101 protein-coding genes, 2 tRNA genes and 1 pseudogene (2 of these 104 only partly in view) are annotated in these 115343 nt (G+C 64.5%); 29 read left to right on the top strand and 75 right to left on the bottom strand.

Annotation, left to right across the window (positions count from 1 at the left end):
- From ABCV34_RS09090 to ABCV34_RS09130, 9 genes are all read right to left on the bottom strand, one after another.
- Window positions 1-1426 carry the 5' portion of a thiamine pyrophosphate-binding protein gene (locus ABCV34_RS09090; RefSeq protein ID WP_345798748.1) on the bottom strand. Its footprint begins 236 nt before the window's first position, so the window shows 1426 of its 1662 coding nt (coding positions 1-1426); its start codon is at window positions 1424-1426; its stop codon lies beyond the left edge, outside the window.
- A 71-nt stretch (window positions 1427-1497) separates the two neighbouring features.
- Window positions 1498-2421: a delta(1)-pyrroline-2-carboxylate reductase family protein gene (locus ABCV34_RS09095; RefSeq protein ID WP_345795906.1), complete on the bottom strand. Its 924-nt coding sequence runs from the start codon at window positions 2419-2421 to the stop codon at window positions 1498-1500.
- Between the two features lie 28 nt (window positions 2422-2449).
- Window positions 2450-3085 carry an XRE family transcriptional regulator gene (locus tag ABCV34_RS09100; protein ID WP_345795907.1) on the bottom strand — a complete coding sequence of 212 codons (636 nt, stop codon included), beginning with the start codon at window positions 3083-3085 and terminating at the stop codon, window positions 2450-2452.
- Window positions 3082-3816: an ABC transporter ATP-binding protein gene (locus ABCV34_RS09105; protein ID WP_345795908.1), complete on the bottom strand. Its 735-nt coding sequence runs from the start codon at window positions 3814-3816 to the stop codon at window positions 3082-3084. The genes ABCV34_RS09100 and ABCV34_RS09105 overlap by 4 nt, the downstream gene beginning before the upstream one ends.
- The gene (locus tag ABCV34_RS09110) at window positions 3813-4655 is read right to left on the bottom strand and encodes an ATP-binding cassette domain-containing protein (RefSeq protein WP_345795909.1); all 843 of its coding nucleotides are present in this window, start codon (window positions 4653-4655) and stop codon (window positions 3813-3815) included. Before ABCV34_RS09110 ends, ABCV34_RS09105 begins: the two co-directional genes overlap by 4 nt.
- The gene (gene livM, locus ABCV34_RS09115) at window positions 4652-6148 is read right to left on the bottom strand and encodes a high-affinity branched-chain amino acid ABC transporter permease LivM (RefSeq protein ID WP_345795910.1); all 1497 of its coding nucleotides are present in this window, start codon (window positions 6146-6148) and stop codon (window positions 4652-4654) included. The genes ABCV34_RS09110 and livM overlap by 4 nt, the downstream gene beginning before the upstream one ends.
- Window positions 6148-7065 (bottom strand): branched-chain amino acid ABC transporter permease LivH, encoded by a 918-nt coding sequence (locus ABCV34_RS09120; RefSeq protein WP_345795911.1) that lies wholly within the window; start codon window positions 7063-7065, stop codon window positions 6148-6150. The genes livM and ABCV34_RS09120 overlap by 1 nt, the downstream gene beginning before the upstream one ends.
- A 9-nt stretch (window positions 7066-7074) precedes the next feature.
- A complete protein-coding gene (locus ABCV34_RS09125; protein WP_345795912.1) occupies window positions 7075-8205 on the bottom strand; it encodes a branched-chain amino acid ABC transporter substrate-binding protein in 1131 nt (376 codons plus the stop codon).
- A 63-nt stretch (window positions 8206-8268) separates the two neighbouring features.
- Complete coding sequence (locus ABCV34_RS09130) at window positions 8269-9441, bottom strand: FAD-binding oxidoreductase (RefSeq protein ID WP_345798749.1); 1173 nt, start codon at window positions 9439-9441, stop codon at window positions 8269-8271.
- A 196-nt stretch (window positions 9442-9637) separates the two neighbouring features.
- Here ABCV34_RS09130 and ABCV34_RS09135 point away from each other — a divergent pair, with 196 nt between their 5' ends.
- Window positions 9638-11143 (top strand): aldehyde dehydrogenase family protein, encoded by a 1506-nt coding sequence (locus tag ABCV34_RS09135; RefSeq protein ID WP_345795913.1) that lies wholly within the window; start codon window positions 9638-9640, stop codon window positions 11141-11143.
- Window position 11144: 1 nt separating this feature from the next.
- Here ABCV34_RS09135 and mgtA read toward each other — a convergent pair whose 3' ends face one another.
- Window positions 11145-13910 (bottom strand): magnesium-translocating P-type ATPase, encoded by a 2766-nt coding sequence (gene mgtA / locus ABCV34_RS09140; RefSeq protein ID WP_345795914.1) that lies wholly within the window; start codon window positions 13908-13910, stop codon window positions 11145-11147.
- Window positions 13911-14513: 603 nt separating this feature from the next.
- Here mgtA and ABCV34_RS09145 point away from each other — a divergent pair.
- Window positions 14514-16118, top strand: coding sequence for a methyl-accepting chemotaxis protein (locus ABCV34_RS09145; protein WP_345795915.1), 1605 nt, complete (start codon window positions 14514-14516; stop codon window positions 16116-16118).
- On the opposite strand, the gene ABCV34_RS09150 is transcribed toward ABCV34_RS09145, so the two are convergent.
- Complete coding sequence (locus ABCV34_RS09150) at window positions 16095-17195, bottom strand: porin (RefSeq protein ID WP_345795916.1); 1101 nt, start codon at window positions 17193-17195, stop codon at window positions 16095-16097. The two genes, ABCV34_RS09145 and ABCV34_RS09150, sit on opposite strands and share 24 nt — an antisense overlap.
- Window positions 17196-17515: 320 nt before the next feature.
- On the opposite strand from ABCV34_RS09150, the gene ABCV34_RS09155 reads away from it, so the two are divergent.
- Genes ABCV34_RS09155 through ABCV34_RS09165 form a run of 3 tightly spaced genes read left to right on the top strand, consistent with a single transcriptional unit; the run spans window position 17516 to window position 18787 of the window.
- On the top strand, window positions 17516-18244 hold the full coding sequence (locus ABCV34_RS09155; RefSeq protein ID WP_345795917.1) for a S8 family serine peptidase: 729 nt from the start codon (window positions 17516-17518) through the stop codon (window positions 18242-18244).
- Window positions 18232-18561 (top strand): S8 family serine peptidase, encoded by a 330-nt coding sequence (locus tag ABCV34_RS09160; RefSeq protein ID WP_345795918.1) that lies wholly within the window; start codon window positions 18232-18234, stop codon window positions 18559-18561. Before ABCV34_RS09155 ends, ABCV34_RS09160 begins: the two co-directional genes overlap by 13 nt.
- A gap of 4 nt (window positions 18562-18565) precedes the next feature.
- Entirely contained in the window at window positions 18566-18787 is a 222-nt protein-coding gene (locus tag ABCV34_RS09165) for a hypothetical protein (protein WP_345795919.1), read from the top strand.
- On the opposite strand, the gene ABCV34_RS09170 is transcribed toward ABCV34_RS09165, so the two are convergent.
- The 10 genes from ABCV34_RS09170 to ychF form a co-directional block, all read right to left on the bottom strand.
- Window positions 18784-19482 (bottom strand): RNA ligase family protein, encoded by a 699-nt coding sequence (locus tag ABCV34_RS09170; RefSeq protein WP_345795920.1) that lies wholly within the window; start codon window positions 19480-19482, stop codon window positions 18784-18786. The genes ABCV34_RS09165 and ABCV34_RS09170 overlap by 4 nt on opposite strands.
- A 10-nt stretch (window positions 19483-19492) precedes the next feature.
- Window positions 19493-20029 carry a hypothetical protein gene (locus tag ABCV34_RS09175; protein WP_345795921.1) on the bottom strand — a complete coding sequence of 179 codons (537 nt, stop codon included), beginning with the start codon at window positions 20027-20029 and terminating at the stop codon, window positions 19493-19495.
- Window positions 20026-21423 carry a DUF3696 domain-containing protein gene (locus ABCV34_RS09180; RefSeq protein WP_345795922.1) on the bottom strand — a complete coding sequence of 466 codons (1398 nt, stop codon included), beginning with the start codon at window positions 21421-21423 and terminating at the stop codon, window positions 20026-20028. The genes ABCV34_RS09175 and ABCV34_RS09180 overlap by 4 nt, the downstream gene beginning before the upstream one ends.
- 102 nt (window positions 21424-21525) lie before the next feature.
- Window positions 21526-22236, bottom strand: a complete 711-nt coding sequence (locus tag ABCV34_RS09185; RefSeq protein ID WP_345795923.1) for a SprT family zinc-dependent metalloprotease — start codon at window positions 22234-22236, stop codon at window positions 21526-21528.
- Window positions 22236-25361, bottom strand: a complete 3126-nt coding sequence (locus ABCV34_RS09190) for a type I restriction endonuclease subunit R (RefSeq protein ID WP_345795924.1) — start codon at window positions 25359-25361, stop codon at window positions 22236-22238. The genes ABCV34_RS09185 and ABCV34_RS09190 overlap by 1 nt, the downstream gene beginning before the upstream one ends.
- A gap of 4 nt (window positions 25362-25365) precedes the next feature.
- Complete coding sequence (locus tag ABCV34_RS09195) at window positions 25366-26421, bottom strand: PDDEXK nuclease domain-containing protein (protein WP_345795925.1); 1056 nt, start codon at window positions 26419-26421, stop codon at window positions 25366-25368.
- Window positions 26418-28301 (bottom strand): restriction endonuclease subunit S, encoded by a 1884-nt coding sequence (locus ABCV34_RS09200; RefSeq protein ID WP_345795926.1) that lies wholly within the window; start codon window positions 28299-28301, stop codon window positions 26418-26420. Before ABCV34_RS09200 ends, ABCV34_RS09195 begins: the two co-directional genes overlap by 4 nt.
- The gene (locus ABCV34_RS09205) at window positions 28292-31072 is read right to left on the bottom strand and encodes an N-6 DNA methylase (RefSeq protein ID WP_345795927.1); all 2781 of its coding nucleotides are present in this window, start codon (window positions 31070-31072) and stop codon (window positions 28292-28294) included. The genes ABCV34_RS09200 and ABCV34_RS09205 overlap by 10 nt, the downstream gene beginning before the upstream one ends.
- Window positions 31059-32174, bottom strand: a complete 1116-nt coding sequence (locus ABCV34_RS09210) for a Fic family protein (protein ID WP_345795928.1) — start codon at window positions 32172-32174, stop codon at window positions 31059-31061. Before ABCV34_RS09210 ends, ABCV34_RS09205 begins: the two co-directional genes overlap by 14 nt.
- Window positions 32175-32320: 146 nt before the next feature.
- Window positions 32321-33412 (bottom strand): redox-regulated ATPase YchF, encoded by a 1092-nt coding sequence (gene ychF, locus ABCV34_RS09215; protein ID WP_345795929.1) that lies wholly within the window; start codon window positions 33410-33412, stop codon window positions 32321-32323.
- Window positions 33413-33553: 141 nt separating this feature from the next.
- Here ychF and ABCV34_RS09220 point away from each other — a divergent pair, with 141 nt between their 5' ends.
- The gene (locus ABCV34_RS09220) at window positions 33554-34903 is read left to right on the top strand and encodes an amidase (protein WP_345795930.1); all 1350 of its coding nucleotides are present in this window, start codon (window positions 33554-33556) and stop codon (window positions 34901-34903) included.
- Between the two features lie 57 nt (window positions 34904-34960).
- Here the strand turns inward: ABCV34_RS09220 and ABCV34_RS09225 are convergent, their stop codons facing one another.
- The 8 genes from ABCV34_RS09225 to ABCV34_RS09260 form a co-directional block, all read right to left on the bottom strand.
- Window positions 34961-35713, bottom strand: coding sequence for a CPBP family glutamic-type intramembrane protease (locus tag ABCV34_RS09225; RefSeq protein WP_345795931.1), 753 nt, complete (start codon window positions 35711-35713; stop codon window positions 34961-34963).
- A 189-nt stretch (window positions 35714-35902) separates the two neighbouring features.
- Complete coding sequence (gene pth / locus ABCV34_RS09230) at window positions 35903-36493, bottom strand: aminoacyl-tRNA hydrolase (RefSeq protein WP_345795932.1); 591 nt, start codon at window positions 36491-36493, stop codon at window positions 35903-35905.
- 111 nt (window positions 36494-36604) lie between these two features.
- Entirely contained in the window at window positions 36605-37225 is a 621-nt protein-coding gene (locus ABCV34_RS09235) for a 50S ribosomal protein L25/general stress protein Ctc (protein WP_345795933.1), read from the bottom strand.
- Between the two features lie 97 nt (window positions 37226-37322).
- Window positions 37323-38273 (bottom strand): ribose-phosphate pyrophosphokinase, encoded by a 951-nt coding sequence (locus ABCV34_RS09240; RefSeq protein WP_345795934.1) that lies wholly within the window; start codon window positions 38271-38273, stop codon window positions 37323-37325.
- 90 nt (window positions 38274-38363) lie between these two features.
- Window positions 38364-38440: transfer RNA gene (locus tag ABCV34_RS09245), tRNA-Gln, on the bottom strand.
- 5 nt (window positions 38441-38445) lie between these two features.
- Window positions 38446-39453, bottom strand: a complete 1008-nt coding sequence (gene ispE / locus ABCV34_RS09250) for a 4-(cytidine 5'-diphospho)-2-C-methyl-D-erythritol kinase (protein ID WP_345795935.1) — start codon at window positions 39451-39453, stop codon at window positions 38446-38448.
- Entirely contained in the window at window positions 39420-40064 is a 645-nt protein-coding gene (locus ABCV34_RS09255; protein ID WP_345795936.1) for an outer membrane lipoprotein LolB, read from the bottom strand. The genes ispE and ABCV34_RS09255 overlap by 34 nt, the downstream gene beginning before the upstream one ends.
- Window positions 40064-41839 carry a tetratricopeptide repeat protein gene (locus ABCV34_RS09260; RefSeq protein WP_345795937.1) on the bottom strand — a complete coding sequence of 592 codons (1776 nt, stop codon included), beginning with the start codon at window positions 41837-41839 and terminating at the stop codon, window positions 40064-40066. The genes ABCV34_RS09255 and ABCV34_RS09260 overlap by 1 nt, the downstream gene beginning before the upstream one ends.
- Before the next feature lie 85 nt (window positions 41840-41924).
- Here ABCV34_RS09260 and mutM point away from each other — a divergent pair, with 85 nt between their 5' ends.
- Window positions 41925-42752, top strand: a complete 828-nt coding sequence (gene mutM, locus ABCV34_RS09265) for a bifunctional DNA-formamidopyrimidine glycosylase/DNA-(apurinic or apyrimidinic site) lyase (RefSeq protein ID WP_345795938.1) — start codon at window positions 41925-41927, stop codon at window positions 42750-42752.
- Here the strand turns inward: mutM and ABCV34_RS09270 are convergent, their stop codons facing one another.
- Both ABCV34_RS09270 and ABCV34_RS09275 read right to left on the bottom strand, forming a co-directional pair.
- On the bottom strand, window positions 42753-43097 hold the full coding sequence (locus ABCV34_RS09270) for a RidA family protein (protein WP_345795939.1): 345 nt from the start codon (window positions 43095-43097) through the stop codon (window positions 42753-42755).
- 113 nt (window positions 43098-43210) lie between these two features.
- Entirely contained in the window at window positions 43211-44623 is a 1413-nt protein-coding gene (locus tag ABCV34_RS09275; protein WP_345795940.1) for an FAD-binding oxidoreductase, read from the bottom strand.
- A 134-nt stretch (window positions 44624-44757) separates the two neighbouring features.
- Here ABCV34_RS09275 and ABCV34_RS09280 point away from each other — a divergent pair, with 134 nt between their 5' ends.
- Complete coding sequence (locus ABCV34_RS09280) at window positions 44758-46137, top strand: phosphomannomutase/phosphoglucomutase (protein ID WP_345795941.1); 1380 nt, start codon at window positions 44758-44760, stop codon at window positions 46135-46137.
- A 46-nt stretch (window positions 46138-46183) separates the two neighbouring features.
- On the opposite strand, the gene ABCV34_RS09285 is transcribed toward ABCV34_RS09280, so the two are convergent.
- Genes ABCV34_RS09285 through ABCV34_RS09330 form a run of 10 tightly spaced genes read right to left on the bottom strand, consistent with a single transcriptional unit; the run spans window position 46184 to window position 55017 of the window.
- Window positions 46184-46984, bottom strand: coding sequence for an aldolase/citrate lyase family protein (locus tag ABCV34_RS09285; RefSeq protein ID WP_345795942.1), 801 nt, complete (start codon window positions 46982-46984; stop codon window positions 46184-46186).
- 17 nt (window positions 46985-47001) lie between these two features.
- Complete coding sequence (hpaH, locus tag ABCV34_RS09290; protein WP_345795943.1) at window positions 47002-47838, bottom strand: 2-oxo-hept-4-ene-1,7-dioate hydratase; 837 nt, start codon at window positions 47836-47838, stop codon at window positions 47002-47004.
- 7 nt (window positions 47839-47845) lie between these two features.
- Window positions 47846-48235: a 5-carboxymethyl-2-hydroxymuconate Delta-isomerase gene (locus ABCV34_RS09295; RefSeq protein ID WP_345795944.1), complete on the bottom strand. Its 390-nt coding sequence runs from the start codon at window positions 48233-48235 to the stop codon at window positions 47846-47848.
- A 27-nt stretch (window positions 48236-48262) separates the two neighbouring features.
- Window positions 48263-49111 (bottom strand): 3,4-dihydroxyphenylacetate 2,3-dioxygenase, encoded by an 849-nt coding sequence (gene hpaD / locus ABCV34_RS09300; RefSeq protein ID WP_345795945.1) that lies wholly within the window; start codon window positions 49109-49111, stop codon window positions 48263-48265.
- 57 nt (window positions 49112-49168) lie between these two features.
- A complete protein-coding gene (gene hpaE / locus ABCV34_RS09305; RefSeq protein ID WP_345795946.1) occupies window positions 49169-50623 on the bottom strand; it encodes a 5-carboxymethyl-2-hydroxymuconate semialdehyde dehydrogenase in 1455 nt (484 codons plus the stop codon).
- Window positions 50624-50630: 7 nt separating this feature from the next.
- Window positions 50631-51407, bottom strand: coding sequence for a fumarylacetoacetate hydrolase family protein (locus ABCV34_RS09310; protein WP_345795947.1), 777 nt, complete (start codon window positions 51405-51407; stop codon window positions 50631-50633).
- On the bottom strand, window positions 51404-52069 hold the full coding sequence (locus ABCV34_RS09315) for a fumarylacetoacetate hydrolase family protein (RefSeq protein WP_345795948.1): 666 nt from the start codon (window positions 52067-52069) through the stop codon (window positions 51404-51406). Before ABCV34_RS09315 ends, ABCV34_RS09310 begins: the two co-directional genes overlap by 4 nt.
- Before the next feature lie 37 nt (window positions 52070-52106).
- On the bottom strand, window positions 52107-53432 hold the full coding sequence (locus ABCV34_RS09320) for a TRAP transporter large permease (RefSeq protein ID WP_345795949.1): 1326 nt from the start codon (window positions 53430-53432) through the stop codon (window positions 52107-52109).
- Window positions 53429-53989, bottom strand: coding sequence for a TRAP transporter small permease (locus tag ABCV34_RS09325; RefSeq protein WP_345795950.1), 561 nt, complete (start codon window positions 53987-53989; stop codon window positions 53429-53431). Before ABCV34_RS09325 ends, ABCV34_RS09320 begins: the two co-directional genes overlap by 4 nt.
- Before the next feature lie 14 nt (window positions 53990-54003).
- Window positions 54004-55017, bottom strand: coding sequence for a TRAP transporter substrate-binding protein (locus ABCV34_RS09330; RefSeq protein WP_345795951.1), 1014 nt, complete (start codon window positions 55015-55017; stop codon window positions 54004-54006).
- A 135-nt stretch (window positions 55018-55152) separates the two neighbouring features.
- On the opposite strand from ABCV34_RS09330, the gene hpaR reads away from it, so the two are divergent.
- The gene (gene hpaR / locus ABCV34_RS09335; protein WP_345795952.1) at window positions 55153-55632 is read left to right on the top strand and encodes a homoprotocatechuate degradation operon regulator HpaR; all 480 of its coding nucleotides are present in this window, start codon (window positions 55153-55155) and stop codon (window positions 55630-55632) included.
- Here the strand turns inward: hpaR and ABCV34_RS09340 are convergent.
- The 9 genes and pseudogenes from ABCV34_RS09340 to gabD form a co-directional block, all read right to left on the bottom strand.
- Window positions 55581-56789: a glycosyltransferase family 4 protein gene (locus ABCV34_RS09340; RefSeq protein WP_345798750.1), complete on the bottom strand. Its 1209-nt coding sequence runs from the start codon at window positions 56787-56789 to the stop codon at window positions 55581-55583. The genes hpaR and ABCV34_RS09340 overlap by 52 nt on opposite strands.
- Before the next feature lie 225 nt (window positions 56790-57014).
- Window positions 57015-57995 (bottom strand): annotated as a pseudogene (locus ABCV34_RS09345) (glycosyltransferase); the annotation flags it as partial.
- A gap of 33 nt (window positions 57996-58028) precedes the next feature.
- Window positions 58029-59159, bottom strand: coding sequence for a glycosyltransferase family 4 protein (locus tag ABCV34_RS09350; RefSeq protein WP_345795953.1), 1131 nt, complete (start codon window positions 59157-59159; stop codon window positions 58029-58031).
- Window positions 59160-60287, bottom strand: coding sequence for a glycosyltransferase family 4 protein (locus ABCV34_RS09355; protein WP_345795954.1), 1128 nt, complete (start codon window positions 60285-60287; stop codon window positions 59160-59162).
- The gene (locus ABCV34_RS09360) at window positions 60284-61648 is read right to left on the bottom strand and encodes a lipid II flippase MurJ (RefSeq protein WP_345795955.1); all 1365 of its coding nucleotides are present in this window, start codon (window positions 61646-61648) and stop codon (window positions 60284-60286) included. Before ABCV34_RS09360 ends, ABCV34_RS09355 begins: the two co-directional genes overlap by 4 nt.
- A gap of 83 nt (window positions 61649-61731) precedes the next feature.
- Window positions 61732-62757, bottom strand: a complete 1026-nt coding sequence (locus ABCV34_RS09365) for an SDR family oxidoreductase (protein WP_345795956.1) — start codon at window positions 62755-62757, stop codon at window positions 61732-61734.
- 9 nt (window positions 62758-62766) lie between these two features.
- The gene (tviB, locus tag ABCV34_RS09370) at window positions 62767-64041 is read right to left on the bottom strand and encodes a Vi polysaccharide biosynthesis UDP-N-acetylglucosamine C-6 dehydrogenase TviB (protein WP_345795957.1); all 1275 of its coding nucleotides are present in this window, start codon (window positions 64039-64041) and stop codon (window positions 62767-62769) included.
- A 42-nt stretch (window positions 64042-64083) separates the two neighbouring features.
- Window positions 64084-65199, bottom strand: coding sequence for a glycosyltransferase (locus ABCV34_RS09375; RefSeq protein WP_345798751.1), 1116 nt, complete (start codon window positions 65197-65199; stop codon window positions 64084-64086).
- A 199-nt stretch (window positions 65200-65398) separates the two neighbouring features.
- Window positions 65399-66856: an NADP-dependent succinate-semialdehyde dehydrogenase gene (gabD, locus tag ABCV34_RS09380; RefSeq protein ID WP_345795958.1), complete on the bottom strand. Its 1458-nt coding sequence runs from the start codon at window positions 66854-66856 to the stop codon at window positions 65399-65401.
- Window positions 66857-67022: 166 nt separating this feature from the next.
- On the opposite strand from gabD, the gene ABCV34_RS09385 reads away from it, so the two are divergent.
- A complete protein-coding gene (locus ABCV34_RS09385; RefSeq protein WP_345795959.1) occupies window positions 67023-67808 on the top strand; it encodes an IclR family transcriptional regulator in 786 nt (261 codons plus the stop codon).
- Between the two features lie 259 nt (window positions 67809-68067).
- On the opposite strand, the gene coq7 is transcribed toward ABCV34_RS09385, so the two are convergent.
- Genes coq7 through ABCV34_RS09415 form a run of 6 tightly spaced genes read right to left on the bottom strand, consistent with a single transcriptional unit; the run spans window position 68068 to window position 73102 of the window.
- Window positions 68068-68733 carry a 2-polyprenyl-3-methyl-6-methoxy-1,4-benzoquinone monooxygenase gene (coq7, locus tag ABCV34_RS09390; protein WP_345795960.1) on the bottom strand — a complete coding sequence of 222 codons (666 nt, stop codon included), beginning with the start codon at window positions 68731-68733 and terminating at the stop codon, window positions 68068-68070.
- A gap of 10 nt (window positions 68734-68743) precedes the next feature.
- A complete protein-coding gene (locus tag ABCV34_RS09395; RefSeq protein WP_345795961.1) occupies window positions 68744-69433 on the bottom strand; it encodes a hypothetical protein in 690 nt (229 codons plus the stop codon).
- Window positions 69430-70176 (bottom strand): SCO family protein, encoded by a 747-nt coding sequence (locus ABCV34_RS09400; protein ID WP_345795962.1) that lies wholly within the window; start codon window positions 70174-70176, stop codon window positions 69430-69432. The genes ABCV34_RS09395 and ABCV34_RS09400 overlap by 4 nt, the downstream gene beginning before the upstream one ends.
- Window positions 70177-70191: 15 nt before the next feature.
- Window positions 70192-70773 (bottom strand): c-type cytochrome, encoded by a 582-nt coding sequence (locus tag ABCV34_RS09405; protein ID WP_345795963.1) that lies wholly within the window; start codon window positions 70771-70773, stop codon window positions 70192-70194.
- A complete protein-coding gene (locus tag ABCV34_RS09410) occupies window positions 70770-71426 on the bottom strand; it encodes a cbb3-type cytochrome c oxidase subunit II (RefSeq protein ID WP_345795964.1) in 657 nt (218 codons plus the stop codon). The genes ABCV34_RS09405 and ABCV34_RS09410 overlap by 4 nt, the downstream gene beginning before the upstream one ends.
- A gap of 2 nt (window positions 71427-71428) precedes the next feature.
- Window positions 71429-73102 (bottom strand): cbb3-type cytochrome c oxidase subunit I, encoded by a 1674-nt coding sequence (locus ABCV34_RS09415; protein WP_345795965.1) that lies wholly within the window; start codon window positions 73100-73102, stop codon window positions 71429-71431.
- 264 nt (window positions 73103-73366) lie between these two features.
- Here ABCV34_RS09415 and ABCV34_RS09420 point away from each other — a divergent pair, with 264 nt between their 5' ends.
- The 5 genes from ABCV34_RS09420 to arsA all read left to right on the top strand — a co-directional run bounded on the left by ABCV34_RS09420 (window position 73367) and on the right by arsA (window position 77395).
- Window positions 73367-73816, top strand: coding sequence for an OsmC family protein (locus ABCV34_RS09420; RefSeq protein ID WP_345795966.1), 450 nt, complete (start codon window positions 73367-73369; stop codon window positions 73814-73816).
- A 12-nt stretch (window positions 73817-73828) separates the two neighbouring features.
- Window positions 73829-74662: a thymidylate synthase gene (locus tag ABCV34_RS09425; protein WP_345795967.1), complete on the top strand. Its 834-nt coding sequence runs from the start codon at window positions 73829-73831 to the stop codon at window positions 74660-74662.
- 155 nt (window positions 74663-74817) lie between these two features.
- Window positions 74818-75159 carry a helix-turn-helix domain-containing protein gene (locus tag ABCV34_RS09430; protein ID WP_345798752.1) on the top strand — a complete coding sequence of 114 codons (342 nt, stop codon included), beginning with the start codon at window positions 74818-74820 and terminating at the stop codon, window positions 75157-75159.
- A 96-nt stretch (window positions 75160-75255) separates the two neighbouring features.
- Window positions 75256-75615, top strand: a complete 360-nt coding sequence (gene arsD / locus ABCV34_RS09435) for an arsenite efflux transporter metallochaperone ArsD (protein WP_345795968.1) — start codon at window positions 75256-75258, stop codon at window positions 75613-75615.
- 13 nt (window positions 75616-75628) lie between these two features.
- Window positions 75629-77395: an arsenical pump-driving ATPase gene (gene arsA / locus ABCV34_RS09440; protein ID WP_345795969.1), complete on the top strand. Its 1767-nt coding sequence runs from the start codon at window positions 75629-75631 to the stop codon at window positions 77393-77395.
- A gap of 149 nt (window positions 77396-77544) precedes the next feature.
- Here arsA and ABCV34_RS09445 read toward each other — a convergent pair whose 3' ends face one another.
- The 3 genes from ABCV34_RS09445 to ABCV34_RS09455 are packed head-to-tail and all read right to left on the bottom strand — an operon-like array spanning window position 77545 to window position 80684.
- Entirely contained in the window at window positions 77545-78363 is an 819-nt protein-coding gene (locus ABCV34_RS09445) for a CoA ester lyase (RefSeq protein WP_345795970.1), read from the bottom strand.
- Window positions 78364-78393: 30 nt separating this feature from the next.
- Complete coding sequence (locus ABCV34_RS09450; RefSeq protein ID WP_345795971.1) at window positions 78394-79917, bottom strand: fumarate hydratase; 1524 nt, start codon at window positions 79915-79917, stop codon at window positions 78394-78396.
- Window positions 79917-80684 carry a crotonase/enoyl-CoA hydratase family protein gene (locus ABCV34_RS09455; RefSeq protein ID WP_345795972.1) on the bottom strand — a complete coding sequence of 256 codons (768 nt, stop codon included), beginning with the start codon at window positions 80682-80684 and terminating at the stop codon, window positions 79917-79919. Before ABCV34_RS09455 ends, ABCV34_RS09450 begins: the two co-directional genes overlap by 1 nt.
- Window positions 80685-80780: 96 nt before the next feature.
- On the opposite strand from ABCV34_RS09455, the gene glyQ reads away from it, so the two are divergent.
- The 6 genes from glyQ to gloA all read left to right on the top strand — a co-directional run bounded on the left by glyQ (window position 80781) and on the right by gloA (window position 86353).
- Window positions 80781-81677: a glycine--tRNA ligase subunit alpha gene (gene glyQ, locus ABCV34_RS09460; protein WP_345795973.1), complete on the top strand. Its 897-nt coding sequence runs from the start codon at window positions 80781-80783 to the stop codon at window positions 81675-81677.
- A complete protein-coding gene (gene glyS, locus ABCV34_RS09465; RefSeq protein ID WP_345795974.1) occupies window positions 81674-83806 on the top strand; it encodes a glycine--tRNA ligase subunit beta in 2133 nt (710 codons plus the stop codon). Before glyQ ends, glyS begins: the two co-directional genes overlap by 4 nt.
- Window positions 83803-84357, top strand: a complete 555-nt coding sequence (gmhB, locus tag ABCV34_RS09470) for a D-glycero-beta-D-manno-heptose 1,7-bisphosphate 7-phosphatase (RefSeq protein WP_345795975.1) — start codon at window positions 83803-83805, stop codon at window positions 84355-84357. The genes glyS and gmhB overlap by 4 nt, the downstream gene beginning before the upstream one ends.
- Window positions 84354-85082, top strand: coding sequence for a lysophospholipid acyltransferase family protein (locus tag ABCV34_RS09475; protein WP_345795976.1), 729 nt, complete (start codon window positions 84354-84356; stop codon window positions 85080-85082). Before gmhB ends, ABCV34_RS09475 begins: the two co-directional genes overlap by 4 nt.
- Window positions 85069-85878, top strand: a complete 810-nt coding sequence (locus ABCV34_RS09480; protein WP_345795977.1) for a SprT family zinc-dependent metalloprotease — start codon at window positions 85069-85071, stop codon at window positions 85876-85878. The genes ABCV34_RS09475 and ABCV34_RS09480 overlap by 14 nt, the downstream gene beginning before the upstream one ends.
- A 79-nt stretch (window positions 85879-85957) precedes the next feature.
- Window positions 85958-86353 (top strand): lactoylglutathione lyase, encoded by a 396-nt coding sequence (gene gloA / locus ABCV34_RS09485; protein WP_345795978.1) that lies wholly within the window; start codon window positions 85958-85960, stop codon window positions 86351-86353.
- A gap of 52 nt (window positions 86354-86405) precedes the next feature.
- Here gloA and rsmA read toward each other — a convergent pair whose 3' ends face one another.
- From rsmA to ABCV34_RS09500, 3 genes are read right to left on the bottom strand one after another with little or no spacing between them, the layout of a single operon-like run.
- Window positions 86406-87209 carry a 16S rRNA (adenine(1518)-N(6)/adenine(1519)-N(6))-dimethyltransferase RsmA gene (gene rsmA / locus ABCV34_RS09490; RefSeq protein WP_345795979.1) on the bottom strand — a complete coding sequence of 268 codons (804 nt, stop codon included), beginning with the start codon at window positions 87207-87209 and terminating at the stop codon, window positions 86406-86408.
- A gap of 5 nt (window positions 87210-87214) precedes the next feature.
- Complete coding sequence (locus tag ABCV34_RS09495; RefSeq protein ID WP_345795980.1) at window positions 87215-88729, bottom strand: peptidylprolyl isomerase; 1515 nt, start codon at window positions 88727-88729, stop codon at window positions 87215-87217.
- Window positions 88726-91095, bottom strand: a complete 2370-nt coding sequence (locus ABCV34_RS09500) for an LPS-assembly protein LptD (protein ID WP_345795981.1) — start codon at window positions 91093-91095, stop codon at window positions 88726-88728. The genes ABCV34_RS09495 and ABCV34_RS09500 overlap by 4 nt, the downstream gene beginning before the upstream one ends.
- A 140-nt stretch (window positions 91096-91235) precedes the next feature.
- On the opposite strand from ABCV34_RS09500, the gene ABCV34_RS09505 reads away from it, so the two are divergent.
- The 3 genes from ABCV34_RS09505 to ABCV34_RS09515 all read left to right on the top strand — a co-directional run bounded on the left by ABCV34_RS09505 (window position 91236) and on the right by ABCV34_RS09515 (window position 93871).
- Window positions 91236-92285 carry a phosphotransferase gene (locus ABCV34_RS09505; RefSeq protein WP_345795982.1) on the top strand — a complete coding sequence of 350 codons (1050 nt, stop codon included), beginning with the start codon at window positions 91236-91238 and terminating at the stop codon, window positions 92283-92285.
- Window positions 92285-92998 (top strand): N-acetylmuramate alpha-1-phosphate uridylyltransferase MurU, encoded by a 714-nt coding sequence (gene murU / locus ABCV34_RS09510; protein ID WP_345795983.1) that lies wholly within the window; start codon window positions 92285-92287, stop codon window positions 92996-92998. Before ABCV34_RS09505 ends, murU begins: the two co-directional genes overlap by 1 nt.
- A 153-nt stretch (window positions 92999-93151) precedes the next feature.
- Window positions 93152-93871 (top strand): hypothetical protein, encoded by a 720-nt coding sequence (locus tag ABCV34_RS09515; protein ID WP_345795984.1) that lies wholly within the window; start codon window positions 93152-93154, stop codon window positions 93869-93871.
- Between the two features lie 7 nt (window positions 93872-93878).
- On the opposite strand, the gene glnQ is transcribed toward ABCV34_RS09515, so the two are convergent.
- The 10 genes from glnQ to ABCV34_RS09565 form a co-directional block, all read right to left on the bottom strand.
- Window positions 93879-94607: a glutamine ABC transporter ATP-binding protein GlnQ gene (glnQ, locus tag ABCV34_RS09520; RefSeq protein ID WP_345795985.1), complete on the bottom strand. Its 729-nt coding sequence runs from the start codon at window positions 94605-94607 to the stop codon at window positions 93879-93881.
- Window positions 94604-95398, bottom strand: coding sequence for an ABC transporter permease subunit (locus ABCV34_RS09525; protein WP_345795986.1), 795 nt, complete (start codon window positions 95396-95398; stop codon window positions 94604-94606). Before ABCV34_RS09525 ends, glnQ begins: the two co-directional genes overlap by 4 nt.
- Before the next feature lie 72 nt (window positions 95399-95470).
- Window positions 95471-96217, bottom strand: a complete 747-nt coding sequence (glnH, locus tag ABCV34_RS09530) for a glutamine ABC transporter substrate-binding protein GlnH (RefSeq protein WP_345798753.1) — start codon at window positions 96215-96217, stop codon at window positions 95471-95473.
- 176 nt (window positions 96218-96393) lie between these two features.
- On the bottom strand, window positions 96394-97179 hold the full coding sequence (locus tag ABCV34_RS09535; RefSeq protein WP_345795987.1) for a MetQ/NlpA family ABC transporter substrate-binding protein: 786 nt from the start codon (window positions 97177-97179) through the stop codon (window positions 96394-96396).
- Window positions 97180-97237: 58 nt separating this feature from the next.
- Window positions 97238-97894: a methionine ABC transporter permease gene (locus tag ABCV34_RS09540; RefSeq protein WP_345795988.1), complete on the bottom strand. Its 657-nt coding sequence runs from the start codon at window positions 97892-97894 to the stop codon at window positions 97238-97240.
- Window positions 97891-98904 (bottom strand): methionine ABC transporter ATP-binding protein, encoded by a 1014-nt coding sequence (locus tag ABCV34_RS09545; RefSeq protein ID WP_345795989.1) that lies wholly within the window; start codon window positions 98902-98904, stop codon window positions 97891-97893. The genes ABCV34_RS09540 and ABCV34_RS09545 overlap by 4 nt, the downstream gene beginning before the upstream one ends.
- A 183-nt stretch (window positions 98905-99087) precedes the next feature.
- Window positions 99088-100251: a tricarballylate utilization 4Fe-4S protein TcuB gene (gene tcuB, locus ABCV34_RS09550; RefSeq protein ID WP_345795991.1), complete on the bottom strand. Its 1164-nt coding sequence runs from the start codon at window positions 100249-100251 to the stop codon at window positions 99088-99090.
- A gap of 15 nt (window positions 100252-100266) precedes the next feature.
- Window positions 100267-101673, bottom strand: coding sequence for an FAD-dependent tricarballylate dehydrogenase TcuA (gene tcuA, locus ABCV34_RS09555; RefSeq protein ID WP_345795992.1), 1407 nt, complete (start codon window positions 101671-101673; stop codon window positions 100267-100269).
- A gap of 83 nt (window positions 101674-101756) precedes the next feature.
- Entirely contained in the window at window positions 101757-102740 is a 984-nt protein-coding gene (locus ABCV34_RS09560; protein WP_345795993.1) for a LysR substrate-binding domain-containing protein, read from the bottom strand.
- 451 nt (window positions 102741-103191) lie between these two features.
- Window positions 103192-103267: transfer RNA gene (locus ABCV34_RS09565), tRNA-Lys, on the bottom strand.
- Between the two features lie 73 nt (window positions 103268-103340).
- On the opposite strand from ABCV34_RS09565, the gene ABCV34_RS09570 reads away from it, so the two are divergent.
- Window positions 103341-104138 carry a metallophosphoesterase gene (locus ABCV34_RS09570; RefSeq protein WP_345795994.1) on the top strand — a complete coding sequence of 266 codons (798 nt, stop codon included), beginning with the start codon at window positions 103341-103343 and terminating at the stop codon, window positions 104136-104138.
- Here ABCV34_RS09570 and ABCV34_RS09575 read toward each other — a convergent pair.
- A complete protein-coding gene (locus ABCV34_RS09575; protein ID WP_345798754.1) occupies window positions 104124-106211 on the bottom strand; it encodes a glycoside hydrolase family 31 protein in 2088 nt (695 codons plus the stop codon). The genes ABCV34_RS09570 and ABCV34_RS09575 overlap by 15 nt on opposite strands.
- Before the next feature lie 244 nt (window positions 106212-106455).
- On the bottom strand, window positions 106456-108321 hold the full coding sequence (mnmC, locus tag ABCV34_RS09580; RefSeq protein ID WP_345795995.1) for an FAD-dependent 5-carboxymethylaminomethyl-2-thiouridine(34) oxidoreductase MnmC: 1866 nt from the start codon (window positions 108319-108321) through the stop codon (window positions 106456-106458).
- Window positions 108322-108417: 96 nt separating this feature from the next.
- On the opposite strand from mnmC, the gene ABCV34_RS09585 reads away from it, so the two are divergent.
- From ABCV34_RS09585 to mgtE, 4 genes are all read left to right on the top strand, one after another.
- A complete protein-coding gene (locus ABCV34_RS09585; RefSeq protein ID WP_345795996.1) occupies window positions 108418-109257 on the top strand; it encodes an inositol monophosphatase family protein in 840 nt (279 codons plus the stop codon).
- Window positions 109254-110462 (top strand): M20 aminoacylase family protein, encoded by a 1209-nt coding sequence (locus ABCV34_RS09590; RefSeq protein WP_345795997.1) that lies wholly within the window; start codon window positions 109254-109256, stop codon window positions 110460-110462. The genes ABCV34_RS09585 and ABCV34_RS09590 overlap by 4 nt, the downstream gene beginning before the upstream one ends.
- 77 nt (window positions 110463-110539) lie before the next feature.
- On the top strand, window positions 110540-110932 hold the full coding sequence (locus ABCV34_RS09595; RefSeq protein ID WP_345795998.1) for an acyl-CoA thioesterase: 393 nt from the start codon (window positions 110540-110542) through the stop codon (window positions 110930-110932).
- Window positions 110933-110945: 13 nt separating this feature from the next.
- Window positions 110946-112430, top strand: coding sequence for a magnesium transporter (gene mgtE, locus ABCV34_RS09600; RefSeq protein WP_345795999.1), 1485 nt, complete (start codon window positions 110946-110948; stop codon window positions 112428-112430).
- Between the two features lie 425 nt (window positions 112431-112855).
- Here the strand turns inward: mgtE and secA are convergent, their stop codons facing one another.
- Window positions 112856-115343, bottom strand: partial view of a preprotein translocase subunit SecA gene (secA, locus tag ABCV34_RS09605; RefSeq protein WP_345796000.1) — the 3' portion only. It continues 260 nt past the right edge of the window; the window shows 2488 of its 2748 coding nt (coding positions 261-2748); the start codon falls outside the window, past its right edge; the stop codon is at window positions 112856-112858.

A 115343-nucleotide genomic window follows, 5' to 3' on the forward strand; every position in this document is an offset into this window, starting at 1 on the left:
GCATCCGGATGGTGCCCAGCATCCCGTTGTCGATCAGGATCACGATGATCGGCAGGCCATACTGCACGGCCGTGGCGAATTCCTGGCCGTGCATCATGAAGCAGCCGTCCCCCGCGAAGCACACCACGCGCCGATCCGGATGCAGGCGCTGTGCGGCCACGGCCGCCGGCAAGCCATAACCCATCGAACCGGACGTGGGCGCAAGCTGCGTGCCATAGGCCCGAAAACGATAGAAGCGATGCAGCCACGTGGCGTAGTTGCCCGCCCCGTTGGTCAGAATCGCATCATCGGGCAGCACGGCGTTCAGATGCTCCATCACCAACCCCATCTGCAGCCGACCGGGATGCCGCACGCTGGATGGGTCGCTCCAGGCCTGACGGTCGGCATGCAGCCGTTCACAACGCAGGCGGCGCGATGCTGTGGCGGTCGGCGCACAGGCCTCGATGGCGCGCAGCCAGTCAGCCGGCGCGCACGCCATGGCTACGTCCGCCTGATAAACGTGATTCAGTTCACCGACGTCGGGATGCACGTGGATCAGGGTCTGGGACGGATCCGGGATGTCGAGCAGGGTGTAGCCCTGGCTGGGGACTTCGGACAGGCGCCCACCCACGACCAGGATCAGATCCGATTCGCGGACGGCCGCCAGCAGCCGGGGATCGGCTCCCAACCCCAGATCGCCGATGAAGCAGGGATGATCGACAGGACACAGCATCTGGCGACGGAACTGCACCGCCACCGGAATCGCGTGACGCTGCGCAAAGGCGCCGAATACCCGGACGGCGTCCGCATCCCAGCGGCTGCCGCCCAGGATCGCCAGAGGGCGCTCGGCGCGCGCCAGCCTGTCGGACAGATCCCGGACCTGCGCCGGCGCCGGCAACGTGTGCGGCACCCGGCAAGGCCGGGCGTCCGCCACCACGATGGTTTCGCCCAGCATGTCTTCCGGCAGTGCCAGGACCACCGGGCCGGGTCGCCCGGACAGCGCGACATGAAAAGCTCGCGACAGATATTCCGGGATGCGTTCAGCCTGATCGATCTGGGCCGCCCATTTGACCTGCGTGCCGAACACGGCGCGATAGTCCATTTCCTGGAAGGCCTCGCGGTCGCGCATGGCCCGGTCGATCTGCCCCACCAGCAGGATCATCGGGGTGGAATCCTGCGACGCTACGTGCACACCCGCAAACGCATTCGCGGCACCGGGCGCGCGCGTCACCAGACAGACCCCGGGCCTGCGGGTCAGTTTTCCATAGGCTTCGGCCATGATGGCCGCCCCGCCCTCCTGGCGACAGACCGTGACCTGGATGTCGGCATCGAACAGGCCGTCGAGCACCGGCAGGTAGCTTTCCCCCGGCACGCAAAACACATGATCGGTGCCATGGATGCGAAGCTGGTCCACCAGGACGTGACCGGCCAGACGGGGGGCGGGCATCCGCCGGGCCTGGGCGACCTGATCGTGTTCGGTCCCTTCGAGGGGACTGGAGTTTGCGCCGGGACTCGTAGTCATGAGGAATTCCTTTCCAAGACGTGATCAAAACGCAGGGCACAGCGTGCGGCAGCCAGATCCCAGGCCGCGCAGCCGACGGATTTGAAGACGGCCGCGCCTTCGGGCGGCCTGTCCGCCAGCAGACCGGCCAGGGACCGGACGCTGGCCCAGTCCACACCCGCCTGCAGATAGTCACCCGCCTCGTGCCGGGCGCCCTCGGGGTCATCCACGAACAGATGGCTGTCCGCCAGGGTCCGCACGCCGATTTCGGCTAGGTCGTCGCGGTAGGCTCCCACACCGACCACCAGCCGGCCGGCGCGCGCGGGCTGATCGTAGACCGGCGTGGCGCTGGTCGTCGCCGTGACGATCAGGTCGGCGGCCGGATCGACCCGGCCGGCGGGCCGGACCCGGTCCGGGTCGAAGGCCGAGACGAAGCGCTCGGCCCGGCCCGGGGCATGGCCGATGACGTCCACGCGCACGCCAGGATGCAAGTCGAGCAGGGCCCGGACATGCCCCGCCGCCTGGGTGCCGGTGCCGAACACGACCGCATGGCGGGGGCCTCCGGGCAGCAGCCGGCTCACGGCCAGCATCGACACCGCCGCGGTGCGCCGCGTCGTGACGGCCGGCCCGTCCAGCAGCAGGCGCAACTGGCCGGTCTCGCCGTCATAGACCGACACCATGCCGCTGATCGTCGGCAGCCCGCGCGCGCGATTGCCCGGCGCGACATTGACCAGCTTGTGGATGCCGACGTCCGCCGCCGTGGCCGGCATGGACAGCATCACAGCGCCGCCGGGAAACGGCACGGCCTGCCGCGCCGGCGCGCACAGGCGTCCAGCCTCGATGTCCCGCGCCGCCCGTGCGATCTCTTCCATCAGCGCGGGCCAGGGCAGTAGGTCCTGCGTCCCCGCCGCATCGTGGGTGGAAATTTGCTGTGTCCTCATGGCGCTTCCTTGAAATCCCGTCCGGACTTCACGCCCGGATTTCGGGCGGACGGACGTCCGGCGTCGTGCTTACCCAGAGCACCTCCGCATCGACCGTCCCTTTGTTGACGACCTGATGGCGCATCCGGCTGTCGATATAGAAACAGTCGCCGGCGAACAAGGTCACGGGCTGGTAATACTCGGTATGCAGCTCGATCTCGCCTTCCAGCACGTAGACGAATTCCTCGCCCTCGTGACGACTCCAGCCTTCGGTCTGCACGCCTTCGTGGACCTTGATACGGGTGCGAAACGGCATCATGCGCTTGTGCGCCAGCTGGGAGCACAGCAGCCGGTGCAGGTACAGCGGCGTCTCGTGGATCTCGCCCTGCCCCGCCCGCTCAATGCTGCGCCGCCCCGCCCCCATGTGCGCCTCGGCGGGCACGAACAGCTCTGCGATGTCCACGCCCAGTCCGTACGCCAGGCGCAGCAGCACATCATAGGTCGGCGACACCAGGCCATTCTCGATCTTGGACAGGGCCGAGACCGAGATCCCGCTCGCCTGTCCGGCCTGCCCCTGGGTCCAGCCCTTTTGCAGGCGCAGCGCCTTCAGACGCTCCGCCAGCGCGGACTGGCGCTGCTTCACCGCCGATGTATCCAGTTTTGTACCCACATCCAATCCCGTCATCCAGTTGCTCCGCGGTGTCGGCCCGAACTCAGATAGGCCTCCCGCACCTGGGCATTCCCCAGCAATTCCTCGCCGCTCCCCGTCAGGGTGATGCGGCCGTTGACCAGCACATAGCCCCGATCCGCCAGGCGCAAGGCATGGTGCGCATTCTGCTCGACCAGGAAAATGGTCTTGCCCAGCGCGGCGATGTCCTTCAGCGTCCGCAGGATCTGCTGCGCCACCAGCGGCGCCAGCCCCAGGCTGGGCTCGTCCAGCAGAATCGTATCAGGGCGCCCCATCAGCGCGCGAGCGATGGCCAGCATCTGCTGCTCTCCACCCGACAAGGTGCCCGCCCGCTGGCGGCGTCGCTCCTTCAGCCGGGGGAACAGATCGAACATGACTTCCCGATCTTCGTCGGCATGGGCCATCCCGATCGACAAGGTGCCCAGCAGCAAGTTTTCCTCGACCGTCATCGCCGGAAAGATCCGCCGCCCCTCGGGCACCTGGGTGATGCCGTGGCTGGCGATCCGGTGGGGCGGCTCCCGGGTCAGATCCCGGCCCTTGTACAGGACCTCACCGGCAAAGGCCCTGGGCGCGCCGAAGATCGACATCAGCAGCGTGCTTTTTCCGGCGCCATTGGCCCCGATCAGGGATACGATTTCTCCCGCATCGACGTGCAGTTCGATCTGATGCAGGACCTGGATCGGGCCGTAGGCCACGTCCACGTCGCGCAGTTCCAGCAAATGGCTCATGCCTGTTCCTCCAGATCGCAGCCCAGGTAGGCGGCGATCACGGCCGGATCGGCGCGCACCTGCCCGGCCCCGCCCTGGGCGATGACCACGCCGTGATCGAGCACGACAATGTGATCCGAGATGTCCATCACCAGCCCCATGTCGTGCTCGATCAGCAGCACGGTGACGCCATGCCGCTCGCGCAGCGTCAGGATCAGATCCGACAGGGCGTCGGTTTCCCTGGGGTTGAGGCCGGCTGCCGGCTCATCCAGGCAGATGATCCGGGGATCGCCGCACATGGCGCGCGCGATTTCCAGGCGGCGCTGGCGCCCGTAGGGGAGTTCTCCGGCCTGGCGGTTGCCGTCTCCGGACAACCCCACGGCATCCAGCCACCGCCAGGCGCGCTCCAGGGCCTCGTCCTCTTTGTCGACGAAGCGCGCGCTGCCCAGCAGGCCGCGCCAGAGATTGCCGTCCAGCCGGCGGTGCTGGGCCACCAGCAGATTTTCCAGGACCGTCATGTCCTTGAACAGGCGGATGTTCTGGAACGTGCGCGCGATCCCCACCCGGGCCACCAGATGCGAGCCGCCGATGAAAAACCGGTCCAGCAGCTCATTGATCTGCACCCGCCGCCGGCCGTCGTCGAACACAATGCGCCCGGCCGTGGCGCGATAGAAACCGGTGACGCAATTGAACACCGTCGTCTTGCCCGCGCCATTGGGCCCGATCAATGCCGTCACGCTGCCGGGCATGACGTCGAAGCTGACGTCCTGATTGGCCAATATCCCGCCGAAGCGCTGCGTCAAGCCCTGCACGCTGAGGATGGGCGTCACCGCCGCCTTCCGTTCCGCCACCGGACTCATGCCAATCCTCCCCGGTCGAACATGGCGCGACGCGGCCGAACCAAGCCATGCGGCCGCCAGATCATCATGCCGATCATCAGCAGGCCAAACAGCAGGATGCGGTAATCCGCCACCGCCCGGAGGATCTCCGGCAGCAGCGTCAGCGCGATCGCCGCCACGATGATGCCCAGGGTCGAGCCCATGCCGCCCAGCACCACGATGGACAGGATCAGGACCGATTCGAAAAAGTTGAAAGACATGGGGCTGACGAACCCCTGATAGGCGGCGAAGAAGACGCCGGCCACCCCCCCTGTGGTCGCCCCCAGCATGAAGGCCGACAGCTTGACGGTCACGTGATTGATGCCCAGGGAACGGCACGCGATCTCGTCCTCGCGCAGAGCTTCCCAGGAACGCCCCAGCGGCATCACCCGCAAGCGGTTGAAGCAATACAGCACGCCAACCACCACGGCGAACAGCAGCGCGTAGATGAACAGGGCTTTGTAGTCGCCGCTATAAGGCAAGCCGAAAAAGGTATGGAAGGGCGGCAGGCCGTCCGCGCCCCGGCGGCTGAATGCCAGGCCGAAGAACGTGGGCACGGGTGCCGGGGCGCCGTTCGGTCCACCGGTGACCTCGACCCAGTTCGTCAGCACCAGGCGGATGATCTCGCCGAAACCCAGCGTGACGATGGCCAGATAATCACCATGCATGCGCAGCACGGGAAACCCCAGCAGCGCGCCGCACAGGGCCGCCAGCACGGGCGCCAGCAGCAAGGCCGTCCAGAATCCGATGCCCAGGTATTGCGCTCCCAGCGCCAGGAAATAGGCGCCCACGGCGTAAAAGGCGACATAGCCTAAGTCCAGCAGCCCAGCCAGACCCACCACGATGTTCAGGCCCGTGCCCAGCAGGACATAGATGAGGGCCAGGGTCAGGTTGCTGACCCAGACCTTGGGCAGCAGCCCGGTCTGATTCAGCAGGATGGGCAGCAGCAGGCCGGCGGCGAACAGCAGCGGCAGCGTCAGCCGCCAGGGCCGTGGCTTGCCGCGCGGATGCGGCAGCCCCAGTCCATAGCCCAGGAGCAGCAACAGCAGAATCAGGACTAGCGCAAAGGCCGCGCCTGGCTGCACGAGGCCGCTCAGCGCCGCCAGCGCCAGGGCCAGGCCGCAGGCCAGGCCCAGCGTCAGCACGCGGCGCGGGGACAAGGACGCCGGCAGCGACGGCGCTCCCTGCGCCCCGGCGGCCAGGATGCGCCGGGGCGCTCTGGCCCGGACGTACAGGGAAAGCAGGAAGCGACCCAGCATGACGATCACGCCCATGGCCAAGCCGTTCACGATTGCGGGAACGCGCCAGGGCAGGAAATGGAAATCGTACTGATCCAGCACCAGATTGGTGACGGGGCCCAGGACCAGCGCCGTCAGCATGCCAGCGACGAGGGCGTCCTTCAGACTGCGCCAGATCCGCTGGTTCGGAGCCGCGCGTGCGGCAAGCGGGAAAGCAGCAAGAGAGGGGGCGGTCATCAGACTTTCTCCACTGCGGGACGGCCCAGCAGACCGCTGGGCTTGAAGATCAGCACCAGCACCAGGACGCCGAACGAGAACACGTCCTTATAGTCGCTGCTGACCAGACCGGAGAACAGTGACTCCAGGCAGCCCAGCACCAGCCCGCCCAACATGGCGCCAGGCAGGGAGCCGATCCCGCCCAGCACGGCGGCGCTGAACGCCTTGATGCCGATGATGAAGCCGATGAAGAAATCGAAGGAACCGTAATTCTGCGTCACCAGCACGCCGGCGATGGCGGCCATCACCGACCCGATCACGAAGACCAGCGAGATGACCCGCGCCGTATCGATCCCGAGGATGGTCGCCATGCGGCGGTCCTGCTGGGTGGCGCGGCACTGCCGCCCCAGGCTGGTCCCCTGCACGAACCAGGTCAGCAGCAGCATCGCCAGCACGCTCACGGCGATGATGACCAGGCTCATATATTTCACCTGGATGAAATGCTCCGCCCCGCCGATGCGCAGATTGCCGGTGATCATGGCCGGCACCCCCTGGACGTTGGGGCCCTGGGAGAGCTGCATGTAATTCTGCAGCACCAGGGATACCCCGATGGCCGAAATCAGGGGCGCCAGACGGCTAGTGCCGCCCAGGGGGCGGTACACCGTGCGCTCGATGCACCAACCGTAAAAGCCGGTCATGACCATGGTCACGATCAGGGTCAGCAGCAGCGCGAAGGCGATGGAGTCGATCCCGAAATAGGCGACGACCGCCAGCACGATGGCGCTGATGTAGGCGCTGATCATGTAGACGTCGCCATGGGCGAAATTGATCATGCCGATGATGCCGTAGACCATCGTGTAGCCGACCGCGATCAGGCCGTAGATGGAGCCCAGGGTGAGGCCATTGATCAACTGCTGACCGAGAATATACGGGTCCATGCCGCCCCCTTACTGTGCGCGGGGCAGTTCCGCGTAGTTGCCATCAGCGTTCCACTGGTACATGACGTAGCTCGGCACGGTCAGGTCGCCCTTGGCGTTCCACTCCTTTTCCCCCAGCACCGTATCGACCTTGTGGGCCTTGAGCCATTTGGCCAGCTTCGCGCCTTCGGTCGAGCCCGTGCCGGCGATGGCGGCGGCCACGGCCTGGACGGCGGAATAGGCGTAGAGAGTGAAGCCGTCGGAGTTCTTGCCTTCGCGGCTCAGCTTCTCGACGATGGCGCGGCCCGAGGCGATACTGCGCGGGTCCACGGGGAAGGACATGTAGACGCCGTGGGCGAACTGCTTGCCGCCCGCAGCCGTGACGAAGGCGGGATCGACGATGCCGTCATCTGAGACAAAGGGAACCGTCAGGCCTTGTTCGCGGATCTGCCGCGCCAAGGTGCCGGCTTCGGCATACAGACCACCGAAGAACACGGCATCCACGCCTGCGGCCCGGATCTTGGTGACCAGCGCGTTGTAGTCGCGCTCGCCCCGCGTCACGCCGTCATACAGGACCGTCTGCACGCCCCGCTTTTCCGCCTCCTGGCGGGTGGCATCGGCCAGTCCGCGGCCATAGGTGTCCTTGTCGTGGATGACAGCGATCTTCTTGACCTTGAGCGTGTCCGCCAGGAAGTTCGCGACCACCACCGCCTGCTGGTCGTCCCGTCCACAGATCCGGGTCACGGTCGGCAGGCCGCGCTCGGTGACCTCCGGATTGGTCGAGCCGGTCGCCATCGACAGGATATCGGCTTCGTCGTAGATCTCCGAGGCGGGGATCGTGCTCGAGGAACAGAAATGGCCGACGACGGCCGCCACATGGTCCTGATCGACCAGGCGATGGGCCACGGCGACCGCCTGCTTGGGCTCGCAGGCATCGTCGGCCTTGACCAGCTCGATCGGCTTGCCGGCGATGCCGCCGCCGGCGTTGATGGCATTGGCGGCGGCGGACGCCCCGGTCCAGAGCTGATTGCCGAACGCCGCATTCGCCCCCGTGAAGGGACCCGCCACGCCGATCTTGACCACATCCTTCGCCTGCCCCGCCATCGGCGCACCGGCCAACAAGGCAAAACCTGCGCACAGGGAAATGAAACCACGCTTCATGAATGTCTCCTCAACGGGAATGGGCCGGGGAAACCGGCATGTCCTGCCAACCACGCAGGGGATTCAAACCACGTTCCTTTCGATCAGGGGCCGCCCCTCCAGGATGCGCCGCCAGCCCAGGCGCTCCAGGTCCAGGGTGCGGAAACCACCGTGCACGATCAGCTCGACCAGTGCGCGGCCGACGGCGGGCGCCTGCTGCATGCCATGGCCGCTGAAGCCATTGGCGAAATACAGGTTGTCCAGGTCGGGATGCGGCCCCAGAATGACGTTCTGGTCGACCAGGTTCATGTCGTAATGCCCGGCCCAGCTGCGGCCGCAGCGCAGGGCCTCGAACGCCGGCACGCGCGCGGCCAACAGTGGCCAGAGCAGGCCTTCGAACAAGGCGTGCTGCACGTCGAAATCGTGGCATTCAGGGTCTTGCTCCGGCGGCGGCGCAATGCCTGCGATGAAACCCTGGCCCTCGGGGCGGAAGTACGCGCCGCTGGGGTCGATCACCATGGGGCAGCCCGGCAGGATCTGGGGGCATTGCAGATAGAACACGCTGCGCTTGCGCGCCTGCACCGGCAGGTCGATGCCCGCCAGGCGGGCCAGCACCGGGGCGCCGATGCCGGCCGCATTGACCAGCGCTCCGCACCCCAGGCCACGCCCGTCGTCCAGCCCGACGGACCGGACGCGGCGCCCCGCCCGGTCGACCGACACCACGCGGTGCGGCAGATAGACGGCCCCCTGTGCGATGGCCTTGCGCCGCAGCCCCTGCAGCAGGCCATAGGCATCCAGCCAGCCTTCCCCGCTCAGGCCCAGGGTGCCGCCCGCCAGGTCGTCGACGCGCATCCAGGGATAGCGGGTCGCCAGATCGCCCGGCTCCAGCAGGGCGATGTCCGCGCCCAGACTACATTGCAGCGCATGATTTTCCCGCAGGACTGGCAGCCCGGCGCGCGTGGCCAGGAACAGATAGCCGCCCTCCACGAAGGCAGGGTCGGGACGCGTGCCATCGACCGCCAGATCCTCGGGAAAGCGCCGCAGGAATTCCGTCCCGAACTGGGACATCCGTATGTTTTCGGGGGTGGAGAACTGGTGCCGGATGGAAGCGGCCGACAGGGTGGTCGCGCACCGCTGATAGGTCGGATCGGGCTCCAGCACGGCCACCGAACCGCGGAACCCCGGGTCGGCGGTCAGAAAATACGCTGCGGCGCTGCCAACCGCGCCACCGCCGGCTATCACCACGTCGAAATGCATCTGCGACATCCTGAAGCGCTCCTGTAGCGGGGAGTACAACGACAGCGAGACACACGGCACAAGCCGCTGCGTGAGGATTATTGTGGAGTCAATTTTTTCTTTTTTATGTAGGTATTTTCCCTCTAAGAAAAAATTTTCTTCACAAGCTTGACATGCTATTCTGGACCAATCCATTCCCCGATGCGGAGTCCCGCTCATGAATATCCAGGATGTGCTGCAGTCTCTCGGCCTGACGACCGACCTGTCCTCCGGCAAGGATCTGCTGATTCGCTCCCCCATCGACGGCGCACGGCTTGCGGGCCTGCGCACGCAAACACCGGACGAGGCCTGCGCCGCCATCAGCGTCGCTCACGGCGCCTTCCTGGCCTGGCGCCAGGTGCCCGCGCCCCGGCGCGGCGAGCTGGTGCGCCTGCTGGGCGAAGAATTGCGCACCCACAAGCAGGCATTGGGCCGTCTGGTGTCCATCGAAGTCGGCAAGATCGCCGCCGAGGGCGAGGGCGAAGTCCAGGAAATGATCGACATCTGCGACTTCGCCGTCGGCTTGTCGCGGCAGTTGCACGGCCTGACCATCGCATCCGAGCGCCCAGGCCACCGCATGATGGAGACCTGGCACCCGCTGGGTGTGGTGGGCGTCATCTCCGCCTTCAATTTCCCGGTGGCGGTCTGGTCCTGGAACGCCGCCCTGGCCCTCGTCTGCGGCGATCCGGTCGTCTGGAAACCGTCGGAAAAGACGCCTCTGACGGCGCTCGCCTGCCAGGCCTTGTTCCAGCGCGCCCTGGCCCGCTTCGGCGATGCGCCTGACGGCCTGCTGCACGTTCTGATCGGCGGCCGCGAGGTGGGCGAAGCGCTGATCGACGACCCCCGGGTCGCGCTGATATCGGCCACCGGGTCCACGCGCATGGGCCGCGAGGTCGGACCACGCGTGGCGCAGCGCTTCGGCCGCTGCCTGCTGGAGCTTGGCGGCAATAACGCCATCATCGTAGCGCCGTCGGCCGACCTGGACATGGCCGCGCGCGGCATCCTGTTCGGCGCCATCGGCACGGCCGGCCAGCGCTGCACCACCACGCGCCGCCTGATCGTCCACGAATCGGTCGCCGACACCCTGCTGGCGCGGCTGAAGGCCGCCTATGCCAGCGCCGCGGTGGGCGATCCGCTGGATTCCGGCACCCTGGTCGGCCCGCTGATCGACCGCGCCGCCTACGACGCCATGCAGGCGGCGCTGACGCTGGCCCTCGCCCAGGGCGGCACGGTCACGGGCGGCGAACGCCTGCTGGCCGACCGCCACCCGGATGCCTGGTACGTCCGCCCCGCCCTGGCCGAAATGCCCGGCCAGACCGACGTCGTGCGCCACGAAACCTTCGCACCGATCCTGTACGTGATGCGCTACCGCGCGTTCGATCAGGCACTGACCCTGCACAATGCCGTCCCGCAGGGCCTGTCCTCGGCGATCTTCACCACCGACCTGCGCGAGGCCGAAGCCTTCATGAGCGCCAGCGGATCGGACTGCGGTATCGTCAACGTAAACATCGGCACATCGGGGGCCGAGATCGGCGGGGCCTTCGGCGGCGAAAAGGAAACCGGCGGCGGACGCGAATCGGGGTCCGACGCCTGGAAGGCCTACATGCGCCGCGCGACGAACACCATCAACTATTCGCGCGAACTGCCGCTGGCGCAGGGCATCCGGTTTGCCTCGGACCTTTGAGTCACTGCCAGCCCCAACGGCGGCAGTAGATGCCCTTCATCCACTGGGTCAGGGCCATGTAGCCCAGCACGATCAGCGGCAGCAGCACGAAGTACAGCGGCGGCAGGGATTCCAGGCTGAGCGCGGGTGCCAGCGGCCCCAGCGGCAGGAACACCCCCACGGCAATGATGGTCACCGTCATGAACAGCAGCGGCCAAGAGGCGCGGCTCTGGATGAAGGGCACCTTCGCCGTGCGGATCATGTGCACGACCAGCATCTGGGTCAGCAGGCTGACCACGAACCAGCCGGACTGGAACAAGGTCTGGTGCGCTGCGGAGTTCGCGGCAAAGACGAACCACATCATGAAGAACGTAAGGATGTCGAAAATCGAACTGATGGGCCCGAAGAACAGCATGAAACGGCCCACCTCGCCCGGTTCCCAGCGCTGCGGACGCTGCAGCTGATCGTCGTCCACATCGTCGAATGGAATCGCGATCTGCGAGATGTCATACAGCAGGTTCAGCACCAGCAGATGGATCGGCAGCATCGGCAGAAAAGGGATGAACGCGCTGGCCACCAGCACCGAGAAGACATTGCCGAAGTTCGAGCTGGCGGTCATCTTGATGTATTTGAGCATGTTGACGAAGGTGCGCCGCCCTTCGACCACGCCCGCCTCCAGCACCATCAGGCTCTTTTCCAGCAGGATGATGTCGGCTGCCTCGCGTGCGATATCCACGGCCGAATCGACGGAGATCCCGATGTCGGCCGTGCGCAGCGCGGCGGCATCGTTGATGCCATCCCCCAGAAAGCCGACGACGTGGCCGTTGGCCTTCAGCAGGCGCACGATGCGGGCCTTGTGCGTGGGCGTCAGGCGGGCGAACACATCGGTGGTCTCGACTGCGCGCCCCAGAGCGACGTCGTCCATGACCTCGACATCCCCCCCCAGCAGCACATTGCGCGGCACCAGCCCAACCTCGCGGCAGACCTTGGCGGTGATGCGCTCGTTGTCGCCCGTCAGCACCTTGACCGCGACCCCGTGCGCCGCCAGCGCGGCCAGGGCTTCGCGAGTGGATTCCTTGGGCGGATCCAGAAAGGCGATCGTGCCGGCCAGCACCAGCGCCCGCTCGTCCGCCACCCCATAAGTCTGGCGCACGGGCGCCAGCGTGCGTGATGCGACGGCCACCACGCGCAGGCCCTCTTCGTTCAGGCCGGTCGTCACGGCGCGGATGCGTTCGAGCAGTTCGGGGGTCAGCGGCACCTCGACGCCGTCGTGCATGACACGATCGCAGACCTGCAGGACCTCCTCGACGGCGCCTTTGGTGATCACGCGGTGGTTGCCATCCGGACCGGACACCACCACCGACATGCGCCGACGCACGAAATCGAAAGGCATCTCGTCAACCTTGCGGAAACGCCCGGCGACATCCGACGGCCCATCGACACCACCGCGTTCCAGCACGGCGACGTCCAGCAGGTTCTTCAGGCCGGTCTGATGGCGGCTGTTGAGCCAGGCCAGTTCCAGCACCTCCTCGGATTCCTCGCCCCAGGCGTCCACGTGCCGCTCCAGGAAGATCTTGTCCTGGGTCAAGGTGCCGGTCTTGTCGGTACACAGGACGTCCATCGCCCCGAAGTTCTGGATGGCGTCGAGCTGCTTGACCACGACTTTGCGGCGCGCCAGGGTGACCGCCCCCTTGGCCAGGGTCGACGTCGCGATCATGGGCAGCATCTCGGGGGTCAGTCCGACCGCCACCGAGACGGCGAACAGCAGCGCCTCGCCCCAATCGCCCTTGGTAAAACCATTGATCAGGAGCACCACAGGCGCCATCACCAGCATGAAGCGGATCAGCAGCCAGCTGATGCGGTTCACCCCCACCTGGAAGGACGTGGGTGCGCGGTCCTGCGCCAGGACCCGGCCCGCCAGCGCGCCGAAATAGGTCCGCTCACCCGTGTTGACGACGACGGCGCGGGCCGACCCGGATACGACGTTCGTGCCCATGAACAGGATGTTTTCCAGTTCCAGCGGATTCTGGACCGACTCGTCGCGCTGCAGCGCGAATTTTTCCACGGGCAGGGACTCGCCCGTCATGGCCGCCTGAGCCACGAACAGGTCCTTAGCCGACAGCACCCGGCAATCGGCCGGAATCATGTCACCAGCAGCCAACAGCACAACGTCGCCTGGCACCAACAGGCGCACCTCGACCTCGGACTGGTGGCCCAAACCATCGTCCAGCCGCACGCCAAACACCTCGTCGGCGGGCGCGCCCGCATCCACCGGCGCCACCGGACGCACGACCGTGGCGGTATTGGTGACCAGCGACTTGATCGCATCGGCCTCGCGATTGGACCGTGCCTCCTGCCAGAAACGCAGCAGCGTGGACAGCACCACCATGGTGCCGATCACCACCAGCGCCTCATAGTCGCCGGTAATGCCCGACACCACGGCCAGCAGCGTCAGCAACAGATTGAACGGCGTGCGGAAGCAATGCCACAGGTGTTTCCACCAGGGCAGCGGCTTCTCCTGCTCGACCTCGTTGAAGCCGACGGCCCCCCGGATCTCTTCGGCCCGGGATTCGGCCAGGCCGTCGATCCGGCTGTCGAGCCGGGCCAGCACGGCCTCCGGCTCGGACAGGGCAGCAGCCCGCAATTCCTGACCCAGAGCGTGAGGAACCTCGTGGCTGACTTCGGGCAGGACGCCAACATCCGGCAAAAAACGCCGACGGAAATGCCGGGTCATGTGGCGGGCACGCAAAAAGCCCACGAATAAGTCTTTCAGAATGATCAAGCGCATTTTTTATTCTCCTGGTCGCCGTCATTCCGAAGTGAACTCAGAATGACGGCATTCGAGGCTGGGGTTCCAAGGACATAAGTTCGGATTCCAGGGAATGAGCCAGGAGGACGCACGCCGACTGCCCCGGCAACAACGCGTTGGCCGGACATCATCGGGCCGCCCGACGGGCGGCAAACGTCAAGACAGGATCAGGAACGATCGGATATGGCCACAGGGCCAAGACGCCCCATCAAGGGATCCGATCGGAAAGCCCGCTACCTATCCGCCACAAAACGGCGCGATAGCAGCGAGCATGTGAGACTCGCGGTTACCCCGCCTGCGGCTGATCGATACTAGATCGACAACTGGCACTTTCCACAGGAAGGCACTCCGGAAATTGAAGACGCGCAATTTTAGCGCTGCAGTGATGGACCACGCAAGCACATGACGTCGCTGACGCAATCCTGACTGGATTCTTACATTTCTCTGACGTTATTGGATGATCGAACGGAGATCCACGAAGAAGCCTCAGGACTGGCTGAATTTTTGGCATCTCTTCCGGGCAGTGAAACGTCGGGGCGGACCGTACACTGACCGACGATGAGCACCTTGGAGCATGACATCATGGCACGCCCGCGCCTTGCCTGGACCCGCACGACCTCGTTCAAATTCACCCTGTTCACCGCCCTGGCGATCCTGGGCATCGCCATCCTGACGGGCGCCCTGCTCTGGATGGAGCGCAACGCCCTGCTGCACGAACGCCAGAACGGCGCCCGTCAGGCAGTGGAATCCGCTTATGGTGTCATCACCTATTTCCACGATCAGGCCCAACAGGGAAAAATCCCCGAGGCCCAGGCCAAGCAGCAAGCCATGGATACGCTGCGCGGCATGCGCTACAGCGGCCAGGAATATTTCTGGATCAACGACATGCAGACGCGCATGCTGATGCACCCGATCCAGCCCAAGCTCGAAGGCCAGGATCTGTCGAACATGAAGGACCCCAACGGTCTGAAACTGTTCGTGGCCTTTGTCGACACGGTCAAGGCCAGCCCCACCCATGACGGCTTCGTGTTCTACCTGTGGCCCAAACAAGGCGCCGCACAACCCGTCGCCAAAGTCTCCTACGTCAAGGGCTTTACCCCCTGGGGCTGGGTTCTGGGGTCCGGCGTCTACCTGGATACCGTCAACGCCATCGTCTGGGGTCAGGCCGGCCAGTTCGCGCTGGCTGCCGGCGTGCTGGCCCTGATCCTGCTGGCAGTTGGCATCTTCCTGTCACGCCGCCTGGTGCGCCAGCTGGGTGGCGAGCCGGATGCCGTGATCGCCATCGCCCACCGCATGTCCCAGGGCGATCTGCGGGCGGAAATTCCTGTGCGCGAAGGCGACACGACCAGCCTGCTGCACGCCATGCGGGTGATGCGCGACGGCATTGCCCAGGCGGTGGCGCAGGTACGCCAGGGCACCGAATGGATCGCCCAGTCCGTAGGCCAGATCGTCAACGGCAATCTGGACCTGTCGGCACGCACAGAGCAGCAGGCGGCATCTCTTCAGGAAACCGCGGCCAGCATGGAGGAAATCACCAGCACGGTGGGACATAACGCCGCCAATGCGCAGCAGGCCAATACACTGGCCGCGACAGCCTCCGAGGTCGCTGCCCAGGGAGGCCAGACCGTGGCCCAGGTGGTCGAGACCATGGATCAGGTCGACGCATCCACCCGGCAGATGTCGGACATCGTCGGGGTGATCGACAGCATCGCCTTCCAGACCAATATCCTGGCCTTGAACGCGGCCGTCGAGGCGGCCCGAGCCGGGGAACAAGGCAAGGGCTTCGCCGTGGTGGCCACGGAAGTCCGCGCACTGGCCCAGCGATCCGCCGGGGCTGCGAAGGAAATCCGCAGCCTGATCGACGAGACCGTGCGGCGGATCCACGCCGGGGCGACCCTGGCCGATGGCGCAGGCCAGACCATGTCCAAAGTGGTGACCAGCGTGCAGCAGGTCGCTGACATCATGTCGGAAATCACCCTGGCCAGCCGTGAGCAGGCGTCCGGCATCGAACAGATCAATCTGGCCATCGCACAGATGGACCAGGTCACGCAGCAAAATGCCGGGCTGGTGGTCCAGGCCGGCGAAGCCGCGCAGTCCCTGAATCAACAGATGAACGGACTGGACCGCGCGGTGGGAGTCTTCCAGCTGCGGCACGAGACCTTGTCAGAAGGCATGATTAATGCCTGACATAAGGCGGGTAGTCGTCCCCTGGCCCTGGACCAGCTGCTCGTCCAGTGCATAGCGCGTCGCAATCCCTGCCATGGCATACAGCTTGGTCCGCTTGGACAGTTCGTGGACGAGGCCCACAGAGGCCACTTGCCCCGGCCGTGCCTTCCGGCCGTCGCGCCAGGCCCAGCTCGGCCTGACCAGCGACCACTGGGCCAGTACCGTATCCGACGGCGTCACCGGTACAGCGGCGCCGATCAGGTAGGCGTCGAGGTGCCCGCCATCGGCGAATTCGGCGGCCCCCAGGCCCAGCCCCAGTTGATCGGGATCCCCGCCATTCAACCCCACATAGCCGTTGCTCTGCCGGCTCCAGACGGCTGAAACCTTGACCGTCTCAAAGTCATAGGACCCGCCCAACTGCCACGCCTGCGGGTCGCGCGGCCCCGGACGATCACGACCGGACAGATAGGTCCTGTCCCAGGTGGCCAGCAATAGCAACGGACCTTGCGCATATCGAATGGCGCTACTGACCGCCGGCGCACTCTGGCCGCTGATCTGGTTGCCCGCGACGTCGAAACTGTACCCCGCAGCCATGCTGAACCCTCCGAAGTCTGGCGAGCGGTAGCTGACCGCGTTCGGGACCTGATAGCTGTCGGACGCCTTGAACGTCGATCCCATCCCCATATCTTTCCAGGGGGCCAGTTCGAGCTGAATGGCGGTTTCCTGTGCCACGGTGTACTGGCGCCCGAGGCGCAGTTCCCCGGCGGCCGGGTTGGACACGCCCACCCAGGACGAATTGCCGAACAGAGCGTCCGGATTCGATCGTCCGCCGGTACCGACATCAAACGATGTCTCCAGCATGAACCCAGCTGACCAGCCATTGCCCAGGTCTTCGCTGCCGCGCAGGCCGAAGACCGAATCCCCGTACCCGCTGGAAATCATGCCGGCCGACGACGACTTCAGCCCACCCGGCCCCGAGACCCGCGTGGTGCCCACGGCCGCATCCACCACGCCGTAAAGGGTCACGCCGCTATCGGCGGCCTGGGCGCCGCCGGCGCATAGTGTCAACGCCAGGGCCATCAATCGTTGCGTATTCATCCAGAGGATTCCTTGAGAGTGAAGATGAAACCATGATTCGGGGCCACTCGCGAAGAACCAGTCCTATCGCGGTTGCAGCCAACCCGGGCGAAATATTACCGCAACTGTTAATAATTCTCATTATTATAAATATATTATTTTCTGGATGTCGGCGGCGCGCCACAAAAGGCCCTTATGGCCGACCTCGGTATGAGGGATCCGAGCGGCCGCAGTGGTTCCCGTGTCGGAGCGGAACCGATTGAAAGCACACTTTTCGGGCGCCCATCCGGCCCGCCAGCCCGTGCTATGGTGGGTCATTCGTACCTCGAAAGGACGATGCCATGCAGCACACTTCACCCGGAACTCAGCCCAAGGCCGGCCGCTATCTGGTGCTTCTGAGCCAGGACGATTTCGATGGCGCCGTCCAGCAGCTGGGTAATCTGGCCCAGGTCCAGATCCACCGCGCACCCGCCTCGGGCGTGGCCACCCTGGGAGACTCTTGCGCCGTCGTCTACGACCGTATCGGCGCGGCCTACGTGCACTGCTCAGACCAGGCCCGGCTGCGACTCATCCAGGCCGCCGCGGGCGGCAGCGCGATCCTGGCCGTCGAACCGGAACGGACTGTGTACGCAATCGGCACGGGCGCGGCGCCACCAGCCAAGCACAAACGCGCCAGCCCCAAGCCGGACGACACAGGCGATACCTGGGGCGTGGGCGCCGTCGGCGCCGATACGTCGACACAGACAGGCCAGGGCATCCGGATCGCCGTGCTGGACACCGGCCTGGATCTATCGCACCCCGACTTCGCCGGGAGATCCATCGAAACCAAATCCTTCGTCGCGGGCCAGCCCGTGCAGGACGGCAACGGCCACGGCACGCATTGCGCGGGCATCGCGGCCGGCCCTGCCAAGCCAGCGCGACAAGTCCGCTACGGCGTAGCGGGCGAGGCTGAACTATATGTCGGTAAAGTTCTGGGTGATGAAGGCAGCGGCGGCGACGGCGGCATCCTGGAGGGCATCGACTGGGCCATCCGGCCAACTGCCCTTCGATCATGGCGGTGGCCGCCGTAGACCGGAACCTGCACGTTGCGCCGTTTTCCAGCGGTGGCCTGGAGGGCGACGGTGGCGAGATCGATCTGGCCGCGCCCGGGGTCGACGTCCTGTCGTCCTGGCCGGCGCCCGATCTATACCGCTCCCTCAGCGGTACCAGCATGGCCACGCCGTTCGTCGCCGGCGTGGCGGCACTGTATGCCCAGAGCGACTCCAAGGCCCGCGGATCACAACTTTGGGATCAGTTGCTGGGCCATGTTCGCCCGCTCCAGGAAGCCCAGCGCGACGTCGGCGCGGGCCTGGTGCAGGCACCTGGCGCGGTCACCAGGAAGCACTGAAACCATGGCACTGATCCATCTGACGGTCCTCGTCCATGAAAACTGGCGCGACCGCTACCCGGTCGTCCTGGAAAACTGCCGGCAGGCGGGTCTGAGCGTGGAGCGGGAACTGGCCACGATCGGCGCCATCGCCGGCACCATCGAGGAAGACCGCCTGGCCGACCTGACAGCAGTCGAAGGGGTATCCGCGGTCGAACCGGAACGGACGAACCGGGGCCTAACCTAGGGTCGGGATGCCCAATCCACCCGGTTCCACTCGATGGCCCGCTGGCGCCAGTGGGTCTCGATGGCCTGCGTGAACCCCGGCCGAACCAACTTGGCGCGGGCCTCGCACCATAGCGCCGACTCGCGCCTGACCACAATGCCTTCCAGCGGCTGGCCGGTCCGATAGCGGCTGGGGGTCTCCTGGACCAGCCGCCGCAGCGCCGCCAAGGTAGTGCTGCCCCGCAACACGCACGGGACGGTCGCCAGACCCGCATCGAGCGCAAGGGCGTCGCGGCGCGCCGTGCTCCAGAACGCGCCCGCGTCCCGATCATAGACGTCGAACAGCAGGAACCAGTCGGGCAACGCCGCGTAATCCAGCGAATGACGGGCCGCGCACCACTCGCCGAACAGGATCAACCCGGTCCGCAGCACCTCGCGCAGGCCGGCCTCGTGCTGCGCGAGCCAGGCCGGCAGGCGGGAAAACTGCCCGGCATGAGGTTCATATAGATACTGGCCGCGGTTCTGCGGCCGCAGGCCGCCATCCGGCGCCAGCGACAAGCCCAGGTTGGCGCCGTCGAGCTTTTCCTCCACGACCACATCGCCGGAGAGCAGCGTTCGCACCTCGGCGGGCGCAAGCAGCTTGTCGTCGCGCGGCACATCACCATCCGCCAGCCAGGCCAGATGCGGGGTGGAGGGGAAACGAAAGAAAGCAGTCATGCTCGAATGGTCATGCGGGGTTCGCCGGCACTGCCGGAACGGGTTTCCTGGGGAATTTCTTACGATAGAAGCTGCGGACATCCGCAGGACACAGAAATTCGATATGAACGTCTTTGGCCTGCATCGCGGGCCACCAATCCAGCCACTTGCAGTCGACGGCCTGCCAGATCGGCGGTTTGTCGGCATGGGCATGAGCCACCGCCGCGAACTTGCGATCCGGCGCATCGAATGCCGCTTCCAAGGCGGCGTCGGGGAATTCGGCAAACCGATCCGCCGCCACTTCGTTCAATGATACCTGTTCCACCCGCGCCGTATCGGCATGCTGCAGCAGCCACTTCAGGAACTTGTCGCCGACGCCCGTGGGAGGATTCAGACAGGTCTTATGCAGGTACTCTCCGAGGATCCGGTGGCCGTCGTCGATGACGACGATGCCCGACCGCTGCATGGCCTGCAAACGCCGCACGCACTCGATCACACAATCCTCGGACGCCTCTTCGTGCCGGCCATTGGCCACCAGCAGCACGTTGGTGTCGATGACCGCCTTCATGGTTTGCCGCCGGCCTGCCTGATCGCCTTCCTGCGCCGCATGGCCGCCAGCGTCCGGCCGGCGATGTCCGCCATTTCGTCGCCGAAAAAATGCTCGGGCCAATTTTCGATCGCGCCGTACATGTCCAGCCGCAAGGGTTCCAGCTCCGTCGCGGAACCCGCGCGGCGGCAGAAATACACGGCCACGTCCTGGGGTCGGACCACGCCTTCGGCCACGCGGCGCTGCAAGCGGTTGAGGAAGTGTTCGGAATGGCTTTCCACGATCAACTGCGCATTCCGCGCGGCGCCGTTCTCGCGCGCCTGTGTCGCCGAGACGAACACATCGGCCAACTCGGCCTGGGCCTGCGGGTGAAGATGGATCTCGGGTTGTTCCATCCATACGGTGGAATGAGGCGGGCAATAAAAGGCCTGGACCAGCGCCGGCAGGACCTGGGAAACCCCGAAGCCCACATCGGTGATCTTGACCTCCGGCGCCTTGGCGTGGGTCTTCACCAGCACCTCGTATTCCTTTCGTCCCGCCGCCACCGGACGAACGGCGAAGTCCTGAATCACCCCCAGATCTTTCAGCCAGGCGGCAATGAATTCGGCGAAGCCCTGCGTGGGACGCCTGGGCCCGCGATTGAGCCGGCGCCCCTCGCTTTCGGCGGCCAGGATGGCGGCGATGGTGGATTCGCCCATTTGCCCGACACTGGCCGGCGTATCGCCCGACCATCGATAAATACGCTGCGGCTGGTTGCGCAAAGGGCCCAGATAGGAAACTCGTTCCAGCATGGACTCGGTCGCAAGGGCGAAGTCCGCCAGAAAGCCGGCATTTTTATATCGCGCCATGCTGACGTCGGACAGCCGGTAGAACTTCTCCGGCTCTTCCAGCGGCCACTTGCGGCCATCCGCCATCTTGAAACCATAGGTCCCGGAACTGAGACTGAGCTTTCGCTTGTCATCGCGGGCCAGGGACACATCCAGCACGTCACGGCCGTCCGACGACAAGGCATACCGCAGCGCCTGCATCTCGGGCTGCTGGACCCTATTCGCCATCAGGGTCACATCCAGCCGCATCTGGGTGCCCCGATAGTGGCGGTCCGGCTGCAGCGGATCCCGCACATCCAGCGCCTTGGGCAGGTTCCACCCCAGTTCGAACGACAGCGCCTGCCGCAGATCATGGCCATGCAGACAATCGGCGAACGTGCCCAGATCGATCGAGGACGATGCATCCCCCAGGTACAGGGCGCGCTTGCGGTCGGTCGAGCGGGCCGTCTGCTGCAGCGCCAGCAGCAGGTGCCCCAGGCTGCTCTTGCCGGCGCTATTGGCGCCGAAAATCACCGTCAGCGGCGCGAGGCGAATCGGCCCCGTGTCCTTCCATGCCTTGAAGTTCTTGATATGCAGGTGGGTCAGCATGTCCGCTCCGTTGACCCCGTATTGTCACATGACGCGCCTGTAATGACCCAGCGGAACCTGCACAGTTGGGGGTACGGACGTTTTCTTGGACGGTAGCAATATTCAAACAGTCTGTCCCAGCGGCAGCGCATTCAGTTCCGCACGAGCATCCCGCCAGGCAGGATAGTGTTGGGTCAGCAACGATATGAACCGCTCACTGTGCGTCGGTTCGATCAGATGGATCATTTCATGCACGATCACATATTCAAGCAAGTCACGAGGCTTCTTGGCCAGTTCCGTGTTGAGCCGAATGTGAGCCTGGCGATGATTGCAACTACCCCATTTGGTTTTCATCCGTTGCAGGAAATAGCCATTGACCTTCACGCCGATACGTGGCTCCCAGTATTCGATCAGGGGCGTAATGGCCTGGTGTAGCAAACCGCGTTGCCAGCGTCGATAGATGGCTTCGCGCTTGGCTGCATCGGAGCCGGGTCGCACAGACAAGGTGATGCGACGGTGATCCATCTTCACCGTGGGCGGGGCATCGCGCTCCAGCACCGAGAGCAGATAGCGGCGTCCCCAGACGTAATGGCTTTCTCTGGTGACGAACTGGCGAGGAGTTTCGCGGGACTGTGCCTGCAATTGCGCCTGTTGCTGGCGAATCCAACGCAGCTTGGAAATAGCATAGGCACGAGCAACTTCCAGCCGCGTGCCCATCGGGGCCACCAGCGTCACCGCACCCTCAGGCGGATGCACAGAAAGATGGACATTCTTCACGGCCTTGAACGTGACGGTGATGTCCAGTTCCCCCAGACGTATGTGCGTCTGCGTCATCAGTAGCCTGGCTGATTTTTCAGCAGATCGAACAGTTTGAGCGTGGCCTCACGGTTCTTCCCAGCCAACGGGTGCAGGAAATTCTGCACGATGCGTTCCTTGGCTTCATCGCCACGCCATCCTGCCGGGGCTTCGTCACGCATTAGACGGTCGATCTTCAGCGCCAGCAGGGCCAGCGGGTCGCCGTAATCCGCCTGTGGCTCTTTGACTACACCATCCGCATTGGGCAACACATCGCTGGAAATAATGTCAGGCAGATTGCGATAAATCACCAGCGCACCTGCATTGCCGTGCAACATGGCAGGTTCATCAATGTCGTGTTGTTTCGCGCGGTGCTTCTTCAGTATGTCTTCCGCCTTGCTCAGGAATGATTCGTAGGCCTCGGTGCCTTCACGGCTTTGCTGGATCAGGTCGTCGAGCAGCTTGGACATCTGCTCGTAAAACCGCGGATCGGTCAGGCGATCGCGGATGATGGTCTTGCGGACATTGTTGATGATGGTTTCCGCAATGGCATTCGTCGACAGCTTGCCCTTCTCGTTGAGCTTCTTGGCGATGGCATCGTGGATGCCGGTCTCGATGATCAACTCGGTCAGCGACAGTTCGGCCAACTCGCCCAACGCCTGCGCTGGCTCGGCCTGGATATAGGTGTTGATGAGGTGGCGCATGTCGGCCTCATAGGGCTTGATGTCCAGCTCTTCGCCGCTGTAATGCTTGATGGCCGAACGCACCTCGGCATAGAACTCGGTTTCCTGCCGCAAGGTGTCGGCTTCGCTGTCTGAGTAACCCACCTCGGTCAGGTTCTGGGCGATGTCCGCGAAGGCACGCAGATAGGTCGCCACCGCCTTGTAGAAGGTAATACGCAGCGCCTCGCTTTCCAGCAGCGCATCCGAATCACCAGCGTGGCCGCAGAAATAGTGGATGAACTGCTCCAGCTCACGCGGCTGCAACACCGGCTCGCACAGGTAATGCAGCGTTTCACGGGCCTCGTCCAGTTGCTTGCGGCCTTCCTCCAGCCAGTCCTTCAGATGAACGTTGTTGTCGCCACCATTGCCCGTGTCGATGTCCAGCTCGCCGGAGCTGTATACCGCAATGGCCTGCTGCACGTCACCGAACAGCTCCTTGTAATCGACGATATGCCCATAGTCCTTGTCGTCACCATCCAGCCGATTGGTACGGCAGATGGCCTGAAACAGGTTATGGTCGTGCAGTTCGTTGTCCAGATAGATGTAGGTGCAACTGGGAGCATCAAAACCGGTAAGCAGCTTGCTGACCACGATCAGCAGCTTCATGTTAGCCGGTTCCTCGATGAAGCGTCGCTTGGTTTCGTCTTCGTACTGCTTAGTGGTCCGGCCAGTACGCAACACATGCTGCTTGTAGGTGTCGTATTTGTAGCGTTCGTCGCTACCGGCCGATTCTTTCGAGATGGCAACCGGGTTGGGTTCGTACGAGGTGATGATGCCCACATAGGAACCGAAATGCGTGTTCTGGAACAACCGGAAGTAATGGCAAGCATCGTAGATCGAAGCCGCCACCAGGATCGCCGTGCCGCGATCATTGTCCAGCCGAGGCTTGAGGCTGAAATCCTCGATGATGTTGGCGACGATGCGATCCTTGCGCTCCTTGGCGCTCATCAGCTCTTCCATCGTGGCCCAGCGCTTGCGCAGGATGGATTTCTGGAAGTTGTTCAGTCCGCGCGTTTTCTTCTCGAACCATGCATCGATGGCCTTGCGTGAAGTCAGCCGCTGCGGCACATCCCGCGCCTCGTACTTCAGGTCCAATACCACCTTATCGGCCACCGCTTCGTGGAACTTGTAGGTGTGGATATATGTGCCGAATACTTCGCGGGTGGTTTGCCGATCCTTACGTAACAACGGTGTGCCGGTGAAGCCGATGAAGATGGCGTCGGCCAGCCAGCGCTTCATCTGCTTATTCATGTTGCCGCCCTGGGTGCGGTGGCACTCATCCACGAATACATAGAAACGCCCATGAATGGGTGGTGGCTCTCCCTTGAGATCGACCGCATCGAATTTGTGGATCAGAGCGCACAACAAGCGCGGTGTGGTAGCGCTGAGTTTTTGCACGAAGTCTGCCCGTGAGGTAATGCGTGGTGGAGCCGATCCCTCACCGATCACCCCAGCATTGCGCATCACGCCTTCGATCTGTTTGTCCAGCTCGTCGCGGTCGGTCACCACCAGTACCCGCGCATGCGGATCATGCTCCAGCAACCACTTGGCCAACAACACCATCAGGATGCTCTTGCCGCTGCCCTGGGTGTGCCAGATCACACCACCTTCGCGTTTGGCGATGCGTTCCTGAGCGGCCTTGATGCCCCGGTACTGGTGCTGACGGGGCACCTTCTTGAAGCCGGCATCGAAGATCACGAAGTTGCGGATCAAATCCAGCAACCGTGCCTTCTCGCACATCTGAACCAACGGGAGATCCAGCAACGCGCCCGTTGTTGCTATGGCTGACGGTTGTTTATCCTTCCACTGCACGAAGAATTGTTCCGGTGTGCCGGTGGTGCCGTAGCGCAAACCTTGCGCATCGCTGCCCGCCAGCAGCAACTGCACGGTGCTGAAGAAGCCCTGGTTGAAGGTTTCCTCCTGATTGCTAATCAACTGGCGAATGCCATCGCCCACATCCACTGAACTGCGCTTGAGCTCAATCACCGCCGCCGCTAGACCGTTGATGTACAACACGATATCCGGGCGGCGGGTACTCTGACCCTTCAGTGTCACCTCTTCTGCCAAGGCAAAGTGATTACGCTCGGGCTGCGCCCAGTCGATCAACTGCACCGTCTCGTGCGACTGACCCGCCGTGATCTGCACCGGCACGCCATAGCGAAGTAATTGGTAGGTACGCAGGTTGGCCTGGTAGGGCGTGATACTGGTGACATCCACCGCAACTTCCAGCTTCTGCAAGGCGGCGCTGATGTGAGCGGGCGAGTAGCCGCGAACGGCCAAATTGGCGCGCAGCAACTCGGTTTCGATGGCGCGGTTGTGGTCGCGCTTGCTCCAGTTGCCCAGGTGTTCGTAGCCCAGGCCGCCATCGGCCAGTGGGGTAGTGAACAGCCGCGCCACACGGTTCTGTGATGTGCGCTCGGAGCGCGGCATGGGTTGGGTCATCGCATCATTCCTCGGGGCCATCATCCATAGGCTTGCCCAGCTCCCGCTCGATCTGTTCGATCGTCGGCAGGCTGGTTTGCAGCTCTTGCGGCAGGGATTCCACCAACTTGTATTCGGCAATGCCCATCGGCTGCGACTTGTCGCCCAGGGCGTACTCGGCCACCACCTTGTTCTTGCTCTTGCACAGCAGCAGGCCAATGCTCGGGTTGTCTTGTGCGTGCTTCACCTGCCGATCCACCGCCGTCAGGTAAAAGCCCAATTGCCCCAGGTGCTCGGGCCTGAACCTGCCCGCCTTCAGTTCGATCACCACGTAGCAGCGCAGCTTGAGGTGGTAGAACAATAGGTCGATGAAGAACTCCTCGCCGCCCACGTCCAGCAACACCTGCCGCCCGACGAAAGCAAAGCCCGCACCCAGTTCCAGCAAGAAATCGGTGACGTGCTGCACCAGCGCCTTCTCGATTTCGCGTTCCTGTGCCTCCTCGCCCAGGCCGAGAAAATCGAAGCGGTACGGATCTTTCAGCGACTCGATGGCCAGATCGGATTGTGGTGCAGGCAGGCGCTGATCGAAGTTGGTAACGGCTTTGCCCGTGCGCTCCAGCAGGCGGGTTTCGATGTGGATGTTCAACACATTGCGCGACCAGCCATGTTCGATAGCGGCGCGGGCATAGGCTAGGCGCTCCGTTGGCACTTTCAGACGACCCAGCAATACCAGGTTGTGGCCCCAGGGCAATTGTGCAGCAGCCTGTTGCACAATTTCGGCTTCCGGCCAGGCCTCGGCAAACGCCCGCATGTACTTGAGGTTGCGCGGCGAAAAGCCCTTCATGTCCGGGAAGGCTGCGCGCAAGTCATGCGCCAGCCGCTCGATCACCTTTGCGCCCCAACCCTGCTCGGCCTGCCGCGCCAGAATGTCGCGGCCGATCTGCCAGTACAAGCCCACCAGTTCCCGATTGACCGCCAGCGCCGCACGCTGCTGCGCGGTGTGAATGCGGCCCTTCAGGTCGGCCAGCCAGTCGGCGTAACCTTGCGGGGCTGGAGTCAGGGCGGCGGGCTTGTCGGTCATGGCAAGGTCACTCCTTTGGGCACAAATCCTTTTTCTCGCATCCAGGCAAGCGCCTTCAGCCAGCGATCCTCAGGTATACGTTGCTTCGCTTCGTGCCAGTTGTGCAGCACCTCGTGCACAATCATTTCATCGGAGACGGTTCCTTTCTCACACAGCAAATCGCTCCATGCCGCCAGCAAGGTGGCGACGATTTCGCATTTTTCCGTTTTCGCCGTTTTGAACGTGCCCAGAATGTTCTCAAGGGTCTCGACGATCCGGGAAAAATGCCGATCAAAGTACGGTTTGTGACCGCCACGCTTTGCCAGTGGCACGTATTGGTAACGACCATCTTGCTTGCGCGCCTCGAACCATTGTTGCTTCTGCAACTGGCTGTCTATGGAGCGAAGGGCTCGGTTGTCATAGTGGCCGGCCGCCTTGCGGTGGTAGGTGGAGCCGGTGTCCACCTCACACAGATGCTCGGCGAGGAACATCATCTTCTCGAACTTGACGTGACCGAAAGTCGGCTGGTCGTGCAACTGGTCGATGATTTCGGCAGCCAGCACGCTTCTCAGGAAATGGACGTTTGGTTTGCGCCCTTCCGTTTGAGCTACAGCTTCCTCATCAGATTTTTCGTCAGGAGTCACCAACCGTGTCCGGCCCGTCAGCAGTTCCTGCATCATGGCCTGCTTGAGGGCACGGGTCTTGGTGCGGCGAGTTTCGAGGGCGGTGATTTCGGTGTCCATATCGGCGATCACGCCAGAAATCGCTTGTTGCTCGTCAACGCCTGGAAGTCTCAGTTCGGCGCTGGCAATATGTGTTCGATTCGTCGCATATACCTTTGTGCCGGCTACAAGCTGCCGAAGGTGAGCTCGGAATTCCGGGATGAACTGAATGTAGGCTTTGAAACCATCTTCCAGCACACTCTTGTCAAACCTGATTGCGATGGTGTGCAACCCCGAAACTAGATCGACGCCCATCGCGTTTTTTATTTCAATCGATTTGCCAATACCATCCATATCCTCAGATGCGTCAGCAAAAATCAAGTCGCCGTTTTGCAGGCGATCCAAGCGACTTGCCTTGGCGCGTGGGAGACAAGGCATTTCTATACTGGCGGGGTTGAGCATCACTTGCGACGATCCGTGGATATCGCCGTAGTGCAAATATCGCACATCGTCGCTGCAAGAAAGCTCGGCACGCGAATTAACACCGTTCTTCAGGAAGGTCAGGTGGTCCCCCAACCGCTTCTCCTCCCACTCCCCACCAAACCCCGGCAGGCGAGTTTGGCCGGTGAGGAGTTGCTGCATGGTGGCCTGTTTGATGGCGCGCTTTTTGGCGATCAGGCGATCCAGTCCGGCCAGCAGCGCGTCCATGTCGCTGAGGGCGGTTGCGATGGCGCGTTGCTCCTCAGGCTTAGGAACAGGTAATGGCACCTCCAAAAGCTTCTCTCTCGGAAGGTGAGCAATGCTAGTTTGCGTAACGTAATTGGAGAATACGCCGCTTACGCTCCACTGATGTAGCAACTCAACCATCAGCCTGCTATCGAACCCCCGCAACGGGCGCAATCTATGAAGTGCTTTCTGGTAATAGCACTCTTCAATAGAGTCGTTCCAAATTGCCGCACGCCCAACGTCGCCACCTTCGCAGACCAGCAGGTCGCCTCTTTTCAGCCGAAATCGCTCCATGTCGGAGCGGGTCATCCGCATCGTAGGCAGATCGGTTATATCAATATTCCCCCACTGGACATTACGATTTCCCAAGTATGGTTTAGGGTCACCAATGTTTTTGGCAGCATCCAGCATCTTTCCAAGTTGGACATCGAACTCATAACCAACCACAGATACGTCCCAATTCTCCGGAATCACTCCCACTTCCGTTTGCTTATACCCCGGCTTCACTTCCATGTCGCCCCCATCTTCTTCAGGTGCACTTCCACCTTGGCACTGAGGGCCGCCACGTCATCTTCCAACTTGGGTAGAGGCGTTTCGTAGCGTTCGGCCAGTTCGCGGATGCGCTGGGAGAGGGTTTGCGAGATGCGATCCAGCTCCTGCTGCACATCGGTTTGTAGGTGGGTCAGCCATTTGTCTTCAACCACGAGCGTTTTGACCTCGGCTTCGCTCAGAGTGAAGTAGTGGTCATAGGCTTGACGGTCGAGTTCCGCCTCCATCGTTTTGACGGTTTTCTTCAACGCAGCTTCGCGGGCGCTGAGTTGCTGCCACTGCTTGAGCACGGCGCATTCGTCGGCGCTGTCGGCGTCATCGCCAATTTCGATGAGGCGATCTTTCACCTGCGCAGCGTTGATCTTGTCGAAGCCTGCAAAAGCACCGTCTTCGCCACTGTGCTCTTCCTCCAGTTCCGCGATCTGGCTGATAACGATTTCCAGTTCAGCTTGTTTGGCCTCCAGTTCGGCCTGCTCGGCAGCGAAGTAGCCAGCGACTATGTAGGGCTTGGGCAGCAGATCGCAGGTCCAGCCCTTGTCCTTGGTCTTACCCTTCTTGTCAGTTTCCACGACACGCCGGGGCCACGCCTCCCAGCCATCGACGGCAATCAAGTAGACGTCATCCTGCATGGCCTCGGCCCAGTAGTCCATCAGGTGCTGGTAGATGTCGTAGGGGTCGAGCAGCGGCGCGGCGTGGAAGGTGGTGAGCAGGGTTTCGGAGACCTGCACTATCAGCGCCTTGGGTTTGTCGCCGGGCCGGATGCCGGTGAGCAGCGGCATGACGGCCTGTCGCCATTTGTCGAACAGGGTTTCGACCTTGCTGCGGAACTGATGGAATTGCGGGTGAGCGAGGATGATGGAACGCACTTCGGCCATCGGTTGGCGCAGCCGCGCATAACCGGGGCGTTCGGCCTCGAACAGCGCCTGGCGCAGGGCGGGCATCTCCTGCCAGTCGGCGGCGAAAGCGTCGATGTCGTGCTCGGGGATGCCACCGTTGAGGTGCGCGTCGATGTCATGCAGGTCTTCCGGCTCGCTGCTGTCGATGTAGCGCGGCAGGTTAAGGTTGTAGTCGTTCTTCTCGCTGGCGATTTCGTCCAGCGGCACCATGCGGGCATAGCGCGGCTCGTCCGCGCAGCGGCGAAAGGCATCGACGATGCGGTGGATGTCCTGCTCGCGCAGGCGGTTCTTGGGGCCGTCCTTGATGAAGCCTTTACTGGCGTCGATCATGAAGATGCCCTTGCGGGCGCTGGCGTTCTCCTTGTCCAGCAACAGAATGCAGGCGGGGATGCCAGTGCCATAGAACAAGTTGGCAGGCAGGCCGATGATGCCCTTGAGCATGCCGGAGCGCACCAGTTGCCTGCGGATATGGGCCTCCGCATTACCACGGAACAGCACACCGTGCGGCAGGATGATGGCGCCCTTCCCAGTGGTGGCCTTCATGCTGCGGATGATGTGCAGCAGGTAGGCGTAATCGCCCTGCTTGGCGGGCGGCTCGCCCCAGCCGAAACGCTGGTAGGGGTCATTGGCCGGGTTGAGACCGGTGGACCATTTCTTGTCGGAAAACGGTGGATTGGCAACTACATAGTCGTAGGCGCGCAGTTGTTCACCATTCTTGAACTTGGGGTTCACCAGCGTGTCGCCGCTGAGGATGGTAGCACTGGGGAAGTCGTGCAGGATCATGTTCATCCGCGCCAGCCCGGCGGTGGTCACGTCCTTTTCCTGCCCTTCCAGGGTGATTTGCCGGCCTGCCTCTGCGGCCAATTTCAGCAGCAGCGAGCCGGAACCGCATGTCGGGTCATACGCAGTGGTGGAAGCCTTGGTGTTGGCGTGCGAGATCCCAATCACCTGGGCAATGATGCGGCTGACTTCGGCCGGGGTATAGAACTGGCCCTTGCTCTTGCCGGAGTCCTGCGCGAAATGGCGCATCAGGTATTCATAGGCATCGCCAAGCAGGTCGTCGTTGTCGGCACGGTTGTTGGCGAAGTTCAGCTCGGGCTTTTCGAAGATGGCGATCAGGTTGCCCAGGCGCTCGACCATGGCCGCGCCTTCGCCGAGCTTGTTGGGATCGTTGAAGTCCGGAAAGTCGCTGCGCGCCAGTTTGGTGTTGTGATCGATCAGTTTCTGGATGACTTGGATGTTGATTTTGTCGCCAATGTCGTCCTTACCCTTGAGCGCCACCATGTCCTTGAATGACGCGCCGGGCGGGATGACCACCGGAGGGGCGAAGTCGTCGCTGTTGCCGTACTTATCGCTGATGTACTTGATGAACAGCATGAACAGGACATAGTCCTTGTACTGGCTGGCGTCCATGCCACCACGCAGTTCGTCGCACGATGCCCAGATGGAACTATAGAGGTCGGATTTCTTGACCACGCCGTTGCGTGGGACAAGTGTCTTGGCGGCTGGAACAGTGGTTGCGTTGTCCCGCGATGACGAATCTGCTTTTGCCTTTGTTTTCAGGTATGACGGGGAGATTTCTCGCACTTCCAACGAGGCCGCCGATTCTTTATTGACAGCATAGTCCGTTGTGGATAGGGCGACCGAGCCGCCACGCCCTCGGCCGGGGACGATACGCCCCTCCTCGATCAACTGCTGCTTGATATCGTCATAGGTGGATTCTTGCCATCCCAACGCCTCTCGCAGACGTTGGTTCCCAGCGGAGCCCCCCAAGGTTTCGAGTGTGCTGATAAAGCGGTCAATCTTCTGTTCGGTACTTGTCACTTCAATATCCATCATTGTTGCCGGTCCGTTTTTTGGATACCTGCTCTTTGTTAGCTGCAGCGCCCGGTATATCGACAAGTCGGATCCATTTCGCCCCTCGCCCCTTGCCTGTTGATTCGATCAACCCCTCTGATTTCATCGCTCGCAGTACTAGTCGAACCATGTCCCGGCTCACGCCCGGGCAGGCTTCTTCAATCTCGGAAATCGAGAACGGCAGGGTGCGACCCACAACTTCCGTCCGCACTCGGTCGCCTTTACTTCCACGGCCACGCTCGAGGGTGCCGACACGCTCCTCGAACTCACGGTAGGCCCGTAGCAAGGCACCCCAGAAGTAGTCGAGCCAGGGCTTTACGTCGTGCCGCCCCTGATGCCAGCCCTGCGAGCTGGCTTCCAGCGTCTCGTAATAGCCTTCCTTAGTATCTTCGAAGATGCGTTCCAGGCTGACGTAGCGACCCACTGCATAGTCGAAGTGGTAGAGCAGCAGCAAGGTCAACAAGCGGGACATGCGACCGTTACCGTCCGGGAAGGGGTGGATGCACAAGAAGTCGAGCATCGCCAGCGGCACCAGTACCAGGGGGTCGGCCAGGTGCTGATCCAGTGCGGTCGCGTAGTACCGGGTCAGATCGGCCATTGCCATCGGCGTCAGGTGCGCAGCAACTGGTTGGAAGCGCAGACGCGAAGTGCCGTCTGGGTGACGCTCGATGATGTCGTTGTTGGTAGCCTTCCAGCGCCCGCCCGCCTGCGGCATGTAGCGGTACAGCAGGGTGTGCAATTGCAACACCGCGCCTTCGCTGAAGGGCATGTGCGCTGCGGACTCGTGGATCAGCGCCAGAGCATCACGGTAGCCGGCGATCTCCTGCTCTGATCGGCTCTTTGGCGTTGCGTTGCGGATGACCAGAGATTTGAGCCGCGAGGGTGCGACGACAACACCTTCCAGCCGGTTGGACGATTCGGTGGACTCCACCACCGCGATCTGGCGTAGCCCCTTGAGAGCTTCGGGAGACTGCGCAGCGTAGAGTTGCTGCTTACCCTGGTACTCGCCCAGTGTGCGCAACGTGGCGGCTTGGGTGCCATCGAAGCGAAGCGCAGCAAGGTACTCGGGTGTGAGCGAGTGCATGAAAATGTAAACTCAGGGGCCTGAATGGGGCAATCATAACTATTAAATAGGGTACTGTCTCGTTAACTGCCCCATTACCGCCGATTGATTACCCCATTTCCCGCACCTAGAGCAGGCAGAGTTTGCCGCCGACGCGTTTGCGCAGACTAGACGTTGAACAAGAAATTCATCACGTCGCCGTCCTTCACCACGTAGTCCTTGCCTTCGGCCCGCATCTTGCCGGCTTCCTTGGCGCCTTGCTCGCCCTTGCAGGCGATGAAGTCGTCAAAGCCGATCGTCTGGGCACGGATAAAACCGCGTTCGAAGTCGGTGTGGATGACGCCCGCCGCCTGCGGGGCGGTGGCGCCGACGTGGATAGTCCAGGCGCGGACTTCCTTGACCCCGGCGGTGAAATAGGTCTGCAGGCCCAGCAGCTGGTAGCCGGCGCGAATCACGCGATCCAGGCCAGGTTCAGTCATACCCATGTCTTCCAGGAAGACGGCCTTGTCGGCGTCGTCGAGTTCGGCGATCTCGGCCTCGATGGCAGCGCAGACGGCCACGACCGGGGCGTTTTCGGCAGCGGCGTAGTCCTGCACGGCCTTCAGGTGGGGATTGTTTTCAAAACCATCGTCGCGCACGTTGGCAACATACATGGCGCGCTTGGCGGTGATGAAACAGTAACCCCGGATCAGGGCCTGTTCTTCTTCGTCCAGGCCCAGGCTGCGCACGGCTTTGCCGGCATCCAGGGCCGCGACCACGCGTTCCAGCAGAGCCACCAGACGGATGGCTTCCTTGTCGCCGGAATTGGCCAGCTTGCGATTTTTCTGCAGGATTTTGTCGGCGGTGGCCAGGTCGGCCAGGGCCAGTTCGGTGTTGATGACTTCGATGTCGGACACCGGGTTCACGCGACCGGCGACGTGCACGACGTTGTCGTCCTCGAAGCAGCGAACGACGTGCACGATGGCGTCAGTTTCGCGGATGTTGGCCAGGAACTGGTTGCCCAGGCCCTCGCCCTTCGAGGCGCCGGCCACTAGGCCCGCGATGTCCACGAATTCGACCACGGCGGGCACAACGCGTTCCGGGTTGACGACGGCCGCCAGCTGCGCCAGTCGGCGATCCGGGACTTCCACCACGCCAACGTTGGGTTCGATCGTGCAGAAGGGATAGTTTTCCGCGGCGATGCCGGCCTTGGTCAGGGCGTTGAACAGAGTGGATTTGCCGACGTTGGGCAGGCCAACGATGCCGCATTGCAGTGCCATGAATTCGATTATCCTTGTGAGTCGAGGGGCTGGACCTTGGCCCGGTCTGGCCGAAACTTGGATTGTACTGCCCGAAAGGCCAGGCGCTGTTATCCCATGCCCGCCTGGCTTTCCGGTCCCACACCCCATCCCGAATACACCATGCTTCCCACCATCACCGAACTGCACACCGCCCTGGAAAACGGCGAGACAACATCCGTCGCACTGACGAAGGCCGCACTGGCCCGCATCGCCGACCCGAGCGGCGAAGGTTCAAGAACGTTCACCGCGGTCTGGAAGGATCAGGCCCTGGCGGCTGCCCATGCATCGGACACTCTGCGTGCCGCCGGCCTCGCGCGGTCCCCGATCGACGGGCTGCCCATCTCGATCAAGGACCTGTTCGACGTGGCCGGACAGGCCACGCGCGCGGGTTCCATGGTGCGCCAGGATGTGCCGCCGGCAACACGCCATGCCGACCCGGTGCAACGCCTGGCCCAGGCCGGTGCCGTACTGATCGGGCACACGAACATGACGGAATTCGCGTTCTCGGGGCTGGGCATCAATCCGCACTATGGCACCCCCAGCAGCCCCTGGGACCGCGCCGCCCGCCGGATTCCCGGCGGATCCTCCTCGGGGGCCGGCGTCTCGGTCGCCGACGGCATGGCGGTGGCGGCTCTGGGCACGGATACCGGCGGCTCGGTGCGCATCCCATCGGCATTCTGCGGCTTGACCGGTTTCAAGCCGACAGCATCACGGGTCCGGTCGGCGGGCACTTTCCCGCTGGCGACGAGCCTGGATTCCATAGGGCCGCTGTCGGCTTCGGTGACCTGCTGTGCGATTCTGGACAGCATCCTTGCGAGCGACGAACCGCGCACGCCGAACGCGCCCCCGCCATCCCGACTCCGGCTGGCCATCACCCCGACTCTGGTCCTGGACGGCGCCGATGATACCGTGCGCGCGGCATTCGCCGCCGCCATCGAGCAACTGCGCGCCGCTGGCGCCACCGTTGACACGCTGGACATCCCGGAATTCGACGCGCTGGCGCGCATCAACCAAAAGGGAGGCCTGGTCTGCGCCGAAGCCTACGCGGTCCATCGCAACACGCTGGCCCTGCAAGAATCCCGGTATGACCCCAGAGTCTCATCGCGCATCCTGCGTGGCCGGAACATCGACGCCGCCGACTATATCGAACTGCACGCCCAACGCCGCCAATGGATCGCCTCGGTCGAAGCCCGGCTGCGAAACCATGACGCGCTGCTGATGCCGACCGTACCCGTGATCGCGCCGACGATTGCATCCCTGCAAGCCTCGGACGAGGCCTATTTCGCCGCGAACGGGCTGATCCTGCGCAACCCCACGCTGATCAATTTCCTGGATGGTTGCGCCCTGAGCCTGCCATGCCACGCGCCCGGCACAGCACCCGTCGGCCTGATGGTCGCCGGACCGGCGAATTCCGACGCGCGGATCCTGGATGTGGGCCTGGCGATCGAACAGGTGCTGCGCGCACGCTAAGGCCATCTTATAAAACCGGCGGCGGCGCCATCCCGGCGCCTGCACGGCCAGCGGGATTCAGTAAGCCGCCAGATCCGGGGCGAAATGCAGGACCAGGCCGATCAGCAGCAGCGGCCCGCCATTGAAGATCGCATGCAGCCCCATGGACGCACCGATCCCGCGCCTGACCCGCATCCAGCCCAGCACCAGGCCGGTGACCCATTGCGGCAACACCAGCAGCGGCAACAGCACCAGGTTCAGGGATGCCACGCGAAAGTTATACAGATGGACGGCCGCAAAAGCCAACGCGGCCGCATGAAACAGCCAGGGATACGCCCGGTGCATCCGCTTGCGCCAACGCCACGAGGCATTCCAGCCCCAGTGCCAGCGGTACCCGGCGGGATACCACAGTGGTGCCAGCGCCAGCAATAGCGCCACGGCGGCCATCATGATGGAAGTCGGCCCCGCCCCCTGCGCCAGGATCGCCGCCATGAGCGGCACGAACCACCACAGCATGGCCGGCCGGCGCAAGGCATAGCGGAAGGTCAGTTCCTCGACGATGGGCGCCCAGACAAGCGCGGCCAGCCAAGGCAGGTGATGGATGTCCAGCCGGTGCTGTGCACCGGTCGCCTGGGCCGCCGACAAGGCCAGCGGCGCAAAGACAAAAATGTTCACCATCCACAGCAGGACGGCCCAATGCGCCAGTCGCCACCACGGGGCGTTGAGGCGAAAATCCGCGCGCAGGCCCTGCCCGGTCCGATGGGCCGCCAGGCGCGGACCTGGCCTGGGGCGCACGATGAACCGCAGGAAATCGACAATTTCCTGACCCATGGTGGGCAGATCCGCGGGACGCCATAATCCGAGCATGCTCATCCGACCTTCTGAATATCGACCCAAGGATCCGGTCGGGCGCGCCCGCGCACGCGAATCGCGGACACCGGACCGGACACAGGCATCATGCCAGCCTCGGCGGCCCACCTGCCACGCGCATTTTCCCGGATTTCCTGGATGCCATCAGGGCTAATTCCCCTGGTGCAGCCGTTCTGTGGCGCGATCGAACCCGCCATCCAGCAACTGCGGCAACACGATCCGGCTGCGGTTGATGACGTCTTCGATGCCCGGCATGTCTTCGTTGCGGGGCGAATGCAGCACGAAATTGACGACGGCCTGGGCCAACCCCAGGCTGCGCGGATGGCCGATACCGATGCGCAGGCGCCAGAACCCCTGGGTGCCCAGGACGGCCTGGATGTCGCGCAAGCCATTGTGACCGGCATGGCCACCTCCGAATTTCAGCTTCACCGCACCCGGCAGCAGATCCAGTTCGTCATGCACGACCAGGATTTCCTCGGGTTGCAGTTTATAGAAGCGGGCCAGCGCCCCGACCGCCTGCCCCGACTTGTTCATGAATGTGGTGGGTTTGGCCAGCACGACCGCCTGCCCCGCATGGCGCGCCCGCGCGACCCAGGCAAAGAACGGCTTTTCCAGGGTGAAGCTGGCATGCAGATCGTCGGCAAAATGATCGACCACCCAGAAGCCGGCATTATGGCGGGTGGTTTCGTATTCGGGGCCGGGATTGCCCAGGCCCACGATGAGGCGAATGGGCGCAGTCATCGGAAGAAAGTCGAAAAGGTTTCATCATACGACAGAACCCCCGCCGGTCCGGGACCAGGCGGGGGTTCTGTCGTCCGGGCCGCATGGCGGCCGGACAGCCCAGGCAGCGGATTATTCCGCAGCCGGAGCTTCGGGGGTGGCCGGGGCTGCTTCGTCAGCCGTCGCGCCCTTGGGCGCGCTGGCCTGACCCAGCAGCGGGTTGACGTCGTCGCCGTGCGGCACGTATTTCACGCCCATCGGCAGCGTGATGTCGGACAGGTGCAGACGGGCATTGCCCACCAGGCCACCCAGATCGACTTCGACGAACTGCGGCAGGTTGGCCGGCAGGCAGGTGATGTCGAGTTCGGAGGGGCCGTGGGTGATGACCTGGCCAGCCAGCTTGACAGCCGGGCTCTGGTCGGCGTTCAGGTAGTGCACCGGGATCTTGGTGGTGACAGCCTGCGAGGCGTCCACGCGCTGGAAGTCCACGTGCAGCACCAACGCCTTGTAGGGGTGCCATTGCACGGCACGCACCAGGACGGGTTCAGCCTTGTTGCCGTCCAGGACCATGTCCAGGATGGAGGCGTGGAATTCTTCCTTGTTCAGGGCGTGGTAGATCTCGTTGTGGTCGAGCTCGATGTTGGCTGGGGCGGACTGGCCACCGTAAACGATGGCGGGCACCCGACCGGCGCGGCGCAGGCGGCGGCTCGCACTCGAACCCTGAACGCTACGCGAAGTGGCGGTGAATTTCATGGAAAGCTCCAAAATGCGGGGCCTCGAAGGCCCCGATCAACACAGGCAGCCGAAGCTGCGACATACCCCCCGCCGCGACCAGCGGGGGATCAAAAAATCAATCGGCGAACAGCGAACTGACCGACTCGGCCGTCGCGATGCGCAAGATGGTTTCGCCCAGCAGCGAGGCACAGGACAACTGGCGAATCTTGCCGCACTGGCGGGCGCCTTCCGCCAGCGGGATCGTGTCGGTGACGACGACCTCGTCCAGTGCGGATTCCTGGATGCGCCTGACGGCTTCGCCGGACAGCACCGGGTGCGTGCAATACGCGTAGACGGAGCCCGCGCCACGGTCCTTCAGGGCCTGGGCAGCCTTGCACAGGGTGCCGGCGGTATCGACCATGTCGTCCATGATCAGGCAGGTGCGGCCGTTCACGTCGCCAATGATGTTCATGACTTCGGACACGTTGGCGCGCGGCCGGCGCTTGTCGATGATGGCCAGATCGGATTCGAGCTGTTTAGCCAGCGCGCGGGCGCGGACCACACCGCCGATGTCCGGCGACACGACCACCAGATTCTGGAAATTACGGCTCCAGATGTCGCCCAGCAGGATCGGCCCGGCGTAGATGTTGTCCACCGGAATGTCGAAGAAACCCTGGATCTGGTCGGCGTGCAGGTCCATCATCATGACGCGGTCGACGCCCACGGACTGCAGCATGTTGGCCACGACCTTGGCCGAGATCGACACGCGGGCCGAACGCGGCCGGCGATCCTGGCGGGCATAGCCGAAATACGGAATGGCGGCGGTGATGTTGCGGGCCGAGGCGCGGCGCAACGCATCGACCATCACCATGATTTCCATGAGATTGTCGTTGGTGGGCGCACAGGTGGGCTGCAACACGAAAACGTCTTTGCCGCGGACGTTTTCATTGATTTCCACCATGACTTCGCCGTCGGAGAAACGCCCGACGGTCATTTTCCCCAGCGACATGTCCAGATGATTCACCACATCGACCGCCAACCGAGGGTTGGCCGTGCCGGTAAAAATCATGAATCTGTCTTGTGCCATGGTGTCGAACCAATGTGTCAAATGACAAGGCTGTTGACCAGCGCCCCGACGGGGCCGACTCAACAGCCTGAATAGATGTCTGCACTAGGTTGGCTGGGGAAGAAGGATTCGAACCTTCGCATGCCGGAATCAAAATCCGGTGCCTTAACCAGCTTGGCGATTCCCCAACTGTTCAGTCCTGGACCCAGTCCCGCAGCGGATGATCATCCAGTCCCTGGCATATCCAGGAGCCTTCGATCGCCACACCGGGCAGGTCTCGTATTTTACTGATTATCCGGTCGTGTTGCACCTGAGCCTGGCGAGCATCCGGAAACCCGGCAAACAGGCACGAACCCGAACCTGTCATGCGCGCATCCAGACCCGCCGTTCGCATCGCCCCCAAAATCCGGGCGATCATCGAGTGGTGCCGACAGACCACGGCCTCCAGATCGTTGCGACCAAAAAGACCGCTGTGTTCTGTTTGCCAATCAGCAAAGACCGAGATTTTTACCGATTCTGAATTTCTTGTCAAATCAGGATCGCGAAAAACGGCTGCGGTCTCCAGATGTGCGGCGGGGCGCAGGATCCAATAAGCCTGCGGCGGCAGCGCCAGCGGGCTGAGATCCTCGCCGATGCCCTGTGCGAAGGCCGCGCGACCGAAAACGAAGACTGGCACGTCCGCGCCCAGAGGCAGCGCCAGGCGCAACAGCTCGGTGCGCCGCAACCCCGTGCCCCACAGGCGATTGAGCGCGATGAGTGTCGTCGCCGCGTCGCTGGAGCCGCCACCCAGCCCGCCACCGGCGGGAATGCGCTTGCGATAGCGGATGCGCGCGCCGTACGAGGTGCCCGTGGCCTGCCGCAGGCTGTGCGCCGCGCGCAGCACCAGGTCATGTTCGGCCGGCAGACCGGCCAATCCCTGCCCTTCCCGCTGGACGACGCCATCGTCGGTCCGCTCGAAATCCAGGCTGTCGCACAGATCGACGAAGCGAAAGGCGGTCTGCAGCAGGTGATAGCCGTCGGGACGCTGCCCGACGACGTGCAGGAACAGGTTCAGCTTGGCGGGTGCCGGCACGTCATGCAACGCGGCCGCAGCGGCCCCTGGACCCCGATCGCGCGACTGACCGGCGGCGGCGCCTGGGCCGGACGCCGGCCTGGCCTGCCCCGCCATCAGCCGCGATCCACGATCAGCTGCAGGCGCCATTCGCCCTGCGCATCCTGGCGGAACAGGCGGATGCGCCCCGGCCCTTGCGCATCGTAGGAGGACAGGCGAACATCCCAGCCGTCCTGCCACAGCGCGGTCGGACGGCCCTGATCGTCACGCTGTTCGTCCGTGACCGCCCGTCCGGGTTCCACCTGGCCACGGATCCAGTACCGCAGCCCCGATACCGGCATGGAATGCCCCCAGACCAGTTCCAGCAGATCATCCGGCGAGGGCGCGGATTCCCGGCTGCCGTCGGCATGTTCCAGGACCGACAGGCCGGGAGCGACCTGGATGCGGGCCAGCACGCTGCCCAGAGGGGTGCTGAGATCGAGGCGCAGGGTACGCCCGTCGTCGCGCCAGGAAAACCCGCCCTGCGCCGCATAAGGTGCCTGGGCGACGGGCTGCAGATTGACCGCGAACCGGCCGACCCGTTCAAATGCCGGCCCCTGACCGCCGATGCGCGTGGGGGTGGCGCATCCGGTCAACCACACCAGCAGTGCCAGCCCGGCCAGCAGGCGCCAGGCGCGCGTCCACGGCCCGGTCCGGCGCGAGCCGGTACCCAGGGGAACGACCGTCGGGACACCCCCCGGCAGCGCGCAAAGTCCGGACATCACGGCAGCTTGACCCCCGCGCGGCGCATTGCCGCCAGCACGGCCTGGTTGCCCGGATCCGCCTTCAGGCCTTCGGCCCAGATGCGTTTGGCCTCTTCGTGGCGCTTCAATGCCCACAGGGTCTCGCCCAGATGAGCGGCCACGTCGGCGGCGGGCAGCTGGTCGTAGGACCGGCGCAGATATTCGAGGGCACCCTGATAGTCCTGGGTCCGGAACAGGTACCAGCCAACGCTGTCCAGAATGTAGGGATTTTCGGGGTCCAGGTCCAGCGCCCGCTCGAGCAGATCGCGGGCCTCGCTCAGGTTGCGGTTGTCCTCGACGTAGGTGTAGCCCAGCGAGTTGTAGGCATTGGCGTTTTCGGGATCCAGCTGGATGACGCGGCGCATCAGGGCTTCGAACTCGGCGGTCTTGCCCTGCTGGTGCAGCAGCATGCCCAGTTCGTACTTGATTTCCGACGTATCGGGCATTTCGAGATCGGCCGCCTTCAGCAGTTCGACGGCCTGGTCGGTGCGGCCCGCATCGCGGTAAATGGAGGCCAGCGTCAGGCGCACGACCACACGCTCGCGCCGATCTGCCGGCTTGATGCCATCCAGGAGGGAACGCGCCCGGGCCAGATCGCCCAGTTTGCCGTACAGCACGGCCTCGTGGGTCAGGGACTGAAAGCGCAGCGACGGCTCGTCGATGTTCTGCAGCTGGCGGATGGCTTCTTTCAGGTCGCCCTGGCGTTCGGCGATCTGGACCAGCAGAAGGCGCGCATCGGATACGTCGGCCTGGGCGTTGGTGGCCCCCTCGGCGGAGCCCTTGCGGCGCTGTTGCTCGATCGAGATGTATTGCGCCAACAGCGCCTTGGCCGCGTCGTAGCGGCCCGCGCGGGCGTTGACCTCGGCCTCGGTATAGAGCAGATCGAAGTCCTCGGGGGTGTTTGCGCGCATTTTCCCCAGCAACTTCAGGGCCTCGTCGAACTGGCTCTGACCCGTCAGGCGGCTGACCAGCAGCAGCTGCAGCCCGCGCTGATTCGGATGACGGTCCAGATAGGCGTAGGTGTCCTGGATGGCCTGGCGCGGCTCGACGCGCAACCCATATTCCAGGATCCGCTGGGCGGCATCCGTGGAATCGGGGTCGAGCGTCTGGGCCTTGTAGGCCTCGTCCACTGCACGGCGGGGCTCGCCGGCGGCCCAGGCGGCATCGGCCAGCGCCAGGTGGGCCAGCGCCGAGGTCTTGAGGACACCCACGAGCGCCTTGTCCAGCACGTCCAACGCCAGGCGCTTGTCTGTCATTTTCGAGACGATGCCGACCGCCTGGACGATGGCCTGATCCTTGTCGTCGGCCGACTCGATCCGCCGCGCCAGGGTCCTGGCCAGGCCGTCGGTCTGACCACTGGAAGCCGACAGCGCCAGCGACGCGGCCACGGCCTCGGGATTTTCAGGGTCCAGCTTGGCCCATTCGCGGGAGGTCTGCAGCGCGACCGTCAGGTTGTGGCCGGACATGGCCATCTGGAAGGCGCGATGCGCCACACGCGGATCCAGGGTGTCGCGCGCGACACCCAACAGTTCCTGGGCGGCATCGTCGTAGCGCCCCTGCTGGGCCGAGAGTTCGGCCACCAGAATGCGGTACAGCAGTTCGGGCGTGAGAGTCACCGCGGGTGGTTCGCCGGGGCGCAAACGGATCGTTTCGACCGAATCCGCCGGCGCGGCGGCCGGCGGCGCGGCCCAGGCTGTTTCGTGCGCAGCGGCCAGCGCCAACACCACGGGTAATACGGAGGCGTGTAATCTCATTGGCGGTAACCAGGGCCGCAACGCGAGAACAGCCCGCGTCTAGTGGCAAAATTGCATCATCGAAACTGGATGTTATCACCCTGTCATGCCCGAGCTGCCAGAAGTCGAAACAACGCGTCGTGGAATTGCCACGGTCATGCCCGGACGGATTCTGCGCCGTCTCATCGTGCACGAGCCCAGGCTGCGATGGCCCATCCCGCCCACCCTGCCGAAGACGCTGGAAAACACCCCGGTGGTGGCTTGCGAACGCCGGGGAAAATACCTATTGATCCGTTTTCCGCATGGCACGCTGATCGTCCATCTGGGCATGTCGGGGTCGTTGCGCCGAGTGCCGCTGGATGCCCCCTTGCGCAAGCACGATCACGTGGAATGGGTGTTCGACGACGCCCGTTTTCTGCTGCATGACCCGCGCCGCTTTGGCGCGGTGCTGTGGCACCCGGCCGAAGCCGGCCCGATCGGCGATCATCCGCTGCTCGCCTCGCTGGGCGTGGAGCCCTTCGATCCAGCCTTCACGCCGGCCTTGCTGCATGCCGGCCTGCAGGCGCACCGCCAAGCGGTCAAGCAGCTGCTGCTGGGCGGGCGCATCGTCGTGGGGGTGGGCAACATCTACGCATCCGAATCGCTGTATCTGGCGGAAATCGACCCGCGCACACCGGGCAGCCGGCTGTCACGCCCGCGCAGCATCCGCCTGCACGCCGCCATCCTGCAAACCCTGAACCAGGCCCTGGAATCGGGCGGCAGCACGCTGCGCGATTACGTCAATGCGCAGGGCGCGCCCGGCGCCTATTTCACGCTGCACGCGGCGGTGTACGAGCGGGACGGGCAGCCCTGCCCGCGCTGCGGCACACCGATCCGGCGCATCGTGCAGGGTCAGCGCGCCACCTATTTCTGCCCGCAGTGCCAGAAACGCTGATCAGTCCAGCGCGGCGACGATGATGACTTCGAATTTCAGGTCGGGGCCGGCCAGACGGGCTTCGCCGGTGGCGCGGGTGGGCGGATTGGCCGGATCGATCCAGGCTTCCCAGACGGGGTTCATGGCGGCGAAGTCGGCCATGTCGCGCAGCCAGATCGTGGCCTGCAGGATCTTGGACTTGTGGCTGCCGACCTTGGCCAGCAGTTCGTCGACCTTGGCCAGGGCCGAACGGGCCTGGGCCTGGACGTCGTCACCGCTGCCGGTCTGGCCAGCCAGGTAGACCGTGTTGCCGTGGACGACGGCGGCGCTCATGCGCGCGCCGGGTTCGATACGTTGAATGGTCATTTCAGGACACTCCGAAGGGGTTGGAAACGGCGCCATGATACCCCGGGAAGAGGGCCCCGCTGCCCGACCGGCGTGCCGCCCATGCGGCAGCGCGCCAGCGACGGCCCATCCCGTCAGGCCAGGACTTTGCCCGGGTTCATGATGCCCTGCGGATCCAGCGCCGCCTTGATGCGGTGCATCAGCGCCATCTCCACCGGGTCTTTGTAGAGCGGCAGGGCGTCGCGCTTGAGCTGCCCCACCCCGTGTTCCGCACTGATCGATCCACCCACGGCATGCACCCGTTCGTGCACCAGCGCGTACACGTCTTCCTGACGCGCCAGCAGCGCGCCCTCGGCCCAGTCCACCCCGCGCGCCACGTTGTAGTGCAGGTTGCCGTCGCCCAGGTGCCCGAAGATCACATGGCGGATGCCGGGAAACGCCGCCTGCAGCGCCGCGTTCGTCCCCTGCACGAATTCCGCCATGCGCGACACCGGGATCGACACGTCGTGCTTGATGCTCTTGCCGGATTCCTTTTCGGCCAGGGGAATGCTTTCGCGCAGGTGCCACAGGGCGTGGCTCTGTGCCATGGATTCGGCGATCACCGCGTCGAGCACAACACCGGCCTCGATGGCCTCGCCCACCACCACCTCGAAGCGCTCGCGGGCGTGCGTCTCGGATTCGCTGTCGGACAATTCCAGCAGCGCGTACCAGGGCAGCGCGGCCGAGGCCCCCTCGAAGGGGAGACGCTGCTGCGGAAAGCAGCGCACCACGTCCTGCAGGCAGTTGCCCGCCATCAGTTCGAAGCCCGTGAGCGAAGCCCCCAGCCCCGCCCGTGCCCGCCCCAGCATGTCAATGGCGGATTCGATCGAGTCGAGCGCCAGCAACGCCGTGCAGCGCGCCACCGGCAGCGGATGCAGTTTGAGCGTCGCCGCCGTGATGACCCCCAGCGTGCCTTCGCTGCCGATGTACAGGTCGCGCAGATCGTAGCCCGTGTTGTCCTTGCGCAGCCCGCGCAGCCCATGCCAGATCTCGCCCTGGACGGTGACGACCTCCAGCCCCAGGGTGAGTTCGCGCATGTTGCCGTAGCGCAGCACCTGCGTGCCGCCCGCATTGGTCGCCAGGTTGCCGCCGATCGTGCAGCTGCCTTCGGCCGCCAGACTGAGCGGAAACAGCCGACCCGCCTCGCGCGCGGCCTGCTGCACCGACTGCAGGATGCAGCCGGACTCCACGTCCATGGTGTCGTTGTCGGTATCGATGCCGCGCACCCGGTTCAGCCGCTGCAGCGAGAGGATCACCGCGCGCCCCGAGTCGTCTGGCGTGGCGCCACCGCACAGGCCCGTGTTGCCCCCCTGCGGAATCACCGGGATGCCGGCCTGCGCGCAAATCCGCATGACCGCGGCGACTTCCGCCGTGGAGCCGGGCCGCACCACCGCCAGTGCGCGCCCCCGGTAGCGCTCGCGCCAGTCGACCTCGTAGGATTGCGCATCCGCACCGGTCAGTACCTGCGACACGCCCACCGCCGCCCGCAATGCTTCCAGATGATCCATGACGAGAGAACCCCGTATCCTGTCCGAAGAGGGATTCATTGTAATCGGCGATAATGACAGGCATCCCGGGCCGACGTGGCGCGCTTGCGTCGCGGCCCCGCCGGACATTTTCCAATCACCACCCGAGATCGACCGTGTCCCTGCCCGCCGCTGTCTTCAAAGCCTATGACATCCGGGGCACCGTCCCCGACCAATTGAATGAATCATTCGCGCACCGGCTGGGCCTGGCCCTGGCGGACATGGCACGGCGCGAAGGCGTGCGCAGCCTGGCCGTTGGGTACGACGGCCGCCTGAGCAGCCCAGGGCTGGCCCAGGCGCTGCAGGCCGGCCTGCACGCCGGCGGTATCGACACCGTCAGTCTGGGCCTGGTGCATACACCGCTGGTGTATTTCGCCGCCCATCTGGACGGCAGCGGTTCCGGGGTGGCGATCACGGGCAGCCACAACCCGCCCGACTACAACGGCTTCAAGATGATGATGGGGGGCCGTACCCTGCATGGTCAGGATATCCAGACCCTGCGCGTCTCGATGGCGAATATCCAGGCGCCCGCCGGCATCTCGCCGGGGCACGCCGAATCGCGCGACCTGATCGACACCTACGTGCGCCGGATCACGGACCACGTGAAGCTCGCGCGCCCCATGCACATCGCCATCGACTGCGGCAATGGCGTGGGCGCGGTGGTGGCCGGCCAGCTCTTCCGCGCCCTGGGCTGCACGGTCGATGAACTCTACTGCACGGTGGACGGCCGCTTTCCGAACCACCATCCGGACCCCGCCGAACCGAAGAACCTGCAAGACCTGATCGCGCACCTGCAACGCACGGACTGCGAAATCGGCCTGGCCTTCGATGGCGATGCCGACCGTCTGGGCGTGGTCACCCGATCGGGCCAGATCATCTGGCCCGATCGCCAGATGATCCTGTTCGCCCGCGACGTGCTGAGCCGAATGCCGGGCGCCCCCGTCATCTACGACGTGAAGTGCAGCCGCCACCTGGGCCAGGCAATCCGGGACGCGGGCGGAGTCCCCGACATGTCGCAGACCGGGCACTCGCTGATCAAGGCCCGCCTGGCCGAGACCGGCGCGCCGCTGGCGGGCGAGATGAGCGGCCATATCTTCTTCAAGGAACGCTGGTATGGCTTCGATGACGGGCTCTATGCGGGCGCCCGCCTGCTGGAGATCCTGTCGCGCAGCGCCAACCCCAGCCAGGTGCTGGAAGCCCTGCCGCAGGGCACTTCCACTCCCGAACTGAAACTTCCCATGGCCGAAGGCGAACCGCATGCCTTCATCGAACGCCTGCAGGCCGAAGGAAAATTTCCGACTGCCCAGGACCGCGTCACCATCGACGGGGTGCGCGCCGAATACGCCGATGGTTTTGGTCTGGCACGGGCGTCGAACACGACGCCCGTCATCGTCCTGCGCTTCGAGGGCGATTCCCCGGAAGCCCTGGCGCGGATCCAGGGGGAATTCCGCGACGCGATCCATGCGCTGCTGCCGGGCCGGGAACTGCCGTTCTAGCGAACCGCGATCCCGCAGCTGGCCGGGCCGAACCTGACGACCCTGATCAATAGCCCGATCCGACCGCCCGGTCCGCGCCTTCGCGAAAAGCCTTGACCAGGCCCTCGGCGGCCTGGCGCAGCAGCAGCGTATCGGTGCCCACCGCCACGAAATGCGCCCCCGCCTGCGCAAAGGCGCTCGCGGCATCCAGCCGGGTGGCGAAGACGCCGGCTGCCTTGCCGCTGCGGGCAATGCGCCGAATCGCATCCAGCACCGCCGTCTGGACGTCAGGGTGATTCGGCTGCCCCAGATGCCCCATGGACGCCGCCAGATCCGACGGCCCGATGAAAACCGCGTCGATGCCATCGACCGCCAGAATCTCGTCCAGGGCGGCCAGGCCTTCGCACGATTCGGCCTGAACGATCAGGCAGATTTCATCGTTGGCCTGCCGCAGATAATCCGGCACACCGTTCCAGCGGGCCGCCCGGGCCAGCGCCGTGCCGACCCCGCGGATGCCTTCGGGCGGATAGCGGGTGGCGCGCACCAGCGCGCGCGCCTGTTCTGCGGAGTCCACCATGGGCACCAACAGGGTCTGTACGCCGATGTCCAGCAATTGCTTGATGCGTGCCGGATCGTGATCGACCATGCGCACGAGGGTGTCTGGCCCGCGCCCCTGCAGCGCCTGCAGCTGGGCCAGCACGGTGCGCATGTCGTTGGGCCCGTGTTCGGCGTCGATCAGCAGCCAGTCGAAGCCCGTTCCGGCCAGCAGCTCGGCGCTGTAGGGGTCGCACAGCCCCAGGAACAGGCCGATGCGGGGGATCACGCTGTCGCGCAGCGCGGCCTTGAAGCGATTGCGAATGTCGGACATGGCGGGCTCCGGAGGGGTCAGGCGAAACGACAGGACAGGCTGCCCAGCGTCCCGTAGTCCACATGAAAAGTATCGCCCTGACGGACCGCCACCGGCCGGGTGAAGGATCCCGCCAGGATCAGCTGGCCGGCTTCCAGGGCAACCCCATGAGGCGCCAGTTTCCGGGCCAGCCAGACGATGCCGTTGGCCGGATGGTTCAGGACCCCGGCCGCCACCCCGGTTTCCTCGATCACTTCGTTGCGGCTCAGGAGCGCCGACACCCAGCGCAGATCCAGATCCTGAGGCCGGGTGACACGCCCCCCCACCACCATGCCGGCGCTGGCGGCATTGTCGGAAATGGTGTCCATCACCAGGCGCGGACGCGCCGTTTCCGGATCGACCCGGTGGCAGCGTGCATCGATGATCTCAATGGCGGGCATCACATAATCGGTGGCTTCGAGCACATCGAACAGCGACACATCGGGACCGGCCAGGTCGCGCACCAGATGAAACACCAGCTCGACCTCGACCATGGGCTGGATGAAGCGGTCAAAGGGGATCTCGCTACCGGTGTCGAAGAGCATGTCGTCCAGCAGCACCCCATAGTCGGGTTCATCGATCTGCGAGGATCGCTGCATGGCCCGGGAGGTCAGCCCGATCTTGCGGCCCACGATGCGCCTGCCTTCCTGCTGCTTGAGCCGGATCCCCGCGCTCTGGATGGCGTAGGCATCCTCGACCGTGATCCCAGGATGACTCAGCGAGGGGGCGCGAGTCTGGACGCGCGATCGTTCGGCCTGATGCAGCGCCAGCGCGACCTGGGTGATGGCATCGGGCGAAAGGCGCGGCGCCACGACATCGACCGCGCGGTCGGACACGAGAAGTTCAGGATTTTGCATAGCGCGCATGAATGTTGTTGTGCTTGAGGGTACCGGCCTCGGAAAACTCGTTCAATTCCAAAGACAGGGCGAGCGTGCGGCGTTCGAACAGGGGCTGAAAATGCGTCTTCATCATGTCGAAGAGCGCAGCTGCCGTCCGCTGGACGACCTGTGGATCGCGGCCGGCGCCGATCTTGACCGTGGCATGCACGAAGGCATCGTCATGGTCGCCTTCGGCCACGCAGTAATCCTGCAGCGGGATCGCCCGCGAGCGGATCCCGCCCGGCGGGAACACCTTCATGTCGAGCATGACGCGATTGGCCTTGCGCAGCAGCGCGGGAATGTCCGCGCCTTCGCGGGCAAGATTGTCGGTATATTCAAAAATCAGGTGTGCCATCTACGGATCCTTGGAAGTGGTCCCGCCTCAGACGGGGAAAACCGCGTTGATCTGCCCCGTGCCAGAACTGCCGAAATACGGGGTGATGACCTCGGCGCGGCCCTGGTACCGATCCCAGCCCAGCGCCCCCAGCAACATGGCGGTGTCGTGCATGTTGCCTTCGCCGTGGCATTTCTCGGCGTACTCGGGCAGCATGGCGCAGAACGTCGCCCAGTCGCCCCTTTCCCACATCTCGATCACGGCCCGGTCCATGGTTTCCAGGAAGGGGCTCCAGAGCTTGAACAGATAGTCTTCCGCCACGCCGTTCTGGGCGAAGCGGTGCGACAGCGACCCGCTGGCCAGGAAGGCGACCGTGCCGTCGTAAGATTCCTCCACCGCGCGGCGCATCGAGGCACCCAGCTTTGCCGAATCCTGCAGGCTGTGCACCGTGCACAGCGCGGCGACCGACACCACTTTGAAGTGCTTGTCCTCGTTCATGTAGCGCATGGGAACCAGGGTGCCGTATTCGAGCTCGAGGCTGGTATTGTCGTGCGAACGCACCCGCACGCCATCGGCCGTGCAGGCATCGGCCAGCACCTTGCCCAGTTCCGGGTTGCCCGAATACGCATAGGGCATGTTCTTGATGAAATGCGGCAGTTCGTTACTGGTGTAGACACCCTCGAAGTGCGGGGCGGAATTGATGTGATAGCCCGAATTGACCAGCCAGTGGGTGTCGAACACCACCAATGTGTCGACGCCCTGTTCGCGGCAGCGGCGGCCGATCTCGGCGTGGCCGTCGATGGCGGCCTTGCGGCAGCCCTTGTGCGGACCCTCCTGCTCGGAGATGTACATCGACGGAACGTGTGTGATTTTTGCTGCCAGAGCGACCTTACCCATTTTGCTCCTCCGCGTAGTGGATGATGTTGGTCGGATGTTGCTGCAACGGCGCCAGGGTCAGAGACCCCAGCGCGGAATCGGGTGATCTCCGTAAGAGATGCAGATGTTCTTGGCCTCGCAGAACACCTCGTAGCTGTAATGCCCGCCCTCGCGCCCCGTACCGGAAGCCTTCACGCCGCCGAAAGGCTGGCGCAGGTCACGCACGTTCTGGCTGTTGACGAACACCATGCCGGCTTCCACGGCGCGGCCCATGCGCAGGGCGCGCCCGGTGCTTTCGGTCCAGACGTAGGACGACAAGCCGTAGGGTGTGTCGTTGGCGATCGCCACAGCCTGGGCTTCGTCCGTGAAGGGAATCAGGCAGGGCACCGGTCCGAAGATCTCGTCCTGGGCGATGCTCATGCGGTTGTCGACGTCGGCAAAGACGGTGGGCTGGACCCAGTTTCCGCCCTTCAGCGCCGCAGGCACGTCGGGCGTGCCGCCCCCGCATACCAAGCGCGCGCCTTCGCGCTGGCCGGCCTCGATGTAGCTGGTGACCTTGCGCAGGTGGCCGGCGGAGATCATGGGGCCGATGATGGTCTTCGGATCCAGCGGATCCCCCACCGTCAGACGCCGCGCCCGGTCGGTGAAGTCGGACACGAAACGATCGTAGATCCCCTTCTGCACCAGAATGCGGCTGCCAGCCGTGCAACGTTCGCCGTTGTTGGAAAAGATCATGAACAGCGCCGCATCCAGCGCCCGCTCGTAATCCGCGTCATCGAAGACAATGAAGGGCGATTTGCCCCCCAGTTCCATGGAGAACTTCTTCAGGCCCGCGGCGCGCACGATGCGCTGGCCCGTCAGGGTGGAACCCGTGAAGGAAATGGCCCGCACGTCCGGGTGCGATACCAGGGCTTCGCCCGCGGTGTGGCCATAGCCATGCACGATGTTGAAGACCCCCGGCGGCACGCCGGCTTCCAGGGCCAGCCGCCCCAGACGATCTGCCGTCAGCGGTGACAGTTCGCTCATCTTCATGACTGCCGTGTTGCCGAACGCCAGACAGGGGGCCAGCTTCCAGGTGGCCGTCATGAACGGCACGTTCCAGGGAGAGATCAGCGCGCAGACCCCGACCGGCTGCCACATGGTCACATTCAGGTGGCCGGTGTCCGAGGGGTAGCTTTCGCCATTCAAACGCAGGACCTGTTCGGCGAAGAAGTGAAAATTATGCGCGGCGCGAGGCACCAGGGCCTTGCCGGTCTGACCGATGACCTGGCCGGTATCCTGAGTTTCCAGGCGCGCCAGTTCGGGCACGTCGCGGGTGATCAGATCGCCCAGCCGATGCAGGATGGCGGCCCGCTCGGTGGCCGACGTCGCGGCCCAGCCAGGCGCCGCGTCGTGGGCAGCCCGCACGGCCTGTTCGACCTCGGCCGCGCCGCCGCTGGCGACTTCCGCCAACACGTCGCCCGTCGCAGGGTTCAGGGTCTGCAGGACCTCGGCGCTGTCGACCTCGCGCCCGTTGATCAGATGTTTGATCATGCCGATATCATCCATTGTGCGGTTGTTGCGAAAAATGAGCCTCGTCTCCCACGATGGTGTTGACCAGGCAGCCCACCGAATCGATTTCGGTTTCGACGACGTCGCCGGGCATGACCTCGGCCAGCCCCTGCGGGGTGCCGGTCAGGATCACGTCGCCGGGCGACAGCGTCATGAAGGAAGACAGATATTCGATCAGGGCGGGAATGTCGAAGATCATGTCGGCCGTCGTGCCTTGCTGCACGATGCGGCCATTGATGCGTGTGCGCAGGCCCAGGGCCATGGGGTCGGGTACGTCGTCGCGATCCACCATCCAGGGGCCGATGGGCGTGCAGCCATCGCGGTTTTTGACGCGCAGGTTCGGGCGATACCAGTTTTCCAGGTAGTCGCGGATCGCGTAATCGTTGGCCACGGTATACCCGGCGACATGGTCATAGGCGTCCTCGCGCCGGATGTCGGCGCCTTCGCGCCCGATCACCACAGCCAGTTCGCATTCATAATGCATGCTGCGCACCCCGGCGGGGCGCCAGGTGCGGGCCTGATGACCGATGAAGGTATTGGGCCCCTTCAGGAAGGCCAGGGGCGTTTCGGGTGCTTTGAAGGCCAGTTCCGCCGCATGATCGGCGTAGTTCAGCCCCAGCGCAAAGGCCGTGCCGATCTCCACCGGCGGCAGCCAGATCGCCTCGGCGGCATCCGCCGTCCGGCCATCAGCCAGGCGCAATGTGCCCGCGCCCTCGACCACCACCCGGTGAATGCCGCCTTGCCAGGCAATGCGTGCGTGCTTCATGCCGATGTCTCCTTCGCGGCCACGGTGAATGCCAGCTGCGCCAGGCCGGGGACCTCGACCCGTACCCGGGACCCGGCCGAAGCGACCGGCGACTGATAGACCACGCCCAACAGCAGCACGTCGCCCTGGCGCAAGGTCATGAACTCGCTGACGTCGGCCAGCAGCTGCGCGGGACCACGGATCAGATCGTCCAGGGAACGCTCGGCGACCGGCTGATCGTCGAGCCACGTGCGCAGGATGAGCGTGGATACGTCGCCCGGTGCCACCCCTGCCAGCAGCGCCAAGGGGAGCGACCCATCAAAGCTTTTTTCCCGGATGGCGGGACGGTAGTAGTTCGCATGCGGCAGGCTGAGGTCGGCCGCGAGCAGACAGGCATCCACCGCATCCAGCGCCGCATCCGGATGCAACCGCGCGGCGTCGCGCCCCATGCGCAAGCCCACCACGGCGCCGATCTCGGCCCGATCGGCACCCTGCGGCAACACGATCCTGTCCGCCGCCCGCATCCAGGTGTTGCGCGGCTTCACATACAACACTGGGGCCTGCGGCAAGGCCTTGTAGGGCGGCTGCGCCGCCGCCACGGCCAGGCGGTCCAGGCTGGCGCGGTCATTCATGATGACGCCGTAGACGGCGGCATCCGGCGACAGGAGATTTCGGTCAGTCATGGAGGCTTCTGTTGTCGTGTTCATGGTCCGCCGGTCCTTAGCCCAGCACATGGATCAGCCACAGCGTGATGCCGGGGAACAGCGCCAGCACGATGATCCGGGTGAAGTCCGACGCCAGGAAGGGCATGACCCCCAGGGCAGTTTCCTTCATGGGCACCCCTTTGGCCAGCTTGTTGATGATGTACAGGTTCATGCCGACTGGCGGATGCACCAGGCCGATCTCCACCACCATCAGCGTCATGATGCCGAACCAGATCGATTTGTCCCCGGCCGACATGCCGAAGAAATCCAGGCTCATGATCATCGGGTGGAAAATGGGGATCGTCAGCAGGATCATGGCCAGCGAATCCATGACGCATCCCAGCAAAATATAGATCGCCAGGATGGCGAACAGCACCATCAACGGCGGCAAGCCGCTGCCGACCACCCAATTGGCCAGTTCGGTCGGCATCTGCGACAGGGCCAGGGACGAATTCAGCAAGTCGGCACCGATCAGCACCATGAAGATCATGCCGGTGATCCGGGCCGTGCCCAGCAGGCTTTCGCGCACACCGCCCCAGCCCATGCCCCCGGCCAGTGCGATCAAGCCGCAGGCGCCCGCGCCAACCGACCCCGCCTCGGTGGGGTTCGCCCAACCGCCGTAGATACCCACCACGACCACCAGGAACACCCCGAGGATGGGCAGCACCTTGACCAGGGCCAGCATGGCCTGGTCCCAGGTGGCCTTGGCAGCCGTCGGCCCGGATTCCGGATTGCGCGTCACCAGGATGCGGATGACCAGCAGATAGCCCATCGCGGCGATGATGCCCGGGATGACGGCCGCCATGAAAAGTTTGCCGATGGAATCCTGCGTCAGCACCGCGTAGATGATAAGCGGCACCGACGGCGGGATCAGGATACCCAGCGTCCCGGCGGCTGCCAGCGTGCCGGTGGCCAGCCGCCCGGAATAGCCGTTGGCCTTCAGTTCCGGCAGCGCGACCTGGCCCATGGTAGCCGCCGTGGCCAGGGAAGAGCCGCAGATAGCGCCGAACGAGGCGCAGGCCGCCACGGACGCCATGGCCAGACCGCCGCGCCAATGCCCGATCAGTTTGCCCGCCGCCTGAAACAGGGCGCGCGACAGGCCACCGTGGGTGGCGAATTGCCCCATCAGGATGAACAACGGGACCACGGCCAGGTCATAGTTCGACAATCGGGCATACACCAGGCCGTTCAGGGTGTAGAGCAGGCCGTCGAACAGCCCGCCGTTGGCGGCCAGATAGATCGCCGCCCCCGCCAGCAGCATGGCCACCGCGATGTGAACGCGCAACAGCAACATGAGCAGCAGGCCCGCAAAGCCGCTCAATCCGATCAGAGTGCCACTCATGCCGAGACTCCTTGATCCACCGCCATCTGTTCCTGGCGGCTTCGATATTGCGCCCACCCCAGGGCGGCTTGCACCCGCCAGGCCGTGCTCAACACGGTGAGCAGCAAGCAGGGCACCATGATGGCGACCGGGATCCAGATCGGCCAGCCCAGCAGGGTCGTAGTATCCCCGGCGTCCCGCAGATGCAGCGCGGACAGCCCCGTGCGCCAAGCCAGCAGCAGGATCACGGCCCCCAGGATCAGCTCGCAGATCCCGTCCATGACCTGCCGCACCCTCGCCGGCAGCCATTCGGTGAAGATGTCCACCCGCAGGTGGTCGCCGACCAGCGTGCAGTACGGCAGGAAGGCCGCCGCCGCCACGGCTGTCCCGGTCTGCATGATTTCCACATCGCCCGTGATGGAGCCGAACCCGAGCTTGCGCCCGATGATGGAAACCAGGGATATGACGATCAGGGCCACGAACACCAGCCCGCCGCCCATCGCCAGGGCCTTGGTGGCCCGATTCAGGAGGGCCCATCCTCGTCCGGCATGCGCCGGATCCCGATCTGAAGTCTGCATGGCGTCACCCGCGATCAGTCACGTGCCAGGGCATGGGCGGCTTCGGAGAGCTTGCGCCCATCCTGCCCCTTCTTGTCCATGTCCTCGCGCCAGGCCTGCTCCACCGGGCGGGCGGCATTCTTCATGGCGCTCAGGTCGGCGGACGTCAGATCGACGACCTGGCCGCCCGCCGCCAGCACCTTGGCGCGCGTCTCGGCCGCGACGTCGTCCCAGACCTGGCCGAATTTCTCGACCAGCGGCAGACCGCTGTGCGCATCGATCACTGTCTTCAGGTCAGCGGGCAGGCTGTCGTACTTCTGCTTGTTCATGAGCAGCGTCAGGACGGTCGTGGACGGATAGGTTTCACCGGCCGCGGGCTGGATATGGTATTTCGTGACCTCGTCCAGCTTGGTCGGCAACACGACTTCCCAGGCCCCCATGGCGCCATCGACCACCCCCTTGGAGATCGCCTCGGTGACCTGCGCCGGCGGCATGGAAACTGGCTCGCCACCCAACGCCGCCAGCGTCTTGGAAGCCAGGCGGGTCGGGGTGCGCAGCTTCAGGCCCTTGATGTCGCCCAGCGCCTTGATCGGCCGGTTGGCGGTATGCAGGGCCACCCCGCCATCCACGTGCACGGCCAGCACCTTGTATTTGGAGAATTCCGGTTGCGCGTACTGCTGATAGAACTTCCAGGCGGCGCGGCTGCCGGACCTCGCGTCCTTGACCACGAAGGGCAATTCCATGGCTTCGATCACCGGGAATCGCCCCGCTGAATAGCCCGGCGCGGTCCAGACGACGTCCGCCACGCCATGCAGCGCATGGTCGGCCAGTTGCCCCGGCGTCCCGCCCAGCTGCATCGCAGGATAGAATTGGCAGGCGATCCGGCCGTTGGATGCCTGGCCCAGTTCCTTGCACCAGGGTTCCAGCACCCGTTGCTGCGCGGCGGCGCTGGCGGGCAGAAAGTGTGCGATTTTCAGGGTGACGTCCGCAGCCAGGGCAGGCGCCGAACATGACGCCGTCAGCGTCAGGGTCCAGATCAGTTTTTTCATGTGTCGTCTCCAGGGATTGACCCGCTCGATGGATGCCGCCCGGTAAATCAGGCGGAAATTCACTAATATGTTATCTTTTGAGGTATCGTATATCTAACATATTAGATAGTCAAGCGATTGAGAATTAGGAAACCTATGGCCCCCAGCATCACCCACCGTAATCTGCCCCAGCTGCTGCTGAAGGCGCGCGAAGCGTTACTGAGCCACTTTCGCGGCATCCTGACCCATTTCGGCCTGACCGAGCAGCAATGGCGGGTTCTGCGCAGCCTGAACGAACATGGCGAGATGGAGCCGAACCAGTTGTGTCAGTCCTGCCAGATCCTGAGCCCCAGCATGGCGGGCGTGCTGGCCCGCATGCAAAGCCTGGGGCTGATCACCCGCGAACGGGCGGCACATGATCACCGGCGCATCATCATCGGCCTGACGCCGTACAGCCGGTCTCTGTGCGACCAGATCGCGCCGTTGATCGAGGCACAATATCAACGGATCGAGGACACCATCGGGCGCCCGCTGATCGACGAGACTTACCGTCAGATCGACCGGCTGCTGAGCGCCCCGCTGGATCAGGTGCCCGGTGTGGCACTGCCCCCGTTGAAGGACGTCAATCCGGCATAAAGCGCCAGGTGCGTGCGCACGACGCCCGGCAGGCCGAAATCCCGCTCGGCCAGGGCGCGACCGGCCGCGCCCATGCGCACCCGCAGGCCTTCGTCGGCCGCCAGGCGGCCCACCGCATCGGCCAAGGCCCGCGCGTCGCGCGCCGGCACCAGCAGGCCGCTGACATCCGGCTCGATGACGTCACGGCAGCCCGGCACGTCCGTGGTGACCACGGGCCGGCCGCAGGCGGCCGCTTCAATCAGCGACTTGGGCAGGCCCTCGCGATACGACGGCAGCGTCACAATGTGAGACTGGGCATAGAACCCGGCGACGTCCTCACATTCGCCCACGTAATCGATCACGCCGGACTCCTGCCAGGCGCGCAGCTGATCGGGTCGCACGGATGCGGGGTTCTCCGGATCCAGGCTGCCCGCCAGACGCCAGCACAGCCCCTCGCCCCGGGCTGCCGACAGACGCGCCGCCTCGACGAATTCCTCGACCCCCTTGTCGCGTAGCAGGCGCGAGGCCATCGCGACCGTGACCGGCCCCTCGGGCCAGGGCGTCGGCGTGAAGCGGTCCAGATCCACGCCGGATCCACGCACCATCACAACCTGGTCCGCCCGAACCGCCCCGGCCTCCATCAGCACGTCGCGGTCCGCCGTGTTCTGGAAGATGACGCGACTGTGCGGGTGCCCCAGGGCCAGTCGATACAGGATCAGCGCCAGACGCCGCAACAGGCCGCGTAGACCAGTCCCGCGGATGAAGACATAGCCCAGGCCGGAAATCGCCGCCACGTAAGCGGGCACACGCGCCAGACGGCTGGCAATGCCGCCATACAGGACGGACTTCAGGGTCACGGCATGCACCACGTCCGGACGCACCCGACGGAACAGCCGCCAGATCGCCCACAGGCTGCGAGCCTCGGTCCAGGGCCGCATGCTGGTGCGCGACAGCGGCAGCGTGTGATGAATCAGGCCCAGCGATTCCAGCTGCGCCACGGCCGGCCCGCCCATGGATGCCACGTGCACCTCGTAGCCGGCGTCGCGCGCGGCCAGGGCGATCGGCAGGCGATGCGAGACCAGGAAGGCCGGGTTGGTGATGAAGAAAAGCAGCCGAGGTGCCGGTCGTGCGCCTGCGAATGCGGCACCATGCGGGCCCGCATCAGCCGCAGCGGCCATCGTTTCAGCCGGACGCCAGCCTGCCTGGAAAGTGGGATAGTCGATCGCCAACCGGCGCCAGACCGTTTCGTAGCGCTGCACCATGGTCCGCAGGCTGTAGCGCCGCGCCACGGATTCACGTGCCGCCTCGCGGCGTTCGGGCCATCGAGGATCACGGACCGCCGCGATGGCCTGAACGATGGCCCGGCCCAGCGCGGCCGCGTCCTGCGGCGGGGCCACCCAGCCATGGTCCGCCACGATGTCGGCGGCGTCCCCGACGTCTGTCACCACGCAAGCCACACCCGAGGCCATGGCTTCGGAAACGACATTGGGAAATCCTTCAGCTTTGCTCGACAGGACGTGCACGTCCAGCGCCCGCATCAGCCGCGGAACGTCGTCGCGCCGCCCCAGGAAGATCAGATGGTCCAGCAGACCGTAGTGACGGGCCAGCGCAATCAGCTCCGCGTTGTCGCAGGACATGCCCAGACCGATCAAGGCGCAGCGCAATTGCGGGCACTCACGCACAGCCAGTGCCAACGCGGCCAGCAGGTTGCCGTGATCTTTCAGGGGGTTCCAACGCGCCACACAGCCCAGCAGCACGGCATCGTCCGGTACACCCCACTCGGCCCGCAGGGCCGCGCGATCACCCGCATCCGGATGCCAGACAGACAGGTCATAGCCATTGGGCACCACCAGGACGCGGTCGGCGCGATAACCCCACCCCCGGTGAACCTCGGCCGCGCGGCGTGCGCAGGCCACGATCACCCCCGGCACAAAGCTCGACACCCGGGCGCAGACCCAGGCCGTCAGGCGCGAGGACCGGCTGCTTTCGCCCAGGCTGACCCCGGAATTGCGCACGCCCCAGGCCACCGCGCGGATGCCGGCCAAACGCGCCACCAGGCCACCGATCAAGTCGGCGTGATACATCCAGGTCTGAACGACGTCCGGACGGCGGCTGCGCAGCAGCCGGAACAGCCGCCACAGGCCGCGCACGGACCCGGCCACCCCCTGCATGTCCAGCGTGATGACTTCCACTCCCGCATCGCGCAGCAGTCCACCCATCACGCCTTCGGTCGTCATGGACACCACGGTGTGGCGCACCGTGGTGTCCGGTGCCGTCGCCAGGCGCTGCAGGACGGTTTCCGCCCCGCCATGCAGCAGCCCTGAGATGATGTGCATGACCCGCAGGGGCGTGCCCTGTTCTGTCTTCATGTCGATGTTCCCCATGTTCTTTCCCGACGGGATCGTGGCCTGTTCACACTAGTGCCCCGCCCCCCCCGCGGGACCGGCCCGGTTGTCGCCATTGTCCCAGGCTGCGTCCCAGGCCTGCAGAATCGCATCCAGGCCATAGCGGGCCCGCACAGAGGCGGCCGCATCGCGCCCGATGGATTCGCGCGTTTCGGGCGACGCCTGCATGACCTGCAGCAAGGCCCGCGTCAGCGCCGCCTCGTCCCCGAGAGGAACCAGTGTCGCATATCGGCCACCTTGCGCGAGTTCCGCCGGCCCCGACGGACAGTCGGTTGCCACGCATGGCAGGCCCAGCGCCATCGCTTCCAGCAGGGCATTGGGAAAACCTTCGACCCGCGAATTCAGGACGAAAGCATGGGCCGATCCCAGATCGATCCATGGCGTGTTGCTGAACCCCGGCAACCGGATGCGATCGGCCAGACCCAGTTCCTCGATCCGCCGCTGGCAGGCCGGGCGCTGCTCGCCGTCTCCCCAGATCGTCAGGTCCCAGTCCGGACACTGCGCCGCGACAGAGGCGAACACCTCGATCAGGCGATCGAACTGCTTGACCGGATTGAAGCGGCCCAGCGCCGCCAGACGAAGCCGGTCCGTTGCCGGTTCGCCTTCACGCACACCCGGCAGGCCGTCCGGCAAGGGATTGGGAATCGCAACGATGCGTCGCACGGACGGCGCGACCTGCCGCAGATGCGGGATGCTCCGGTCTGTCTGCACCACCACTCGATGCGCCCAGGGATAGAGCAGACGCCGCGCCAGGCGCAGGACGGGTTCCAGATTGACGCTGTGAGCCGGATCGGTGCGTTCGCTGACCACCACCGGCAGTCCCAGACCGCGCGTCGCCAGCAGCGCAGTGACGTTGACGTTGGTCAGAAAGGACAGAACGCGGTCGGGCCGCAGTTCGCGGGCCAGCCGCCGCAAGGCGAGGATCTTGCCGACTGGCCGCATCCAGGCGGGGCCCCGCAGATGGTCGGCCAGCCAGAGCAGCCGCACTCCCGGGTCCAATGTCTGCAGGCACTGCCCGCGCCCGGAATAGCAACACACCAGCGTGACCTCGTCGCCACGCCGCGCCCAGGCGTTGGCCAGGGTGGCCGCCACCCGCTCGGCGCCGCCGCCATGCATGGAGCTGACCAGAAACAGAATGCGCATTCAGATGACCCGTTGCCCTTGGAAGACACGTTCCCACAAGGCCATGACGCGCGCCACGCCGAAGCGGTCGCGCACATCGATGGCACGGGCAGCATAGCGCGCCCGCAGGTCCGGCTGGGACATCAGCACGGAAAGCTGTTGCGCGAGCGCATCGGGATCCTGCACCTGACGCACGAGGATGCCATCGATGCCGTCGCGGATGATCTCGCGCGGCCCGGTGTCGCAATCGAACGCGACGCAGGGCAGGCCGCTGGCCATGGCCTCGAGCAAGGTGTTGGACAGCCCTTCGGCCTGGGAACTGAGCACGTACAGGTCCGAGGCGCCATACCAGGCCGCCATATTGCCGACCCGGCCTGGCAGGCTGACGCGATCCCCCAGGCCCAGTTCATCCCGCAGGGATTCCAGGTTCCGGCGCTCGGTGCCCTCGCCCAGGATCGTCAGATCCCAATCCGGGAAAGGACCAGCCAGCTGGGAAAAGGCCTGCAACAGACAATCGAAGCCCTTGACCGGGTGCAGGCGCCCCACCGCCAGCAGACGACGGCGTCCCGGCACGCGCGGCGGCTCCAGCCGGGGCTCTTCGTCGGCCAGCGGCCAGTGCACGGCATTGGGGATGACCTGGGCGCGGACGCCTGGCACATGCTCGTCCAGCCATCGTGCCGTATCGCGCGTCAGGGCGATCACGGCATCGGCGCGCGGATAGGTCCGGCGGCGCAAGCGATCCCAGAGGGCGGGCAGCGGCAGCGACGGCGGATGCGCATGCTCGGTCGCAATCACACGGCAACCCCTGCCGCGCGCCGTCAGCACCGCCAGCACGGAACCCCGCGTCATCATGCCCAGCACCACCGCCGGCCGCTGCCGCCGCACGAGACGGCGCAGCGCCAGGAAACGGCGCAGATTCCCCCAGACGGCGCCCAACGGCCCCCCACTATCGGAGGCCAGGCCCAGGGCGTGACGCTGCACGCCTTCGGCCAGGGCATACGCATCGTGTTCCAATCCGGTCTGGGTCACCACCGACACCCGGTAGCCGCGCGACAGCCAGTAGGCCGCCATGTCCACCGCCACCCGCTCGGCCCCGCCACCCCGCAGGGAATGAATCACGATCATCAGATCGGTGCGCGGTCCGCTCATGGGTCCTGCCTTTTCTTCGCGGTTGCCCGGCTGGGGCGCACCCGCAGCGCCAGCACCAGATAGCCGGCATAGGACATGGCATACATGAGACTGGTCGCCAACATAATGCCAGCCACCCCCATACGCGGCGCAAGCACGGCGTTCATCACGGCCTTCACTCCGAAATTCAGAACGGCGATCGTCGCCATCCAACCATAGCGGTTCTGACTGGCGAGCAATTGCACCAGGATCAGCACCCCGAAAAAAAACGGCAGCTGCAAGAGCCCCCAGCGCAAGGCATGCGCCACGACCACCGTATTCTGTGCGGTGAAGGCACCGCGCTCGAAGAGCAGCGACACGATCCAGGGGGCCAGCCACCAGCCGACCAGGACCGCCACGGCGCCTATCACCAGCATGGCGACGGACCACTTCAGCGCCATGGCGCGCGCATGGGCGGCGTCGCCCCTGCCCTGGATGTCCGCCAGCACCGGCAGCGCGGCCCGCCCGACGGAAGCGGCACCCAGACCGATCATCAGGGACAGCAGCCGCGCGGCATAGCCGAGCGTCGCATTGGCATTCTGGCCCAGCTGCGCGGCGGTGTACTGATCGATCGGCCCGACGAAGCTCATGGCGAGCTGACCCACCAGCATGATGCCGGCCGCCGCTGCGAGGCTGGACCACTGCGGGGCCTGGCGGCTCAGGCGCGGCCAGGCCGGCACACCGTCGGCGCGTCGCGCCAGCCGCGCCTGTAGGAACGACTGCAGGGCATACCCGAGCAGCGTCCCCCACAGCAGCGGCATCACACCGGCCCCAGCAGGCGCCGCGAGCACCCAGACCAGGATCATCAGCGCCGGGACGCTGTCGAGCAGCGTATTGATGTGGCGCTCGTGGGCGCGCAGCCGGGCGGCGCTCAGGCCGGTCCAGACCGTGAAGAGCGCCGCCGGGGCGAAACCCAGGATGAGCAGGCTGCTCATGTCCCGCACGGCGGGCGTCAGCCCCTGTCCGGCGACATCCAGCACCAGCGGCCAGGCCAGCACCAGCGCCAGGGCGATGACAGCACCCAGCCCCAGGGTCCAGGCCTGCAGTTCACTCAGAAAGCGGCCATGCCGGGCGGATTCGCCCTGGCGGCTGCGCACCAGAGCGGGAATGAGCACCACGGAGCAGGCGCCCACCAGCGTGACGGGCAGCCAGTTCGCCAGGGTCAGCGTGAACTGGTAGGCATCCACCACCTCGCTGATCCCGTAGCGGTAGGCCACCGCCATTTCCTTGAACGCGCCCACGGCCTTGCCCATCAACAGGAAGAAGGCGACGCGCGCCGCCCCCAAGGCAATGCGCCGGTGATCGGCGTGCAGGTTCGTCAGCCGATGTCTCAGGGAACGCATCACGTCGGCTCAGGCGGGAAATCGGCCCGCCGCGGCGGGCCCCCGCCCTGATGAGTCGCCGCATCGGGCACGCCGCCGCATGATCATCGCAGGAACTGGATGTACCAGGGCATGGCCCGTTCCAGACCGCCGAGGATGTCGAAGCGCGGCTCGTAGCCCAGCAGGTCACGGGCCTTGGAGATGTCGGCCTGCGAATGGCGCACGTCGCCCGCGCGGAAATCGCCATGGCGCGGCTCGCGCCCGTAGGCCACCCCATTGCGCCCCAGGATGTCGCGCAGGTAGGTGAAGAGTTCGTTCAGGCTGGTACGCGCATTGAACGCCACGTTGTAGACCTGATTGACGCCCCCCGGCCCGGCCAGCGAGGCCAGCAGATTGGCCTGCACGACGTTGTCGATGTAGCAGAAGTCGCGGCTGGTCTCGCCGTCGCCGTTGATGATGACCTCCTGGTCACGGATCATGGAGGAGACCCACTTCGGGATCACGGCGGCATAGGCGCCGTCCGGATCCTGGCGCTTGCCGAAAACATTGAAGTAGCGCAGGCCAACCGTCTGGAAGCCGTAGGCGCGGGCAAAGACGTCCGCGTACAGTTCGTTGACAAGTTTGGTCACGGCATAGGGCGACAGCGGCTTGCCGATGCGGTCCTCGACCTTGGGCAGACCGGGGTGGTCGCCGTAGGTCGAACTGGATGCCGCGTACACGAAGGATTGCACCTGGGCGTCCCGTGCCGCCACCAGCATGTTGAGCTGGCCACCGACGTTGACGGCATTGCTGGTGATCGGATCCTTCAGGGAACGCGGCACCGAGCCCAGCGCGGCCTGATGCAGCACGTGCCGGACGCCTTCGACCGCACCCCCGCAAGTGTCCGGATCGCGGATATCGCCTTCGATGAAGCGAAAGCGCGACCACTGCGCCGGCGTGACCTGCGCACGCACCTCATCCAGATTGTGCTGGTAGCCGGTGGCAAAATTGTCCAGGCCCACGACGACCTGGTCCAGGCCGAGCAGGGTTTCCAGCAGGTTAGACCCGATGAATCCGGCGCAACCGGTGACCAGCCAGGTGCGGGGGCTGGCCTGCAATTCCGCGCGAGCGGCATCATAACGTGTACTCATGGCCAGGCCTCAGAGACGCAAGTCGGATTCGTCGGCAGCCAGCAAGTACTTCAGGTCGTACAGCACATGCTCGGACTTGCCCAGGGCGCGGATCGCGGCGGCGCCCATGGCGGCGAACTGCTCGTGGGCGACCGCCAGGATGACGCCGTCATAGGCGCCGGGCATCAGCTTGGACACCGGCGTGATGCCGTATTCGTGCTGCGCCTCGGCCGGATCGACCCAGGGGTCGTACACATCCACGTCGATGCTGTATTCGCCCAGTTCGCGCACGATGTCCACCACGCGGGTATTGCGCAGGTCGGGGCAGTTTTCCTTGAAGGTCAGCCCCATGACCAGTACATGCGAACCCTGCACCTGGATGCGGCGCTTGGTCATCGCCTTGACCAGCTGCGAGACGACATAGCCGCCCATGGAATCGTTCAGCCGGCGACCCGCCAGGATGATTTCCGGGTGGTAGCCGATCGCCTGCGCCTTGTGCGTCAGGTAGTAGGGATCCACACCGATGCAGTGGCCCCCGACCAGCCCGGGACGGAAGGGCAGGAAATTCCATTTCGTGCCGGCCGCCTGCAGGACGTCCAGCGTATCGATGCCCATGCGGTTGAAGATCAGCGCCAGCTCGTTGATGAGGGCGATGTTCACGTCGCGCTGCGTGTTTTCGATGACCTTGGCGGCCTCGGCGACCTTGATGGACGGCGCCTTGTGCGTGCCGGCCGTGATGATCTGGCGATACAGGGTGTCCACCAGGTCGGCGACTTCCGGCGTCGAGCCCGAGGTGACCTTGCGGATCGTGGACACGCGATGCTGCTTGTCGCCCGGGTTGATGCGCTCGGGGCTGTAGCCCGCGTAAAAATCGACATTGAACTTCAGGCCCGAGGTCTGCTCCAGCACGGGCACGCAGACTTCCTCGGTGGCGCCCGGATAGACGGTCGATTCGTAGATGACGACGTCGCCACGCTTCAGGATGCGGCCGATGGTCTCGCTGGCGCGCTCCAGCGGGGTCAGGTCGGGCTGCTTGTACTCGTCGATGGGAGTCGGGACGGTCACGATGAACACATTGGCGGCGGCCAGTTCGGCTGGATCGGCCGAATAGCGCAGATGCGCGGCCTCGGCCAGTTCAGGGCCCGGGACTTCGAGGGTGTGATCACGCCCGGCGCGCAATTCTTCGATGCGCCGCGCGTTGATGTCGAAGCCCAAGACCTCGCGCTGCTTGCCAAACTCGACGGCCAGCGGCAGGCCCACATAACCCAGACCGACGACAGCCAGACGGACGTCTTGAATGTTCATTAAATTCTCCCCGGCATCGTTGCCGTATTGATCGAAGGAACTTTAATCATGCCGGCTGCGCCGTCCCAGGGAAGGCAGCAACAGCCAGCGGGGGCGTCGCCAGGTGACCAGGCGGATGTAGAGCCAGATGTAGACCCCGGCAAAAACACCCATGCTCAGGCACAGGATCCAGGCGTTGTCCCACCAGAGGGTGGCCGGCACCAACCCGATCAGGGCCAGCACCCACAGATAAGGTGAAGTCATGGCGTTGCACAGGGCGGGCACCGCATGGCGGCGATCGCGGCTGAACGTGACCCGCACCAGGCGGCGAAACACCAGTTGATGCAGGTGCAAGGCGTCGGGCTGATCGACCGGCACCCCGCGCTTGAATTTGCGTCGCCAGATGGAAAACAGGGTTTCGAACACCGGATAGAACAGTACGGCCAACGCATAGAAGGGCGAGACGCCCGGGTTACGCACGACCAGTTGCACCGCCAGTTCGGCCAGCATGAATCCCAGGAAATACGCGCCGCCGTCGCCCAGGAACACCCGGCCGAACGGAAAGTTCCAGACCAGGAAGCCCAGCGTCGCCGCCGCCAGCGCCGTGGAGATGAGAAAGATCGGTACATCCTGGACCTGCAGCGCGACCAGCGCCAGGGACACCGCCATCAGGGTGGCGATCATCCCGGCCAGGCCGTTCATGCCGTCGACAATGTTCAGCGCATGCGTGCAGCCCCCGACCGCCACCATCGTGAAGATCAGCGAAATGATCGGCCAGCTGGACAACAGCGCATCCGCCCAGGACAAGCCGACCCGCGAGACGCCGCCCAGCACCCACCAGGCGATTCCGGCCGACACGAAAGCAGCCAGCAGACGTTTGCCGGAACCGATTTCCTTGGTGATGTCTTCCAGCAGCCCGGCGACGAACACCGGCAATGCGGCCACGAACAGCGCGGGCCACAACCAGGTCAGCGTCATGTTGCGCGGCCCCAGCACCAGCAGGCCGGCCAGACTGCCCGCCACGACCGCAAGCCCGCCCACGCGCGGTGCGGCCCGTGTGTGCATGGCCTGAGGCTTGTGCAGATCGGTGTCGCCGGTGAAGCGGCCGTGCCAGCGTTCGGAAACGACGATCAGGCCTCCCACCACGAAGGCCACAATCCCGATGATTGGCCAGCTCAGTGAAGCGGACAGACTGGAGGCGTTCAAAGCGGCCCCGGAAAGACAAAACGAGATTATCGGCCAATTTTGTAACTTATGCTGCGACACCGGGGATACAGATGCAACAAAAGCGACGCCGATATCCACGCCATGGCGACAGCCGATCAGACGCTCGCGGACGGTCCCGGGAAGGGCCCATCCGCGGCGTCGCGCGCGACGGTCAGCCGATCGCCATGCACAGATACTTCACGACCAGATAGTCGTCCAGCCCGTAATGCGAGCCCTCGCGGCCCAGGCCCGATTGCTTGACCCCGCCGAATGGCACCGCCTCGTTGGAGATCAATCCGGTGTTGATGCCCACCATGCCGTATTCCAGCGCCTCGGCGACCCGCCAGACCCGGCTGATGTCGCGGCTGTAGAAATAGGCGGCCAACCCGTATTCCGTGGCGTTCGCCATCGAGACGACCTCGTCGTCCGTGCGGAAGCGGAACAGGGGCGCCAGAGGGCCGAAGGTTTCCTCGCGGGCGATTTTCATGTCCGACGTCGCATCGGCCAGTACGGTGGGCTCGAAGAAGGTGTGGCCCAGCGCATGGGGCCGCCCACCGGTCAGGAGCCGTCCGCCCTTGGCCACGGCATCGGCAATGTGATCCTGGACCTTGTCGACCGCCGCGGCGTCGATCAGGGGCCCCTGTGTGACGCCGTCTTCCAGGCCGTTGCCCACACGCAGTTTCCCGACCGCATCGACCAGTTTCCGGCTGAAGGCGTCGTAGACCGAATCTTGCACGTAGAACCGGTTCGTGCAGACGCAAGTCTGCCCGGCATTGCGGTACTTGCTGGCGATGGCGCCGTCGACCGCGGCATCCAGGTCGGCGTCCTCGAACACGATAAAGGGCGCGTTGCCCCCCAGTTCCAGCGAGAGCTTTTTGATCGACGGGGCGCACTGGCGCATCAGCAGCCGCCCGACTTCGGTCGAGCCGGTGAACGATACCTTGCGCACGAGATCATTTCCCGTCATCTCGCCGCCGATCGCCGGCGCGTCGCCCGTCAGCACGGAAAACACCCCGGCAGGCACGCCCGCTTCCTCGGCCAGAACGGCCAGCGCCAGGGCCGAGAACGGCGTCTGCTCGGCCGGCTTGACGACCAGGGGGCAGCCCGCGGCCAGTGCGGCGCCCGCCTTGCGGGTGATCATGGACGAAGGAAAATTCCAGGGCGTGATCGCCGCGCAGACGCCGATCGGTTCCTTCGTCACCACGATGCGCCTATCCGCCGCGAAGGTGGGGATCACGTCGCCATACGCCCGTTTTCCTTCTTCGGCGAACCATTCCAGGAAGGCGGCGCCATAGGCGATCTCGCCCCGGGATTCCGCCAGGGGCTTGCCCTGTTCGGCGGTCATGATGACCGCCAGATCCTGCGCATGGGCCGTCATCAGGTCGAACCAGCGCCGCAGGATGACGGCACGCTGCTTGGCCGTCATGGCGCGCCACGCCCCCCAGGCCGCCTGGGCGCCTTCGATCGCGCGGCGGGTCTCGGCCGCCCCCATGCAGGGAACGCTGCCGATGATTTCGCCCGTGGCGGGGTTGCCGACCTGGATGACCTCGCCCGAGTCCGCGGCGCACCACTGGCCGTTGACGTAGGCCTGCTGCCGCAGCAGATCCGGTTTCTTCAATGCCAACATCATGTCACTCCGGTTGATCGTTCAATATATTGAACGATATATGATATACTGAACGAAGTGATCATAGCGGGATGCCGTGGCAGCGTCAATGCATCGGCGCCGCCCCCGCCGGCGTCCCGTCATTGTCAGATCGACCCCACCACCTATCGCCCTCAGCCGTTTCACCGCCATGACTCTGGAAAAACCGACCGCGCCGGCCGTCGCGCGGGCCACCGCCATCCTGGACCTGATGGCACGTTCAGGCAGCCCCCTGTCCCTGGCGGAACTGGCCAAAACCCTGCGCTTGCCCAAAAGCAGCCTGCACGGCTTGTGCGCCACGCTGGAACAGCAGAACCTGATCACACGCCTGGAAGGCGGACAGATGACGCTCGGCCCCCACGTGATGATGTGGGCGAACGCGTTTCTGTCCCGGCTGGACATCACACAGGAATTTTTTGCGTCCTGGGACGACATGCGCGTGCTTCCGGAAGAAACCATCACGCTGTCGGTCCGAGACGGACCCGAGGTGGTCTACATCGCCTGCCGCAACGGCAAACACCCCCTGGGGCTGACCTTTCATGCCGGCATGCGGCTGCCGGCGGTCTATACCGCCACCGGGCTGGCCATCCTCAGCACCCTGCCCGACTCGGCCGTGCGCAAGCTGCACAACACCAATGGCGCCGGCTGGCCGCCCCCCCTGACCGACCAGGGGCTGCGCGACACCGATGCTCTGATTGCCGAACTGCAGCGCGTGCGCCAGCGCGGCTATTCGACCGATTGCGAGGCGGTGCGCGACGGCATGTATTGCTATGGAGCGCCTGTCTTCGATTCCCGCCACCCCGAGGCGGTGGCGGGCGTGGCGGTCAGCATCCGCTCACTCGAAATCAATCCGGCCCGGGAAGCACAGGCCGGACAAGCCATTCGTCAACTGGCCGATCGCCTGTCCGAGCGCCTGGGCGCCTGGAAAAACAGATAAAAAAAAGCCCAAGATCCGAAGATCCTGGGCTAAATCCACCAAAGGAGGAGGGTGGAGGAGACAACCTGGGCATGTCTGGCTACCAGGGCCTTTGGCCCGAGCCATCGGTGATTACGGGTTTTCCCTCTGCAATCACGTCTCGACATCCGATAAGCAAATTATATAGGAATTTTTTGTTGCGGTGCAAGATCTATTTGATGTCAATAGACAACGGCCATAGGTTTGTTGTGTTTTGCACACAAACAAGGGTAATCCCGATTCAAATCCGGTAGGCCGTGGTCGTCATGACCCGCGACATCAGGCGCATGGCGCCCCGGGCCAGGGCGGGCAGCGGCACCGCGCCGTGGTCTTCAGCGGTCGTCCGGTGACCGATCTCATCGTCGCGCATCTGCGTCACCACCTGGCGGGAACGCCGGTCCTGCCCGGGCAGCGCCGCCAGATGGCCATCGAGATGTTCCTCGACCTGGCGTTCGGTTTCTGCCATGAATCCCAGGTTATAGGGAATCCCGGCACGGCTGGCCACCACTCCCAGGCCGAAAGACCCCAGATACCACACCGGGTTCAGCAGGCTGGGCCGGCTGTGCAGTTCGTCCAGACGCTGGCGGCACCAGGCCAGATGATCGACCTCTTCGGCCGCCGCCCGCAACAGCACGCCACGGATACGGTCATCACGGCACGACAGAGCCTGGCCCCGGTACAGGGCCTGGGCGCAGATCTCGCCGACGTGATTGACGCGCATCAGACCGGCGGCATGCCGGGCCTCGCGAGGCGACAGGACCGGATCATCGGCCGCAACCGGCCCTGCGGGATTGGCGCGTTCATGAGACACAGTGCCATCGAGCACCTGCAGCGCGCGCCCGGCTTCCGCCAGCAGGCGATCCAGCCATCCCGACCGGCGCCGCCACGGTGTGTTCGTCTGATCCATGATGCACCTCTTATCGATTCAGAAACCGCCAGATCGGCTTGAGCTCGGCCAGCAACCAGCACGAGGGCAGCACGATCGCCAGGGCAATCAGGCCGCGCCCCGCCCAGTCCTGATCGTCTTGCAGATAAGCATTACACAACCGGATCGGCTGATCCAGATAGACCATGCCGACAATGGCGCTCATCCAGCAGAAATTGCCCAGAAAAAACAGCTTGATGACGACGTTGGCCTGACGCAGCGACGCACGCAGCAGCCAGCCGCAGACCGGCAGACCCAGATATTTGAAGGCCGCAATGCGCCAATCGACCAGCGCATCATCCAGGGCCTTGGGAATCATCCAGCCCGCGCCGATCAAGCTGACCAACAGCAGACCTGGGATTCCGTAGGCGTTATACGACCATCGAATCCGCTCTCCGGACGTGGACTTCCACCACAGCCTCTTGCGCGTGGAACCGGATTCGGCGACCGCGGTCTGCTGCGCTTCCGACGCCGGGGCCGACGCCATGGATGGCGCGCGAGGCTGCCGCCCCGCGTGCCACGCCTGCTCTAGAAAGACGCCACCGAGCACCAGCAGGGGAATCTGCACCACCATATGCAGGCTCATGAGTCCGGTCAACGTGTCATGCAGGCCCAGGGCGAGCGCCAGGCAGACAACGGCCAGCCCCAGCGAGACAGGCCCGACCATCCTGGAACGATTCATGGCTGTCTCCCGGTCGGGGCTGGCTGCGTGCCTGCGGATCGTGTGTCGGCAGCGGCAGGCGCAGGCCGCGAACCGTCAGGCTCCACGGACCCGCCGCGCACAGCCGCTTTGGGTTCGACGGTTCCCGACGCGGAAGTCATGAAGGACTTGGCGGCGTTCAGGGCCCAGCCCGGATCATCCAGATCCACGATGCGGGCCAGACGCCCATCCGGCGTCACGATGTGAAACGCGGCGTTGTGCTCGAATTCGCCCAGCGGCGCGGGCACAACCATGATCCCGAACAGGTCCAGCACCGCATCGCGCTGAGCGGGCTGGGTAAAGGACAGGAACTGCCAGACAGTGGTATCGGCCCCCATCCGGACCGCATACCGGGCCAGGTCCCGGGCCTGGTCACGCGGATCGAAACTGATGCTGATGAGCCGGATCCGGTGCTGCAGCCCCTCGGCCTCGATCGCCTGCTGCAGGCGCTCGGTCAGGGATCCCTGTGCCAGACACAAGGCGACACAGCGCGTATAGAAGAAGTTGACGATCGCCACGCGGCCGTCGTCCCGCAGATTACGGGTGAGCAAATCGACCCCACCGGCGGAGTCCAGCACATGCGCCGCCGGCACGGGCTGGGGCTGCGCGGCCACCGCCTGGCGCCGGGCGGCCTCGGCCGTCAGGACGGTGAAGCCATCCGTCAGGCCGTACAGCGTCCCGATGCCCGCCACCAGGGCCAGCACCAGTGACAAAATCCACCGCATGACGTGTCCCGGGTCTTATTTGCCCAGCAGCGGACGCAGATCTTCGTCGCCCTTCCAGGGGATGGTCTGCCCCTTGGTTTCCTCGCGGACCTTGGCCACGAACGCGGCATCGATCTTGGAGGCGGAGTTGCCAAAGCTGGTACGCACATGGCTGATGATCGCGGCCAGTTCCTCGTTCGAGAACTTATCCTGGAAATGCGGCATCTCGCCGTTGTATTTTGCGCCTTCGACGGTCAGCGGACCATGGATGCCGTGCAACACGATGCGCACCATGATGCTGGCATCGGCCGCATCGACCCATTCGGACTTGGCCAGCGGCGGGAACACCCCCGGGACACCGGCCCCGCTGGCCTGGTGACAGGCCACGCAGTTGGCGGTGTACAGCTGACCGCCGTCGGCCGTCACGGGCACGGCAAAGTCGGCTGCCACCCGATCGTCTCCGACTGAGGGCGGCATCGGGGTATAGCTGACCGCCAGGTGATACACCGCCCAGATGAACAGGAGGGCGATGACCGTCAGTACGATCTTGGGAACTGGCCGGCTGCCTTCGTGAGGTTCCGGCTGTTCACGACGCTGCTGAGTGAACTTGTTGCTCATTTCTTCGCTCCATCCTCAGCCGCTGTCGCCTTGATTCGGGCGGCGGACTCGTCCTTGACGACCTGGGGCAAGGTCGCATCCGGATTAACTGGGTACGTATGATCCAGGCCAATCAGGTAAGCCACCAGATCGAGAGCCTGAGGCGACGCGACCACGACCTTGCCCGCAGGCGCGAAGCTGGGCGGCAGGTTGACGACCTTGTCGCCGGCATCGGCCTTGTCCTTGAGTTTGAACATGAACGGGAAGGACGGCATGGTGCTGCCCGGCGTGTAGGCACGCGGTTCGTACAGGTGTCCCAGGTTCCAGTCCACGCTGGGCTGGCGCGCCCCGACATTGAACAGATCGGGCCCGGTCCGCATGGTGCCCATCAAGTGGGGGTTGTCGTAGTAATAATCGCCCGCCACCGGCGCACGCCCCCAGCCGCGCTGGAAGTCGGGCGCCATGGACTGGCTGCGCGGCTGCTGCGAATGGCAATAGACGCAACCCATCGAGATGTAGACTTCGCGGCCACGCAGCTGCTGTTCCGTATAGGGCTTCAGGCCCGGCGAAGGCTGCACGTTGTCCAACTGCAGGTAGGGCACGACGACCAGGGTCGCTGTGGCCAGGGCGAGGGTCACCATCGCCCCACTAAGGAGTTTGTATTCGCTTTCCATGATCAGGCACCTGCAATCGCCTGACTTTCAGGCTGAAACTTACGGTTGTGCAACAGGGCGGGGCCCACGCGGCTCGTGCCATAACGCAGAGCCATCAGCACGAAGTGCACGGCAAACACCAGGTGACCCAGGGTCATCAGAGAACCACCCAGCGTGCGGCCTTCGAGGTACGGAATCGTGACCCGCACCGAATCCATGAAGGGCTTGGAGGCATCCAGCATGTCCAGACCCTGCAGCCAGCCGCCCGTGGACAGGCTGACGAAATAAATGCCGATGCCGATCGTCACCAGCCAGAAATGCAGGCTGATGAGCTTGGGATGCGGCCATTCCCAGGACATGACGCGCGGCATCACAAAATAGATGGCGCCGAACATGACGATCGAGAAGAACGCGTACAGGCCCAGGTGAGCATGCGCCACGGTGAAGTGCGTGAAGTGCGCGACCGTGCTGACACTGCGCAGAGCTTCGAAGGATCCTTCGAAGGAGCTGAGCGTATACATCATCGCGCCGACCACGATGAAGCGCAGCGTGGGCGAATAATACATGGTCTTGAACTGGCCACGCATCGTCAGGTGCTGGTTCACCGAGAACGCCAGCACGGGGATGATCATCATCATGGACTGCACGATGGACAGCGAGATCAGCCAGTGCGGCACAGGACCGCCGACCAGGTGGTGACCGCCAACCTGCCCGTAGAAGAAGGCCAGCGCCCAAAAACCGATCAGCGACAGGTTGTAGGACTGGATCGGACGGCCGACGATTTTCGGCAGGAAGTAATACACGGAGGCCAGGGCGATCGGCGTGTAGTACAGCCCCAGCACATTGTGGCCGAACCACCAGTTCATGGTCGCCTGCTCGACGCCGAAGTGCACGCCCGGAACCTTGCCGATGAAATACAGGATGGGAAACCAGAACAGCGCCGCGCCCATGTACCAGATCGACACGTACAGGTGATCGACCTTGCGGTTACGCAGCGTGAAGACCAGCGGCAGCGCGATCAGCGCACCGCCGATGACCAGCAGGATGCTGACCTGCCAGGGAATTTCCAGCCATTCCAGGCCGTCATTGATGCCCACGGCGATGCTGCCCAGGCCGGCGATCAGGCCGGCGTTCCACAGCATGCAGCCCAGCAGCGCGAAACGGCCGCCGTACAAGCGCGTCTTCAGCAGGCGCGGCAGTACCCAGGTAGCGATGCCGAAGGCCGCCATCGGACACCAACCATACGCCACCATGTTCAGGTGCAGCGTGCGGGTGCGCCCGAAGGTCAGCCAGGCATACTGGGTCAGGAATTCGGGGTTATGCAGCTTGATGGAGCTGATCAGGCCGAAGGTGGACGCCACCACCAGCCACACGATGGCACAGGACAGGAAGACAAATGTGACGTACGCCGTGGATTGGTCCGCTTCCATCCGGTCGGCCAGTTCGCGCTTGAGCTGGTCGGCCAGCGACGGATCGATGACGGCCTTGCCGCCTTCGGTCACGGTCTTTTGCAGGCCGGCCCGCTGCTCGGGCGTGGCGGAAGGGTCTTCGACGTGGCCGATTTCGCCCGTCGAAAAAATGACCCCGGCTGCGGCAGGGTTGTCGTCGAACATGTTCCGCCGCAACGACCAGATAAAAATACCCAGCCCCGTGACGGACATGATGAAGGTCAGGAGTAATACGGTGACGGTATCCACAGTGCTTCCAGTGAAGGACAAATGAAGCCCGGACCCAGATAAAATCAAGCCCGGCGACCCGGAATTGTAGCGCCAGTTTTGATCTATGATAAATCCGCACATCTTTTACAGAGATGTAAATCCCCATGCAAGCTGGGGGCTTCGCGAACCATCAAGACCATCAGACACCCGATTTCCCCGGGCGTCACTCAGGGCATTCACCGAGTTGCCGGCACCCGACACCTGGGCATCGCCCAGACTTCTTCCGCTGAAAGGATACACATCATGGAATGCACCCTCGACTGGCAAGGCCCCGACGGCATGCTGTTCGTTTCACGCACCGGCAGTGGCCACGTCCTGGCAATGGACGGTGCCCCCGAGGGCGGCGGCCAGAATCTGGCCCCCCGCCCCATGGAAACAGTGCTGACCGGCGCAGGTGGCTGCGCGGCCTACGATGTGGTGCTGATCCTGAAGCGCGGCCGCCACGCGATCACCGGCTGCCGGGTGAAGCTGACGGCGGAGCGCGCCGACACGGAACCGAAAGTCTTCACTCATATCCACTTCGAGTTCCAGGTGACCGGGCGGGATCTGCCGCAAGCGACCGTGGAACGGGCGGTGGAACTGTCGCATACGAAATATTGTTCGGCGATCGCAATGCTGGAAAAGACGGCGAAGATCACGCATTCGGTGGAGATCATCGCCGCAGTCCCGGATGCTGGGGCGTTGTCCAAATAACTGGATGCATACATGAAGCAATACCTTGCACTTCTTCAAGACATTTTGGAAAACGGCCTGGTGAAGGGCGACCGTACGGGGACCGGCACAACGTCAGTGTTTGGCCGCCAGCTACGGCACGACCTATCAAAAGGCTTTCCGCTACTGACCACAAAGAAGCTGCATTTCAAGAGCGTCGCCAACGAACTCATCTGGTTCCTCAGCGGCAACACCAATGTCACTTGGCTGCAGGAGCACGGGGTCAGCATCTGGAACGAATGGGCCACCGAAGATAATGAGCTTGGCCCCGTATACGGCAAACAGTGGACGGCATGGCCAACCAAGGACGGCGGCACCATCAACCAGATTGACTACGTGGTCGAAACGCTGAAGAAGAATCCAAACAGCCGCCGCATTCTCTTCCACGGCTGGAACCCGGAATATTTGCCTGACGAGAAGATCAGCCCCCAGGAAAATGCCAAACGGGGCCGTATGGCACTACCACCATGCCACCTGCTCTACCAATTCTATGTAGCAGAAGGCAAACTATCCTCGCTGCTATACATCAGAAGCTCGGACAGCTTCCTCGGGCTTCCGTACAACATCGCCTCACTGGCTTTGTTGACGCACATGCTTGCTCAACAGTGTGACCTGGAGCCACATGAGATCATAGTGAGTCTCGGCGATCTGCACGCTTACTCCAATCACATGACACAGATTCACACACAACTACAACGCAACGCTCGTGAGTTGCCGCAGCTAGTGATCAAGCGTAAGCCGGGCTCGATTTACGACTACAGCTTTGAAGACTTCGAAATCGTGGGCTATGACCCGTATCCCAGCATCCCTGCCCCCATCGCTGTCTGAGGATGCGGTGTAATTGGCCCGAGGAGCAGTGCTCCTCGCGATACCCCTGGCCAAGGCATTCAGTCGTGACTGTGTCCGGTTTTTCAGGGGGCTAGTCCATTGCCATAGTCGGCATTTGAGCGAGTTTGGCCTTTCAGTCCCTTTTAATTCAATATTTGTTGTATTATGGATCTATGAACGAAGCTCAAACTGTCTCTGCGCTTAGCGCACTCGCCCACACTCAACGTCTGCGAGTGTTTCGTGCCTTGGTTATCGCCGGCCTGGAAGGGCAGACACCCAGCGTCCTGGCCGAGCAGCTTGAGGTGGCACGCAACACGCTATCGTTCCACCTAAAAGAATTAGCCCATGCCGGTCTGGTCACGATCGAGCAGCAAGGCCGCAACCACATCTACCGCGCCGACTTCTCCCAGATGAATGGGCTGCTTGGCTATCTGACCGAGCATTGCTGCCAGGACGGCGTATGCGAAGTATCCCAGTCCTCCCACTGCAACTGCTAATGCCATGACCTCCAGCACCATCCACAACCGCACTCTTCATCTGTACGGGCAATTCCGCACGCTCCATTCTCACTGAAAGATTCGAAAGGACACCCTATGCCAAACATCCAGATTTTTGACCCGGCACTGTGTTGCAGCACAGGCGTCTGTGGCATTGAAGTCGATGAGAACTTGGTGAAATTCGCCGCCGACGTAGACTGGGCTACGCAAAGCGGAGCCCAAGTCGAACGCTTCAACCTGGCACAGCAGCCCTTGGCTTTCGCAGAGAACCCAACCGTCAAGGGCTTCCTGGAACGCTCGGGACAAGAAGCGCTTCCTCTGGTGCTCGTCAATGGCGAAGTGGCCTTGGCTGGCCGCTATCCCAACCGTAGCGAACTGGCCCGCTGGGCTGGCCTTCAGGTGTCTGAAGCGCCTTCCACGCAAGGCGCTTGCTGCTCTGGTGGCCGCTGCTGCTGAATCAGGAGGGACCATGCATTTTTTGACTCAACCACCCCGTTTTCTTTTTTTCACCGGCAAGGGGGGCGTCGGCAAGACTTCCATCGCCTGCGCAACGGCGGTACAACTGGCCGCGCAGGGTCAGCGCGTGCTGCTAGTCAGCACCGACCCTGCTTCCAACGTGGGGCAGGTTTTCGGTGAGCACATTGGCAACCGCATCACGGCAATTACCACAGTACCGAACCTGTGGGCGCTGGAAATCGATCCGCAGGCGGCGGCACAAGCCTACCGCGACCGCATTGCGGGGCCTGTGCGGGGCGTCCTGCCGGACGATGTGGTCAGAGGCATCGAAGAATCCCTGTCAGGCGCGTGCACGACGGAAATCGCTGCCTTCGATGAGTTCACAGCCTTGCTGACTGACGCTGCGTTGGTGCAAAACTATGAGCATGTCATTTTCGATACGGCGCCTACCGGACACACCATCCGTCTGCTGCAACTGCCTGGCGCATGGAGCGGCTTTCTGGAAGCGGGCAAAGGCGATGCGTCATGTCTTGGCCCTTTGGCGGGGCTGGAAAAGCAGCGCAGCCAATACAAGGCTGCCGTGAAAGCATTAGCTGATCCCCTGCGAACCCGCCTGGTGCTGGTGGCCCGCGCACAGCGCACTGCGCTGCGCGAGGCTGCACGCACCCACGAAGAACTGGCCGCCATCGGCCTGTCGCAGCAGTACTTGGTCATCAATGGCGTCTTCCCCGCTGGCGAGACCGAAAACGATGCCCTGGCCACCGCTATCTACAACAGAGAACAGGCCACGTTGGCCGCCATCCCGCAGGGGCTCCAGGCGCTACCTCAAGATCAGATCGCACTCAAACCATTCAATCTCGTGGGCCTCGAGGCCTTGCACCAACTGCTGGTCAATACCGACGCCACACCGGACACCAATGCCGCTGAACTGCCGGCCCGGCTGGATGCGCCAGACTTGTCCTCCCTGGTCGATGAGATTGCCGCCGATGGGCACGGGCTGGTCATGGTGATGGGCAAGGGTGGCGTAGGCAAGACCACGCTGGCCGCGGCCATTGCCGTGGAACTCGCCAGCCGAGGGCTGCCTGTCCATCTGACCACCTCGGATCCGGCTGCGCATCTGGCCGATACGCTGGAAGGTTCGTTGCCTGACTTGACGCTCAGCCGCATCGACCCGGAGGAAGCGACGGCACGCTATCGCCAGCACGTCATGAACACCAAGGGCGCTCAGCTCGATGCCGAAGGCCGCGCGCTGCTGGAAGAAGACCTGCGTTCGCCTTGTACCGAGGAAATTGCGGTATTCCAGGCGTTCTCTCGTGCCATCCGCGAAGGGGGAAGGAAGTTCGTGGTGATGGATACTGCGCCCACCGGTCACACCTTGCTGCTGCTCGACGCCACCGGCGCGTACCACCGTGACATCGCCCGGCAAATGGGCGAGACGGGCGTTCACTTCACCACGCCGATGATGCAGTTGCAAGATCCCAAGCAGACCAAGGTGCTCATCGTTACCTTGGCCGAAACCACACCCGTACTGGAAGCGGCCAACCTACAAGACGATCTGCGCCGCGCAGGCATCGAGCCGTGGGCCTGGGTCGTCAATAACAGCGTGGCGGCCGCACATCCGCATTCCTCGCTGCTGCGCCAGCGCGCGCGCAACGAATTGCGGGAAATCGAGGCTGTGGCCACGCGACATGCCCGACGCCATGCTGTCGTTCCCCTGTTGACCGAGGAACCGGTGGGGGTGGAGCGTCTGCGGGCCTTGGTGAACTTGAAAGTTTCATGAAATTTGTTTTCCGCCACCCCCACAAACCCCTGAACCGAGGTCATGGCATGAGCCAAATCACCATCGTGGTCACGCCGCTGGGCACGCGCCTGTGCCGTCCTTCGGAAACCGTATAGGTTTTCATACCGACGGATCCTTGTCTTGCGGGTTCATGCGGCGTGTTCCAGGACGCGGCGGGCGCGTTCGATCAGCGGCAGGTCAATCATGCGGCCATCCAGGCGGAAGATGTAGTCGCCTGTGCTGTCGGCATGGTCCACCACGCGTCGCGCCCAGTCGACTTCGTCGGGCTGGGGCCGGTAGGCCTGATGCGCCACCGACACCTGCGCCGGGTGGATGCACAGCATGCCGCCAAAGCCCATATCGCTGGCCAGGGTGGCCGTCCGCAGCAACCCGTCCGGATCGGAAAAATCCATATAGACCGTGTCCAGGGGGTCGGCCAGGCCATGCATGCGACTGGCCTGCAGGATCTGGAAGCGCACCTGATCCAGGATCCGCTGCGCGCCTTCGGTTTGCGGCCGGGTGCCGAATTCGACCATCAGATCCAGGATCCCGAAAGACAGGCGCACGACGCCGTTGGCCTCGGCGATGCGATCCAGGACCCGCAATCCGGACGCCGATTCGATCACCGGCATCAACGGCTTGCCGGCGCCCGACACGATATAGACGTGTTCGGCCGCCTGGGCCTTGGGCAGGACGATACCGGCGATGGCCGGCGAAGACCGGCACACGGCCAGATCGTCGTCGAACCAGGGGGTGGTCCCGTCATTGATGCGCACCCACAGGCGTTCCCGGGGGTGATCCGCCGTGTAACGGACCAGCGCGTCGCGCGCCTCGGCCTTGGCTTCCGGCGCCACCGAGTCTTCCAGATCGATGATGACGGCATCCGCCCCGCTGGCGATGGCCTTCGGGAAACGGTCCGGCCGGCTGGCGGGAACGAACAGCGCCGTGCGCATCAAGGTGTCGTGCATGGTATCCCCCATATGCAATCAAAGACGTCTTCAGGCCCCGGCGGGAACCTGCCGCGCCGCGATCCGCTTCCGCCATTCCTGGGGACCGGTCTTGTGCACCGAAACCCCCTGGGCATCGACCGCCACCGTGACCGGCATGTCCTGGACCTGGAACTCGTAGATGGCTTCCATGCCGAGGTCTTCGAAGCCGACCACCCGGGCGGCGCGAATGGCCTTGGACACCAGGTAGGCCGAACCGCCCACGGCCATCAAATAGGCCGAGCCATGGCGGCGAATCGATTCGATGGCATCGGGGCCGCGCTCGGCCTTGCCGATCATGGCCAGCAGGCCGGTCTGCCCAAGCATCATATCGGTAAACGCATCCATGCGCGTGGACGTGGTGGGGCCCGCTGGGCCAACGACCTCGTCACGCACCGGATCGACCGGGCCCACGTAGTAGATGACCCTGCCGGCGAAATCCACCGGCAGGGACTCGCCGCGCGCCAGCATGTCCTGGATGCGCTTGTGGGCCGCGTCACGCCCGGTCAGGATATTGCCCGACAGCAGCAGGCGCTCGCCGGGCTTCCAGGAGGCGACCTCTTCCCGCGTGAGCGTGTCCAGGTTGACCTGGCGCGACGCTTTGTAGTCGGGCTTCCAGTGAACTTCCGGCCATTCGGACAGGGAGGGCGGCGTCAGGGCGGCCGGGCCGCTGCCATCCAGCGCGAAATGCACGTGGCGCGTGGCGGCGCAGTTGGGGATCATGGCGACGGGCTTGGACGCCGCGTGCGTCGGACAGGTCATGATTTTCACGTCCAGCACCGTGGTCAGGCCGCCCAGGCCCTGGGCGCCGATCCCCAGCGCATTGACCTTCTGGTAGAGTTCGATGCGCAGTTCTTCGAGCTTGCTTTGCGGGCCGCGTTGCAGCAGCTCGTACATGTCGATGTCCTGCATCAGGGATTGCTTGGCCATGAGCATCGCCTTTTCCGCCGTGCCGCCCACGCCGATCCCCAGCATGCCGGGCGGGCACCAGCCGGCGCCCATGTGCGGCACGGTCTGCAGCACCCAATCCACCAGCGAATCGCTGGGGTTGAGCATGGCGAATTTGGTCTTGTTTTCCGAGCCGCCGCCCTTGGCCGCCACCTGCACGTCCACGGTATCGCCCGGAACCAATTCGACCTGCAGCACGCAGGGGGTGTTGTCGCGGGTGTTGCGGCGCGTGAACAGAGGGTCGTCCAGCACCGAGGCGCGCAGCGGATTGTCCGGATTGGTGTAGCCCCGGCGTACGCCCTCGTCGCAGAGTTCCTGCAGGCTGCGGCGCGTGTCGAAGCGCACGTCCATGCCGATCTTCATGAAGACATTGACGATGCCGGTGTCCTGGCAGATCGGCCGATGACCCTCGGCGCACATGCGCGAGTTGGTCAGGATCTGCGCGATCGCATCGCGCGCGGCCGGGCTTTCCTCGACCTCGTAGGCGCGCGCCAGATGCCGAATGTAATCCAGCGGGTGATAGATGCTGATGAACTGGACGGCGTCCTCGATCGACTGGATCAGGTCGCGTTCGGTGATGGTGGTCATTATTTTCCTTTCCAGACCGGTTGTCGTTTCTCGGCGAACGCGGTGGCGCCTTCGCGCGCGTCCTCCGAGGTGAAGATATGGGCGATACGCGGGCGCTGCAGATCGAACATGTCGTCCGGACGCCAGTTGCGCGACTGCGCGATGATGGATTTGGCCGTGCGCACCGCCAGCGGACCATTGGCGGCGATGGTCCGCGCCAATCCCAGGGCCGCATCCAGCGCACCGCCCGGATCGGCCAGGCGATTGACCAGCCCCAGCTGATGCAGGCGTTCGGCCGTCAGGAAGTCGCCCGTCAGGACAGCCTCCATGGCAACGTGATAGGGAATGCGCGCAGGCAGCCGCAACATACCGCCGGAGCCCGGCACCAGCCCGCGCTTGACCTCTGGCAGGCCGAAATTCGCATCCCGGGCCGCGACGATCAGATCGCAGGCGAGTGCGATCTCGCAGCCGCCGGCCAGCGCGTAGCCCTCGACGGCGGCGATCAGCGGTTTTTGCGGGGGACGTTCGCACAGCCCGCCGAACCCCCGGTCACCGACATACGGTCGCTGGCCGGTGGCGGCGAAAGCCTTCAGATCCATGCCGGAACAGAAGTTCCCGCCCGCCCCGGTCAGCACGCCCAGCCGCAGCGCGGGGTCGGCGTCCAGGGTATCCAGTGCGGCGGCCAGCGCCTGCGCGGTTTCCAGATTCACGGCGTTGCGCGCCTGCGGCCGGTTCAGACGCAGGACCAGAATCCCGTCCTGCCGCTGGACTTCGAGGCAATCGCTCATGTGTTCTCCGACAAAGTGGATAAAATGGCCGTTTCGGGTGCAGCCCGCACTGTACCCGAGTTTCAGATACGAACCTCGCGGATTGTCCGCCACGTCATGCTCACATTCCAACAACTGATTTTATCGCTCCAGCAATACTGGGACAGGCAGGGATGCACCCTGCTGCAGCCCTACGACATGGAAGTCGGGGCCGGCACCTCGCACACAGCCACGTTCCTGCGCGCCATCGGCCCGGAACCCTGGCGGGCCGCCTACGTCCAGCCGTCGCGCCGCCCGAAGGACGGGCGCTACGGCGACAACCCGAACCGGCTGCAACACTATTATCAGTTTCAGGTGGTCCTGAAACCGGCCCCGACCAATATCCTGGACCTGTACATCGGGTCGCTGCAGGTGCTGGGGATCGATCCGCAACAGCACGACATCCGCTTCGTCGAGGATGACTGGGAAAACCCCACACTGGGCGCCTGGGGCCTGGGCTGGGAGGTCTGGCTCAACGGCATGGAAGTCACCCAGTTCACCTACTTCCAGCAGGTCGGCGGCCTGGACTGCAATCCGACCACCGGCGAGATCACCTACGGCCTGGAACGCCTGGCCATGTACCTGCAGGGCGTGGAATCGGTCTATGACCTGGTCTGGACCGAAACTCCCGACGGCCATCGCGTCTTCTACCGGGACGTGTTCCACCAGAACGAGGTGGAACAGTCGACCTACAACTTCGAATACGCCTCCACATCCATGCTGTTTTCCCATTTCAACGACTACGAGGCCGAGGCCACGCGCCTGATTCAGGTCCCGCTGGCCCTGCCGGCCTACGAGGCCACCCTGAAGGCCGCGCACACGTTCAACCTGCTGGACGCCCGGGGCGCCATCAGCGTCACCGAACGCGCCACGTACATCGGCCGCATCCGCAATCTGTCGCGCGCCGTGGCCCAGGCCTATCTCGACTCGCGCGAACGGCTGGGCTTTCCGATGCTGCGGGAGGTGCAGGCATGAGCACCCGCCCCCTGATCGTCGAACTGGTCACCGAGGAACTCCCCCCGAAGGTTCTGAACGCGCTGGGCGAGGCCTTTGCCACCGGTATCCGCGCCATCCTCCAGGGCCAGCACCTGCTGGCCGACGGCTGCGACTGCACGGCGTTTGCCAGCCCACGCCGGCTGGCCGTGCGCCTGAGCGCTGTCCTGGACCAGGCACCGGACCAGTCCTTTGCCGAAAAACTGATGCCCGCGACCATCGGCCTGGATGCCCAGGGCGCGGCCACCCCCGCCCTGCTGAAGAAGCTCCAGGCCAAAGGCCTAGCGCACCTGACGCCGTCCGATCTGACGCGCCACCACGATGGCAAGCAGGACGTCCTGTTCGCCGAAGGCACTGCGGCTGGCGCACGGCTGGCCGATGGCCTGCAGCAGGCCCTGGAACATGCGGTCACCCATCTGCCGATCCCCAAGGTCATGCAGTATCAACTGGCCGACGGGCATACCAGCGTCAAATTCGTGCGCCCGGCGCATCAGCTGCTGGCCCTGTGGGGCGATGCTATCGTCCCAGTCCGGATCCTGGGCCTGCAGGCTGACCGCGTCACGCGCGGCCATCGTTTCCTGTGCCAGGAACCGATCACGATCGCCTCAGCGGACGACTGGGCCGGCCAGCTGTCCAGCCTGGGTCATGTGATCCCCGGCTTTGCCGAACGACGCACCCGGATCGCCGGCCAATTGGCCGAATCATCGGCTGCGCTGGGGGCGACCATCGGGGTATCCCCAGAGGCCGACGCCCTGCTCGACGAAGTCACGGCCCTGGTCGAATGGCCCACGGTCTACGTCGGCGCCTTCGAGGAAGCCTTCCTGGCCGTGCCGCCGGAATGCCTCATCCTGACGATGCGGTTGAACCAGAAATATTTCCCGCTGTTCGATCCGGCGACCGGAGCCCTGACCCACCGGTTCCTGATCGTCAGCAACATGTGCCCACAGGATCCGTCCTTCATCATTCAGGGCAACCAGCGCGTGGTGCGCCCGCGTCTGGCCGATGCCCAGTTCTTCTACCAGACCGACCTGAAGACCCCGCTGGCCAACCGGGTGGCCGATCTGGGGCACAGCGTCTATCACCACAAACTGGGCAGCCAGCTGCAACGCACCGAACGCGTCCAGGCCCTGGCGCGATGGCTGGCGCCGCTGCTGGGCGGCTCCACGGAATCCGCCGGGCGCGCCGCCTGGCTGGCGCATGCCGATCTGGGCACCCAGATGGTGGGCGAATTCCCGGAACTCCAGGGCATCATGGGCGCCTATTACGCCAGACACGACGGCGAAGCCGCCGATGTGGTGCGCGCCCTGCGCGACCAGTACCGCATCCGCCTGGACGACGCCGTCACGGCCGACACGCTCACGGCGGCCGTCCTGTTCATGGCCGAACGCGCCGAAACCCTGGTCGGGATCTGGGGCATCGGTCTGGCCCCCACCGGCGAGCGCGATCCCTATGGCTTGCGCCGCGCCGCCCTGGGCTTGATCAGCGCCTACGAACAACTGACGGCCGGCGGCTGGCTGCAGGCCAGCCAGGATTCTCCGGCACGTCTGGGCGCCCTGCTGGCTCAGGCGGCGGCAGGTTTCGCCCCAGGCACCCTGGCCGACGGCACGGTCGATGCCGTGCTGGACTTCGTCTACGAACGCTATCGCAATCAGCTGACCGCCGCCTGCGACCGCACCGCCGTCGACGCCGTTCTGGCCCTGCGCCCGCCTCTGCATCAGGTCGCTGCGCGCGTCGCGGCCTGCATGGAATTCGCCGCCCTGCCCGAGGCCGAATCCCTGGCCGCCGCCAACAAGCGCGTCAGCAACCTGCTGAAGAAGGCGGACGACACCCTGCCCGCCTTCGATGCCAGCCTGCTGGCCGAAGCCGCCGAGCGGCAGCTGGCGGACACCATTGCCCGCCTGGAACCCCAGGCCACCGCCGAACTGCAAGCCGGCAACTTCACGGCCAGTCTGGCCGTGCTGGCACAGGCTCGCGCCGCAGTGGACCAGTTCTTCACCGACGTCATGGTGATGGCCGACGATGCAAAGGTTCGCGCCAACCGGCTGGCCCTGCTGCAATCGCTGCATCGCCTGATGAATCAGGTCGCCGACCTCTCGAGGCTCGCGCAGTGAAGCTCATCATCCTGGATCGGGACGGCGTCATCAATCAGGACAGCGACGCCTTCGTCAAATCACCGGACGAGTGGATCCCCATTCCCGGCAGCCTGGAAGCGATCGGCCGCCTGAGCCACGCCGGCTGGCGCGTGGTGGTCGCCAGCAATCAGTCCGGCATTGCCCGCGGCCTGTTTTCCATGGAAACGCTGGGGGCCATCCACACCCGTATGCGCCAGGCGGTGGCCGAGGCCGGCGGGCGCATCGATGCGATCTTTTTCTGCCCGCATGGTCCGGACGAGGCCTGCACCTGCCGCAAGCCCCTGCCCGGGATGCTCTACGACATCGCGCACCGGATGGACGTGCATCTGGACGGCGTACCCCTCGTGGGCGACAGCCTGCGGGATCTGCAGGCCGCCGCCGCGGCCGGCTGCACGCCGTGGCTGGTCCTGACCGGCAAGGGCAACAAGACCTGGGAGACTTCCGGCACCAGCGGGGAACTGCCCGCCGGCACGGAAGTGCGCAACGATCTGGCCGCTGTGGCCGATGCCCTGCTCAAGGCCAATTCATGACCTTTCTGCGTTCCGCCCTGTACATGGTCTTCCTGGTCGTGACGGTGATCCCCTATGCCCTGTGCTGCGTCCTGTGGGCGCCGCTGCCGCTCGTCTGGCGCTACCGCCTTACCTTGGGCTGGCCTCGTCTGGCTCTGTGGGGCGCGCGCTGGATCCTCGGCATCCGCTACCAGGCGCGCGGCATGGAGCATCTGCCCGATGGGCCCGCCATCATCCTGTCCAAGCATCAATCGGCCTGGGAAACGCTGTACTTCGCCGTCAAGCTGCCCCGCCACGTGGTCTTCGTCTATAAAAAGGAACTGCACTACGTTCCTTTTTTCGGCTGGAGCCTGGCCCTGCTGAGCATGATCCCTATCGACCGGACAAAAGGCCGCGAGGCCTTCGATCAGGTGGTGAGCATTGGCGGCCAGCGTCTGCGCGAGGGACGCTGGCCCGTGTTGTTTCCCGAAGGCACCCGGGTCGCGCCCGGGGAAACCGGCCGCTACAAACAGGGCGGCACCATGCTGGCCTGCAAGACCGGAACCCCGGTCATCCCGGTGGCCCACAATGCGGGGGAACGCTGGCCGCGCAACGCCTTCCTGAAGACCCCGGGGCTAGTGACCGTCTCGTTCGGCCCCGCGCTGGATCCGGCCGGATACACGTCGGCCACCCTGAACCACGCCGTACGCGACTGGATCGAGGCCGAGATGCGACGCCTGAACCCCGAACGCTATGCCGACCGGTGACGCAAGGCAGCTCAACCTGTTCGCCCCGGATCCGTCCTCCAGGATCGATCCGCCCGGCTACGCGCGCCACGACATCCAGCTGAACGGAGAACCCCTGGACTATGCCTTGCGGCGTTCCCGCCGCAAGACCATCGGCCTGACCATCCGCGAGACCCGCCTGCTGATCCAGGCGCCTACCTGGGCGAGCCGTCGCCAGATCGAGGACGTCATCCGGGAAAAATCCACCTGGATCCGGGAAAAGCTGAAGATCAGCCGTGAACGGCTGGAGATCCTGGCACTGCGGGACACCCAGTGGCGTGCCGGCGGCCGGATTCCCTACCTGGGGGTGATGATCGAATTACAGCTGGATGGCACCCGCGACGCGGACTTCAACGGCGACGCGGACCATCCCGTCGCCGGCAACCGGCTCAGCCTGCCGCTGCCCGGCACCGCCGATGGCACGCGCATTCAGGAACGAGCCCAGGTCTGGTTGCAGGCCCAGGCGCTGCGCGATTTCGAGCCGCGCCTGCGACACTATCTGGACCACGCAGGGCAATGGATCCGGGGCTGGGGCCTGTCGGCCGCCCAGGGCCGCTGGGGATCGTGCAGCGGCCAGCGCCGCATCCGCCTGAACTGGCGTCTGATTCATCTGCCACCATCGCTGATCGACTACGTGGTGGCGCATGAAGTGGCGCACCTGACGGAAATGAATCACAGCCCGGCCTTCTGGCGCGAGGTGGACCGACTGTATCCGGACTTCAAACAGGCCCGAGATGCGCTGGCCCGGCATCACCCGGCGACTCTGCCGCTGTTCTGACGCCCGTCCGGGGGCCGGACAAGACGATCGCAGCCGTATTTGCGTATCATGGATGGATAACCCACCCAAGGATCCCACCATGCGATTACTTCACACCATGCTGCGCATCGGCAACCTGGACCGTTCCCTGATGTTCTACACGGACGTCCTGGGCATGAAGCTGTTGCGTCGCAAGGACTATCCCGAAGGGCGCTTCACGCTGGCCTTCGTCGGCTACCAGGACGAGGCCGAGGGCGCGGTCATCGAACTGACCCATAACTGGGACACGGAAAAATACGATATCGGGGACGGCTATGGTCACATTGCCATCGAGGTCGAGGACGCCTACGACACCTGCGCCACCATCAAGACACGGGGCGGGCTGGTCGTGCGCGAGGCAGGCCCGATGAAACACGGCACCACGGTCATCGCCTTTGTGCAGGACCCCGACGGCTACAAGATCGAACTCATTCAGCACGGTGGACGCCAGGATTGATCGGCCGTCCGGACGCCGTCACCACGGGCACCCGCCTCCAGCACAGTGACGGCTAGCGCGCCGTCACCCCGGACGCCACCAGCGCATCGGCAAGATCCATGAACTGCCCGACCGACAGTTCCTGCGGACGCGCCGTGGGTGCGATGCCCAGGGCGTCCCAATCCAGACGATCGGTCCAGGCACCCAGGCTGCCGCGTATCATCTTGCGGCGATGCTCGAACACCCGCGACACCAGTTGATCGAACACCGCCGGGTCGCGGGGCTGACGAAACGACCCCGCTGCCAGCGGACGCATGCGCACGATAGCCGACATGACCTTGGGCGGCGGGTCGAAAGCGGCGGGCGGCACGTCGAACAGATGCGTCATGCGATAGCGCGCCTGCAGCGTGACGGACAGACGGCCATACTGGCTGTCGCCCGGCCGCGCCACCATACGATCGATGACTTCACGCTGCAGCATGAAATGCTGATCCCGGACCTGATCGGCCCAGCGCATCAAATGAAACAGCAGCGGGGTGGAAATGTTGTAGGGCAGATTGCCGACGATGCGCAGACGCGTTTCGGCGGGATCCGGCAGGATCGCCGCAAAATCCACCGTCAACGCGTCGGCCTCGACCACCCGCAGACGATCCTCGGTCCAGGTGGCGCGCAGACGCCGCGCCAGATCCCGGTCCAGTTCTACCGCCGTCAGCTGCTTCAGATGGTGCAGCAGTGGTGCTGTCAGGGCCGACAGGCCCGGGCCGATCTCGATCATCAGATCGTCGGCCTGGGGATCGATGGCACGCACAATGGCATCCACGACCGATTCGTCGTGAAGAAAATGCTGCCCGAAGCGTTTGCGTGCCTGGTGAGCCATCGTGCTTATTGCGTGCCCGAGCGGGTGTGTTCCAGCCGGTTGTCGATATAGGCTTGGCTGCGCAGTTGATCCAGCCAGTCCTCGTAGGCAGGGCCGATCCGGCGCTCCATCAGTTCGCGGCGCGCCTGCATGCGGCGGAATTCCTGCTCCATGTTTTTCGTGCGGCGGCCTTCGACCTGGATCAGATGCCAGCCAAAAGGCGATTTGACGGGTTCGCTGACCTGGTCGGGCTGCAGCGCGTTCATGGCCTGCTCGAAGGCCGGCACGGTATCCCCGGGATTTACCCAGCCCAGGTCGCCACCCTGCGGGGCGGATGCATCCTGGGAATAGCGCTTGGCGAGTTCCGCAAAGGATTCGCCGTGCTCGATGCGGGTGCGCAGGCCGCTGAGAATACCGCGCGCCTTGTCGTCACTCATGACCTTGGAGGTCTTGATCAGGATGTGGCGGGCGTGCGTCTGCGTGACCATCATGGGGCCGGAAGCGGCCGCCGGCTGTCTGGCCGGCGTGGGTGTCGGCGCCGGTTGGGGTGCGGATGCCTTTTTCGGGGCGGGCCGCTGCGCGTATCCGCGCCGCACCACCTTCAGGATGTGGAAACCCCGACCACTCTGGATGATGCCGCTGATCCCGCCCGCCGGCACATCGGCAATCGCGCGCACGAACAGATCCGGCCAGTCCTTCAGCGGCCGGATCCCCATGTCGCCGCCCTGCAGGGCCTGGGGGCCGTTCGACGACGCCGCCGCCAGCCCGGCGAAATTCCCGCCGGATTTCAGCTTGCGCAGGATCGTCTCGGCCTGCTTGCGCTTTTCCGCCACGACGGAGCTGGCCGCGTAGTCGGGGACTTCAACCAGGATCTGGGCCAGCTCGACCAGCTCGGGTCCCGTCGGCACGGGGGCGGGTTCGGGCGCGGCCTCGGGCTGCGTCGGCGCGCCGGCAGCCGGCCCTACCGGCATGTCCGCATGGGACTGAAGGAACGCGTCCACGTCGCTGTCGCTGATCGTGATGCGATCCTCGACGAAGCGCCGGCGCAGGGCATCGTCCTGGACCTGGGAACGCAGTTCCGACCGGTACTGATCCCAGCTCAGGCCGCTGGCCAGGACTTCCCGCTTGAGCTGATCGACGCCGATCCGGTTACGCTGGGCCACCGACCCGATGGCCTGATCCAGCTGGGCATCGGATATCTTGATGCCGACCTTCTGGGCTTCCTGGTCCTGCAAGGCCGAGTTGATCATCTGCTGCAGCACCTGACGCCGCAACACGGCATCCTCGGGCACCGGGATGCGCTGCTGCTGCATCTGACCGCGGACCTGGGCGGTCTTTTCAGACAGCTGCCCCAGAGTGATGACCTGCTTGTTGACGATGGCGGCGATCCCGTCCACGAACTGTTCCGTGGGCGCCGCCTGCGAGGCGGGCGCCACATGGCGGGGGGACGTCTTGGCCGCATGAGCGGGTACCAACGCGCTGCCGCCCAGCGCCACGGCCAGGGAAAGCACATAGGCGGGATGACGCAAGCCGGACATCATTCGTACCTCTCGAAATTGGTTTTTTCAGGCGTGGGAGGAGTCACGGATTGATAACCCGTGATCCGATCAGACAGCAGTGACATGGGGTCGGTACCCAGCGATCCCAGGCCGGTGAGTTCCAGTTGCAGGAACAGCGCCGTATTGGTTACCTGCGCCGATACCGCATAGCGCTGCAGCACGGCCCGGGCAGCCCAGCCGCCATCACCACGATACTCGACCCCCACGATGGACTGGGTACTGCGCTTTTCGGTCAGGGAGTAATCATAACGGCCTACGCCGAACCAACGCTGCGTCAGTGGCCACTGGCTGGTCACGCTGATTTGCTCGCGCGACTGCAGCGTCGTGCCCGGCGGCAGCGTCTGATAGGGGTCGGTATACAGATTGGGATCGCGCTCGTAGCGATAGGACAGCGACATGGTGGCCAGCCGTTTGGGGCTCCACCGCACCCCGGAACTGAGCCGGCTGCGCTTGATGGTGTCATGATCGAACTGGCCGTCGAAATACACCGAGAACCGGTCGGTCAGCGCGGCATTCGCCCCCATCAGATAATCCGATTCCGTGGCCTTGCGCGGGGTCTGGCTGGGCAGCGTGACCTGTTGGTCGGTGAAATAGAAACGCTGCGCCGCCGACAGCGACAGCCGCTCGAAGCCCGTGTCCGCATCCAGCCAGCGGGTCGTCAGCCCGGTGGTCAGCTGATTGGCATTGGCGATCCGGTCCCAGCCGCCGCTGAAGATGTTCTCGTCGAAGGCCTGCTGATAGCTGAAAGTGGCCATCCCGGTATCGAAGACCGGCAGACCGGACTGATCGCGGTAAGGGACGTACAGATAATACAGGCGAGGCTCCAGCGTCTGGATCGCCGCGTTGCCGAACAGCGAAGCATCGCGTTCCAGTGTCAGGCCGGTATCCACCGAGGCAATCGGCAGCACGCGTGACTGCACGCGCGGACGCCCCTGCAATTCGGGTGGCAGGCCCTGGATTTCGCCATAGAACCAGTCTGTCTGGTACTGGCTCATGTGCAGGCCGATCTTCGGTGTCAGGTAGGCGCCTGGGGTCACGAAGGGGCGCGAGATCGAGGTATAGGACGTCAGGCGGGTGCCATTGGGCATCAGACGCTTGCCGGACAGAGTCGGGAAGGCATCCCCCTGATAGATCGGCGCCATGAAACGCGTCGCGTAATTGTCCGACACCACGTCGAACCCGTTCCAGCCATAATGCTGGGCCCGGAAATACAGTTCCGGCAATTTGTCGTAGGGCGGCGCCAGGAACGACCCCGTGCTGTCCTGCAAAGTCTGGTATTTATAGAACTGCAGCGATCCGCTGAAATGACTGCCATTGCTCCAGGAGAGCAGCGCCTGACTGGGCATGTAGGTGATCGCCGCGTCGGTCAGCCCGAACGACGAAAAATCGCGGAAATAATTGTCGTCCGAAACCCGGCGCGCATCGAGATAGAGCTGCACGCCATGGCCCAGATCTTCGGTGTGCTGCGTCGAGTACAGCCAGCGCGCGTCCCCGGTTTGACGGTCGTGCATGATGTAGGTGCCGAACAACTCGGAATGCGACGATTCCCCCAGGTGCCGGAATTCGGTTCCCATCAGCAGGCCGCGCTTGCCGAGAAAGCGCGGATAGAGCGTGGCATCGTAGTTCGGGGCCAGATTCAGATAATACGGCGTGGTGATTTCCAGGCCGCTGTTGCTGGACGTGCCGTATGTCGGTATCAGGAAGCCGCTCTTGCGTTCCCGGCCCAACGGAAACGTCAGGTACGGCGAATACAGGATGGGAACGCCCTTGAAGCGCAGGACCCCGTTGCGGGCCGCGCCTTCGTGCTCATCAAAATACAGATCCACCCGGCTGGCATCGATGTACCAGGCCGGATCCGGCCCGTTCCAGCCCGTGTAATGCACGTCCTTCAGACGCACGTGCTGCCGGCTGAGGATGTCGGCGTGCACGGCCTCGCCCTGGCCGCCCGTGGCGCCCAGCCAGAATCGCGGCGCCTCGACCACGCCCTGGCTGGTGTGGACGTTAAAGCGCAGGCGAGGGCCTTCGACGATATTGCCATCGCGCATCAACAGCCCGTTGCCGCGAACGTCGGTCTCGCCGGTCGCCTGGTCGTAATCGATGCGGTCGCCCTTCACCACGCCATCGAGCCTGCGCACCTGAGCGTTGCCCCGCAGGATCACGCGCCCCCCCGTCTCGCGGGTCATGTCATCGCCGATCAGAAACGACGGCAGGGCGTCGTCCTTCAGGCGCGGATGCAGACGCAGACCGTCGACCATGCGCAACCCCTCGGCCTTGGCCGGGGGTTCGACAGCCAGCGCCGGCGCGGACAAGGCGGCGCTCAGGAGGAGGATGCGGCTGATCCAATGCACGAAGACGGGGTCCCCTAAAACAGGATGGTGACAGAAAGCCGCCGATCCGCGCACCACACCGACCAGCGACCCAGTATTATAGAGAAGCCGCGCCCCCTGCGTACGCGACCAGCCATTTGTCATTTCCCCCGATCACCCTCATGACCGTCACTGAACTTCCGGATTCGCGCCTGGAGGCGCTGCATCACTGGCTGCGCCAGCAGCCCGCCACGCGGGGCCTGGACCCCGCCTCGCTGACCCCCGTGTCGGGCGACGCCAGCTTCCGCCGCTACTTCCGCATCCAGACCGCGGATGGCCCCCTGATCGTGATGGACGCTCCACCGCCGCACGAGGACTGCGGGCCGTTCGTCCGGATCGCCCAGCGGCTGTCCGACGGCGGCCTGCGCGTGCCGGTCGTCCACGCGCAGGATCTGTCCCAAGGCTTCCTGCTGCTCAGCGACCTGGGCAACCAGACGTTCTACGAGGCCATCCGGGACGGCCTGGGCCAGGACGAAACAGCCCTGCAGCACCACATGCGCGGCGCATTGCGGGCCCTGGTCGCGCTGCAGCAATGCCCCGCCGACGGGCTGCCGGTCTACGACGAGGCCCGGCTACTGCAGGAACTGGATCTGTTCCCGCAGTGGTATCTGCAGGTCCACCACAAACACACGCCGGATGCCGACACGCAAACCAGGCTGACGCGGATCTTCGCCCTGCTGGCCCGGCAAGCGTGCGCCCAGCCACAGGTCTTCGTCCACCGCGATTTCCATTCGCCGAACCTCATGATCGGCACGGGCGCGCCCGACTTCATCCCCGGCGTGATCGATTTTCAGGATGCGTTGCAGGGGCCGCTCAGCTACGACATCGCATCCCTGGTGATGGACGCCCGCACCACCTGGGACGAACCGCAGCAGCTGGACTGGGCCATCCGCTACTGGGAATATGCCCGCGCCGCGGGCCTGCCCGTCCCGGCGGATTTCGCGCAATTCCATCTGGAATACGAATGGATGGGCCTGCAGCGCAACCTGCGGATCCTGGGCGTCTTCGCCCGCCTGTCGCATCGCGACGGCAAGCATCACTATCTGGACCATATGCCCCGGGTACTGACCTACGTGCGCCAGGTCGCGGGGCGCTATACCGTGTTTCATCCGCTGCTGCGTCTGCTGGACCAGGTCGAGCAAGTCCCCGCCCGTCAGGGGTATTCCTTCTGATGCGGGCCATGATCCTGGCTGCGGGGCGCGGCGAACGGATGCGCCCGCTGACCGACACCTGCCCCAAACCCCTGTTGCCGGTGGGCGGACAGCCGCTCATCGTCTGGCATCTGCGGCGGCTGGCCCATGCCGGCATCACCGACATCCTGATCAATCATGCCTGGCTGGGCGATCGGATCGAGGCGGCGCTGGGCGACGGCGGTGCCTGGGGCGTGCGCCTGCGCTATTCGGCCGAATCGCCCGCCCTGGAGACAGCCGGCGGGATCGCCCACGCGCTGCCCTTCTTTCAGGAACAGCCGTTTCTGGTCGTCAACGGGGATATCTGGTGCGACTGGGATCCGGCCCGGGCACATAGCTGGGCAGCGGATCTGGCCGATACGACGCAGGCCCACCTGCTGCTGGTGGACAACCCCACCCACCACCCCGAGGGTGATTTCACACGGCAGGCGGACGGCACCGTGACGCCACCGCCACCGGGCGCCACCACCCTGACCTTTGCGGGAATCGGCCTGTACCGCCCGTCGCTGTTCACCGGGACGGATCCAGATCGCGCCGCCCCGCTGGCGCCGCTGCTGCGCCGGGCCATGACCCACCAGGCCGTGACCGGTGAGCGCCACCCGGGCTGCTGGGTGGATGTCGGCACGCCCGAGCGCCTGGACCGGCTGGACCAGTTGCTGCGCCACCCGCACGGCGCACACCCAGCCCTGCGATAAGCGGGCTGCTACACTCGACCACGGACACGGATCCCGACCTGTCCAGTTCTGGCAATTCGCAACCGTCTGTAGACCATCCGGCGACAGCAGCGGCAAACCGTTTATGCTTATGGGTTTCGGTACCATGCTCCTAGCCGCTTCAGGAATTCCGTCATGTCTTTTGGCCCTAACCGCCCAACCTTCAAACCCACCCCGTATGGCTATACCCGGCGCAGCCGCGGCATCCCGCGCTGGCTGCTGCTGCTGATCACCGGCATCGTGCTGGGTGCCGGTGGTGTGCTGTTCCTGCAGCGCAGCTACGGCCCGCAGCGCCTGACCGTCGAGCAGTCCGAGCAGCTGCGCATGGACCTGAACACCGCCAGCCTGGAAAACCAGCGTCTGTCCAATGAATCCAAGACGCTGCACCAGGATCTGAAACAGGCCCAGGAAACGCAAAAGGATGAAAGCACCCGCGTCGAGCAGTTGCGCAAACACGCCACCGACATGGAATCAGGCGTCGCCAGCCTGCTCGCCGCCATCCCGCCGGATCCGCGCGGCACCTCGCCCGGCATCCGCTACACCGACATGAGCGTGCATCCCGACGGCCTGCATTATCAGGTGCTGCTGATCCAGGAACCCGCCAAGGGCCAGACCGATATCGCCAACCTGAAGGGCAACGTCAAGCTGATCGGCATCGGCAGCTACCCCAACGGCAACACGGCCTATGTCGACCTGGGCACCCAAAGCCTGGACATGGGGCGCTATATCGTCATCCAGGGTCAGGCGGAACTGCCAAAGGCCTATCGCCTGCGTCAGGTGACCGTCCAGGTCCTGGCGGACGGATCCGACAAGATCATTGCCACGCGCACCGTCCGGGCCACCGTCGCGCGCTGACACCCGATCAAGACACGTGCTGAAGGAAATCCCGCAGCCGCTGGCTGGGCGGGTGGCTGAGCAGGGTTTCGGGGACGCCGTCCTCGGCGATCTTGCCCTGATCCATAAAGATCAGCCGGCTGCCGACCTTGCGGGCAAATTCCATTTCATGCGTGACCACGATCATGGTCATGCCTTCCTCGGCCACATCCTGCATCACTCTCAGGACCTCGTGGCGCAATTCGGGATCCAGTGCCGAGGTGGGCTCGTCGAACAGCATCAGCATAGGCTTGATGGCCAGCGCCCGGGCAATGGCAACCCGCTGCTGCTGCCCGCCCGAGAGCTGTCCGGGATAATGGCCGGCACGTTCGGCCAAGCCGACCTTGCGCAGCAGTTCCTGCGCCTGCTCTCGTGCCTGGGCCTTGGACGTCCCCCGGGTATGGAGCGGGCCAAACATGACGTTTTCCAGCGCGGTCAGCTGCGGAAACAAATTGAACTGCTGAAATACCATGCCGGCCTCGCGGCGCAATTCGCGAACCTGCGAGGCCTTGCCGTGAACGCTGTGTCCGTTGACGACGATGTCACCGCCCTGGATCGTTTCCAGGACGTTGATGCAACGCAGGAAGGTCGATTTGCCCGACCCGGAAGGACCGACGACAACCACGACCTCGCCGGGATCGATGGATAGACTGATCCCATCGAGCACGACGTTCTCGCCAAAACATTTGGTGACGTTCTTGAACTCGACGATGCTCATACGATGCGCGTCCTGTGTTCAATGAATTTGAGCGCCAGCGCGATGAAGCCAGTCATGATCAGGTAGATTACCGCGACCGCCGCCCAGATCTCGACGGCACGGAAATTGCCGGCGATGATTTCCTGGCCCTGGCGGGTCAGCTCGGCCACACCGATGACAATGAACAGCGAGGAATCCTTCAGGCTGATGATGCACTGATTGCCCATCGTGGGAATCATGCGCCGCAGCGCCACCGGGCCGATGATATGCGCCAGGATCTTGTAGAACGGCAACCCCATGGCCTGACCGGCTTCCTGGAGGCCCTTGGGGACCGACAGCAGGCCGCCGCGCACGATCTCGGCGATATAGGCGCCAGAATTGATCATCAGCGTGAAGACGGCCGCCGTGAAGCCGTCGATGCGCAGATTGACGAGCAGCGGCAGGGCGAAGTAGATGAACATCACCTGCACGACAATCGGCGTGCCGCGCATCAGCAGGATGTAAATCTGGGCGATGATCGACAGCACGACCGGAATCCAGGCCAGACAACGCCACAGGACGACCGCCAGCACCGCCAGCCGCACTGCCCAGGAAATTTCCGGCGCCACACCGGCCAGCGGACCGCTGCTAAGCCAGGACGACAGCCGCAGCAGCGCATAGACGACGACCAGCGCCAGGACGGTCCAGGCCAGGTTGCGGCGCGTGACCGGAATGGGCACATAGGTGACCACCACGCCGGCCAGCCCGCCGATGATCGTGCCACCCACCAGACCCAGGACCGTGATCTGGATCGTCATCCAGGCACCGGCCATGAGGTCCGGCCAAGCTGCCCAGATAGCGGACCATTCGAAAGTCACAGAATCACCCTATCGGCGACGGAAGCGTCAATCCGGCTTCTTGCCGAACCAGGTTTCGTAGAGTGTGTCGTAGGTGCCGTTGGCCTTCAAGTCGGCCAGCGCCTTGTTGACGACCGGGACCAGCTTGCTGTCCTTCGGGAAGGCGATGCCATAGAAGTCGCCGCTCTTCAGGGATCCGACGACCTTGACCTTGCCCTGGCCGGCGGTCTTGGCGTAGTACTGGACGTTGGGCGTATCGTGCACCACGGCATCGACCCGGCCGGTCGCCAGTTCCAGGAACGCGTTGTCGATGTTGGGGAAGAGCTTGAGTTTGGCCGAAGGCACGTTGGCCTTCATGTAGTCCACGGTGGCGGTGCCGATCTTGACGGCGACTGTCTTGTTTTCCAGGTCTTTGGCGGTCTTGATCGAGCTGTCCTTGTTGACCAGGATCGCCAGGCCGGATTCATAGTAAGGATCGGAAAAATCGATGACCTTCGCGCGATCCGGGCGGATGGTGATCCCCGCCAGCGCCACGTCGATGTTGTGCGTCTGCAGGCCCGGGATGATGCCGTTGAAATCCATGGGCTGCAGGCGATATTTCAGGCCTGCCTGCTTTGCGATGGCCTGCCACAGCTGGATATCGAACCCGGTGTACTTGCCGTCCTGCTTGAACTCGAAGGGCACGAAGGCCGTGTCGGTGGCGACCACCAGGTCCTTGTCCGCCGCATGAGCGACCGGCAGCGCCAATGAAAAGGCCAGCCCCAGCAGGGCGGCTTTCAGGGATTTGGGCAACATCATCTGGGACTCCTTGTGGGATGATTCAGAGGCGGCCTTCTCGCCGCGCCAAGCGTCCATCTTAACTGAAAGACCCGGAATCTCTGTCGCTGCGGCGACAGGAAATCCGGGTCTTTTGCCAGATTTTGGGGAAATCCCCTAGAGTTCCAAGGGGATTCCCAAAGCGGCCAGGCGCCTCAGAATGCGGGCACGATGGCACCCTTGTAGTGGGTCAGGATGTAGTCGCGAACCTTGGCGGTGTGCAGGGCATCGACCAGCTTGCGGATGGCCGGGTCATCCTTGCGGTCGGCACGGGTCACCACGATATTGGCATAGGGCGAGTCCTTGTCCTCGATGAACAAGGCGTCCTTGATCGGGTTCAGGCCCGCTTCCAGCGCATAGTTCGTGTTGATCAGGGCCAGATCCACGTCCGGCAGCACGCGCGGCAGCGTGGCGGCTTCCAGTTCGCGGAACTTCAGGTGCTTCGGGTTCTCAGCCACGTCGCGGGCCGTCGCCAGGATATTGCTGGGATCCTTCAGCTTGATCAGGCCTTGCTTCTGCAGCAGCAGCAACGCGCGCGCGCCATTGGATGGATCGTTCGGGATGGCGACCAGGGCGCCGTCCTTCAGGTCCTTGATGTTCTTGATTTTCTTGGAATACGCACCGAACGGCTCGACGTGGACCAGGCCGACCGACACGAGATGCGTGTCGTGTTCCTTGTTGAAGGAATCCAGATACGGCTGGTGCTGGAAGAAGTTGACGTCGATCTGCTTGTCGGCGACCTGGAGATTGGGCTGGACGTAGTCGGTGAAGACCTTAATGTCCAGATCCACGCCTTCCTTGGCCAGATCCGGCTTGACGAATTCCAGCAGTTCGGCGTGGGGGACGGGCGTCGCCGCCACGGTCAGTTTGACGGCATGAGCGGGCGCCGCAAAAACCAGCGGCAGGGCCAGCGCCAAGGCCGGCACGAATTTCTTGAACATGAACGATCTCCTTGAAAGACTCACGGATGGGCGGCACCTCGGCGCCGCCCACGAAAAACTACCGTCGATTGAGCCGGGCCACCCAGCGATCGCCCAGCACCTGAAACACCTGCACCATGATCACCAGGACCACGACCGTCACCGCCATCACATCACCCTGATAGCGCTGATACCCGTAGCGGACCGCCAGATCCCCCAGACCGCCGCCGCCGATCACGCCCGACATGGCGGAATAGCCCACGAGGGTGATGGCGGTGACAACGACCGCGGCCAGGATGCCGGTGGTGGCCTCGGGCAGCAGCGCCCACAGCACGGTCTGGCGCGAAGTCGCCCCCATCGAGCGGCAGGCTTCGCTGACGCCGGGATCGAGTTCACGCAACACGTTTTCCACCAGCCGGGCAAAGAATGGCGCCGCACTGGCGACCAGCGGCGGGATCGACCCCTGCACGCCCAGCGCCGTCCCGACCAGCAGGCGGGACATGGGGATCATCACGATCAGCAGGATCAGGAACGGCACCGAGCGCAGAACGTTCACGATGAAGGCCACGCCCTGATAAACCCCCCGGTTGCTCATCATCTGGCCCGGGCTGGTCAGAAACAGCAGCACGCCGACCGGCAGGCCGATCAGGATCGTGAACAGCAGGGAAAAGCCTGTCATCAGCAGGGTGTCGATCGTCGCTTCGCCGATCATCCACCAATCCACATTGGCCATCATGTCCGCAGCACCTCGTAGTGCACTCCAGCCTCGTCCAGCGTACCCGGCAGCGCATCGAGATCGGCGCTGGCCCCATCGGCCGCGACGATCAACTGACCGTAGGGGGTGTCCTTGATCCGCCCGACGGACCCCTGCAGGATGCTGAGATCCAGATTCAAATCCCGACTGAGACGGCTGAGCAGGGGCCGGGATGTGTCTTCCCCGCGAAAACTGAGCCGCAGCAACCGGCCGGGCAGGCCGTCGGCCATCGCGCGCCAGCCTTCGCCTCCATCCAGCCCGCTTTCCGACAGAAGCGCGCGGGTCGCAGCGTGCTGCGGATGCAGGAAGACTTCCAGCACCTGGCCGACCTCGACAATACGCCCGGATTCGATCACGGCCACCCGATCGCAGACGGCGCGGATCACATCCATGCTGTGGGTGATCAGCACAATGGTCAACCCCAGACGCTGATTGATGTCGCCCAACAGTCGCAGGATGGATTGCGTGGTTTCCGGATCCAGGGCGGACGTGGCCTCGTCGCACAGCAACAGGCGCGGCCTGCTGGCCAGCGCCCGCGCGATACCCACCCGCTGCTGCTGGCCGCCCGACAGCTGCCCAGGATATTTGTGCGCGTGATCGGACAGGCCGACCAGATTCAGGACCTCGCGGGCACGCGCCTCGCGGTCGGCCCTTGGCATGCCCGACAGACGCAGCGGAAAGCAGACGTTATCCATGACCGTGCGCGCGCGCAACAGGTTGAAGTGCTGGAAGATCATGCCCACCGTGCGCCGGTATTCACGCAGCTGCGCATCCGGATAGGCGGTGATGTCACGCCCATCCACCCGCACGCTGCCCTCGGTGGGGCGCTCCAGCAGATTGAGCATCCGGATGAGCGTGCTTTTGCCGGCACCGGAGCGGCCGATGATGCCGAAGACCTCGCCTTCGCGGATGTTCAGATTGACATCGGCCAGCGCGTGAACGGTGCGGCCGGCCGATTCATAGGTTTTACGGATGTTCTCGAGATCGATCAAGATACAGGGTCACTCAAATGGCAAGATCCCGGATCAGCAGGATGCAAGACGTGAATTTACCATGCCCACTTCCCCGGTTAACCTCGTAGCATATAACGTAAATTTATAAGCTACCAGTGCGCTGGGAGAAAGATAGCCAGCGGACCCAGAAGGATCCGCCGGCCGATTCAGCGCGGGCCTGCGTCAGGCGTTGCGCGCGACGGTCAGGCCATCCATCCGGCGATCCAAGGCGCTCTTCAGCAGCGCTGCCGATCGGAACACGCCATGCGCAAACTTGCCATAGGGCATCGTCAGGAAGAACCCCATGACGGCCCCCAGATGGATGGCCAGCAGCAGCCCCATGACACCCGTATCACGACAGGCCAGCAGGACAAGCCCTGTCGCGCTGACGAGGATCAGCAAGGCAATGAAACCTCGATCCATCGGCTGTTGTCCGACGACGGCGTGGTCGGGGTGTCGCACCAGATTCAGCCACAGCAGGCCAGCGGGGCCGATCAGTAGGCCGATCCCGCCGACGGTGCCGAACAGCACCGGCAGGCTGAAGAATGGATAAGGCGCAGGATCGTTCAAAAAATAGTGATAGATGGTCCCGAGCGACGTCGCGATGAAACAGCACACGAACCCGTAGAACGTGAAATGGTGAAACACGCGCCGCCGCTGGGTGAAACGGTCGTCATCGTCATTGCACCCCTTGCCATGGCCACCGTCCAGATACTTCAACGTCAGGACATTGCCCGTGGCATCCAGGCTGGCGGCACCCATGACAACATGGGAGACGGCGGGCGGCGACAGCATCCGCCAAAATGAACGGACGCCGATGCCCAGCGCCACGATCACATACAGAAAGACCAGGCCGAACATCGCCGCCAACAGGTTATGAGGAAAAATGGCGTAGAAATTCCCTGCCAGGGGGGCATGCAGCCATGACCCCTGATTGACGATCAGGACCAGCACCAGAAACATAGCCAGCCCGCCTGCTGTTGCCAGCGCCATCGTCAAGCCAGCCCGCTGGTACAGCTGGCCCAATGCCTTGGGCCAGGCAAACTCGCCGTATGTCTGAGGCCTGACCGCAGCCATCGCCTGCGGCACGTTCACGGCGAATTCGTGCGGGGCCGCATACTGGCAGGAATGCAGACAGGCACCGCAGTTGTGGCACACATTGGCCAGATAGTGGATGTCGGCCTTGTTGAATTCCAGTAGCCTGGCCATGGCCGGAAAGACTGCGCAAAACCCCTCGCAGTAGCGACAGGCATTACAGATCGTCATGACTCGATCGACCTCTTGCTCCCCGGGGGACAGCAGCAATGTCGATACGGCGTCCCGCGTCAGGTCTTGCAAGGTTTGCATCACTCTTCCTTCAGATTAGACAGCCGGCGCCACAGCGAGCTGCTTCAGGGCGGTGGCGGCCGCCTGGGAACCGGCGATTCGCCCAAATGCCGTGCCAATACTCATGCCTACTCCGGCGGTGTATCCCTGGCCGAGGACATTGCCCGCCATGACCTCGCCCGCCGCATACAGGTTTTCACTGGCCCGACCACCAAAATGGACGCTAGCCCGCTCGTCCACCTGAACGCCCAGGTAGGTGAACGTGATCCCGGGACGAAGCGCATAGGCATAGAACGGAGGCGTATCCAGCAGTCGCGCCCAATGCGTCTTTGGCGGAACAATGCCTTCGGTATGACAATCGTCCAGCACTTCATGATTGAAGGTCCCGGCCACGCACGCGGCGTTATAGTCATTCACAGTGCGCATGAACACATCCACATCAAGTCCCACACGCCGTGCGAGTTCCTCGAGCGTGTCGGCACGCTCGCCCTTGAAGACAGGCGGCATGAAATGGCCCACTGCCTTGGAGTCGATGACCGAATAGCCGATCTGCCCGGGCTGCTGGGCCACCAGGCGTCCCCAGATCGCATAGCGTTTGGGCCAGAAATCCTCGCCCTCGTCATAGAACCGCCTGGCCTCGCGGTTGACCATGATCCCCAGGGAAACACAATCGATACGGGTGCAAATCCCGCCGTCATACAGAGGGGCGCGCGCGTCGATGGCCACTGAATGAAATTGGGTCGGGTCGCCTATCCTGTCGGCGCCTTGATCCAGCAAGTCACGCAACAGAACGCCCCGATTGAACCGGGTACCACGAATCAGAAAGTTGTCCGCCGGCCACTCGCCCGCTTCGTTCTGACCCCATGCCTCACGCAGCCACTCGCGGTTCGATTCGAACCCGCCGGAGGCGACCACACAGGCGCGCGCCTCGATTCGTTCCTGGCCCACCCAGGCTGCCAGGAACCGCCCGTTTTCCAGTTCCAGCCGGTCGACCATGGCGTCGTACCGGATCTGGACGCCCAACGATTCCGCGCTGCGGTAATAGGCATTCACCAGGGCCTTGCCGCCGCCCAGAAAGAACGCATTGGTCCGGGCTACGTGCAGGGCACCGGAAAGCGGCGGCTGGAAATTCACGCCGTGCTTGCGCATCCAGGGACGGCAGGTCGCCGATGCCCGAATCGCAATTCGCGCCAGGGCCTCGTTGGTACGGCCGCCCGTCACTTTGAACAGGTCCTGCCAAAACTCCTCTTCGGGGTAGGCATCCACCAGCACATCCTGCGGCGCATCGTGCATGCAGCGCAGATTGCGTGTGTGGGAAGAATTGCCGCCCCGCCATTCCCGGGGAGAACCTTCCAGCATCAGTACGCTGGCACCCGCCTCGCGGGCCATCAAGGCGGCGCACAATGCGGCATTACCGCCACCGATCACCAAAACGTCGAGCATGGTTTGCCCTTCAAGGATTGTCTACCCCGAAAGACTAAGCAAGTTCGTCCCTGCTCGCTAGACCGGTGTGGATCAAGCCCCCTTCACGATTCGTGAATGGCGACGCCGGAATCATGCAGCTGACCGGGAGGCCCCGGATCATCCGGGCGGGAGGCCACGGCCCCCAGCCACTTTCCCGCCTCCAGGAGATCACGTGCAACATCACGCACGACGACCCGGGCCGCCAGGGCGGCGGGAGACAGCTCATTTTCGGGCAGGCTAACCAGAAAATTGCGACGGACCAGCCAGGTATCGGTCACTCGCGCCATACGCAGGGGAGACCGGCCCAGTCGATGGACGGCAGCCCCGGGCTGAATCGTCGCCACCAAGCCAGCTCTCACCGCATCCATGAGCACCGCCAGCGAGTCGATTTCCATCGTCACGTTCAGTCCCAGGGACTGTTGATGCGCAGCCGAAGCCAGCACACCGCGCAAGCCATGCAGATGCGTCGGCATGGCCAGCGGCAGCCCGGCCAGTTCAGCCAGCGCAATGTTACGCCGCGCCGGGAAACCGCAAAACCCGCGAGCCGCCATCAGATACAGGGATTCCTCCAGCAACGGCGAGATCGTCCAATGGCGGCCTGATTTTCCGCTGAACAGAATGGCTAGATCCAACTGGCGCGCGTTCAGCATGGCGGACAGGTGGCCCGACAAGGACTCCACCAGATGCAGCCGGATATCCGGATATCGTTCCCGCATCGCCATGATCAAGGGCAATGCCATCACCGATGCGGTCGTTGGCGCCAGCCCGATACTGACATAGCCAGACAGACGCGCCTGCTGCGCCGCGCGCACTGCCTCGTCGAAATGACGCAAGGCGAGCTGCGCCTGCCGAAAGAAGGCAATCCCCGCATCCGTGGCGATCACTCCGGTGTGCGTCCGCTGCAACAGCCGGGTCGACAATTCGGATTCGAGACGGCTGATCTGCTGGCTCAGGGCGGATGTCACCAGGCCCAGCTCACGAGCCGCCTTGCCCAGGCTGCCCTGCTCGATGACGCTGACAAAATAACGCAGTTGTCGGATTTCCATGCGCCGATATTAGCGGAAGATCCCGGGCACAGGGACCCTCCGGATGGCTCCGCTCCCGATGATTTTCACCGGAAGCCCGGGCCGATATCACTCAGCCAGATCTGCGCAGTCAGAAGGCAAGGCGCGATTTGTCGATCCCGACTAAGGCCAGATAACCATTGATCTTCGCCAACGCATCCCGCCAGAGCTTGTCATCCGCCCGGACGACAGAAGCAATTGTTTCAAATGAGAACAAGAATGCGCACAAACACGGATTCACACCCGCCCGATCGGGGCGGCAGAATATCAAGCAGATGTGTGTTGCCCAGACGTTTGGCATCTTCGAGCAACCTGGGCGGTGGCCGCAGGTCGGGTCCGGAGACAGGCCGTGCAGCGGACCGATTGTCTGGCACGACAGACAAGGAAGATTTTTTGACAGTGCCTGGGCCAATGCCAGACACCTGGGAAAATGTGGTGGGTCGTGCGCGGCTCGAACGCGCGACCAACGGATTAAAAGTCCGGTGCTCTACCGACTGAGCTAACGACCCAACATAAGCCTTAAATTTTGGCACTTTATAAGAATATCGTCAAGCGTTACTGAACTCCGGAGACCCCATCGTCATGTCCGACTTTCACGACCACACCACCTTGCGGCTGCGAATCCTGTCCGACCTGCACCTGAGCATGCAGGGGCTGGCACTGCCCGACACCCCAGCCGACGTCACCATCCTGGCGGGCGACATCGCCCGCCCTCAGGCGGCCATGCAATGGGCGGCCAGAATCCGAGGGCCGGTGATCTATGTGCCGGGCAACCACGAATTCTACGGGGGCGATGTTCCCGGGGTCAGGGCCGATTTGGCACGCGCCGCCGCCGAACACGGCATCCAGTTGCTGGATCAGCGGGCGACCGTGATCAACGGCGTGCGCTTCCTGGGCACGACGCTATGGACCGATTTCGAGCTGTTCGGCACCGAACTGCGTGAGCAGGCCATGGAACAGACCGGCCAGTTCATGCGGGATTTCCAGGTGATCCGCAACGGCGACGGCTCTCGTTTCACGCCGAAAGACGCAGTCGCGCTGTTCCGGGAACAATATGACTGGCTGGACCGTACGCTGGACGAGCCGTCCGACGGGCCGACCGTGGTCATCACCCACCACGCCCCCAGCCTGCGCAGCGTGCACCCGCGCTTCGAGGATTCCCTGGTCAGCGCGGGTTTCGTGTCGGACTGCACCGGCCTGATGGGGCGCGCATGCCTGTGGATCCACGGCCACACTCATGACAGTTTCGACTACACCGTGCGCGGTACCCGGGTCCTGTGCAATCCCCGGGGCTATTGCCGCGACGGCGTCAACGAAAACCCGGTCTTCGACCCCGGGTTCTGCGTCGACGTGCCGGTCACGGAATCATCGAGCCCGTGAAATGCGGACTTCGGCGCCGCGGCGTTTGACCTCAAGCCCTTCGGACGGCAGGATACGCAGGCCTTCCAGGCCTTTTATGTAGCTGGAACCCTGCATCTGCATGACGCGGATCTTGTTGCGCATCACGACGGGATTGTGCTCGGGCATGCCGAACATCCAGACCTCTTCCAGGATACGGGCGGAATTGATTTCCCCCGTATGCTGGGCGACAGGCCCCAGGCACAGCATATGGCCCTCGCGGCCGAATACCGGCAGAGTATCCAGCCCCGGTCGCAGCGTCCAGCGCGTGCCGCCCTCGTAGCGCCAGCCGGTATTCAGATCCCACCAGGCGTCACCCTGGGGCAGATAGACTTCGGTTTCGCCCCCCGGCTGCATGACGGGCGCCACCAGCAGGGCCGGCCCCAGCAGGTACTGGGTGTCCCAGACATGGGCGTCCGGATCGGCCGGATACGCCTGCGCCATGGACCGCTGAACCGGCAGGCCGGTGCGCACGGCATCGTCGATGATGCCCGCCACATAAGGCAATAGACGGTAGCGCCACTGCAACCAGTGCTTGATCTTTGCGCGGGTGTCGGCATCGAAGGCATCCGGCATCAGATCGGGATGGCCCTGGAGGCTGAAATTGGCGGAGAACACGCTCATGGCCAGCCAGCGCAGATACAGTTCGGCCGTCATGGATTGGGGGGTGCGTTCGGCGCTGCCCAGGCGATGCGTCTGTACCGCCACCCCGCTATTGCCCACCGACAGGGCAGCGCGCAGGGTTTCGGCGTAACCGGCCCAGCTGTTGTCGACATCGGGCCCCTGCTGCCAGGCGAAACGCTGCACGCCCGGGAACAGGTCACGGCTGAGCATCACGCCTTCCTGGGGTGTGCGTGGCGCTGCGACGGCATCGAACAGGGCGCGGCGCGCCAGGTGCGGATAACTGGTCCGCAGGACGGCATCGGCCTCGCCGCCGCGTGCCTCGATGTTCGCCGGGAAATCGAACTGTGCCTGACAGACCGGCGCATCCAGGCCGTCTTCCAGTGCCTGCTGATGGCGTTCGGTCCAGAGGCGGCCGGCGTCCTTGTGCGTCAGGTCCAGCAGGCCGAAAGGCTGCCCGCCCGACGCGGGCGTCCCGGGACATACCCAGGCCGACCCGTCAGCATCGCACAACAGCCAGCCGCGGTCTTCCCATTCGTCGAACAGCGGCGTGCCCTGCAGCACCCCTGGAATGCAACTGCCCGCCAGATGCACGTCCAGCGCCTCGGCGCCGGTGACCAACGCCCGCCAGTTCGGTTCGCGATCCGACCATTCGAATACGGGCTTATCCGTCTGGAAACCGACGATGGCCGGGTCAGCCAGCCTCAGGACATCCAGCGCCATCCCCTGCGCACGCAAGCTGCGGATCTGCTGCAGGCTCTGTTCCGCCGTCTGACCCTGGGCCTGGTCAAGCCACACCCCCATGGGCCAGAGATTGGGCTGGCCGGCGCGCCCCGTCAACGCGGTGTATTGATTGAGGATCTCGCCGGGTTCGCCGACGAACAGGAACAGATCCAGGCCCGCCCCCCGGGCGCGGATCGTATAGGAGGCCTGCTCGGTCAGGTCATGCTCGACCCGGTCCAGCGTGTTGACATACACCCCCCAGCCGCGCGGGCTCCAGGCCAACGGCAGGCAGCGGTCCGCAGGCGCGTCGGACACCAGAAGCGAGGCCCGCCGGTCCAGATCGCCCAGGGTCTCGCCCAGGCCGAAGAGCCCTTCGTCCTCGTCCAGGGACCATTCGATCCGCCAGCGGGATTCCCCATCGGCATCCGCCACCGGTCGCGCCGACAGTCGGGCCTGTGCCACCCCGAGGTCGCGACACGACAGGCTCAGGACGGGATCGGCCCCGCCGATCGCCAGACAGGCTTCCCCGTGGCTCAGCCGCCAGTGCCCCGGCTCGGGCGACTGGCAGTCGAACTCGCCGACGGCTTCCTGGCGTGCCAACAGCATATCGGCCTGCCGCTGGGCGCGCAGGGTGGGTTTGCCTGGCTCCAGCCAGGTACGCGGGCCACAGCGCAGCCGGAACACACCGGGCGCGTGGGCTTCGATCCGCAAACACCATTCATCTGAATGGTAGGCCCATTCGACGCAGGACGACGTCGTGGTGACCGGGCCAGTCTCGAACAGTTGGTCCGCCAATTCGATGGTGGGCGACACAGCGTGATCCTCTGGGCGATTTGCCCGCATGAGTCTTGGTAAAGGACATTATTCTGACGGATTTACGCCATAAAATAAAATCCGGGCCGGTTTGAGCGTTCCGCATCGACGACCATCGACGTAAATCGGGGATCCCCCCGGATCAGCGCAGTCGGATCCGATGCGTCAGTTCGCGCTCGATCGGCCAGGGCTCGCCATCCAGGCGGGCCGCGATCAGATCCCCCGCCAGCGCGGACCAGCTCAGGCCGCGCGACCCGTAGGCGCAAGCCAGCCACAATCCAGGCTGATGCGGCACCTGATCGATGATGGGCAGATGGTCCCTCGTAGCCACGCGCCAGCCCGCCCAGCCCTGCGGCGCCTCGCGCCCCAACCAGGGAACCGCGCCAGCGGGCAACCACCCACCGATCCGATTCAGAATATCCTGATGGCCGGCCGCGTCGGAGACACTGTCGGCCACGTCGGGCCGATAGGTGCTGCCGACCACCGCCCAGCCGTGCCGTGGCGGCAGGCAATAGCCCTTGCCGGACAGCACGCAGCGCGGCACGGCGGGTTCATCCGGGCGAACGGGATACAGACTGACCTGCCCCGCAATCGGCGTCATGCCCGACAGCACCGGCCAGCCTGACAAAGGCACCACCCCCGCCAACAGCGAGGCCGCGTCGCGGGCATTGGCCAGGACGACCTGATCGGCCCGATCCAGCACGCTGCCCGTCGCATCGATCAGTTGCCAGCCACCATCCGCGCCGGCCCGCACCCGGTCCACCCGAGTCGCGCCGCGCGTCACCCCGAGACCCGACAGCAGTTCGGCTGTCAGGGCGCCGGGACACACCCGCAGCGCCCGGGGAAACCAGAGACCGCCTAACGGTACGGCCACGCCGGCCTGGAAGCTGGCGGGCGACGTATCGAGCCACCGAACCCATTCCGACGGAAACCGCAGGCGCGCCATCGCCTGCCGCTGCAAGGCGGCCTGATCCTGCGTACGCGCGCACACCAGGGCGCCGCAGGGATCGGGGCGGGCATCGTCGGAAAGCGTCCGCCAGCGCGCCCAGGCCCGTTCCAACCCGACGCGGCTCAGGCGCGAGCGGGTGTCGTCATCCGGACTGAGCGCGGGCACCAGGGCGGCGGCGCCACGCAGCCGGTATGCCGGGCCCACGTCCAGCGCGCACTGCGGATCCCACACGTGGACCGCATGGCCACGCGCCGCCAGCGCCTGCGCCACGCCCGCGCCGGCCAGACCACCGCCCACGATCGCCACTCGCTGCCGCCGAGACGCCAAGGGCCCAGCTCCCAGGCCGGGCCGCAGGACCGCCACCGTGATGTCCCGCTTGCCCGCGATGCCGGGCGCCTTGCTGACCAGAAACCCGGCATCGCGCAGATCACGGCGCACCTGCCCGGCCGAACACCAGGTCGCCGCCGTGGCACCCGCCAGCGCCAGGCGCCGCAGCTGGCCGAACAGCGACGGCGACCACATGTCGGGATTCACACGGGGAGCGAAACCATCGAGGAAAAAAGCATCCACGCAGGCCTGGGCCTGCCGCGCCATGCGCCGGACATCGCCAAAGACGAGCGTCAGGCTCAGCCGGCCACCCTCCAGATCGAGCCGGTGCACCCCCGGCAACAGGTCTGGCCAGCACGCCGCCAGTTCACCGGCCAGCGGCCGCAGGGCATCCGGCAGCCGCCCCCAGGCTCGGCACAGGTCGTCCGGGCGGAACGGATGCGCCTCGAAGGCCAGGTAGTGCAGGCGGGCGCTGCGCTGTGCGTCGTCACGCCAGGCCTGCCAGGCAGCCAGGAAATTCTGCCCCAGTCCGAAGCCGGTCTCGCAGATGGTAAAGGCGTCACGGCCCCGCCAGCGTCCCGGCAGGCCATTGCCATGCAAAAAAACATGCCGCGCCTGATCCAGCGCCCCCGCCTGGCCGTAATAAACATCACCATAGCGGTCGCTGCGCGGGGTGCCGTCCGCATCTTCGTGCCAGACCGCGGGTTCCAGAATTTCATAAGGGCCTGACATGCTGATGTCTGCTCCGGGAAGGCTCACGTAAAATGAATGAAACGCCGCATGGGCCGGTAGGCGGCTTCCTGGGCGCAGTACAGGAACGATACTGACATGTTGACACCGCACCTCCTGTCGGCCGACTATCTGGACGCTGCCGTCACAGCCGCCCACGCAGCGGCTGCCATTTTACAAACCCATGCCGTCCACCATTCCGACCTGGTCATCGACACCAAGCAGCGCAACGACCTGGTCTCCCAGGCCGACCGCGAGGCCGAACAGACCATCATCGAGATCCTGCGCAAACGCACTCCCGACATCGGCATCGTGGCCGAGGAATCGGGCGGACAGCCGGGCGCCAGAGCCACATGGTGCATCGATCCTCTCGACGGCACCACGAATTTCCTCAGCGGCATCCCGCACTACGCGGTGTCCATCGCCCTGATCGGCCATGCCGGCTGCCGGCCCGACGGGCAGACGCCGCTGCCGCAGGACACGCCACTCATCGGCGTCATCTACGACCCGAACCGGGAAGAACTGTTTTCCGCCCTGTACGGCATCGGTGCCTGGCTCAACGGCCGGCGCATCCGGTGTTCGAATACCCGCTCGCTGGACCAGTCGGTCCTGGCCACCGGCTTTCCCTTCCGCGATTTTTCCTTCGAACACCAATACATGCCCGGCTTTCTGGATGCCATGCACCAGACGCGAGGTGTCCGCCGCTTCGGCTCGGCCGCCCTGGATCTGGCCTGGACGGCCTGCGGGCGCTACGATGGATACTGGGAAATGGGCCTGGCTCCCTGGGATGTGGCGGCCGGCACCGCGCTGGTACGCGCCGCGGGTGGCGTCTGCGAGGACATCCGCGGCCAGGAACCCTGGCCCGAAGGCGGCTATGTCGTGGCCTCCAACGCCCATATCGCCACGGAACTGGCTACGCTGATCACGAAACACTTATGAAACAGGCACTTCTCGACACGCTGGATGGCTGGCTGCCCGACATGACCGACATCCGGCGATCCATCCACGCCTGGCCCGAACTCGCCTTCCAGGAAGTCCGGACAGCGGACACGGTCGCCCGCCTGCTGGAATCCTGGGGTATCGAGACGCACCGCGACCTGGGTGAAACCGGTGTCGTCGGACGCATCGCCGGGCGCAAGCCGGGCAGGTCCGTGGGCCTGCGCGCCGACATGGACGCACTGCCCATGCCCGAGGCCAACACCTTTGCCCACGCCAGCCGCAACCCGGGCGTCATGCACGCCTGCGGCCACGACGGACACACGACGATGCTGCTGGCGGCAGCCCGCCATCTGGCCGAATATCCGGACTTCGATGGCACGGTCCATGTGATCTTCCAGCCCGCCGAGGAAGGCGGGGGCGGTGCCCGGCGCATGATCGAAGACGGCCTGTTCGACCAGTTTCCCATGGATGCGGTGTTCGGCATGCACAACTGGCCCGGGCTGCCGGTGGGCACCTTCGGCCTGACCCCTGGGCCCATCATGGCTTCCAGCAACCGCTTCGAAATCATCCTGACCGGTCGCGGGGCACACGGGGCCATGCCGCACCTGGGGGTGGACCCCATCATCGCCGCCGCCCAGCTGACACTGGCCTTCCAGACCATCCTGACGCGCGACCAGGACCCGCTCGACCCCGGGGTCATCAGCGTGACCCAGATCCACGCGGGATCGGCCGATAACGTCATCCCCGACCAGGCGGTCCTACGCGGCACGGTGCGCACCCTGGGCACCGAAGTCCTGGACCTGATCGAAACCCGCATGCGGGACATCACCCTGCACCTAAGCCAGGCCCTGCGCTGCACGGCGGAATTCCGTTTCAGCCGCGAATATCCCGCCACCATCAACCATCCTGCGGAAACGGCGCTGTGCGCCCGGGTGATGACCGATCTGGTCGGTGCCGACCAGGTCCGCAACCCGGTCCGCCCGTCGATGGGCGCCGAGGATTTCGCCTTCATGCTGCAGGCCAGGCCCGGCTGCTACGTCTGGATCGGCAACGGCACGGGCGACCACCGGACCCCGGGTCACGGCCTGGGCCCCTGCACCCTGCATAACGGCAGCTACGACTTCAATGACGCCCTGATCCCGCTGGGCGCGGCGTATTGGGTGATGCTGGCGCGGCGGTATCTGGAAACAGGCACCGGCGCCTGACGTAAAATACGCGCTGCACCGCTGCACCCGCCTGCACGCGACCGAACTGCTGGCGCAGCCCATCCGCCGAGGTCCCCATGTCCGACACCCTACCCTCCCATCATCGCCCTGCCGTCCTGCGCGTGATGCCCATGCCGGCCGACGCCAACATCCACGGCGACGTCTTCGGGGGCTGGATCATGTCCCAGGTGGACATTGCCGGATCCATCCCGGCGGCACGCCGCGCCGGCGGCCGCGTCGCCACGGTGGCGGTCAACGCCTTCACGTTCAAGCAGCCCGTCTTCGTCGGCGACCTGCTCAGCTTCTACGCGGAAATCACGCGCTCCGGGCGCACGTCGATCACCGTCGACGTCGAGGTCTATGCCGAACGGCAGCGCCTGGAAACCGAAGTGGTCAAGGTCACCGAAGCCACGCTGACCTACGTCGCGACCGACGAAAACCGTCACAGCCGCCCGCTACCCCCAATCTGAGAAGACCGCACGCATGGCCGACCAACCGGTTTCCGACACCGCCACGCCTGTTGTCATCCCCCGACGCCTGGACCCGGAAGACGCCCAGCAAGCCCTCCAGGAACTGCAAGCCATCCTGAAGCGCCAGGAAGTCGTGGAATCGCTCGCCCAACGGCAGCCGGAATCCGACGACGAGGAAGCATCGAACCTGCTCGAAGGCATGCTGCAGCGCCAGCACGAGGACGAGATCCGGCAGATCATCAACGCTCTGCACCCAGCCGACATCGCCTTCATCCTGGAATCGCTGCCCGTCGCGCAACGCCAGATCGTCTGGCAACTGGTCAGCCAGGAATACGACGCCGACGTGCTGCTGGAGGTCGAGGACTGGGTCCGCGAGTCGCTGATCCAGTCCATGGACCACGAGGACCTGATCGCGGCGACCGGCACCATGGATGCCGACGAGATCGCCGATCTGGCCCCCGATCTGCCCGCCGAGGTCATTTCCGAAGTCCAGAAGGGGCTGACCGACGCCGAGCGCGCCCAGCTGATCGCCGCCATGGGCTACCCCGAGGACACCGTCGGGGCAATCATGGATTTCGACATGGTGCGCGTGCGCGAGGACGTCACACTGGAGGTCGTCCTGCGCTATCTGCGCCGTCTGCACGAGCTGCCGGACCACACCGACCAGATCTTCGTGGTGGATCGCACCGATCAGCTGCGCGGCACGTTGTCGCTGTCGCGCCTGCTGGTCAGCGAACCCGACACGCTGGTCAATACCGTGATGGAGCCCGACGTCCTGAGCCTGAATCCCATGGATTCGGACGCCGATGCCGCCGGGGCATTCGAGCGCTACGACCTGGTGTCGGCGCCGGTGGTGGACGAGCAGGGCCGCCTGATCGGCCGGGTCACGATCGACGAAGTCGTGGACGTGCTGCAGGAAGACTCCCAGGAACAACAACTGTCGCGCGCCGGCCTGCAGGAAGAAGACATCTTCGCCCCCGCCCTGTCAGCGCTGCGCAACCGGGCGCCCTGGCTGCTGGTCAATCTGTGCACGGCCTCCATCGCGTCGCTGGTGGCTTCCCGTTTCGAGGAAACGGTCAGCCACATCGTGATCCTGGCGTTCCTGATGTCGATCGTCGCCGGGATCGGCGGCAATTCGGGCAATCAGACGATGACCATGATCATCCGCGCGATGGCCACGGGCCGCGTGACAGGCGCGAATGTCTGGCAGCTGGTCAAACGCGAGCTGCAGGTGACGTTCATGGTGGGCGCCTGCGGCAGCCTGGTGGCGGCGACGTTCGCCTGGGTGATTTCGGATTCCTATGCGATCTCCGGCGTGATGATGGCGGCAATGGTGGGCAACATGCTGATCGGCGCGACGCTGGGGGTGCTGATCCCGCTGCTGCGCGACCGCTTTGGAAAGGACCCGGCCATGGGATCGTCGGTGCTGCTGACGTTCGCAACGGACTCGCTGGGTTTTTTCCTGTTCCTGGGACTGGCGACGGTGTTCCTGCTGTAATTCTTATGTGACAGCTCGGTCACGTGGTGCCTGTTTTTGCGCGCCACATGACCTGACGAAAAAGACCACGAACCACAGCCGCACGACATGCCACATCAGCGCACGTGCCCAAATCTCGTCAGGGGTTGTCCCGAGGCCGCTCCGGGCGCTGTTGGAGTCCGCCGGCCAGAAGGCCATTGAAGGGGAGGCAAGCGAGCCACCGTTCAAGCGGGACGCTTGTGGTCAGTCTGGGGGACTGACCACCCCGCGCGTTTGGCGAGCGCCCCGGAAATGGCCTGGCGGCCGGGCAGTTCCGGCAAAGCCGGAACCGGACGACCAGCGACCGGAGCGGTCTCGGGACACCACCGAGGCATCCCATAAAAACATCACATACAAAAAACCGGACCGTGCAATGATGCAGGGCCCGGCCAGATACGCGCGGCTGTTTACGCCAACCGCCCGTGGCAGTGCTTGTACTTCTTCCCGCTGCCGCACGGGCACGGATCATTGCGCCCCACGCGCGGCACGGCGCCCGCCGGCATCCCCGCCGCCTGGTCCGGTGCCTGATCCAGCCCCGGATCATCGCCACGCAACGCCGCATCGTAATCGGCATGATGGTAGCGCACGTTTTCCAGTGCCGGTGAGGCAGGTTCCTCGACCTCGACCTGCTCGGCCGACTGGATGCGCACCGTCATCAGCACCCGAATGGTTTCATTGCGGATGCGGTCCAGCATGTCCGAAAACAGCGTGAACGCCTCGCGCTTGTAGGCCTGCTTGGGGTCCACCTGGGCATAGCCCCGCAGATGAATACCCTGGCGCAGGTGATCCAGCGACGCCAGGTGCGCCCGCCAGTTCGTGTCCAGCGCCTGCAGCAGCACGGAGCGCTCAAACGGACCCCAGCCCTCGCTGCCGACCAGGGCGACCTTGTCGTCGTACAGACGCTTGGCCTCGGCCAACACCCGTTCCAGCAGATCGTCGTCGGTCAGATTGGGTTCCTTTTCCAGCATCTCCGCCAGCGGCATGGGCATGGCCCAGTCCGATTCCAGCGTCGTCTGCAGGCCCGGCACGTCCCACTGCTCTTCCATCGTTTCCTCGGGCAGGTAACGGCGGAAAACGGTCGTGATCTCGGCATCGCGCAGATTACCGATCGTCTCGGCGACCGAGGTGGCTTCCAGCACCTCGTTGCGCTGGCCATACAGCACCTTGCGCTGGTCGTTGGCGACGTCATCGTATTCCAGCAGCTGCTTGCGGATATCGAAGTTGCGGCCTTCGACCTTGCGTTGGGCGGACTCGATCGAGCGCGACACCATGCGCGCCTCGATGGGCTCGCCTTCCGGCAGGCGCAGGCGCTCCATGATGGCCCGCACGCGGTCGCCCGCGAAGATCCGCATCAGGGAGTCGTCCAGCGACAGATAGAAACGCGACGATCCCGGGTCGCCCTGACGGCCGGCACGGCCGCGCAGTTGGTTGTCGATGCGGCGCGATTCATGGCGTTCGGTACCGACGATGCGCAGCCCGCCGGCCTGCTTCACGGCCTCGTTGGCGGGCGCCCATTCCGCACGGATGGCCGCGATGCGGGATTCCTTGTCCTCGTGAGTCAGGTCGGCGTTCGCGCGTACCAGGTCGATCTGCTTTTCGACGCTGCCACCCAGCACGATGTCGGTACCGCGACCGGCCATGTTGGTGGCGATCGTGATATGGCCCGGCTTTCCGGCCTCGGCGACGATCTCGGCTTCGCGCGCATGCTGCTTGGCATTGAGCACGTCGTGCGGCAGCCCTTCCTTTTTCAGGGCATCGGACAGGCGTTCGGAATTCTCGATGCTGGTCGTCCCGACCAGGACCGGCTGGCCACGCTTGTGGCAGTCCACGATGTCGGCGAGGATCGCCTGGTATTTCTCGGCGTCGGTCTTGAAGACCTGGTCATTCTGGTCCTTGCGGGCCATCGGTCGGTTGGTCGGGATGATCACGGTCTCCAGACCGTAGATCTCCTGGAACTCGTAGGCCTCGGTGTCGGCCGTCCCCGTCATGCCCGACAGCTTGTCGTACATGCGGAAATAGTTCTGGAAAGTGATCGAGGCCAGCGTCTGGTTCTCGTTCTGGATGCGCACGCCTTCCTTGGCTTCGACAGCCTGGTGCAGGCCGTCGGACCAACGGCGGCCGGCCATCAGACGGCCGGTGAATTCGTCGACGATGACGACTTCTCCGTTCTGCACCACGTACTGCTGATCGCGATGGAACAGGTTGTTCGCCCGCAGCGCCACCAGCAGATGGTGTATCAGTGCGATGTGCCGGGGGTCGTACAGGGACTCGCCTTCTGGCAGGATGCCCAGCCGGGACATGATCTGCTCGGCCTTGATCTGCCCGGCCTCGGACAGGTGCACCTGCTGCGCCTTTTCGTCGACCCAGAAATCGCCGTCGGGTTCAGGTTCGTGAGGCTTGGGTTCCTCGGTCATGCGGGTCAGCAGGGGCGGCACCGCGTTCATGCGCACATACAGTTCGGTATTGTCTTCGGCCTGCCCCGAAATGATCAGCGGCGTGCGGGCCTCGTCGATCAGGATCGAGTCCACCTCGTCGACGATGGCGTAGACCAGACTGCGCTGACGACGGTCTTCCGGGCGGAATTCCATGTTGTCGCGCAGGTAATCGAACCCGTATTCGTTGTTCGTGCCATAGGTGATGTCAGCCTGATACGCGGCCCGTTTTTCCTCGTTTTCCTGCTGCGGGACGACGACCCCCACCGAAAGGCCCAGGAAACCGTACAGGCGCCCCATCCATTCGGCGTCGCGGCGGGCCAGATAATCGTTGACCGTCACGACGTGGACGCCACGCGCAGGCAGTGCATTCAGATAGACCGCCAAGGTCGCCATCAGGGTCTTGCCTTCGCCGGTGCGCATCTCGGCGATCTTGCCGTTATGCAGCGCGATGGCGCCCAGC

It is taken from the genome of Castellaniella sp. MT123 (genome assembly GCF_039614765.1).
Classification (GTDB): Bacteria; Pseudomonadota; Gammaproteobacteria; order Burkholderiales; family Burkholderiaceae_B; genus Castellaniella.

Excerpts from the sequence above, each read along its gene's own strand:
- ABCV34_RS09445 (WP_345795970.1), bottom strand. The coding sequence starts at position 78,363 with ATGCACGACACCTTGATGCGCACGGCGCTGTTCGTTCCCGCCAGCCGG.
- ABCV34_RS09340 (WP_345798750.1), bottom strand. The coding sequence starts at position 56,789 with ATGGCCGCTGCGGCTGATGCGGGCCCGCATGGTGCCGCATTCGCAGGC.
- gabD (WP_345795958.1), bottom strand. The coding sequence starts at position 66,856 with ATGATGTTGGCATTGAAGAAACCGGATCTGCTGCGGCAGCAGGCCTAC.
- ABCV34_RS09155 (WP_345795917.1), top strand. The coding sequence starts at position 17,516 with ATGCAGCACACTTCACCCGGAACTCAGCCCAAGGCCGGCCGCTATCTG.
- ABCV34_RS09120 (WP_345795911.1), bottom strand. The coding sequence starts at position 7,065 with ATGGACCCGTATATTCTCGGTCAGCAGTTGATCAATGGCCTCACCCTG.
- ABCV34_RS09405 (WP_345795963.1), bottom strand. The coding sequence starts at position 70,773 with ATGAGCAACAAGTTCACTCAGCAGCGTCGTGAACAGCCGGAACCTCAC.
- ABCV34_RS09355 (WP_345795954.1), bottom strand. The coding sequence starts at position 60,287 with ATGAGCGGACCGCGCACCGATCTGATGATCGTGATTCATTCCCTGCGG.
- ABCV34_RS09270 (WP_345795939.1), bottom strand. The coding sequence starts at position 43,097 with ATGACCATTCAACGTATCGAACCCGGCGCGCGCATGAGCGCCGCCGTC.
- rsmA (WP_345795979.1), bottom strand. The coding sequence starts at position 87,209 with ATGGCTCACCAGGCACGCAAACGCTTCGGGCAGCATTTTCTTCACGAC.
- ABCV34_RS09235 (WP_345795933.1), bottom strand. The coding sequence starts at position 37,225 with ATGAAATTCACCGCCACTTCGCGTAGCGTTCAGGGTTCGAGTGCGAGC.
- hpaR (WP_345795952.1), top strand. The coding sequence starts at position 55,153 with ATGGCCCCCAGCATCACCCACCGTAATCTGCCCCAGCTGCTGCTGAAG.
- ABCV34_RS09275 (WP_345795940.1), bottom strand. The coding sequence starts at position 44,623 with ATGGATCATCTGGAAGCATTGCGGGCGGCGGTGGGCGTGTCGCAGGTA.
- ABCV34_RS09515 (WP_345795984.1), top strand. The coding sequence starts at position 93,152 with ATGTCTTTTGGCCCTAACCGCCCAACCTTCAAACCCACCCCGTATGGC.
- ABCV34_RS09365 (WP_345795956.1), bottom strand. The coding sequence starts at position 62,757 with ATGAGTACACGTTATGATGCCGCTCGCGCGGAATTGCAGGCCAGCCCC.
- ABCV34_RS09125 (WP_345795912.1), bottom strand. The coding sequence starts at position 8,205 with ATGAAGCGTGGTTTCATTTCCCTGTGCGCAGGTTTTGCCTTGTTGGCC.
- ABCV34_RS09240 (WP_345795934.1), bottom strand. The coding sequence starts at position 38,273 with ATGGCACAAGACAGATTCATGATTTTTACCGGCACGGCCAACCCTCGG.
- ABCV34_RS09525 (WP_345795986.1), bottom strand. The coding sequence starts at position 95,398 with ATGGCCGGTGCCTGGATGACGATCCAGATCACGGTCCTGGGTCTGGTG.
- ABCV34_RS09225 (WP_345795931.1), bottom strand. The coding sequence starts at position 35,713 with ATGGGTCAGGAAATTGTCGATTTCCTGCGGTTCATCGTGCGCCCCAGG.
- ABCV34_RS09145 (WP_345795915.1), top strand. The coding sequence starts at position 14,514 with ATGGCACGCCCGCGCCTTGCCTGGACCCGCACGACCTCGTTCAAATTC.
- ABCV34_RS09260 (WP_345795937.1), bottom strand. The coding sequence starts at position 41,839 with ATGAGATTACACGCCTCCGTATTACCCGTGGTGTTGGCGCTGGCCGCT.
- ABCV34_RS09505 (WP_345795982.1), top strand. The coding sequence starts at position 91,236 with ATGACCGTCACTGAACTTCCGGATTCGCGCCTGGAGGCGCTGCATCAC.
- ABCV34_RS09165 (WP_345795919.1), top strand. The coding sequence starts at position 18,566 with ATGGCACTGATCCATCTGACGGTCCTCGTCCATGAAAACTGGCGCGAC.
- ABCV34_RS09130 (WP_345798749.1), bottom strand. The coding sequence starts at position 9,441 with ATGCATTTCGACGTGGTGATAGCCGGCGGTGGCGCGGTTGGCAGCGCC.
- ABCV34_RS09150 (WP_345795916.1), bottom strand. The coding sequence starts at position 17,195 with ATGAATACGCAACGATTGATGGCCCTGGCGTTGACACTATGCGCCGGC.
- ABCV34_RS09595 (WP_345795998.1), top strand. The coding sequence starts at position 110,540 with ATGTCCGACACCCTACCCTCCCATCATCGCCCTGCCGTCCTGCGCGTG.
- ABCV34_RS09135 (WP_345795913.1), top strand. The coding sequence starts at position 9,638 with ATGAATATCCAGGATGTGCTGCAGTCTCTCGGCCTGACGACCGACCTG.
- ABCV34_RS09450 (WP_345795971.1), bottom strand. The coding sequence starts at position 79,917 with ATGACCACCATCACCGAACGCGACCTGATCCAGTCGATCGAGGACGCC.
- ABCV34_RS09325 (WP_345795950.1), bottom strand. The coding sequence starts at position 53,989 with ATGCAGACTTCAGATCGGGATCCGGCGCATGCCGGACGAGGATGGGCC.
- ABCV34_RS09100 (WP_345795907.1), bottom strand. The coding sequence starts at position 3,085 with ATGACGGGATTGGATGTGGGTACAAAACTGGATACATCGGCGGTGAAG.
- ABCV34_RS09180 (WP_345795922.1), bottom strand. The coding sequence starts at position 21,423 with ATGCTGACCCACCTGCATATCAAGAACTTCAAGGCATGGAAGGACACG.
- tcuA (WP_345795992.1), bottom strand. The coding sequence starts at position 101,673 with ATGCTCGACGTTTTGGTGATCGGTGGCGGTAATGCCGCATTGTGCGCC.
- ABCV34_RS09590 (WP_345795997.1), top strand. The coding sequence starts at position 109,254 with ATGAAACAGGCACTTCTCGACACGCTGGATGGCTGGCTGCCCGACATG.
- ABCV34_RS09570 (WP_345795994.1), top strand. The coding sequence starts at position 103,341 with ATGTCCGACTTTCACGACCACACCACCTTGCGGCTGCGAATCCTGTCC.
- ABCV34_RS09320 (WP_345795949.1), bottom strand. The coding sequence starts at position 53,432 with ATGAGTGGCACTCTGATCGGATTGAGCGGCTTTGCGGGCCTGCTGCTC.
- murU (WP_345795983.1), top strand. The coding sequence starts at position 92,285 with ATGCGGGCCATGATCCTGGCTGCGGGGCGCGGCGAACGGATGCGCCCG.
- ABCV34_RS09105 (WP_345795908.1), bottom strand. The coding sequence starts at position 3,816 with ATGAGCCATTTGCTGGAACTGCGCGACGTGGACGTGGCCTACGGCCCG.
- hpaE (WP_345795946.1), bottom strand. The coding sequence starts at position 50,623 with ATGATCAAACATCTGATCAACGGGCGCGAGGTCGACAGCGCCGAGGTC.
- ABCV34_RS09170 (WP_345795920.1), bottom strand. The coding sequence starts at position 19,482 with ATGACTGCTTTCTTTCGTTTCCCCTCCACCCCGCATCTGGCCTGGCTG.
- tviB (WP_345795957.1), bottom strand. The coding sequence starts at position 64,041 with ATGAACATTCAAGACGTCCGTCTGGCTGTCGTCGGTCTGGGTTATGTG.
- gloA (WP_345795978.1), top strand. The coding sequence starts at position 85,958 with ATGCGATTACTTCACACCATGCTGCGCATCGGCAACCTGGACCGTTCC.
- glnQ (WP_345795985.1), bottom strand. The coding sequence starts at position 94,607 with ATGAGCATCGTCGAGTTCAAGAACGTCACCAAATGTTTTGGCGAGAAC.
- glnH (WP_345798753.1), bottom strand. The coding sequence starts at position 96,217 with ATGTTGCCCAAATCCCTGAAAGCCGCCCTGCTGGGGCTGGCCTTTTCA.
- ABCV34_RS09395 (WP_345795961.1), bottom strand. The coding sequence starts at position 69,433 with ATGAATCGTTCCAGGATGGTCGGGCCTGTCTCGCTGGGGCTGGCCGTT.
- ABCV34_RS09205 (WP_345795927.1), bottom strand. The coding sequence starts at position 31,072 with ATGATGGATATTGAAGTGACAAGTACCGAACAGAAGATTGACCGCTTT.
- arsA (WP_345795969.1), top strand. The coding sequence starts at position 75,629 with ATGCATTTTTTGACTCAACCACCCCGTTTTCTTTTTTTCACCGGCAAG.
- ABCV34_RS09475 (WP_345795976.1), top strand. The coding sequence starts at position 84,354 with ATGACCTTTCTGCGTTCCGCCCTGTACATGGTCTTCCTGGTCGTGACG.
- ABCV34_RS09220 (WP_345795930.1), top strand. The coding sequence starts at position 33,554 with ATGCTTCCCACCATCACCGAACTGCACACCGCCCTGGAAAACGGCGAG.
- mgtE (WP_345795999.1), top strand. The coding sequence starts at position 110,946 with ATGGCCGACCAACCGGTTTCCGACACCGCCACGCCTGTTGTCATCCCC.
- ABCV34_RS09175 (WP_345795921.1), bottom strand. The coding sequence starts at position 20,029 with ATGAAGGCGGTCATCGACACCAACGTGCTGCTGGTGGCCAATGGCCGG.
- mgtA (WP_345795914.1), bottom strand. The coding sequence starts at position 13,910 with ATGCGCTTGATCATTCTGAAAGACTTATTCGTGGGCTTTTTGCGTGCC.
- ABCV34_RS09480 (WP_345795977.1), top strand. The coding sequence starts at position 85,069 with ATGCCGACCGGTGACGCAAGGCAGCTCAACCTGTTCGCCCCGGATCCG.
- mutM (WP_345795938.1), top strand. The coding sequence starts at position 41,925 with ATGCCCGAGCTGCCAGAAGTCGAAACAACGCGTCGTGGAATTGCCACG.
- tcuB (WP_345795991.1), bottom strand. The coding sequence starts at position 100,251 with ATGCAAACCTTGCAAGACCTGACGCGGGACGCCGTATCGACATTGCTG.
- ABCV34_RS09295 (WP_345795944.1), bottom strand. The coding sequence starts at position 48,235 with ATGGCACACCTGATTTTTGAATATACCGACAATCTTGCCCGCGAAGGC.
- mnmC (WP_345795995.1), bottom strand. The coding sequence starts at position 108,321 with ATGTCAGGCCCTTATGAAATTCTGGAACCCGCGGTCTGGCACGAAGAT.
- ABCV34_RS09095 (WP_345795906.1), bottom strand. The coding sequence starts at position 2,421 with ATGAGGACACAGCAAATTTCCACCCACGATGCGGCGGGGACGCAGGAC.
- glyS (WP_345795974.1), top strand. The coding sequence starts at position 81,674 with ATGAGCACCCGCCCCCTGATCGTCGAACTGGTCACCGAGGAACTCCCC.
- ABCV34_RS09360 (WP_345795955.1), bottom strand. The coding sequence starts at position 61,648 with ATGCGTTCCCTGAGACATCGGCTGACGAACCTGCACGCCGATCACCGG.
- ABCV34_RS09185 (WP_345795923.1), bottom strand. The coding sequence starts at position 22,236 with ATGACGCAGACGCACATACGTCTGGGGGAACTGGACATCACCGTCACG.
- ABCV34_RS09535 (WP_345795987.1), bottom strand. The coding sequence starts at position 97,179 with ATGTTCAAGAAATTCGTGCCGGCCTTGGCGCTGGCCCTGCCGCTGGTT.
- ABCV34_RS09110 (WP_345795909.1), bottom strand. The coding sequence starts at position 4,655 with ATGAGTCCGGTGGCGGAACGGAAGGCGGCGGTGACGCCCATCCTCAGC.
- ABCV34_RS09195 (WP_345795925.1), bottom strand. The coding sequence starts at position 26,421 with ATGACCGACAAGCCCGCCGCCCTGACTCCAGCCCCGCAAGGTTACGCC.
- ABCV34_RS09285 (WP_345795942.1), bottom strand. The coding sequence starts at position 46,984 with ATGTCCGACATTCGCAATCGCTTCAAGGCCGCGCTGCGCGACAGCGTG.
- ABCV34_RS09255 (WP_345795936.1), bottom strand. The coding sequence starts at position 40,064 with ATGTCCGGACTTTGCGCGCTGCCGGGGGGTGTCCCGACGGTCGTTCCC.
- ABCV34_RS09400 (WP_345795962.1), bottom strand. The coding sequence starts at position 70,176 with ATGCGGTGGATTTTGTCACTGGTGCTGGCCCTGGTGGCGGGCATCGGG.
- ABCV34_RS09495 (WP_345795980.1), bottom strand. The coding sequence starts at position 88,729 with ATGATGTCCGGCTTGCGTCATCCCGCCTATGTGCTTTCCCTGGCCGTG.
- ABCV34_RS09190 (WP_345795924.1), bottom strand. The coding sequence starts at position 25,361 with ATGACCCAACCCATGCCGCGCTCCGAGCGCACATCACAGAACCGTGTG.
- ABCV34_RS09560 (WP_345795993.1), bottom strand. The coding sequence starts at position 102,740 with ATGGAAATCCGACAACTGCGTTATTTTGTCAGCGTCATCGAGCAGGGC.
- ABCV34_RS09315 (WP_345795948.1), bottom strand. The coding sequence starts at position 52,069 with ATGACTGACCGAAATCTCCTGTCGCCGGATGCCGCCGTCTACGGCGTC.
- ABCV34_RS09385 (WP_345795959.1), top strand. The coding sequence starts at position 67,023 with ATGACTCTGGAAAAACCGACCGCGCCGGCCGTCGCGCGGGCCACCGCC.
- ispE (WP_345795935.1), bottom strand. The coding sequence starts at position 39,453 with ATGGCGCCTGCAGCTGATCGTGGATCGCGGCTGATGGCGGGGCAGGCC.
- ychF (WP_345795929.1), bottom strand. The coding sequence starts at position 33,412 with ATGGCACTGCAATGCGGCATCGTTGGCCTGCCCAACGTCGGCAAATCC.
- livM (WP_345795910.1), bottom strand. The coding sequence starts at position 6,148 with ATGACCGCCCCCTCTCTTGCTGCTTTCCCGCTTGCCGCACGCGCGGCT.
- ABCV34_RS09410 (WP_345795964.1), bottom strand. The coding sequence starts at position 71,426 with ATGGAAAGCGAATACAAACTCCTTAGTGGGGCGATGGTGACCCTCGCC.
- ABCV34_RS09455 (WP_345795972.1), bottom strand. The coding sequence starts at position 80,684 with ATGAGCGATTGCCTCGAAGTCCAGCGGCAGGACGGGATTCTGGTCCTG.
- ABCV34_RS09330 (WP_345795951.1), bottom strand. The coding sequence starts at position 55,017 with ATGAAAAAACTGATCTGGACCCTGACGCTGACGGCGTCATGTTCGGCG.
- pth (WP_345795932.1), bottom strand. The coding sequence starts at position 36,493 with ATGACTGCGCCCATTCGCCTCATCGTGGGCCTGGGCAATCCCGGCCCC.
- ABCV34_RS09425 (WP_345795967.1), top strand. The coding sequence starts at position 73,829 with ATGAAGCAATACCTTGCACTTCTTCAAGACATTTTGGAAAACGGCCTG.
- ABCV34_RS09420 (WP_345795966.1), top strand. The coding sequence starts at position 73,367 with ATGGAATGCACCCTCGACTGGCAAGGCCCCGACGGCATGCTGTTCGTT.
- coq7 (WP_345795960.1), bottom strand. The coding sequence starts at position 68,733 with ATGGATCAGACGAACACACCGTGGCGGCGCCGGTCGGGATGGCTGGAT.
- ABCV34_RS09310 (WP_345795947.1), bottom strand. The coding sequence starts at position 51,407 with ATGAAGCACGCACGCATTGCCTGGCAAGGCGGCATTCACCGGGTGGTG.
- ABCV34_RS09210 (WP_345795928.1), bottom strand. The coding sequence starts at position 32,174 with ATGCACTCGCTCACACCCGAGTACCTTGCTGCGCTTCGCTTCGATGGC.
- ABCV34_RS09200 (WP_345795926.1), bottom strand. The coding sequence starts at position 28,301 with ATGGAAGTGAAGCCGGGGTATAAGCAAACGGAAGTGGGAGTGATTCCG.
- ABCV34_RS09585 (WP_345795996.1), top strand. The coding sequence starts at position 108,418 with ATGTTGACACCGCACCTCCTGTCGGCCGACTATCTGGACGCTGCCGTC.
- hpaD (WP_345795945.1), bottom strand. The coding sequence starts at position 49,111 with ATGGGTAAGGTCGCTCTGGCAGCAAAAATCACACACGTTCCGTCGATG.
- arsD (WP_345795968.1), top strand. The coding sequence starts at position 75,256 with ATGCCAAACATCCAGATTTTTGACCCGGCACTGTGTTGCAGCACAGGC.
- glyQ (WP_345795973.1), top strand. The coding sequence starts at position 80,781 with ATGCTCACATTCCAACAACTGATTTTATCGCTCCAGCAATACTGGGAC.
- ABCV34_RS09540 (WP_345795988.1), bottom strand. The coding sequence starts at position 97,894 with ATGATGGCCAATGTGGATTGGTGGATGATCGGCGAAGCGACGATCGAC.
- ABCV34_RS09350 (WP_345795953.1), bottom strand. The coding sequence starts at position 59,159 with ATGCGCATTCTGTTTCTGGTCAGCTCCATGCATGGCGGCGGCGCCGAG.